We start from the raw sequence: 114,353 nt of genomic DNA, 5'->3' as shown, positions 1-114,353 counted from the left end.
GCCAGCGAAATTGATGGTTTATACATCAATACCCTGTTCCGTGATCTGGACGGTTATTTGTGGATAGGCACAGGTAATGCGCCGCTTCGCAGCAGAGGACAATCCAAAGGTGGCGCTTTACGCTGGCATCCACAGCGCCTGGATAAACAGTTATTTAGTGTGCAAAATTCGGCCTTAACAGCGGCTGCAGTGACAGCCATTAAAACCGACCCAGCCGGTCAGATCTGGCTCAGTAGTTATGGTGGCGGTTTGTATCATTATCAGCCCAGCTCGGCCAAACTTAAGGCTGTGCAGGCACAACCCAAAGACCTTGCTGCAGGTTTAATTACCGATTTTGGTTTTAGCGCCGATGGGGCACTTTGGGTCAGCAGTTATGATCAGGGGCTTTGGTTATTACCGGCAGAAAAACAGCAGTGGCAACAGTTTAAAGCCAACCCTATGGTGCCTTATCAGTTGCAAAGCAACAATCTGACCGGCTTGTTATTGGACGTGCAGGGCTCTTTGTGGTTAAAAAGCCCGGCCGGACTTTTTGCCTTGTCGGCGATGGCGCAAAAAGTCCGTTCTTTACCTTCAGACCCCAGCAATCCAAAACTGCTGGCGCATAATGATGTGTTTGCCATTACCGCCGCGCCCGAAGGTAAATATTGGCTGGCCAACAGAGACGGTGGTGTCGCTGAATTTGACCCGGCAACGGCCAGTGTTCAGCGTTGGCCTATTCTGGTGGCTGCCGATTTAAAACGTAAACCCACTTTGGCGCGGCATGTATTGCAGGATCCGGCCGGTGTTATCTGGATAGGCACTGACGTAGGTTTGTTTCAGCTCGACCGGCAAAGTGGTCAATGGCAGCCTTACCCTTTAACGGCGGAACCTGAGCAGCCAAATATAGGTGTGTTGTATTTAGATGGTTTAAAACAACTTTGGGTCGGTACCCGCGGTGACGGTTTATTTTTGCTTAAACCCGGCGATATCAGGCATTACCGGCAGGATCCGGCGTCAGACACCGGCCTTGGCAGCAACACCATCAGCACTTTGCAGTCGGACAGCTACCACGATTTATGGATAGGTTATGCCGATCAGGGCATTTCCAGATTACAACATAAAACCGGCAAAATTCAGAGCTGGCGTGAGGGTGATGGCAAGGGCGCAGGTTTACGTTTTAACGGCATTCAGCTGATTTATCAGGAAGCAGGTGAACTTTGGGTCCGGGCCGGCAATATTAATCACAGAGTGCTCAGAGACAACAATAATCCTGACATTATCGAAGGTTTTAAATCATATCTGGGTGCGGAAGATGCCGACATCAAACTGCGTCAGGCTTTTCATTTTTTATGGTTATACCGTAACAGCTTGCAGCAGGACCTGGTGCAGTTTGGCGAAGCCCATGGTTTTATGGCAACCACTTGGATTGGTTCCTGGTTGATCAACAAAGAGGGGATGCATCTGCGTGGTGGTAATCAGGGGCTGGATTATTATCAGCCCGCGCTGATGCCGGCGCCTCCCCAACCTTTGGTGGCCAGATTAACGGGTTTTAACCTGTTTAATAAAAAAGTACGGCCGCAAAATAGTGCTGATGCCGTGTTACAACGTGCCATTGGTTACGCTGAGCAAATCCGTCTTGATTATGAACAGGATATGTTCACACTGCAGTTTTCAGCGCTGGATTATGTGCAACCCCAACAAACGCGATACAGATACCGGTTGATTGGTTTTGACCGCGACTGGATAGAAACTGATGCCAACAGCAGGCGCGCCACTTACACCCGGCTGGCGCCCAATGATTATCAGTTTGAAGTGATGGCAAAAAGTCCGGGGCAAGACTGGCAGCAGGCGACTGTCAGTAAAGTACAAATCCGCATTCTGCCACCCTGGTGGTTGACCTGGTACAGCAAGCTGGCGGCGTTGCTGTTGTTATTTGGCAGTATCTGGCTGTTTTTACAATACCGGCTGCGGAATGAACGCAAAACCCGCAACTGGCTCGAGCAGGTCGTCAGCAGCCGCACTCTTGAGCTGCAGACGCAGAACCAGGCACTGGCCGATTCATACCGCGATATGACCTTGTTACAAATGTTGGTCAAACAAATTACTGCGTCTTTGGATTTGCAGGAAATTTTGTTTTTATGTCATCAGAGCCTGAACGAAATTATGGATGTGCATGTGCTGGCTATTGGCATTTACCGGGCGGAACGCCAGTCGCTGGATTTTAGTCATTGGCTGGAAAACGGTCGGCTGATGGCGCCTTTTGAACTGAAATTACAACCTGAACTACATCTGGCGTCGGTTTGTTTTAATCAACAACGGGAAATGAATATCCAAAAGCGGCAGGAGTTTTTAAATTTTCTGGCAGAAATTCCACAACCGCTGATGGGGGAGCCTATGCAGTCGGTGTTGTATTTACCCCTGATAGTCAATGGCGAAAAAATTGGCTGCCTGACGTTACAAAGCCCGGTGATGGAAGCCTTTACCCCACAACAAATTAACCTGGTGCGCACTCTGGCCAGCAATATTGCTATTGCAGTGGCGAATGCCAACATAGTAGCGCGGCTGCAACAAACCCAACAACAACTGGTGATGCAGGAAAAAATGGCATCTTTGGGGGGCTTGGTGGCGGGCGTGGCGCATGAGGTCAATACCCCTTTAGGTATTTGTGTTACAGCCGTCAGTCATCTGCACAGTGAACTGAATGTGGTGAACAAAGCCCATCAGCAACAGCAGTTGGGTATGTTAGCTTTTAGCCGTTTTCTGGAAACAGCCAGCGCTACAGTGGAGATCCTCAGCAACAATATTCAGCGTGCTGCTCAGCTTATCAACAGTTTTAAACAGGTGGCGGTGGATAAATCGGCCAGTAGTGCCAGAGAATTTGATTTAACTGCCTATCTGCAGGATGTCATGGCTTCGTTACAGCCAGAGCTGAACCGGTGCCATTGTCAGTGGCAGATTGAAGCTGAAAAGGGGTTAACTTTGTATGCCGACGCTGGTTCGCTGGCGCAGTTACTGACGCATCTGGTGATGAATTCATTGCAACATGGTTTTACTGAAGCTATGCAGTTGCCACCCAATATTGAACTGAAACTCAGTCGTCAGGGCGGGCAAATTCAGTTTGATTATCGCGACAATGGTGTTGGTATGGACAGCGACACGCTCAAACGTTTATTTGACCCCTTTTTCACCACCAAACGCAGTGCAGGTAACAGTGGTCTGGGAGCCCATATCGTCTACAATCTGGTCACAGCGCAGCTGGGTGGCAGTATTTATGTCAGCAGTGAAACTGGTCAGGGTGTGTACTATCGTATTTTGTTGCCGTTACAGCGGCGACCCGAATAAAAGCAGCTACTTTTCATCTTGCAATTATCTTTCGAATGGATAAAATGACTTTCGAGTTTGTTATTTATCTTTCGAATCGAAACTTAAGCGGAAACTGATGAATAAACGTAATACCCAACAACGCCGCAGAGCCATTCTGGAACTGCTGAACCAACAAGGTGAAGTCAGCGTTGATGAACTGGCGTTACGTTTTGAAACTTCTGAAGTGACCATTCGAAAAGATTTAACAGCGCTGGAAGACAACGGTTTATTGTTGCGTAAATACGGTGGTGCAGTGCCGCTGCCACAAGAGCTGATGGCCGAAACTGCAGGTAAAATTTCTGCGCGTAAACAGGCGCTGGCCAAAGCGGCCGCTGGCCTTATCCGTGACCACTACCGCATTATTATTGACAGTGGTAGCACCACTGCCGCTTTGTTGCCGGAGCTTTCCGCCAAACAGGGTTTAGTAGTGATGACCAACTCGCTGTTTATTGCCAACAGCTTGCGTGAGCTGGAACACGAACCCAAATTATTAATGACAGGTGGCAGCTGGGACGCTCAGTCTGAGTCTTTTCAGGGCCAACTGGCGGAACAAGTGCTGCGCGCTTACGACTTTGATCAGCTGTTTATTGGTGCCGATGGCATTGATTTACAACGTGGTACTACCACTTTTAACGAACTGACCAGCTTAAGCCGGGTGATGGCCGAAGTGGCGCGTGAAGTGGTGGTGATGGTCGAATCCGATAAAATCGGCCGCAAAATTCATAATCTCGAACTGCCGTGGACGGCGATAAAAATCCTGGTAACAGACGACAAGTTACCCGACACGGCAAAAAGGCAAATAGAACAGCAGGGTGTCAAAGTGATTTGTGCCCCTGTGCAACCCAATACGGAATTTTCGGAGTAAATATGTGTGGAATAGTAGGCGCAGTAGCGCAACGTGATGTAGTCGACATTCTGGTGGAAGGTTTACGCCGCTTAGAATACCGTGGTTATGACTCTGCCGGTGTTGCAGTAGTTGGCCCTACCGGCGAGCTGCAGCGTATCCGCCGTTTAGGCAAAGTCAAAGAACTGGCTGACGCGGTAAAGCTGACGCCAACACCAGGCGGCACTGGTATTGCCCACACCCGTTGGGCCACTCACGGTGAGCCTTCAGAGCGTAACGCCCACCCTCATGTTTCCGGCAAAATTTCTGTGGTGCACAACGGTATTATTGAAAACCACGGCCCGCTGCGTGAAATGCTGAAAGCCAAAGGTTATGTGTTTAATTCAGACACCGACACTGAAGTCATTGCGCACTTAGTGGAAGAAGAATTAAAAACGGCTGAATCTTTGTTAGCCGCAGTGCAAAAAGCAGTGAAACAATTTAATGGTGCCTATGGCACTGTATTAATGGACAAAACCGACCCAAGCCGTTTAGTAGTTGCGCGTTCAGGCAGCCCGCTGGTAATTGGTTTAGGTATTGGCGAAAACTTTATTGCGTCCGATCAGCTGGCATTATTGCCGGTGACCCGTCGTTTTATGTTTTTAGAAGAAGGCGATGTGGCGGAAATTACCCGCACCACAGTGCGTATTTTTGATAAAAACGGTGTGGCCGTTGAGCGGACTGTGCATGAGTCGAACGTCAGTTATGATGCCGGCGACAAAGGTCAATACCGCCACTTTATGCTGAAAGAAATCTATGAGCAGCCAAATGCTATTAACAACACGCTGGAAGGCCGTTTAAGCAATGATTCAGTGCTGGACGAAACCTTTGGTAACGGCGCTGCTGAACTGTTTAAAAAAGTAAAACATATTCAAATAGTTGCTTGTGGTACTTCTTACCATTCCGGCATGGTAGCGCGTTATTGGCTGGAATCTTTAGGTGGCATTTCCTGTAACGTTGAAATTGCGTCTGAATTCCGTTACCGCAAATCTTTTGTGCAGCCAAACAGCCTGTTAGTCAGCATTTCCCAATCCGGTGAAACGGCCGACACATTAGCAGCGCTGCGTCTGGCCAAAGAAGCCGGTTATGTGGGTAGTTTGTCTATTTGTAACGTGGCTGGCTCATCCTTGGTGCGTGAATCAGATTTAGCCTTTATGACCCGCGCCGGTGCCGAAATTGGTGTTGCCTCTACCAAAGCTTTTACCACCCAGTTAGTAGGTTTAGCCATGCTGACGCTGGCCATTGGTAAATACAATGGTTTAACCGCAACTCAGCAAAAAGAGATGGTTGAAGCGCTGCGTTCATTACCAGCCAAGTTAGAACAAACACTGGAACTGGCTGGCAGCATTGAAAAGCTGGCGGAAGAATTTGCCGATAAGCACAACTCCTTGTTCCTGGGGCGTGGCGACCAGTACCCCATTGCAATGGAAGGTGCGCTGAAACTCAAAGAAATTTCTTATATTCACGCTGAAGCTTATGCGGCAGGTGAGTTAAAACACGGCCCGCTGGCGCTGATTGACGCCCAGATGCCAATTATTGTGGTGGCACCTAACAACGAACTGCTGGAAAAACTGCAGTCCAACGTGGAAGAAGTGCGCGCCCGTGGTGGTATTTTGTATGTGTTCGCCGACGTGAACGCCCACTTTAAATCAGACGCCACCCAACGTGTTGTCAACGTGCCACACGTACACCCACTGATAGCGCCCATTATCTACACTATTCCGCTGCAGTTACTCAGCTACTACGTTGCCATTATTAAAGGCACAGACGTAGATCAGCCGCGTAACCTGGCAAAATCTGTCACTGTGGAATAATTTAAGTCTTTGTTTTTAATGAAAACCCGGTTGATGCCGGGTTTTTTTATTGTTTAGAGAAGACACGAGCACTGTTATGCAACTGATTAATCTACGCCAAAGGCCGGCCGACATTAAGCTTATCGCACCCTGGCATTTTGCCGAGTGGGGCGCCTTGTTTCCTGAGCGAACCCTGGCGGACTTTGCGGCAGAATTAGCCTTATGCCTGACCGAAGATACAGTGCCGCAAAGCTGGTTGTTGCTGGATGAGGCTGGAGAGGTTGTTGGTACTGGTTCGTTATTAGTGCACGATATGGCCACCAATCATGAACTCAGCCCCTGGCTGGCCAATATTTATCTGCGGCCCGAGGTGCGCGGACAAGGTTTAGGCACATGGCTGGTGCAACAGTTGATGCAGCAGGCCGCATTGCTGCACATCAACACCTTGTATCTGTTTACCGAAGATCAGCAGGCATTTTATCAGCGTTTGGGCTGGCAGCTGCATCATACCGAATGGTATGAAGGCCATTGGGTGACTGTGATGCAGTGTCAGCTTGCTGTCAGGGAGTGAACGACAATCACAACCAGCCATCAGAGCCCAAAGCTTGTATTTGCCGCTGTTGATGCTCTTATTGAGATGGCCTGGTCAGTGTAAAAGCTTCAGGTTTAGCATTTGATCCTTCAATTCAGGCAAGCTGCCGTGCTAAAAAATCTGCTGTAAATCCGCTTCAATCAGTAAAAAATCTTCGCTGGTAAAATATTGCCGGTGCAGTTCAACCACTTGTTGTCTGTAGTGTGGCAACTGCATTTTTGTATCTATCAGCTGAATTAATTGTTTACCTGTTGTACTTTGCGGGCAGACCAGATACCCCATAATCACCGGCTGATGTAACAGTTGGTGCAACACAAAGTTGCTGCTTTGTGGCACTTGTGGCTGGTGGCCACGCACTGTGGCGGCAAATTCTATCAAGGCGTCCAGCCGGTTTTTGGCCAGCATCTGTAATAAAGTTTCGGCGGCATATTCACCACTGCGCTGATAAAAGTGATTCGGGTGTTGGCTGATCAGCGCATCAAGTTTTTCCCCATAACTGCGCCCCTGTACCATGCCAATTTTCAGCCGGGGGTTTTGGCTGAGCAACAACTCTAAGTCAACCGGATCTTCGGCCAGCCGGCGATTGCTGATCAGCTGAATGGGTGGATAGACCGAAGTGGGCCTTTGGGAAAACAACAAAAAAGTTTCGCGCTCAGCGGTGCGGATTTTACTTAAAGCACAATAGTTGCCCTGTTCCCGCAACAACTTCCAGGTGCGCGCGTCGCCAAGCCGCAAAGGTTCAATATTTAATTCAGGTGGCGCCAGTTGCCGCAGCAGCGCCAGGATCTGAATATCGACATCACCACGACTATCTCTGCTGTCGCTGGTGTTATTCAGTAATAACCACATTTGTTCTGCTGCACTGAGCTGAAAAGCGGGCAGCAGCAATAAAAGCACACAGATATAAAGGGCTCGCATAACTTTTCACCCGCTGCACTAACACCAGCAGCCGTGATGCTGCTGGTAAAACTGCAGTTATTGATGCACTGTGGTATTACTTTAGCAAAAGCTGGGCTAAGCAGCCGTTTTGCGATCAGAAAGAATCTGTGGTGTCGACAAGCGGCAGGCTATCAGCGGCTTTTAACCTGCTGTTTGATTGTGTAGGAGGTTTGTTGCTGTTGGCCAACACAAACTAAAACAAGTGAGGCCATGCTCTGAGCTGACAGCAACCTGACCACCATGTAATTCAACTATAGATTTCACCATAGCCAGACCAAGGCCGGCACCTTCACTGTGGCGTTGCCGCGAAGGATCAACCCGGTAAAAACGGTTAAATAACAAAGGTAAATGTTCGGCTGGGATGGTTTTGCCGCGGTTTTGCACATGGATCTGGATAAAATCGGCATCATTTTGCACTTTCACCAGCACTTCACTGTTGCTGTCTGCATGGCGGATGGCATTGGACAACAGATTCGACAAAGCACGTTGTAACATCACTTTGTCGGCAGAAAGCTGCAGCCCCGGCCCCTGATAGGTCAGGCGTACTTGTTTGTCATCAGCAAGAAACTCAAAAAACTCAAAAAGTTGAGTGACAAAAGGCTTTAACGCCACAGCTTCAGGTTTAAGTTTTAACAGGCCGTGGTCGGTTTTAGCCAGCCACAACATATCACTGACCATTTTTGCCAGCCGCTCCTGCTCTTCCAGATTGGAATACAACAGTTCACGGTATTCTTCCAGGCTACGTTCTTTGCTTAAAGTCACCTGAGTTTGGGTAATAAGGTTACTCAGTGGTGTACGCAGTTCGTGGGCTATGTCGGCCGAAAACTCAGATAACCGGGCAAAACCCTGTTGCAGGTTTTCAATCATCTGGTTAAAACTGCCAACCAGTTCCCGCAGTTCTACCGGCACTTCTGCTGCTTCGAGACGCAAATGTAAATGTTCGGCGCTGATATGGCGGATGTCACTGCTGAGTTTGGCCAAAGGTTGCAGCCCCTGTCGGACACCAAACCAGGCGGCCAGTAAAATAACAGCCACAGCAGCCGCTATGGTCAGCCATAAAGTCCAGCGTAATAAATGCAGATAATGCAGGTGAAATTCCATTTCCATGGCCACTGCCACGTCAACGCCGTTTTTGCCTTGCAAAATAGCACCGCGAAAATGCCGGTTGTCCTGCTGCCAGCTGACTAAATCTGCTGGTTGTATTTGCTTGACCGGCTTAGTCAGTTGCAACAAAGGGGTTAAATCGGCGCCGTCAGTGCTGAGTGCGGGCTGGGCTTTATTATCCAGCACCAGATAATAACTCTGGTGATGGCCCGTTAATACCTGATGCAAATGCGCCTGATAGTTTTGTGGCGATAACTGGTCATCTTCCAGCGCGTGCAACACCGAATGTGCCACCGCTTGTAATTCACCGGCGTCCTGTTCAGAAAAATGTTGTTCAATAGAATTTTGTAACATAGAGGCCAGCAACATAGCGCATAACAACACGGCGGCTGCTACAAACAGCATCACCCTGTTGGCTAGCGATAACGGCACTTTGTTAAAATTCATGCTGCTCAGGCGCCTCTATTTTGTAGCCCATGCCACGCACAGTGTGAATCAGTTTTACCGCAAAATCGTCGTCGACTTTGCTGCGCAGTCGCCGTATTGCCACGTCTATCACATTGGTGTCTGAGTCAAAATTCATATCCCATACCTGACTGGCAATTAAAGAGCGGGGCAATACCTCCCCTTCGCGGCGCATCAGAAGCTCCAGCAGTGCAAACTCTTTTTGGGTCAGGTTGAGCTTTTTGCCGTTGCGGCTCGCTTTGTGTTTACTAAATTCCAGAATTAAATCAGCCACCTGTAGCCGGTCGGCCTGCGGCTGCAGCTGACCACGCCTAAGCAAAGTGCGTACCCGCGCCAGCAGCTCGTTAAAGGCAAAAGGTTTTACCAGATAATCGTCAGCACCAAGCTCCAGCCCACGGACGCGGTCGTCGACACTGTCGAGCGCACTGAGTAACAACACAGGGGTATGGCGGCTGGCCTGACGCAGCGCCGTTAAAATGCGCAGCCCATCAACGTCTGGCAACATTAAATCCAGAATAATCAGCTCAAAGTCTTCGGTCATGGCCAGATGATGGCCATCCAGCCCGTTGCGGCATAAAGTCGGGTTAAAACCAGCTTCAGTAAAACCCTGTTTCAGGTAATCACCGGTTTTAATTTCATCTTCAACTATTAATAAACGCATCTGAGTTCCCGTAGCCTGACCAGGGTGATGGCCGCGCTCAGCTTAGCCGAATCTGCGCAGCTGGCATAGCCTGGCGCTGGCGCCGATGGTTAAATGACAATATTGTCATCTTTGTGACAGAGTGTTGCAATGCAACAGCAAGCACACTGCTATTGGCTGCGATTTTTGCAGGTACTTTTTGCCGGCTATGCGCTGCAGCCTTAAACGACAAAACAACACATCAAAAAACAAGGAACAACAATGAACATTTATATGGCTACTTTATTCGCTGTGCTGCTTGGTGGTTGCAGCGCTCAGGCTTGGGCACATGGCAAAAACAATCACACCGCCACGGTGAATACTGAAGTTTACCAAACAGCGGCCGGACAAGTGGTGCAGCAGTTTCATCAGGCTTTGCAACAAGGCAACCGCGACGCTGCGTTGGCACAGCTGGCGCCAGAAGTGCAGATTTTTGAAGGGGGTGGCGTCGAGCGTTCACGGGACGAATACAAAGCCCATCATCTGGACGCCGATATTAACTATTTAAAACAAATCAGTAGCAAGTTGCTGGAGCAACAAATTGAAATTGTTGGCGATATTGCTTACGCCGTCAGCCGCAGCCAACAACAGGGCGAAATCAAAGGCAAAAAAATTGACCGCACCGGTGTGGAGTCGCTGGTACTGCGTAATATCAAAGGTCAGTGGCAAATAGTGTTAGTTCATTGGTCGTAATTTCAGCCAGTCCGCTTTGGCTGTGGTTGTGACCGCAGCCTGTTTTTTCTGCCTTCACACCTCGCCAAACCACAGAAGAAAAAGCCCAGATGACAAATTTGTAATCTGGCTGTCAGGCTGTTGTTGTGTGCTCTCTGACAAACTGCTGTCATCAATATTGTTTTTGTTGGGATCAGCATGAAATTTCTGTGGCTTATTATTTTTTGTCTGCCGTTACAACTTTGGGCGCATGGTGGTGAAGACCATAGCGATGAAGAGAAAAAACCAGCAGCACCAGCCGCTGCCAGTTCAGGCAGCCGGGCTTATGCCAGCTCTGAGTTATTTGAGCTGGTGCTGGTTGCCCCTGCTGCCGGCAGTGCTGAACAACAACTCAGTATTTATCTGGATTATTTTGCCGACAACAGCCCTGTAGCAGACGCCGTGATTGAACTGGATGCCGCAGGTTTTAGTGGCAAAGCCACTATGGTGCAACCGGGTTTTTATCAGCTGAAAACGCCAGCTTTATTACCACAACGTCATGCTGTGACCCTCACCATTGAAGCAGGTGACAACCTTGATTTATTAGCCACTGAACTGGATTTAACGCCAATCAGCACTGAAGTGCCGCATGACCATAGCTGGACCGAATACAGCTCGCAGTTGTGGCTGGTACTGGGGGTGCTGGCGTTGGCTTTGGTGTTCTGGCGTCTGGCGTCACGTCGTTCGCAGGGGGCAAACTAATGAAAAAGGTTCTGCAAAATCTGCTGTTGCTTAGTTTGGTGTCGGTGGTGTTCCCGGCTCAGGTGGCCGCCCATGGTGGTGAAGATCATTCTCACGACGAAGCACCTGTGGTGCAAATCAGTGGTGATAAACCAAGCCGCTTAACAGATGGCAGCCTGTTTATTCCCAAAGCAGCGCAACAACAATGGCAATTACGCACCCGCAAAGTACAACAAGCCAAACATCAGCGCAGTATTGAACTGCAGGCTGAAGTGGTGCTGGATCCGGCTTTTGGTGGCCTGATAGAAGCAGTACAGCTTGGCCAATTGCAGGCCGGGCCTGATGGCTGGCCAACTTTAGGCCAAAAGGTCACTGCAGGGCAGGTGCTGGCCGCTATAGCACCGCTGGATACCAGCCTGGACCGCAGCAATCAGCAGGCGTTATTGGCCGAATTAGACGCCCAGATAGCGCTGAACCGCGACCGCATCCGCCGTTTTGAAAAACTCGGCACGCTGGTGCCCGCCAACGAACTTGACGCGTTAAACATTGATTTAGCCGGCCTGAAAAAACGCCGTGAATTTGCCGCCAAAGGCGCAGGCCAGTTATTGCCGGTTGTAGCGCCGGTGTCCGGTGTGATCAGCAAAGTGTATAAATTGCGTGGTCAGGTGGTGGAAAGCCGTGACGCTTTGTTTCAGATTGTCGACCCTGCCCAACTGCTGATTGAAGCGCGTTTATATGACAACAGCCTGAGCTTGCCGGCACAGCCTGCGGCCAGCGCTTTGCTGCTGGCACAACAAAACCAGCCACAAGCTGTTGGTTTCAAGCTGCAACTCAGTGGTCAGGGTTTGCAGTTACAACAACAGGCCCGGCCTTTGTGGTTTAAGCCAGTGACAGACGACAATAGTGTTTTGCCGCCGCTGAGTGTCGGCCAGCCGCTGACTGTCATGCTGGCAACAGGCGAGCTGCTGACCGGCTGGGCTGTGCCCCGTACCGCTTTACAAAAACTTGATACCGGTGAAACCGCGGTTTGGGTGCATCAGTCGCCGGAACGTTTTATTGCACAAAAAGTCAGCCCGCTGCCGCTGAACGCCAACGAAGTGGTGATTGTCAGTGGTTTACATGACGGCGACAGAGTGGTGGTACAAGCTGCTTCGTTGCTGGCACAGGTGAGGTAAGCATGTTTGATGCACTGATCCGCATTAGTTTAAAACAACGGCTGTTTGTATTGGGTTGTGCTTTGTTGTTGCTGGTGTTTGGCAGCATGAGCCTGCAACAATTACCGGTGGATGTATTTCCTGACTTAAATAAACCTACAGTCACTTTAATGACTGAAGCCGGCGGTATGGCGCCGGAAGAAGTGGAACAACTGGTCAGCTTCCCGCTGGAAACCAGCATGAATGGTATACCTGGTGTTAGCCGGGTGCGTTCGGTGTCCGGTGTTGGTTTGTCGGTGCTTTATATCGAATTTGACTGGGGCTCAGATATTTACCGCAACCGCCAGATGGTGGCCGAACGGCTGAGTCTGGCACAGGAACAGTTGCCGGATGGCGTGATGCCACAGCTGGGGCCGGTGTCGTCCATTATGGGTGAAATTCTGCTGCTGGCCATTCCGGCCGATCCGGCCAAAGTCAGCCCTATGGCAGTGCGGGAATTTGCCGACTGGGTGGTGCGGCCCAGGTTACTCAGTATTCCTGGTGTCGCTCAGGTGATCCCTATTGGCGGTGAAGTGCGCCAATACAGAGTCGAACCTATAGCTTCACAACTGGCGGCGCTGGATGTCAGCCTGAATGAGATTGAACAAGCTTTAACGGATTTTGGCGCAAATTCCAGTGGTGGTTTTCTGGAAGCGCAGGGGCGCGAGTGGTTAATTCGCAACATTGGCCGCACCACAGCGCTGGACGATTTACAGCAGCTGGTGGTGACGGTTAAAAATGGTCAGCCGGTGTTATTACATCAACTGGCCAATGTAAATATTGTGGCCGCCACTAAAAGGGGTGATGCCGGTTATAAAGGCAAAGCAGCGGTGATTTTGTCGGTACAAAAACAACCGGCAGGCGACAGTGTGGTTTTAACCAGGCAGATTGAAGCTGCAGTGACCGAACTTAGCAAAGGTTTGCCTGCCGGGGTGCAGCCACCGCAGTTTTTATTTAAACAGGCTGATTTTATTGAAAATTCCATCAATAACGTCGAAGAAGCTTTGCGTGATGGTGCCATTATGGTCACCCTTATTCTGTTTATGTTTTTACTCAATGTACGCACCACAGCTATTTCTTTGCTGGCGATACCACTGAGTTTATTGGCCGCAGTGCTGGTATTCCGTCATTTTGGTTTGTCGATCAACACTATGACTTTGGGTGGCCTTGCCATTGCCCTGGGTGAGCTGGTGGACGACGCAGTGGTTGATGTTGAAAACGTATTACGCCGCCTGAAAGAAAACCAACAACTGGCCACGCCAAAACCTGTGCTGGAAGTGATAGCTGCCGCTTCAGGTGAAGTGCGAAGTGGGGTGGTGTATGCAACTTTAATAGTGGTGCTGGTGTTTGTGCCGCTCTTTGCTTTGTCAGGTATTGAAGGCCGGTTATTCAGCCCGCTTGGTGTGGCTTATATCACTTCTATTCTGGCCAGTATGCTGGTGGCTATAACTGTGACCCCTGTGCTGTGTTATTACCTGCTGCCGAAACTGGCGCAGCAACAACATGGTGACAGCGCGCTGGTGCGCTTTTTGAAAAAACGCGACGAGCAGCTGCTGCGCTGGTCTTTTGGTCATGCCCGCAGTTTATTGGCGGCTGCGCTTGTGGCGGTCACGCTGGCGGCAGCTGCAGTGCCGTTTTTTGCCAAAAGTTTCCTGCCGCCTTTTAACGAAGGCACTTTAACTATCAACCTGATGTTACAACCTGGCACAGCGCTCAGTGAATCCAATAAAGTAGGGGCTTTGGCCGAGCAGTTGTTATTGCAGGTGCCGGAAGTGACGCAGGTTGGCCGCCGTACCGGTCGGGCTGAACTGGATGAACACGCCGAGGGGGTGCATTACACCGAAATCGACGTTGATTTACAGGTACTGGAAAGGCCAAGAGCTGAAGTACTGGCGGAAATCCGTCGTTCACTGGCTGTGTTGCCGGGCAGTGTCAGTGTGGGGCAACCTATTTCGCACCGCCTCGACCATTTGTTGTCTGGCGTGCGGGCGCAAATTGCCATAAAAGTTTTTGGTGATGATATTGCCACCTTGCGTGCCCTTGGCAATAACCTGCAACAACAGCTTGGCAAAGTAGCAGGGGTGACCGATATCAGCCTGGAAAAACAGGTATTGATCCCGCAGGTAAAAATTCAGGTGGATTACCAAAAAGCCGCTGCTTATGGTGTGGCACCAGGTGCGCTGCTGCATAGTCTGCAACAGCAGATTGATGGGGTAAAACTCAGTCAGCTGGTCAGTAACGAACGGCGTTTTGATTTATTGTTACGTTTACCCGACAGTGCACGCGACCCTGCCGCTTTGGCGCAGCTGCTGATCCAAACACCCAAAGGCGCAGTGCCGCTGAGTATGCTGGCGCAGGTGCTGGAGTCAGACGGCCCTAATCAAATCAGCCGTGAAAATGGCCGTCGCCGTATCGTTTTATCGGCCAATGTCGAGGGCAGGGACTTAAGCCATGCTATTACCGACATCCGTGCTGTGCTGGCACAAACCAAGTTGCCGGAAGGGTATTTCACTGCGCTGGAAGGCCAGTTCCAGGCACAAGAAGAAGCCGCTGATTTAATTACTTTATTGGCGCTGGGTTCTTTATTGGCCATTTTGCTGGTGTTGTACAGCAGGTATCAGTCGCTGCGGTTAACCTTAATTATTATGGCGAATATTCCGCTGGCATTAATTGGCTCTGTGCTGGCACTCTGGTGGGCCGACCAGCCACTTTCAGTGGCAGCGCTGGTTGGTTTTATCACCCTGGCCGGTATTGCCACCCGTAACGGTATTTTGAAAATCAGCCATTACATCAACTTATGCCGTTTTGAAGGTGAAGTGTTTGGCACAAAAATGATTATCCGTGGTTCGCTGGAGCGTTTAACGCCTGTGCTGATGACAGCTTTAGTGGCGGCTTTTGCACTCTTGCCTTTGTTATTTTCGGCCGATGCCCCTGGCAAAGAAATTTTGCACCCTGTTGCAGTGGTGATTTTTGGTGGTTTGGTCAGCTCCACCATTCTGGACACAGTGCTCACACCGCTGATGTTCTGGCTTTGGGGTAAAGCGCCGCTGCAACGTTTGTTACAGGATAAAAATCAGCAACAACTGTATTAATTTTAGTTTTAACAACCTATTGAAATTATTGGAGAATTTTATGTTCAAAACCAGTTTACAACATCTGATGAAAGCAGCAGCGCTGCTGGCTTTCCTGGCAACAACAGCAGTGCAGGCCCATACCGATGAATATCTGGACACTGTGGTTGGCCCTAATGGTGGCCAACTGCGCATGGCTGGTGCTTATCATTTTGAGCTGTTAGTGGTGAAAAACAGCAAAGACACCAAAAACAATGCCATTAAAGTTTTTGTAATGGATCACGCCAACACGCCAGTGGCAACAGCAGGCGCCACTGCCACTTTAGTGCTGGTAGCTGGCAAACAAAAAGCCAAAGTAACACTAAAACCAGAAGGCAATAACGCGCTGGTGGGTGAAGCTATGTACGCTTCAGTACCTGAGATGAAAGTAGTGGCCAATATCACTATGCCGGGCCAGAGTGCACAAACCGCAAAGTTTGAACCCTTAAAACCAACGGCAGCAGCGGCCAAAGAGCATGACCATAATGAGCAGCACGATCATGGCGAAGAACACAAACATGATGGCGAAAAAACTGAAGATCATAGCCATCATCATTAAGTCGGGACTGGGGCCAGTTGTATCTGTGTGATGCTGCGCCTGAAAGATAAGCCAGACTTTAATAATAAAAAAACCACCGTCGCCGGTGGTTTTTTTATTATTCAGAATTAACGTATGTTGTCAGAGCAAAAGCCGTTGCTCTGGTGCTGTCATAGCGGCATTACTCCACTAACAGCAACTGAGTTTAAGCCTGTGTTAACACCGGATAATCGGTATAACCTTCAGCACCCTGGGCGTAAAACAGCTCTTTGCGTGGGGTATTCAGTGCTGCGTCTTGTTGCAAACGTGCCGGTAAATCCGGGTTGGCAATAAAAGGAATACCAAAAGCCACAGCGTCGGCTTTGCCCTCAGCCAGCCAGGCATTGGCCTGGGCTTTATTAAAGCCTTCGTTGGCAATGACTACACCGCCAAACTGCTGTTTGAGCATCGGCGTTAAGCTGTTGTCGGCGGCATGTTCGCGGGTAGAAATAAAGGCAATCTGGCGTTTACCCAGTTCACGTGCCACATAACCAAAAGTATCAGCAGGTTGGCTGTCTTTCATATCATGGGCGTCCATTCTGGGTGCTAAATGCACTGCCACTCTGTCTTTGCCCCAAACCTCAATACAGGCGTCTGTCACTTCCAGCAATAAACGGGCGCGGTTTTGCAAAGAGCCACCGTATGCATCGGTACGCAAATTGGTGCTGTCTTGCAGGAACTGATCCAGCAGATAACCATTGGCACCATGCACATGCACACCATCAAAACCGGCCGCTTTGGCGTTCATAGCGCCCTGACGGTAAGCCGCAATCACCTCTTTAATTTCGTCCAGTGTTAAGGCTCTTGGCGTTTCGAAGTCTTTCATCGGTCTTAATAAACTGACATGACCGGCCGGCTTGACCGCACTTGGCGCTACCGGTAATTCACCATTTAAATAATAAGGGTCGGATACCCGGCCTACGTGCCACAGCTGCAGGAAAATCAGCCCGCCTTGTTGGTGCACTGCATCTGTCACCAGTTTCCAGCCTTGCACCTGTTCGTCCGACCAAATGCCAGGCGTGTCAGGGTAACCCACACCCATAGGCGTGACCGAAGTGGCTTCAGATAAAATCAAACCGGCACTGGCGCGCTGGCGGTAATAATCAGCCATCAGCGCATTAGGTACCCGGCCTTCACTGGCACGGCAGCGGGTTAAAGGCGCCATTACCACACGGTTTTTTAATGTCAGGCTGCCCAATTGCAGCGGGTCAAACAAAGTTATTGTGCTCATTCAAATTCAGCCTTGTTGGTTAAAGCTGCTGTTGCAGACCTTGTAAAAACGCCTGAATAGCAGCTTCATTACGCGAAAAAAAATTCCACTGGCCGACTTTTTTGCTGCTGATAAAACCAGCTCTTTGCAAAATAGCCAGATGGTTTGACACTGTGGACTGTGACAGCCCGGTTTTTTGATCAATTTTTCCGGCACAAACCCCAAAAGACAGCGGGTGTTCCTGGTCGGCAAAATACAGCTCTGGCTGTTTTAGCCAATTTAATATGTCGCGTCTGACCGGGTGTGACAGGGCTTTGATCAGTTCATCAAGTTCAAGGTTGTTCATTTGGGATCCCAATATCCTTATATCGCGATAAATAGAAATATATATCGATAATTAACGATATGCAACAGTTGTTTTTTTAATCGTCATTTTTGCGCCAGGTCTTTTAGCAGACAGACTGATACCAAAATGATGTGTTTACGTAGACAGCTCTATAACTCTGGCAATAATCCGGGAGATAAATATGAAGTTAAAACAACAGTATCTAAAACAACAAATACGCAGGTTCTGGTTAAAGCCGGCTGTCTTGCTTGCTTTTGGCGTTTGCCTGCTGCTGAGTGCCTGCACCGGCGTGCCTGAAAATGTCACAGTGGTCACGCCTTTTGAATTAAACAAATATTTGGGGCAGTGGCATGAAATAGCCCGGCTGGATCACCGTTTTGAACGTGGTTTAACTCAGGTCAGCGCCCATTACAGCCTGAATGCTGATGGCTCGGTCAAAGTACTGAACCGTGGTTTTGACGAAAAATCACAACAATGGCAAGACGCACAAGGGGTGGCCAAATTTGTCGGGCCAACAGATCAAGGCCGGTTAAAGGTGTCGTTTTTTGGTCCTTTTTATGGTGCTTATAATATTGCCAAACTGACACCGGATTACAGCATGGCTTTGGTGGTTGGCCCGGATTTAACTTATGCCTGGCTCTTGGCTCGAAGTGAAATTCCTGAAGAAAAACAATGTGCTGCCTTTTACCAGGCGGCAACTGATCTTGGCATCAAACCACAAGACTGGATCAAAATCCGTAGCTGCCAATAACAGACACTAAAAACAAGTTGTGTTGTGCTGGATCAAGCCACAGTTTTGGCATGCTTCTATAGTCAGAACATGATGACTGAGCTGGATATCTGCGAATGAGCCGCAACTTTGTGTCTGATACCACCCAACCGCGGCTGATGTTCTGGTTAAAACTGATGATGTGGTGCGGTATCACGCTGATTTTGTTTGGCCATTATTTATGGGTGGGTGCCAAATTGCCGGAAACCATGGGCGTACCGGGCATTATCATAGTGGCGCTTTGTTGTGCATTTGGGTTGATTTTGTCGTTGCCGACCAAAATTTATCTGACGATATTGCTGATGCAATATGAAAATGAAGCTACGGCTGCAGAACAACAAGCCAAAACCGCGGCAGCAGACCGAGGCAACAACGAAGCTCGCCGTTAAAAATCAGGCCAGCAGCAGTTGTTGCAGCTGGGGCAAAGAGCTCACTGTATAGTCAGGTTTGATGTCATTCGGCGCCTCTGCTTGTTGATGATTGAGCCAACAAGCCGCAAGACCGGCGTTTTGCGCCCCTTTGACGTCTGCGATTATATTGTCACCCACCATCAGGGTTTTAGCTTTTGCCGGGTGCCCCAGGCTTGCCAGCGCATGATCAAAAATAGCCGGATGGGGTTTAGCCACCCCAACCTGTTCGGAAATTACCAGGGTGTCAAAAAAATGCGCCACACCACAACGTTCCAGCCGCAGTTGCTGCATTTGGGTAAAACCATTGGTGATTATGCCAAGCTGCGCTTTGCCACAAAGCGCTTGCAGCAACTCTTTGGCGCCTGGCAATAAAGTGCAGATGTCGGCCATGGTCAGCAAAAACTCATGGTTAAGTTGGGCTGCTGCTACGCCAAGCTGTTGGGCATAAGGTATAAAACGTTGGTTTTGCAGTTGTTCGGCGTTAATAGTGCCGGCCTGATATTGTTGCCACAAAGGCAAATTTAGTTGTTGGTAACGGCCAAATTCGGTTTGATCAAAAGCCAAATCATAACGGCTGAACAACTGCTGTAAACCGGCAAAAGCATCAAAATGAAACAGAGTGTCGTCGGCGTCGAATAAAATGCAGTGGTATAACATGGCTTTTCCGCGGGCAAATGAACTGAAATAACAGGCGGTGCATTATGCCAGAAAGCTGCGGTGCCAGACATGGTGAGCCGCAAAATTGTGTGCCAAAAAAACCGCTTGTGGCCGCTGTGATTGTTGTTACAATGTGCGCGTTTTTTAACCAAAAAGGGCAAGGCAATGAAAAAAACAGCAAAGGGCAAAGTTGCCCATGGCCGTGGTAACATCCACGACAATGCTTTAGCGGCTTTAGTCACCAGTCCGTTATTCCGCTGCAAAGTGGAAAAACCGAAAAAAGGCAAAGGCGCATACAGCCGTAAACATAATCGTCAGGGGCACTTACAGGGTGCCCCTGATGCATTTTGGGCTTTGAGATTTCTCCATTAAGCTGTTGTTTTTCTGGTGTTCGCCTGCATTTTTTACCACATAACCTCTTTACCCTGATTGCCTAAATTTGTGCCCCTTGTTAGCCTCAGACTTCCTTTTGCCCAAAGTGTTTGATTCAAACAAGGAAAAGCCATGACCCGCCCCGACAAAATTAATTACCTGGAACTGCCAAGCTTAAACCCACAGGCCAGCAAAGCATTTTTCAGTGCTGTGTTTGGCTGGAGCTTTGTCGACTATGGCCCTGATTATCTGGCGTTTTTTGATGCCGGTCTGGAGGGTGGTTTTTATCGTGCCCCTCAGGTTGCCACCACAGCACAAGGTGGGGTTTTAGTGGTGCTGAAAAGCGACAATCTGGAACAAAGCCTGGCCGCTGTCGAGGCCGCCGGGGCTGCTATTACTAAAGCTATTTTTAGTTTCCCGGGTGGCAGACGTTTTCAGTTTCTGGAACCCGGTGGCAACGAACTTGCCGTTTGGGCTGAATAACAATGCCGCAGCTGTTTGCCGTTCAGCTGGTGCACGCTTTTAGCAGTAGAACTTGTGCCGGTAACCCGGCGGCCGTGGTTGTGTTTGATGAGTTTCCACCGACAGAGCTATTACAACAACTGGCAGCTGCCACTTTGCAGCCTGTCACTGTGATGTTATGCCAACAGCAAAGCGGTTATCACATTCGCTGGTTTAGCAGCAGCGCCGAAATCAATTTATGTGGCCACGGCACGCTTGCTGCTGCGGCTGTGCTTTTTAACGAACCGAACAACACCAACCAGAGCAATGAATTAGCCTTCTATAGCCCTTTTGGCAATATCAGAGTGGCAAAACAAGATAACCATTTTTGCCTGACGCTCAGCGCTTTTGCCCTGCAAGCCCAAGCTCTGGACACTTTAACTGCTGCCATCACTCAGGGCGCTATGCGGGCTGCCAGCAGCAGAGATTTGGTTCTGGAGTTTGCCACTTCAGCCGAAGTAGCGGCTTATCAGCCGGATTTTGCTGTTATCTGTTTATTGTCATGGCACGCAGTGATTGTGACGGCAGCTTCGCCACAAGGCGATTATGTGTTCAGGTATTTTGCGCCAAAAATTGGCATCAACGAAGACCCAGCCACAGGCTCGGCCCACTGCTCACTGATGCCTTATTGGGCAAGCAGGCTTGGCCATGGGCCCATAAGAGCCTGCCAACTATCAGCAACAGGCGGCGAATTTGTAGTGCAATTATTACCACAAAGCGCCGGTGATTTGGTGCAGATAGCCGCTATGGCCAGGCTGTCTGGTGTCAGTGAACTGTTATTGCCATTAGCACCAGTCAGATTAGCATCGTTGTTTTGACTCTTACTCCTTAACTCTTTACTGCAAAACACTGCAGGCTTGCCCTTCGCTTGGCTGAGCCTTAAACTTTGCATCATTTTACAGCCACAGGCGTACCCCAGTTGACCACAACTACTGAGCTTTTTCGTTTAAATAAATTTATCAGCGACACCGGCTTTTGCTCCAGACGCGAAGCCGACAAACTGATTGAGTCCGGTCAGGTCAAAGTGAATGGCCAGCTGGCTTTGGTGGGCACCAAAGTGGCAGCAACAGATAACGTTGAAGTTGCAGGCAAACCGCTGAAAAATAAACCAAGACGCGTGTATCTGGCGTATCACAAGCCTGTGGGCATTACCTGCACCACTGAGCTGCATATCAAAGGCAATATTGTGGATGCGGTGAAATATCCGGAGCGGATTTTCCCAATAGGCCGGCTGGATAAAGAATCGGAAGGGCTGATTTTCCTGACCAATGACGGCGATATTGTGAATAAAATTCTGCGTGCCGGTAACGCTCACGACAAAGAATATGTGGTGACTGTCGACAAACCTATTCACGAACATTTTATCCGCAAAATGTCGGCCGGCGTGCCCATTCTGGAGACTGTGACTTTACCTTGTCAGGTGACACAAAAATCGCGGCATACTTTTAATATTGTGTTGCGTCAGGGGTTAAACCGGCAAATTCGCCGTATGACCGAATATCTGGGTTTTAATGTCACCAAATTAAAAAGGGTGCGCATTATGAATGTGCGTTTGGTTGGGCTGGCTGCCGGACAATGGCGCGAGTTAACGGCCGCAGAAATGACCGAATTGGAAACTATGTTATTAAGCTCCAGCAAAACTGAAGAAGCGTCCAGACTCACAGCACAGCAGTTGCCGGATGAAGACTGAGGTTGACCTGCCTGAGCTTGATGGGCCCGAATTAGACTGGCCTGAATTTGATTGGCAAGGAGAGCGGCGACTTTTTATTGGTGTTGCCCCTACTTTGGCACAAAAAGCGTTATTAACCAAGCTGTTGCACCAGCTGCCTGCGCCTTTGCAAGCGGTAAAATGCGACAATCTGCATCTGACCTTATTGTTTTTAGGCCAAAGCAGTGCAGCTCAGGCGCGGTTGCTCTGGCAACCGCTTCAGGCGCAAGCCAGTTTGCCTGCCTTTAAGGTGTTGCTAAATACACTGGAACTCTGGCCTGGGCCTGGTGTTTTTTGTCTGACCGGCGCCATCCAGGACAGCCGTTTGTTTCAGCTGGATAGCCAACTGCAACAAGCGGCGGCTATCGCTGGTTTCCCGCCGCCACAACATCAGTTAAAACCACATATCACTTTGGCGCGTAAAGCAAAAAGCTGGCCCAATCCGGCGCCTGAAGCCATTGAGCTAACGCTCAGCGCTGATGAATTGTTGTTATATCATTCGTTATCAACACCCAACGGTGTTTGTTATCAGCCTATCGCCCGCTTGCCTTTGATTGCAGAGTAAAGCCCGCGCCAGCCCTGTATATAAAAAAAACCGCGTACACCGGGACCTGGCATACGCGGTTTGGCACAACATTTTAAGCACGACAGAGGAGACGGCTTGTTGGCCTTAAAATATCAAAGCTGATAACTAATGTGCTGATGGAAACGCACTATTAAATCGTCTTTGGCTGGGTCTAAATTCAGCTGTTGTGCCAGCATTTTTAACGCCTGCTCCACCTGATTCATAAAACGGCCATAACCAAATTCGCTATTGTCGTCCTGGCCGGCAATCAACAATAAATGGGCGGTTTCAACCCGCTGATCGGCTTGCCAGTGACTGAATACCTGAGGTTTTGGTGAAGTTAAATCAAAACTCAGCATATGCAGTTCCTGGCTGCGTTTTTGTTTATCAATCTGACTGCTGCGCACCAGCGGTGTACTGCCGTCAGCCACCAACGCCAGTCGGGTCAGGTGTTGTGCCGTGGCACAACTAATTAAACGTTGTTCCAGTTGCTGGTAAAGTTCAGTGTAAGGTGCACTTTGGCCGGAGCTTTGCAGTTGTTTGACCAACTGCTGACTCAGCGGCAAAGTGGCTGCCGCATAAGTCATGGCTTGATGTTCAGTAGGGATTTGCAAATCACGGGCCTGATAACGGGCTGAAATAGAACGTAATTTATAACCAAAGCTGCTGTCGCAACCTTTAGCCCGGGCAAATAAATCATAAGATAAATGCTGGTGGTCACGGATTTTCAGTGGCACTGCAACAGGCAGTGCGGCTTTAAAATCCTGCAACACCGCTTTGACCTGACGGTGAAATTCAGCCGCCTGATTACGTATTTCAGTGCCAGTTGCCAGACACAATAAACTGATTTTACGGGCGCGATAATTTGGGTCGAAATAACTGTGCTGGGCTTCGTGATAAGCAGGATTATAAAAAAACAACATCTGATCGGCAGTCTGAAAATGAAAAGCTTCAGTATGAAAACGCACCACCGGCAGTTTATCGTTGGCAATAAAATGCACATTACGTAAACCGGCTTTTTCAGCCAGTTGGAAAAACTGCTGACTCAGTTGTTGATAACAACTCTGGGTATCGGCATAACAAGCAAAAAAGCCTTCGCTTAGTTGCAGTTCGGCCAAAATGTACTGGTTATCTTTAGCTGTGTCCGGAATATAGACTTTATGTTGGGTGCTGATAGCCATCAGAATTTCCTTGTAGATGCTTTATCGACGGCGCCATTCTAGTCGCACTGACTGGCGCAAACTTTGTTCCAGCGCAAGCTTTATCCTGATCCTGATCCTGATCCTGTGCTGTGACGCTGAGCTTAATTTGTGCAGATTGCAGTGGCATGGCAAAATCCGGCAAAGATAAAAAAGCCGGACATGGATCTGTAGTTTTAAGGGCAGTGACAATGAATAAAAGTGTATTTTTATAGCAGGCAAAAGCACAATTTTTAGATATTTTTCAAAAGAAAAAAGCCAAAACCAATGTGACAGTGGAAAAACACCGTGCTGAAGGTTTTTTATATGCCGGCGAATTATTGGAGCTGACCGATAAAACTGAATTACAGCAGTTGATGGCCGACGCTCATCTGGAAGTGTTTGGTTATGCGCTGAGTGAACGGTTGGATTATCAGCAACAACGTAAAGCTGCTTTAGCCGATGAACAATTTCAGTATTTTGCTGAACCTGCGATTTCACGCCGGCGTTAATTTTCGCTGGCAATACTACTGAACAGTAAAAGGCTGGTTTGCAAAACCAGCCTTTCTTATTGGCACTGATCTTTTCCCCAAATGTATAACCACCTCCTATGGAGGTGGTTTTTTACTGGAGCAGTGTGACAGTGCAGTTTTAATGCGTTTAGTGCAGTTTTAACCTTGGCCGGATAATTTTATTAATACGGCCTATCACCGAAATCATGATAGTGCGCAGCCAGCCATGCAAAGCTACCTGATGCATACGGTACAACGAAATATACGCCATCCGGGCAATACGGCCTTCAATCATCATAGCGCCGCCCACCAGATTACCCATCAGGCTGCCAACGGTGCCAAAGCGACTCAGTGATATCAACGAGCCGTGATCCCGATAATGATATTGCTGCTGAGGTTTGCCATTAACAGCGGCAATCAGGTTTTTCGCAACCAGCTCAGCCATCTGATGCGCTGATTGAGCGCGCGGTGGCACCCATTTGTTATCGGGCAAAGGGCAACCGGCACAATCACCAATCACGTAAATTTGCGAGTCACGGGTGGTTTGCAAAGTCGGCAGCACCAACAACTGATTGATGCGGTTATTTTCAAGCCCCGCCAAATCTTTTAAAAAGTCCGGCGCTTTAATACCGGCAGCCCACACCATCAACTCGCTGTCCAGATGTTCATCACCAAGCTGCAAACCTTGTTCGTCGGCTGCGGTGACCTTGGTGGACACCCGCACATCCACCCCCAGCTTTTGCAGCTCTTTATGGGCGGCAGCAGCAATACGCTCTGGTAAAGCCGGCAGAATACGTGGGCCTGCTTCAATGACACTGATTTTCAACCGGTCGCGTTTCATATCGCTAAAACCGTATAAATTCAGCTCAGCGGCGGCGTGGTGCAGCTCTGCCGCCAGTTCAACACCGGTAGCACCAGCACCAACAATGGCAATATTCAGATTGTCTTTCGGGTGGCCAGGTGAATTGAGTTTTAAATAAGCTTCCAGCAAACGGCGGTGAAACCGTTTTGCTTGGGTTGGGCTGTCCAGGAAAATACAGTTTTCTACTACACCAGGGGTGCCAAAATGGTTTGAGACACTGCCAATCGCCAGTACCAGATAGTCGTAACTCAGACGACGCTCAGATAAAATTTCTTCACCATTTTCATCAAACAGCGGCGCCAGAATAATTTGCCGCTGGTCGCGATCCAGCCCTGTCATAGTGCCAAGCTGAAAATCAAATCCATGTGCAGCAGCGTGGGCGCGGTAAGTCACCTGGTCGATATCAACGTCCAAAGTGCCTGTTGCCACTTCATGTAACAAAGGTTTCCAGATATGGGTGGGATTGCGGTCTACCAGCGTGATGTCAGCTTTGCCTTTGCGGCCAAGTTTATTGCCGATGCGGGTGGCCAGTTCTAAACCGCCGGCGCCGCCGCCGATAATGACGATACGTGCAAGTGCCATAGTGTTGTTACCAATTTTAGAAAAGAATTTGGTACAGGCGCAGGAACGGCTTTTTAACTGCGCTAATGCCAGGTAGGCAACAGCGGGTTCCTGAGACCAGCCGCCAGAGCGGCAAGTGAAATTGCGCGGCATTATACGCCTGAAATAACTTTGTCATCAGCCAATTTATAATTTTTATGCCGTATTGTTGCGACCTGATACCGGCAGCAATAACACTGGATTGACGGCATAAAAAAACCGGCGACGAGGCCGGTTTTTTCTGATCAGCTATTTTTTTGCCGTTTCATTGATTCGAAAAATTCGTCGTTGGTTTTAGTCATCGACAATTTATCGATCAGGAATTCCATACAATCGGTTTCATCCATCGGATTGAGGATTTTGCGTAAAATCCACATTTTTTGCAGCTCTTCCGATGAAGCCAGCAATTCTTCGCGACGGGTACCGGAACGGTTAAAGTCAATGGCAGGGAAGACACGGCGTTCAGCAATTTTACGTGACAGGTGTAGTTCCATATTACCTGTACCTTTAAATTCTTCGTAAATCACTTCGTCCATTTTTGAACCAGTGTCAACCAGCGCAGTGGCGATAATGGTTAAGCTACCACCTTCTTCCACATTACGGGCTGCACCAAAAAAGCGTTTTGGTTTGTGTAATGCGTTGGCGTCAACACCACCTGTTAATACCTTGCCTGAACTTGGGATCACAGTGTTGTAAGCACGGGCTAAACGGGTGATAGAGTCGAGCAGAATAATGACGTCTTTTTTGTGTTCAACCAAACGTTTGGCTTTTTCAATCACCATTTCGGCAACCTGGACGTGACGGCTGGCTGGTTCGTCGAAGGTAGAAGCAACCACTTCACCTTTCACCATACGTTGCATCTCGGTCACTTCTTCCGGACGCTCGTCAATCAGCAATACCATCAACACACATTCAGGGTAATTGGCGGCGATAGACTGGGCGATGTTCTGCAACAGAATAGTTTTACCGGCTTTTGGTGGTGCAACAATCAAACCGCGTTGGCCACGACCAATGGGTGAAGCTAAATCCAGTACACGGGCGGTGATGTCTTCTTTACTGCCGTTACCACGTTCCATCCGCAGCCGTGAATTGGCATGCAGCGGAGTTAAGTTTTCAAACAAAATTTTGTTACGGGCTTGTTCAGGGCGGCCAAAGTTTACTTCGTTCACTTTCAGCAGCGCAAAATAACGTTCGCCTTCTTTTGGCGGACGAATAAGGCCAGAGATGCTGTCACCGGTACGCAGGTTAAAGCGTCGGATCTGGCTTGGCGACACATAAATGTCATCCGGGCCTGCTAAATAAGAACTGTCTGAAGAGCGCAGAAAGCCAAATCCGTCGGCCAGAATTTCGACAACACCGTCGCCGTAAATTTCTTCACCGTTTTTCGCGTGTGATTTTAAGATGGCGAAAATAATATCTTGCTTACGCAGACGGGCCATGTTTTCCAGGCCCATGGACTCAGCCAGATCAACCAGCTCGTTAATCGGCTTCAGCTTCAGTTCGGTTAAATGCATATTGATGGGTTCTTGTGTATCAAAACAGAAAGATAGCTTTTCGCTGAGCAATTGGGTTTGGAAATGAATTAGTCAACGAACAAGCGGGTTATTAGAGAAGTTGCTGAGCTACACCATAGCAGGATAAGTTTTGGCCGTCCAGCAGGGCCATAAAAAAAGGCGTACAAAATATACGCCTGATTTTGCCTGTGCTGATTAAGCTCAGATATTGCTGTCCAGAAACTCTTTCAGCTGAGTTTTTGACAAAGCGCCTACTTTAGTGGCTGCAACCTGGCCGTTTTTAAACAGCAGCAGCGTTGGAATACCACGGATACCAAATTTTGGTGGTGTGCCTGGGTTGTGGTCGATATTCACTTTAGCAACAGTGACTTTACCGGCGTATTCTTTGGCCACGTCGTCCAGAATTGGCGCGATCATTTTGCATGGACCACACCATTCAGCCCAGAAATCTACCAACACAGGGCTGGCAGCTTTTAAAACATCAGCTTCAAAGCTGTCATCAGAAACCTGTAAAATATGTTCGCTCATTGTACTCTCCGATAGGGCTGGGCAGGGTTACTGCATTATTCAGCTGTGTGGGTCAGTGTCGGCGATAACGGCTCAGAGAAGCTGCTCTGGCACCGCACCGCTGATGATATGGCCCGTGAAAAAACTGGCATCAATTTTATCCTGACTGTTCCTTATTGCAAGCGTAACGGTTATGCTAGCCCGGTATGAATAAAACACACCTCACTCAGCATAAATTCGCCGATTTTGCATTGGCACCTCAGGTCCTTGCCGCACTTCATGCGCAAGGTTACACTCATTGCACACCTATCCAATCTCAGTGTTTACCACTTGCATTGGCAGGTAAAGACATCGCCGGTCAGGCCCAGACCGGCACAGGGAAAACCCTGGCCTTTCTGACTGCAACCTTCCATTACCTGTTGACGCATGAACCAAAAGGTTCAGGTCAGCCGCGTGCCATTATTATGGCTCCTACGCGGGAACTGGCAGTTCAGATCCATCAGGACGCTGTTGAACTGGCAAAACATGCCGGTTTAAAGCTTGCTCTGATTTATGGGGGCGAAGGTTACGATTCTCAACGTCAGTTATTGGAAAAAGGCGCTGATATTTTAATTGGCACCACAGGCCGCCTGATCGACTACATGAAACAAGGTTTGTACGACCTGTCACAAATTCAGGTTGTAGTGCTGGATGAAGCCGATCGTATGTTCGATTTAGGCTTTATCAAAGACATCCGTTATATGTTTAACCGGATGCCCGCAGCAACAGAGCGTTTAAGTTTATTGTTCTCTGCCACTTTATCTTACAAGGTACAGGAACTGGCGTTTGAACAAATGAATCAGCCGGAACACATTCATATTGCACCAGAGCAAATGACCGGCAGCCGTATCAGTGAAGAGTTATTTTATCCGTCCAACGAACATAAAATGAAGTTGTTGCTGACGTTGATGGAAGAAGAATGGCCGGATAAAGCCATTGTTTTTGCCAACACCAAACACTGGTGTGAAGATATTTTTTCCTGGTTGGAAGCCGACGGTCATCGTGTAGGCATGCTCACCGGCGATGTCATTCAGAAAAAACGTTTAAAAATCCTTGATGATTTCACTACTGGCAAACTGGATATTCTGGTGGCAACAGATGTTGCCGCCCGTGGTTTGCATATTCCGAAGGTCAGTCATGTGTTTAACTTTGACCTGCCGGACGACTGTGAAGACTATGTACACCGGATTGGCCGTACTGGCCGTGCCGGTGAAAGTGGTAAAGCCATCAGTTTTGCCTGTGAACGTTATGCACTGAATCTGACGGCTATTGAAGACTATATCAAACACACTATCCCGGTCAGCCAGTATGACCCTTCCGCTTTATTAACGGATTTAACCCAGCCCAAGGCACGTGTTCGCCGCCGCCCTGGCCAGGCCCGCAGTGCAGGACGACCTCATCCGAATGGACCAAGACCGCAGCGCGCCAGACCACGTTAAGTCAGGCGTCAGCACGCCCGCACAATCACAGCATGAAGATATTTATGCTGTGATTGATCTTGGCTCCAACAGTTTTCACATGTTAATGGTGAAAGTGGTGGGTGGCAGTGTGCAGGTGATAGGCCGGGTGAAACGTAAAGTGCGTTTGGCGGCAGGCTTAAACGACAGTCTGGTGCTGAGCAAAAAAGCCATGACCCGCGGCTGGGAGTGTCTGGCACTTTTTGCCGAACGTTTGCAGGACATCCCATCACAAAATATCCGTATTGTTGGCACCGCCACTTTGCGTCTGGCACGTAATGTCAGAACTTTCCTGAATGAAGCCGAAAAAATTCTTGGCCATCACATCGACATTATCAGTGGGGAAGAAGAAGCCAGGCTGATTTATCTCGGCGTTGCCCATACTTCTAGTTGTGAAGCCAACAGGTTAGTGATTGATATTGGCGGCGCTTCCACTGAAATGGTGGTGGGTAGTGGTTTTTCGCCTTTGCTGCTTGCCAGCCTGAATATGGGTTGTGTCACTTATCTCGACCGTTATTTTGCCGATGGTTTATTAACCGAAGACAATTTTAACGCTGCTATAGCAGCTGCCGAGCAGGAACTGGATAACATAGCCCAGTCATTTCTGGCCGCTGGCTGGCAAATTTCGGTTGGGGCTTCAGGCACAGTGCAGGCGATGCAGGAGATTCTGGTGGCACAAGGCCAGGATGAAGTGATCACCCTTGTCAGACTGGAAAGCATTATGCAGCAGGCGCTGGTCTGTGGTCAGCTGGAGCATTTAAGCCTGGTGGGGCTGGCACAAGAACGTAAACAGGTGTTCCCTTCAGGTCTTGCCATTTTAATAGCGTTATTTCGCAAATTACATATTCCAGGCATGACACTTTCCGGCGGTGCGCTGCGTGAAGGTGTGTTGTACGGCATGTTGCCACAACTGCAACACACAGATGTGCGTAACAGAACCATCGCCAGTTTAATGGTGCGTTATTACATTGATGAACAACACGCCAATCGGGTGGCTGATATGGCTCTGCAACTGGCCTATCAGTTACAGACACAGTGGCAGCTCAGTAAATTTGAAGGCCTGAGTATGCTCAAATCCGGCGCTTTGTTGCATGAGCTCGGCCTGCTGATTGAATACAAAAACCACCATCATCATGGTGCTTATATTATCAGCCACACCGAATTACCTGGTTTTACCCGGGCCCAGCAACAATTGCTGATGGCGTTGGTTTATAACCATAGGGCTGATATCAACCGCGAAATTATTGCCCGCCAGACCATGACCTCAGTGCTGCTGGCAGTGCGCCTGACCCGTTTATTACGTCTTGCCGTAGTCTTGTCGATGCGCCGCCGCCATGAAGTATTGCCTGAAGTGCAGATCAGTGCTCAAGCCGAAAGTCTGACTTTAACTCTGCCCAAAGGCTGGCTGGAACAACATCCTTTGATGCGGGCCGAGCTGGAGCAGGAAGTGGCTTATCAGCAGCAAGCCGGTTGGTTGTTGCAACTGAAGTAATGTTGCAATAAAAAAGCGCCTGATGGCGCTTTTTTATTGATGTTTTTCAACAGTTTTTTTGCATTGGCAAAGACGGCGTCAGCCTTTTAACCAGATGGCTGCTTTTTTGGCAAAATAAGTCAGAATGCCGTCGGCGCCGGCTCTTTTAAAGGCCAATAAAGATTCCATCACTACCGCTTCTTCCGCCAACCAGCCATTTTGAATGGCCGCCATATGCATGGCATATTCACCACTCACCTGATAAGCAAAAGTAGGCACACCAAATTCGTCTTTGACGCGCCGCACTATATCTAAATACGGCATGCCTGGTTTTACCATTACCATGTCGGCACCTTCTTCCAGATCCAAAGCCACTTCGCGCATGGCTTCGTTACTGTTGGCCGGGTCCATTTGGTAAGACTTTTTATTGCCACCTTTTAAATTACCGGCAGAGCCAACGGCGTCGCGGAAGGGGCCGTAATAAGCCGAGGCGTATTTAGCTGAATAAGCCAGAATGCGGGTATTGTGAAAACCTTCAGCTTCTAAAGCTTCACGGATAGCGCCAATACGGCCATCCATCATATCGGAAGGCGCAACAATGTCGGCGCCTGCTTCGGCGTGCGACAACGCCTGTTTCACCAGAATATCGGTGGTGACGTCGTTCAGCACATAACCACTTTCATCAATAATGCCGTCCTGACCATGAGTGGTAAAAGGGTCCAGCGCTACATCGGTGATAATGCCAAGTTCAGGCACATGCTGTTTTAACAAACGCACGGCACGCTGTGCCAAAGCGTCAGGGTTATAAGCTTCTTCCGCCATTAAAGACTTTTTAGCAAGCGGGGTTACCGGAAACAAAGCGATAGCCGGAATACCAAGCGCCACCAGCTCTTTGGCTTCTTCCAGCAATAAATCCAGCGTCAGACGTTCAATGCCTGGCATAGATGCAATTGCTTCGCGGCTGTTGTCGCCTTCAATAATAAACATAGGGTAAATCAGGTCATTGACTGTCAGCTGGTTCTCGGCCATTAAACGGCGGCTGAAGTCATGTTGACGCATGCGGCGCAGGCGACTGGCCGGAAAATAGCTACTGGAGGAGTTCATCGGTGTTTCCTTCTGGTGCAGCAGGCTCTGCTGGATCGGAAGCTACAGCCAGTTTAATCTGGTTGCGGCCGGCCTTTTTGGCCTGATAAAGCGCCTGATCGGCTGCGTGAATAAAATCTGTACTGAGCATGTCTGGTGCTACGAGTGCGGCATAACAACCGGCGCTGATATGCACCTGCAAAGCGCCTATTTCGGTGTCAAAAGGTGCGGCGGCAATGGTTAAACGGATTTGTTCAGCCAGTTCGCAGACACCCTGTGCATCGGTATTGGGCAGAATAAGCGCAAACTCTTCACCACCATAACGGCAGACATAATCGCTGCTGCGTTTTAGCTGACTGGCAATACGTTGTGCCACACCCCGAATCACAGCATCACCGGCCAGATGGCCGTGATTGTCATTAATTTGTTTAAAATGGTCGATGTCCAGCATCACCAAAGCCAAAGGCCTTTGTTCACGGCGGCTGCGTTTAAGTTCGGCCAGAATTTTTTTATCAAAATAAGCCCTGTTGCGCACGCCGGTCAGAGCGTCCTGGGTATTTTGTTCTTCCAGAATACGGTTTTTGTCGGCCAGCTCATTTAACGCCACCTGCAGCTCAAAGGTGCGGGTCTGAATATTTTCTTCCAACTGTTCGGTGCTTTCCTGCTGCCATTTGAGTTGGCGGCGATACACCAACACAGCAAAGAGTGCTGCGCCGAGTACAACGCCAAGCAGGGTCAGCGCCGCAAAATGCCAGGGATACAGCTGCAGAGGTGTCAGCAGGGATGTCAGGTAGGCGAAGTTCATCAGGCCAGCTCCCTGCGAAATAACAGACTGGCATTTTGGCAGCTTTGTCTGGAGATCTCAGCCAGAGACCAGCCGGTCAGAACTGACAACTGCTGGGCTATAGCCGCGATAAAAGCAGGTTCATTACGACGCGATTTGGGTTTATCGGTCAGGTTTCGCGGCAACAAAAAAGGTGCATCGGTTTCCAGGATCAACCGGTCTGGTGGCAGATAACGTATAGCTTGTTGCAATAGTTCACCCCGCCTTTCATCACAAAGCCAGCCGGTAATGCCAATATAAAGGCCTAAATCCAGATAAGCTTTTAGTTGCAAAGTGTTGCCGGTAAAACAATGGGCAATACCCTGTTCGATTTGGTGTTGTTTTAAAAGACTGATTTGAGTATCAAAAGCATCTCTTTCATGCAGGTAAACTGCTTTGTCTGTGGTTTTTGCCAGACTGAGCTGAGCTTCAAATACCAGAATTTGTTGTGCTGCCGGTGAAAACATCCGGTTAAAATCCAGGCCACATTCACCGACAGCCACTACTTTATCCTGCGTCAGCAGCTGTTGCAGTTGTTGTTGCCAGTCAGCGCTGACAGCGGCAGCCTGATGCGGATGCACACCGGCACTGGTCAGGCAGTCGTTTTGTTGCTGACACAAAGCAAGATTTAATGCAGTTTCTGCTAAATCGCTGCTAATGAGCAGTTGACCGGCAACTCCGGCCTGACGGGCATTGCTGAGCACTTGCGCCCTGTCAGTATCAAACTGAGCGCTGAATAAGTTCACGCCGGCGTCAAACCAGCGTAAATCCTTATTTGACACGGCGAACCCTGATGGTTTTGGTTACCTGGTCTGTACCAAGCAAAAAAGTACCGAGAGCGGCCCGACGAACAGTGGCGGTGTCGCCTACTTTGATCCGGATATACTCGGAGCCAATCTGACTCCATTGCTGGCCATTTTCCAGTTCCAGCGTCAGTTTTTTCAGGGCATCTTTTTTAACACCAGTGATTTTGCTACTGATTTCTTCGGTTTGTTCAGGTTCGGCTTTTTTAAGTTTTTCGGCGCCAAAGTCTGCCTCTGTGTCGGCAACAACCGGTGCTGATGTTGGTGCTGTGGTTTGAACTATGGCTGGTCTGTCATTTACCGCTACCGCAGGTACCTGATGTGATGCTGTTGGCGCAGTCAAGGCCGGCGGCGGTAACGACACTGGTGCATTGACGCTTTGCAGTTTTATCTGGTCAAAACAGGCTAAACGTTTGTTGTCGTTTTGCTGTTGCTGGCAAAGCATAACCTGGTTAGCCAGGCTGTCAGTGCTGGCTGCAGTTGACGCCAGGGGTGTCAGACTGAACATCAGCAGCACAATGAGCTTTAACTTCATAAAAATCCTTGTTTTATTGTGGCGGGCGTTCCGCTTCTTCGTCAGCGTCTGCGTCGTCTGCTTTGGGCTGATAAAAACGCCCCATCCAGATCCCCAGTTCATACAAAATGCACATAGGTACGGCCAGCAAGGTTTGTGATAACACGTCAGGTGGTGTCAGAAACATCGCAATGACAAATGCCACGACAATAAAATAAGGACGCTTTTCAATCAAGTCCTGCCTGGTCATAGCGCCTGTCCAAATCAACAACAAAATAGCCACTGGTATTTCAAAGCTCAGGCCAAACGCAAAAAACAGTTTTAACACAAAATCCAGATAACTGCTGATGTCGGTGGCAATAGTGACGCCTTCGGGGGCAACGCTGGTAAAAAAACCAAAAATAATAGGGAAAACAAAGAAGTAAGCAAAGGCAATGCCGGCATAAAACAAGATGGTACTGGAGGCAATCAGTGGCGCTATCAGATGTTTTTCTTTGCTATACAAGGCTGGCGCAATAAAACGCCAGATTTGAAACAGGATATAAGGTACCGCCAGTATACAAGCGACAATAAAAGTCAGCTTAAAAGGCGCAAAAAAGGGCGCCGCCACGTCAGTGGCTATCATACTGGCGCCTTTGGGCAAGACTTTCATCAGTGGCAGACTGAGCAGGTGGTAAATGTCGTTGGCAAAATAAGCCAACGACAGAAAAACCAGCACCACTGCGGCAATGCTTTTCAGCAAACGATTACGCAGTTCGATCAGGTGCCCCATCAGGCTATTGGGGCTGTGTGGGCTTGTCGTTTTTTTGTTCATTCGGTTCAGCTGTGACTGCAGTTAAAGCCGGTGGTGCTTCGGCCTGAGGGGAAGTTGTAACTGGCTGAGTGCCGGCATAAGGGTTATTGACCTCAGCCGCCGCCTGGCGCAGTTCGGCCAGAGCGGTCAGTTCGCTTGGCGTCAGGTTTAATAAGCCTTTTTCTTCGGCATCTTTGAGTTTCTGATGCAATTCATGCACCCGCAGCTCGTCACCCAGCTCAGCTTTCATTTGCTGGCCGAACTGCCGCACGCCATTAATAAATTGACTGACACTGCGGATAGCACCGGGTAACCGTTCAGGTCCCAGCACTATCAGCGCTACTACACCACAAAGAACCAGTTCCCAGAAGCTCATTAGTGTTTATCTGAACCCGTGTTGTTTGTTGCAGTTGGTGCAGAAGGAGCGACAGGTTGGGCAGGAGCAGCCGGTGCTGTTGACGCAGGCGTTGTTGGAGCCGCTGTTACTTCTTTGCGTGCTTCAGGGAAAGTGGCATCTGCATCAACTGGAGTTTCTGCTTCGTTGTCTTTAATGGAGCTGCGAAAACCACGGATAGCAGAACCTAAATCTGTGCCAATGTTACGCAGCCTTTTAGTGCCGAATAACAACACAATAATCACCAGAATAATCAGCAGTTGCCAAATACTAATACCACCAAAACCCATAAGAACGACCCTTTTTTGTTGAGTTACTGAGTATACGCCTGCAGAACGCTGTACTGCTATCTATCAGGCCCTTTGTCTGGTTTATTGTAAGAAATAATTATGACAATACCGCTTTTGTTGCAAAAAACATAGCGACAACCCCTAAAGCGCCAGCCAGCACTGGCCAGCCAATGGCAAGCAATACTGCCGCGCTGACCGCAGCGCCGCTGGCCAGTACCGCCAGTTTTAACGCTTGCCCCTGTTGCAACTGGCGTTGTTGCAGCTGTTGCATTTGTTGCAGCAGTGCCTGTTGTGCTTTGGGTTGTTGCTGTAGATAGCCATGTAACAGGTTGGGCATTTCCGGTAGCTTTTCTGCCCAGAACGGCAAATTTTCTTTAATTTGTCTGAGCATGGCTCTGGGGCCTATTTGTTCTTTCACCCAGTTTTCTAAAAAGGGTTTGGCGGTTTTCCATAAATCCAGTTGCGGATACAACTGCCGGCCTAAACCTTCGATATAAAGCAGGGTTTTTTGCAGCAGCACCAGTTGGGGTTGTACCTGCATATTAAAACGCCGGGCTGTGTTAAACAGGTTCATCAACACCTGTCCAAAGGAAATCTCGGCCAGAGGTTTCTGGAAAATAGGCTCACAGACAGTGCGGATGGCACTTTCAAACTCTTCAATGCTGGTGTCATAAGGCACCCAGCCGGAATCCACATGCAGCTCAGCCACTTTGCGATAATCCCGGTTAAAAAAAGCGACAAAATTTTCCGCCAGATACCTTTTATCTTCGCGGTTTAAGGTGCCGACTATACCGCAGTCAATGCCAATATATTTTGGGTTTTGTGGCGTGTCGCGCGACACAAAAATATTACCTGGATGCATATCGGCGTGGAAAAAACTGTCGCGAAACACCTGGGTAAAAAACACTTCCACACCCCGTTTAGCCAGCAGTTCCATATCTGTGCATTGTGCCTGCAATGCTGCAATATCAGAAACCGGAATGCCATAAATCCGTTCCATCACCATCACATTAGGGCGGCTGTGGTCGCTGTAAACAAAAGGAATATATAAAGAATCTGAGCCGGTAAAATTACGCCGCAGCTGAATGGCGTTGGCGGCTTCACGTTGTAAGTCCAGTTCGTCCAGAATGGTTTTACGGTATTCGGCGACCACTTCACGGGGTCTGAGTCTTTTGCCATCAGGCAAAAACCGCGCTACAGCCCCTGCTATATCGGCCATCAAAGCCAAATCAGCCAGAATTTGTGGCTCTATGCCGGGGCGGATCACTTTCACCACCACATCAGCAACAGAACCATCGGCTTGTGACAAACGGGCAGCATGCACCTGCGCAATAGAAGCGGAAGCCAGTGGTGTCACTGAAAATTCGGTAAACAACTGGTGAATGTCGGTCAAACCCAAAGCCTGTTCAATCAGCTTTTGGGCTTCGAACCCGTCAAAAGGAGCAACTTTGTCCTGCAACTTAGCCAGTTCGTCGGCAAGTTCGGGCGGGAATAAATCGCGTCGGGTGGATAACATCTGGCCAAACTTCACCCACACAGGGCCCAGGCTTTGCAGCGCCAATCTCAGACGCACCCCAACAGTTTTATCCGGATGTTGATTACGCAACCAGAATAACGACAGTCTGGCTGCTCTGGCCCACCAGGGTTGCCACTGCGCCGGGATCAATTCATCCAGGCCATATTGCAACAAGGTTTTTTTGATCTGGTAAAACCGGCTCAGGCTCACTTATTTCCCCTTGATAAGCGCAAGCTGACGTGCCAGTTGTTCAGTGCGCGCTGCCAGTTGATGGACTTGCTGGCTAAAATGTTGCAGTTCAGACGGATGTGGACTTAGCTGCAATTCATCCTGCGCCAGTTCTGTCACGACCAGGTCGGCTTCTGCCAGTTTTGTCCTGAGCAATAGCTGAGCTTGTTGCAACAACAGACTGACTTTGTGCGCCGCTGCGTCGCCAATATAACCGGATAAATGTTCGGCCCATGCCGGGTTTAATCTGGCAAAAAACTGATTAAATTGCTGCAGCAGCTGTAAATCACCTTCGATATCCAGCGCGTTTTCACGGATAAGCCGGGTTAACTGACTGGGATCTGTTAACTGACGCAGGCTTTGCAGATTGGTGATCAGGGCACAATCTACTTTTTCCTGATGTTGATTCAGCCAGATACCATTGGGTTGAACTGTCAGAACCAGCCGTAACTGCAGATCGGTCAGCTCAACCGCCAGTTGCCTGCCTTGTAGTTGCTGCAAGCGTTCTGCTGCATCCGGGTCCAGGCTGACAATCTTGTTCAGCACCGGCTCGGCGATGCTGAGCAGCAGTTGTGGTAACAAAGGCGGCAACCGGAAATTTTGCATCAGGCAAACCAGCTTAAAACTTGTAACCGCGGTGCAACGCCACTATACCGCCGGTTAAGTTGTGATAACTGGTTTGGCTAAAACCGGCATCATCCATCATCTGCTTTAAAGTGTCTTGATCAGGGTGCATGCGAATGGATTCTGCAAGGTATTGATAAGACTCGCGATCATTGGCAACCAGTTGCCCCATGGCAGGTAACAGTTTAAAAGAATACAGGTCGTACACTTTGCTGAGCCAGGCTTCAGTTGGTTTGGAAAACTCCAGTACCAGCAAGCGGCCGCCCGGTTTTAATACCCGGAACATAGAGCGTAAAGCAGCGTCTTTATTGGTGACATTACGCAGACCAAAAGCGATGGTAATAATGTCAAAACTGTTGTCGGCAAAAGGCAAAGCTTCGGCATTCGCCTGCACATAACTGATATTGTTCACCAGGCCTAAATCACGCAGTTTGTCTTTACCGACATTCAACATAGATTCGTTTATATCCGCCAGAATCACCTGGCCGGTCGGACCGACCCTTTTGGAAAATAATGCAGTTAAATCGCCGGTGCCGCCGGCTAAGTCCAGTACTTTTTGGCCTGGTCTTACACCGCTGCAGTCGATGGTAAATCTTTTCCACAAGCGGTGAATACCCAAAGACATCAGGTCGTTCATCACGTCATATTTGGCAGCCACCGAATGAAAGACGTTGGCAACCATGGAAACTTTTTCCTGTGCCGCCACTGTTTTAAAACCAAAATGGGTGGTGTTTTGTTCTGCAGTTGAAGCTGCGTCCTGATGCTGCTCTGTCATGATAAGGCCTTTGTCAGCGTGAAACTGGCGCTAGTGTAAAAGATCCATCCGGCTACGCCAATCAAAAGCCGGTAAATGGTGCAAATTAGCCCGCTTCTGTCGGTTGTAACTCAAAAGGGGCAGAACAATAAATCTGGCCATTGATGATCAGATGCAACTGGTGTTGCCCCGGATAATGTTTACGGGTGGTCATATCGACAAAACGATAACTACGGCTCAGCTGCAATTCTGGTTCTGCGACTGTGCGTTCCAGCAGTTGAAAAACTTTGTGTCTGCTTTTGCCGCTTTTACTTGCAAAATCTATGGCGTATTCCAGTCGTAGCTTGCCAAGTGCTTGCTGGCTTTGCAGTTGCACCTCAAATTGCAACTGCTCACCCATTTGCAGTTGCGTATGACCCAGTTGCAGCGATGCCTGCAGTTGTGGCTTCTGATAGCCAAACAGTGCCAAAGCATCCGGGTGGCGTTTTTTCAGTAAAGTGCGTAAAGCGTGTTTGATGATCCAGTTACTTTCTTCACTTTGCCCCTGCCAGCGGCCGGCCAGTGCTAACACCAGTTCAGGCTGATCTTTACTGATGTCATTGAGATTATTCGCCACGCTGCGACGCACATAATCTGAAGGATCGGCTTTTAGTTTTTCCAGTATCGGCAGAATAGGGCTGGCATCACGCTGAAATTCGGGCAGGGCTCGGCCCCATGGCAATCGTGGCCGGCAGCCTTCACTGGCGAGGCGGCGCAGATGATGGTCTTTATCTTCTGCCCAGACTAACATTTGCACCAGCGTTTGCTGTGGGTGCAGTTGTAAAAAAGGCCGGATGGCAAATTCACTGGTAGAAAAACGGGTAAAATGCCCTAAAGCATCCAGCGCTATGTCGGGCTGTTGCAAACCAAATTGTTCCACCAGCTCCGGGAAAATAAAACCCGGAATACCACCAAAATGGCTGCTGACTGGCTTGAGCACTTCGCAAGCCTGAGCAAAAGGTAAATCCAGTGACTGGTACAAAGTGGCGGCGGTTTGGCGGATACGTTGTTTTAGTTCAAGCTCTGCAAGCGCGGGTTGTAGCTGTTGCAGAAAATCCTCGGCACGAAAGGCCGGGTAATAATGGCTGCAGCTTTGAGCTATGGCACTAAGCAAAGTGCTATTAATTTGATCTTTTAACAGTGCTGCAGCCATTAGCCCAGGTCTTACAACATGGCTTCAGTGGCCACCTGATTGCGGCCGCGTCTTTTCGCCACTGTCAGTACCTGGCTGGTACGGGCCAGGAATTGATGCCAGTTTTCTTCTGACTGATACAGGGTGACACCCAGTGAAATGGTAATTTTGGGTAATGCTTTTTTACTACGTGACGAGACAAAACGCAGTTTTTCCACACCACGGCGTACTTGTTCGGCAATTTCGCTGGCGGTGCGTAAATCAACATCAGGCAGCAAAATTAAAAACTCTTCACCACCAGCCCGCACCGGCAAACCACTTTCTTGCACATAAGCGCTGATTTTTTTCGCCACTTTAGACAAAATCACATCACCAATACTAAAACCATAATCGTGATTAAACTGACGGAAATGGTCCAGATCAACGGCAATGGCTGCAATACGGCGTTGTGGGTCCTGAGTCAGCCAGTCATCCACATGTTCCTGCATGCTGAGCCTGTTATACAGACCTGTCAGGGCATCAACCTGGCGGCTTTTTTTCAGCTGATCAAGTTCAGTACGTAAAATCTGGCTTTGTTCTGCCGAATGTTGCAGCTGATCACGCAGTTTTTCCTGGCTGCTGCGAAGTTCGATGGTTGCATCCATCATCAGGTGCAGTGTTGCTTTTGCATCCACTGTTGGTTCGGCGTTGAGTGCCTGCATGCCCTGGTCTAATATTTCAACATATTCCGCAATAGCTTCACTGGCCAGATCGGCCGTACCACTTAACTTAGTGACTATCTGATTGACTCTGGTGACCAGTTGTTCATTTTCTTTGCTGGTGGTAACAATAAAATTGCTGTAAAGCTCCACCATCACAAAATCGTCAAAGGCGATACGTGCTGTTAATTTTTGTTCGATGGTTTGGCACAGGGCTGCATTGACGCCGCTGATATACTCGTAAGCTACGGTGAAGTTTACCGGGTGGGCAGCCAAACGATGCCGTTGTAAAAAAGCCATTGCAAGAGCAGCTTTTTCACCCGCTTGATCGATTGAATCCTGATACATCATGCCAAGTAAAACTCCAATGGATACTGCATAGACTTAGCGCAAATGAATGCCCTTATGTTACGTAAATGCTGGTTGAACGCAAGGGTTAGCGCGCATCTTGAGCTTCTCGCATCTTTAAAATAACGACAGCGCTGCCATACGCCAAGATTTTTTTGATAAAATGTGGTTTTTTTACAAATTTATCAGCTAATTGCAGCTTTTTGCTCAGAGTTTCTACGTATTGCTGTTATAAAATCGGCTCAAATGGCGGAATTGTCAGGCAGGAGGTTTCGTCGCCGCGTAGACAATTGTATACAATCAGCTGGCAACTTATCTTTGGGATCTTTTTATGAAACATAAAATACTGGTGTTGTTTTGGGCAACAGCGCTGACGGCATGTGCCACCCAGTCACCTCCGGCCAAGACCGACTTTGCAGCTTTGGCTGATAAAATCTGGCAACAGGCACAGGACATCAGTCCACGCAACGAAACCAGTCTTCCCGATATGTCAGCTGAAACTTTGGCAGAGGCAGACAAAAAAAGGCGTCAGTTATTGTCACAGCTCGCTGCAGTGGATGTCAGTACCTTGCCGGAACAACAGCAGATCAATCACGCGATCTTAGTGTACCGGTTACAAAACGAGGTGGATGAATACCGCTACGGCGCTCATTATATGCCACTGACTTCAGAGTCTGGATTTCACAGCGACCTGACTTTTATGTTGTCGGGGTCGGTGCTGAAAAACAAAAAAGATGTGGAAAACTACCTGCTGCGACTGGAGTCAGTGCCTAGTTACATGCAACAGCAGACAGAATGGATGCGACAAGGCCTGGCAAAGGGTTATACCCAGCCCAAAGCTGTGCTCAATGGTTACGCCGAAGGCATTCGTTCTTTTATCAGCAACAACCCTGAACAATCGGTATTTTTCCGGCCCTTGCAAAAACCTGTTGCCGGTTTGAATGATGCTGAGTGGCGGCAGTTTCAGCAGCAAGCGAAAACTGTAATCAACACCCGGATTTTCCCGGCTTACCAGCAATACCATGACTTTTTTGTGAATCAGTATCTGCCAGGCGCGCGTGACAGTATTGCAGCAGTGGCCTTGCCACAAGGTGCTGAGTTTTATCAAAACCGGCTGGAGCATTACACCACGTTAAAAATGACACCGGCACAAGTGCATCAGATTGGTTTAAACGAAGTGGCGCGTATTCGTGCTGAAATGACCAAAGTGATCAGTGACACTGGCTTTAAAGGCAGTTTTGCTGAATTTATTCAGTTTTTACGCACCGACAAACAGTTTTACGTGACAACTCCAGAGCAGTTGCTAAAAGAAGCGGCTTATCTGTCGAAAAAAATTGATGCTCAGTTGCCTAAACTCTTTAAAAAGTTGCCGCGCACCCCTTATGGCGTAGAGCCTGTCCCGGCTGAAATAGCGCCTAAATACACCACAGGCCGTTATGCCGGTGGCCGTGGTGACGGCGAACCTGGTTTTTATTGGGTCAATACCTATGCGCTGGACAGACGGCCGCTTTATGAACTGGAAGCGCTGACCCTGCACGAGGCAGTGCCTGGGCACCACTTACAGGTGGCGCTTGCCAACGAACAAACTGATTTGCCTTCTTATCGCCGCAGTTTTTACACTTCAGCCTTTGGCGAAGGTTGGGGTTTATATTCTGAATATCTGGGTTTAGAAGTAGGTTTTTATCAGGACCCCTACAGTAATTTTGGCCGTTTAACTTATGAAATGTGGCGGGCTGCCAGGTTAGTCGTGGATACAGGCATGCATACCATGGGTTGGAGCCGGCAGCAGGCCATCGATTTTATGGCAAGTAACAGTGCTTTGTCCTTGCATAATGTCACCACAGAAATTGACCGTTATATCAGCTGGCCAGCCCAAGCGCTGTCGTACAAACTTGGCGAAATTACTATTAAAAGGTTACGCAAACAAGCCGAACAGGCTTTGGGCAATGCTTTTGATGTCCGTGAATTTCACGACACGCTGCTGCAAAACGGCAGCCTGCCGCTGCCAATTCTGGAGCAGCAAATTAACAACTATATCCTCCGTAAACAAAAACCTTAATCTGGTGTTCTGATGTGACATCGTTTGAATTTAAAAAAACGGTGTCACATTATTGTTTCTGTGCAGTGATATACTCGCCGCCATTTTGAGAAGCGTTGCTTATGTTCGTTGTTGTGCTGGGTTATCTGCTTAATATTCTGAGTTGTATATGTGGACTTTGTTGATATTTATCGGTTTTTTTGTCGTTATTGTGCTCTTGGTTGTCAAAATTGACAGCCTCAGTAAAGCGCATAAACGAATGGTGATGGAATACAAATTAAGGGATCAGGAGTCGTCGCATCTGCAGCATCTGACCTACGAACTTGCTGAAGAATGTAGTCAGATTTTATTGCAACAACTGCTTACCGACAAAATTAACAGCAGGCTGCCACCCAGTGAAGTGCATTGTATTGAAACCTTGTGTCAGGCTATTCCTGCAATATGCAAAGAATTGGTGCAAAAGCAGTTGTCGATACCGCAAGCCTTGCAAAGGTATTGCAAACGCAATCTGGCGCTGGAATATGCTGAATTAGAGGTTTTTATTAACCGTCATGGCCGTTTGATTCAGGGATGGCAAAAAAACTCGTTTGCCGGCTATTTGCAGTTATGTCAATCGGGAGTGATGCTGGTGCGGGAACAGTCTTATAAAGACTTTGGAAAAACCAACCGTCCGTTGTCGGAACCAGCCTGAACTGTGATTTGCAGTTCGATTAATGCCGGATAATCACTTTGGGTTCAGTATCAATTTGACCATCCTGATCCACAGCGGCAATCCGGTCGCCTGCGCGTAATACTGCCAGACTAAAACTGGGGCTGCGACGCACAAAGGCCAGTTCATAACCAAAACGCTGTAACTCTGCGACCGAAAACTTTTGCGCCATGTTGAGTTCATTCCAAAAATAATTAACATCTTTGGCTATATCGCGACGTTCTTGAGGTAATGCTGCCATCTGTTTAACTCCCTCTCAGGACTGAACCTGCAAGCAGGCTGCATGAATTGTTTATACTCTATGCCTTGGTTAAAAAAAGTACAAGATCCATTTCTTGTTTTGTTAGCGGCATCACCGATAACCTGTTCCCTTTTCGTAGCAACTGCATATCAGCCAAGGCTGTTTGATTTCTTAAATCTGTTAACGTTATAATTTTTTTGAATTTTTCTACAAATTCAACCTTTACTGCATACCAGGGCCAACGTTCTGCGCTGGCTTTGGCATCATAATAAGGGCTTTCGGGTTGAAATTGGCTGGGGTCTGCAATGGCTGTTGCTGTGACTTTTGCCAGGCCTGCCAGGCCAATCTGTTTACAACTTGAATGATGGATTAGTACGAGATCACCGTTTTGTACTTGATCCCGCAGAAAATTACGTGCCTGATAATTCCGCACTCCTTCCCAAATCACGCCAGTTTTAGCTGCTGCTATATCGTCAATGCTGCATTCATTGGGTTCAGTTTTAAACAGCCATGCCATGGACTTTACTCCCGTTAACAAGCTGGCGCGATTATGCCGTGCTTTTGTTACAGCTGCCAGACGATTCCTGCGAATTAATGTTTATTTGCGGCAGAAGCGCTGGCATTCATGTAGTGAATGTCTGTTGTGCCGGCAGCAAGTGACAGAATCTGCGTTGTAACGCCTGCAGATGCAGTGTTTTTGCAGTTTTTCCGGTGCTGCTGCACAATGAAACATTCTGCGAGCACTACAGGAGTAAATGATGAGCCAGGTTTTAGCCGATTTATTGTCATTATTAAAATTAGAAACTATTGAATTGGGGTTGTACCGTGGCCAAAGTCAGGACTTAGGCTTTAAAGCTGTGTTTGGCGGCCAGGTGATGGGGCAGGCGTTATCTGCCGCCAAAGAAACCATACCGGAAGACCGCAAAGTGCATTCTTTTCACTCTTATTTTTTGCGCCCCGGAGACGCATCACGCCCTATCGTTTATGAAGTGGAAAACATCAGGGATGGTAAAAGTTTTAGTACCAGAAGGGTTAGTGCTATTCAGTTCGGCAAACCTATTTTTTATCTGACCGCCTCTTTTCAGGCCGATGAAGTGGGTTTTGAACATCAGGACTTAATGCCGCAAGTACCGCCGCCGGAAGAGCTGATTTCCGATCTGGAGTTTTATCGTGAACACGCCGATCTCATCCCGGAAAGCCTGCGCAGCAAGTTTATCTGTGAAAAACCTATCGAAATGCGTCCTGTAGCTTTTCATAACCCTTTTAAACCGCAGATAAGCAGCGCCAAACGTTATGTCTGGTTTAAAGCCAATGGCGCTATGCCGGATGATTTAAGGGTACATAAGTACCTGCTGGCATATGCGTCAGATTTTAACTTCCTGCCAACAGCCCTGCAGCCACACGGTAAATCTTTTATGGCGCCCAATATGCAGGTGGCCACTATTGACCATGCCATGTGGTTTCATCAGGATTTCAGGTTTGATGACTGGTTGTTGTATGCCGTTGACAGCCCAAGCGCGTCCGGCGCCCGCGGTTTAGTGCGCGGCCAGTTTTTTAACCGCGCCGGAGTGCTGGTGGCTTCTACTATGCAGGAAGGGGTTATCCGCAGTTACGACAAAGCCAGAAACGAATAAAAACCGAGGCTCCAGCTTAGCTGGAGCCTTTATCTGCGGTAATTTGCTGAATGCTTTGCAAAACGTCCGGTTGTAACAAAGCGTTGACCGTTTGCAGCAATGGCTGGAAAGTCTGGCCTCTGCTGAGCTGATATTGTTCATTCAGCTGAATATAGTGGGCGTCTTTCAGCGCATTGACTAAAGTGGCAAACAGCTGTTTGTCGTGATATTCAGGCGATTCAATACCATGCAGCTTTAACAACCTTTGTGCCAGCTGATGGCTGTGTTGTTCAAGATCGGTGCGTACTATAGGCGCTTCCAGCTCAATTAAATTCAGCACCATGGCATAACGTTGCAAAATGCCATCACTGTTATGCGCCAGCAGTTGCAACTGACGATAACCTGCATTTTGACTGCCGGTGCATTGATACTGGTTATCCTTCAACTCAATCAGCGACTGTTGTTGTAAAAATGCCAGCACCTGCTCAACATAAGGCTGTAAATCGTCAGCAAACAAAAACAACTCTTGTTGTAATAACGGCTGCAACTGCTGACAAATATTCAGTAGCTGCATTTTGCTAAGCTGCCGGTGCTGCAACAAGGCCGTTGCCAGCAGCGCAGGGATCACAAACAAGTGGCTGATATTATTACGGTAATAACTCATCACCACAGCTTCGTCTGCGCTGAGCTGAATTAAATCGCCAAATTCGTCCTGTTGCAGCTGAATTTTGTGTAAATCCAGTGCATGTTGCACCAGACTGCTGCCGTTGCCTTCAGGCAAAGTGACTGCGCTGTGATAAGGCGCTTGTTGTTGCAACGCCAGATATAAATCCAGCTGCGCCACAAGGGCTTTGCGGGTCAGTGCATGCTGCTCTGTTGCCAGCAAAGTGGTGGCTATCAGATTAATCGCATTGAGCGCCGCACTCTGATTCACTTTGGTCATGACTTCGTGCGCCAGTTTGGCTACCACAGGGTTTAGCCACTGCGGTTTTTGGGGTTCAACAGGGTTAATGCTCTGACGCCAGTCGGGTGCATGTTGTTGCAAATAGCTATTGAGTGAAATGGGTTCACCAAAATTCACGTAACCATAACCGTAGTCACGTAATTGCCGTACCGCCTGCAAAATACCCAGTGCCGACTCTTTGGTTTTGGCAGAGCCTTTGAGTTCACGCAGATAAGTGCTGACTTCCATCACGTGCTCATAACCCAGGTAAACCGGTACCAGGGTGACAGGGCGGTCTATGCCGCGTAACAGCGCCTGCACAGTCATGGCCAGCATGCCGGTTTTCGGCTGCAATAAACGTCCGGTGCGGCTGCGGCCGCCTTCACTGTAATATTTTACGCTGTAACCTTTGCGGAATAACTGCGACAGATATTCGCGAAATACCGCCGAATACAGTTTATTGCCACTAAAACTGCGGCGGATAAAAAAGGCTCCACCGCGGCGGAAAAACTTACCTACAGGCCAAAAGTTCAGGTTAATACCAGCGGCAATATGTGGCGCTGCCAGGCCTTGTTGGTAAATCACATAACTCAGTAGCAGGTAATCCATATGACTGCGATGACAAGGTAAATACACCACTTCATGGCCACGTTGCGCTAAATCCCGGATCACTTCAGCATTGTGAATTTTGATACCGGTAAATAACTTACGCCATAACCAGCTTAATAGTCTGTCGCCCACCCTTAAGGTGGATTCGCGATAATCTGCTGCTATTTCTTCCAGCAAATTGCGCGCTTCCGTCCTGGCTTGTTCCGGACTGATGTTTTTGCTTTTGGCTTCATCGGCTATGGCTTTTTTTAATGCCTCTGAGCCTAACAACGCATTAAAAAGTGCAGCGCGGTTGGGCTGACGTGGCCCTGTTGCCGCCAGTTGCTGGCGGTAAAAGTGAAAACGAGCCACCCGCAATAGTTTATGGGCGCTTTCTTCGCTGGCGCCGTGTTCTGCTGCCATGTCTTTTAACGAAACGGCGCGGGAAAACTGCACTAAGGTATGACGGCCGGAAATCAGCACCACAAAAAGTTTACGCAGCCAGCCAGGTGCTGCTGCTTCGCCTATCACAGATTTAACGCTGGCTTCTTTACCTGGCGCACGGCCCCAGCTGATAGCCACAGGCACCAGTTGTGCGTCCTGCTCTGGTTGATTTAAATGGGCCTGTAATAACTTCTGACCTTGTTGCAAAGCCAGCGACTCTTTGGCATTGCCCCACAAAGGTGTTGGTTGTTGCAAAAATAAGGTGCGGGGCAAAGTGACATTGCCAATACTGACGTGTTCTGTTGGATCAGGTAAATCCAGTTGCTGGCAGGCGCGTTTGAGTGTGGCCAGATCGCTGGCGGACGCCACTCTGCTGATATAAAACAGCGGCTTATCAAGGCTTAAATCGAGGCTACTGACCGGTTGTGCCGGAATGATTTTATATTGAACCAGCGGCCTTAATGGCCATTGCAGTAGGCTGGCGAACCACTTTAATCGCGAAAACATAGGTTACCTGCAGTCAAAAACAGCCGGATAAGATAGCATGGATTGAATTTCCCGCCAATTTCGCACAAATTTGCTGATTTTCTGTGGTTGCCCGCTTGGCAGCCTGAAACTCACTGTATATACTCCCAGTATTCACTGTATAGGCATTCAGCACCATGCGACCACTAACTCCAAGACAAGCCGAAATATTACAATTACTTAAGGATTATCAGGCGCACTCTGGCATGCCGCCTACCCGGGCAGAAATTGCCACTCAGCTTGGTTTTAAATCCGCCAATGCAGCTGAAGAACATTTAAAAGCGCTGGCAAAAAAAGGTTTTATTGAGATGATGCCGGGCACTTCCCGTGGCATCCGCTTGCTGGAAGATGATGTAGTTGCCAATGAACCTGAGTTTAGTGGTTTGCCACTGATTGGTCGTGTCGCAGCTGGCCAGCCTATTTTGGCCACTGAACATATAGACCAGTATTATCAGCTGGATGCCAATTTGTTTCATCCGGCCGCTGATTTCCTGTTAAAAGTCTCTGGCATGAGCATGAAAGACATCGGCATTATGGACGGCGACTTGCTGGCAGTGCACAAAACAACAGAAGCCAGGCAAGGTGAAGTGATAGTTGCCAGAGTGGAAGATGAAGTGACAGTAAAACGTTTCAGGCGTGATGGGCAATTTGTGTACTTACACCCCGAAAACAGCGACTTTAATGTGATAAAAGTGGATTTAACGCAGCAGTTTTTTGCAATTGAAGGTTTGGCCGTTGGTGTTATCCGTAACCAAACCTGGTAATAAAAACGGATAAAAGTTAAATAAACTCAATATGTTTCTGTTTAAAGCACTGGTATGACCTGATTGGTTTGCCGGTGCTTTTTGCATTCTGGGGTTTACAGATCAGGCTTTGTGGTCAATTCTTAGCCTGTGCCCGATAAAAACATAGTTCCGCAGAATTGGTTAAATTGGGTACTTTTGGGAATAAATAATAAAAAACAATAAATTGCAGAACAAGATACGGTGAGTGGGTAGTAGTGTCTGGTTCTGGCAATTTGCTAATTATGCAAAATGACAGAGGAGACGTTACGTGGCGAAAACGAGTCGTTATCGCTGCTCGCTGCTATCCTTGCTGTTTGTCGAAATGGCTTCTGCCGCAGAAATGCCCCTGAATATGACTCAGGGTGTGACAGATATCAGTCACCAGGTTTATGACCTGCATATGACGATATTTTACATCTGCTGTGCAATTGGCCTGGTGGTATTTGGTGCTATGTTCTGGGCCATTTTCCATCATCGCAAGGCAAAAGGAGTACAGCCAGCACAGTTCCATGAAAGCACCAGAGTTGAAATTCTCTGGACTGCTATTCCCGTGTTCATCTTAATCATTATGGCTATTCCAGCCACTAAAACCCTGATTGCGATGGAAGATACCACAGACGCCGAAGTGACTGTGCTGGTCACAGGTTCGCAGTGGAAATGGCATTACAAATATCTCGATTACCCGGTGGAATATTATTCACTGCTGGCGACACCACAAAAACAAATCAACAACAAAATAGCCAAAGGCGAAAACTACCTGTTGGAAGTTGATCGTCCGCTGGTGATTCCTACCGGCAAAAAAGTGCGTTTCCTGACCACTTCTGATGACGTGATCCACTCCTGGTGGGTACCGGCTTTTGCTGTGAAAAAAGACGCCAACCCTGGTTTTATCAATGAGTCCTGGGCCAAAGTAAACGAACCTGGCATTTATCGCGGCCAGTGTGCTGAGCTTTGTGGCAAAGACCATGGTTTTATGCCAGTTGTGGTGGTTGCTAAAGAGCCAGCGGAATTTGACGCATGGATCAAAGAGCAAGCCGACATTCAGGCCAAAGCCAAAGCTGCTGAACAAGAGTTGCTGGCGATGAATATGAGCATGGCTGAAGCCATGGCACTGGGTGAAAAAACCTACCTTGGTTATTGCGCCGCTTGTCATCAGGCTGGTGGCGGCGGTTTACCCGGCGCTTTCCCTGCGCTTAAAGGCAGCAAAATGGCAACTACTGCCGAAGGTAAAGCCGCGCATATCGACATCGTACTGAATGGCAAAGCTGGCACTGCCATGCAGGCTTTTGGTAAACAACTGACGATGCAGGAAATTGCGGCAGTCATCACCTACGAGCGTAACGCATGGGATAACAATACCGGCGATCTGATTCAGGCCGCTGATATCCACGCAGCCAAAACCGGTAAAAAGGAGTAGCAGATGAGCACAGTGACTCATGATCACGACACTGCGCATCATGGTGAACACCATCATCATGCGCCTTCAGGTTTAAAACGCTGGTTATATACCACTAACCACAAAGATATAGGTACCTTGTATTTGCTGTTTGCGCTGACGATGTTTTTTATCGGCGGCGCTATGGCAATGGTGATCCGTGCTGAGTTATTTCAGCCGGGTTTGCAGCTGGTGCAGGCTGATTTTTTTAACCAGATGACCACAGTACATGGCCTGATTATGGTGTTTGGCGCTGTGATGCCAGCTTTTACTGGTTTGGCTAACTGGTTGATTCCGATGATGATTGGTGCGCCTGATATGGCGTTGCCACGGATGAACAACTGGAGCTTCTGGATTTTGCCATTTGCTTTTGCCATTTTGCTGGCATCTTTGTTTATGGAAGGCGGCGGGCCTGGTTTTGGCTGGACTTTTTACGCACCTTTATCAACAAAATACAGTGGTGATAGCACGGCTTTGTTTGTGTTTTCAGTGCATATCATGGGTATTTCGTCGATTATGGGCGCAATTAACGTCATTGTGACCATTTTTAACCTGCGTGCTCCAGGCATGACCTGGATGAAAATGCCGTTGTTTGTCTGGACCTGGTTAATTACCGCTTATTTGCTGATAGCAGTGATGCCGGTGCTGGCTGGCACTGTCACTATGGTGCTGACCGACAAATATTTTGGCACCAGCTTTTTTGATGCCGCCGGTGGCGGTGACCCTGTGTTATTCCAGCATATTTTCTGGTTTTTTGGTCATCCCGAAGTGTACATCATGATTCTGCCTGCCTTTGGTATTGTCTCCAGCATAGTGCCTACTTTTGCCCGTAAGCCGCTGTTTGGTTACGCCTCTATGGTGTATGCCACTTCAAGTATTGCTTTGTTGTCGTTTTTAGTCTGGGCGCACCATATGTTCACCACCGGCATGCCGGTATTCGCTGAACTGTTTTTTATGTATTGCACCATGCTGATTGCAGTGCCAACAGGGGTCAAAGTGTTTAACTGGGTGGCCACTATGTGGAAAGGCGCCATGACCTTTGAAACACCGATGATGTTTGCGCTGGCCTTTATTGTGCTGTTTACCATAGGTGGTTTTTCCGGTTTGATGCTGGCTATTACTCCGGCGGACTTCCAGTACCACGACACTTATTTTGTGGTGGCGCATTTCCATTATGTGCTGGTAACAGGTGCCATCTTTTCCATTCTGGCTGCTGCTTATTATTGGTTGCCAAAATGGACAGGCCATATGTACGACGAAACCCTGGGGCAATGGCATTTCTGGTGTTCGCTGATTTCCGTCAATATGTTGTTTTTCCCGATGCATTTTGTCGGTTTGGCAGGTATGCCAAGACGGATCCCTGACTACGCACTGCAATTTGCTGATTTTAATGCTTTTATCAGCATTGGTGGTTTTGCCTTTGGCCTGTCCCAGCTGTTGTTTGTCTGGGTATTAGTGAAATGTATTAAAGGTGGCGAAAAAGCCACAAATCAGGTGTGGGAAGGCGCTGAAGGTTTGGAGTGGACTTTATCGTCACCACCGCCTTATCACAGTTTTACCACACCACCGGAAGTGAAATAGGAGCAGTCTGATGCAGCGGCAACCTGATCATCAACCTTTGATTAAACGTCTGTTGTTGGCAACTGCGCTGATGTTTGGTTTTGGTTTTGCGCTGGTGCCGCTGTATGACGTGTTTTGTGATTTAACCGGCATCAACGGCAAAACCAGCACTATGGCGGCCACTGCTGACAATGCAGTGGTAGACGGCAAAAGGACTGTCACTATTGAATTTCTGGCCAGGCCCAATGCCGATATGCCGTGGCTTTTTGCGCCACAAACGCAAAAAATCGTGGTACATCCCGGCGAAATCAAACTGGTGTATTACGAAGCGCAAAACCCAACAGCAAACACTATGACAGGGCAGGCGGTGCCTTCGGTGTCACCTGGTCAGGCCGCTTTGTACTTTAATAAGATGGAATGTTTTTGCTTTAACCAACAGGTTCTGACTGCAGGTCAGAAACTACTGATGCCATTACAATTTTATGTGGATCCCGCTCTGCCGGAGCAATTCAGCACCATTACTTTGTCTTACACGCTGTATGACATGACAAAACATGCACCTGCTGAAACAGTGGCAGCTCTGATCCCTACAGGGGGCAATGATGAGTAACGCTTACGAAAAATATTATGTACCTGAACAAAGCCCATGGCCCATAGTCGGCGCAGTGGCGCTTTTTATGATTGCTTTTGGTGCCGGCAACTTTGTGAATGAAGTAACCAAAAACAAAGAAGGTTATGGTGGTTATCTGCTGCTGGCCGGTGTGGTCGTGTTGTTGTTTATGCTGGTTGGCTGGTTTCGCAATGTCATTGATGAATCCATGCATGGTTTGTACAGCAAACAAATGGACAGGTCGTTCCGGCAGGGTATGAGCTGGTTCATTTTTTCTGAAGTGATGTTTTTTGGCGCTTTTTTTGGCGCTTTGTTTTACGCCCGGATGATAGCCATGCCATGGCTGGATGGTGCCAGTAATAATGCGATGACAGCACAGTTGTTGTGGCCGGATTTCAGCGCGCACTGGCCTATGACCAAAACACCGGGTGGCACTGAAACCACTGCTATGCCATGGCAAGGTTTGCCGTTATATAACACCCTGATCCTGCTGACCTCTTCGGTAACTTTGCACTTTGCCCATGTTGGGCTTGAGCAAGGCAAGCGGGTGCAGCTGAAGTTAATGCTGACACTAACTGTATTGCTTGGCGCGGCATTTCTTGCTTGTCAGGCTTATGAATATATCCACGCTTACCGTGACCTGGGTTTAAAACTCGATTCAGGCATTTATGGTAATACCTTTTTCCTGCTGACCGGTTTTCACGGCTTGCATGTGACCTTAGGTGCTATTTTCCTTTCAGTCATTTTGCTGCGTATTTTGCTGAAAAATCATTTCACCGCCCATAACCATTTTGCCTTTCAGGCGGCTGCCTGGTACTGGCATTTTGTCGATGTGGTCTGGTTATGTTTATTTGTGTTTGTATACGTTTTATAAGCAAAAAAGCTGGCCGCGTTATGTGGCCAGCTCTCTCGTTTGAGGAAGTTTGGGAACCCCAGGAAAGATAGGAAAGTTAATAAGGGCGTTGATGTGGGCTTATCCAGCCCATCGCCAGCGCCAGAATAAGCAGCGCCATCACAATGGCGGAAAATAACACGCGCCGGCCAAGATATTTTGACATGCTGACTTTATCCGGATCATTTTTCAGCATCAGCCATAAAGCGCGGAACAGGTTAAAAACGATAAAGAGCAGTAAAGCTATGAGTATCAGTTTGACCAGCATACAACCTCAGTTTGACGGAGATGCAGATGCAGATCCGCTTGTTTAATCAGATCTTTATACTGCGTTGGTGGTTAGTGCTGATTACTCTGGCCGCTTTTCTGCTGTTAATCAAGCTGGCCTGGTGGCAATGGCAAAGATCAGCCGAAAAAGAATTACAACTGCAGCAAATTTCCAGCTGGCAACAACAAGGGCCTTTATCCTGGTCTGATGCTTATCAAAAATCTTCCACTGAAATCGACGGTGCACCGCTGCAAGGTGTTGCACACTGGTTAGCGCCTTTTGTCTGGCTGATAGATAACCAAATCTGGCAAGGCAAGGCCGGTTACGACGTGTTAGTACCGGTACAGCTCAGTCACAACACGCCGGTGTTGCTGGTAAACCTCGGCTGGGTTGCCGCTCCGGCAGAGCGCAGCCAGCTGCCACAAATTAGCGTGCCCTCTGAATTTGTGCTGGATGGTGTGCTACGCACCAAAGTGGCCAGCTTGCGGCTTGGACAAAATCTGGAAGATAACGGCCACTGGCCTATGCGTTTGCAAACGATTGAGCCACAGACACTGGAAGCTCAGCTTGGTCATCCGCTGTTCAGTGGTGTGTTTTATCAACAACAAACCCCTTTTATTCATCATTACAAAGCCGTGGTACTGCCACCGGAAAAACACCGGGCTTATGCAGTGCAGTGGTTGTTATTGGCTATTGCTGTTGTCATTGTGGCAATGGCCGCCAGTTATCAGAAGGATGCCTGAATGCCAAAAAAGAAGTTTATCTGGTTGTTTGCGCTTTGTTGTCTGCTGCCTGTTGCGCTGGCACAACTGTTGTTAACTCAAGGTTGGTTTTCGGCGGGTGTTAACAGTAAAGGGCAGTGGCTCGCGGAAGAAGTGCAATTATTGCCGGCGGTACCGGCATCTGAGCCGCACTGGCGTTTGGTCTATCTGGCGCCAACGCCTTGTTTAAACGACTGTCAGCAGGCGCTCAGACTGATGACACAAATTCATACTGCGCTTGGCCGTAAACAACAACAGTTGACCTTGTGGGTGATTGGCTCAGAAGCGCCAGCTGATCTGCCGTCGCCATTGCAGTTTCAGCAAAGTGACAACAAAACTTTAGCTGCCGGTCAGCTGGTGTTGGTGGAACATCAGGGGTTGGCCTTGTTGCAATATGCCTTGCCACAGGATTTACAACAGCTGCCGTTAACAGGCAAAGCTGTGATGGCGGATTTGCAAAAGTTGATGAAATTTGACCGGGGGCCGGTATGAAAATATTAAGAATGCTGGTGAGTGCCGCCATAGTTCTGGCCATGCTGGTGATTATTCTTGGTGCTTATACCCGTTTAACCGATGCTGGCTTGGGTTGCCCCGACTGGCCAGGTTGTTATGGTTTTCTGAAAGTGCCGCAACACGAAACCCATGTGGCCTTGGCCGAAGCCAGATTTCCGGAGCGGCCGGTGGAAGCGCATAAAGCCTGGAATGAAATGGTGCATCGTTATTTTGCCGGCACCCTGGGTTTGTTCATTGCCACCATTTTTTTCCTGAGCTGGCGCTTGCAACAAAAAATTACGCTATTACCCACAGCCTTACTGGCCTTGGTGGTGTTTCAGGCCGCCCTTGGCATGTGGACAGTGACGCTGAATTTATTCCCGCTGGTGGTGATGGGGCATTTACTGGGCGGTTTTAGTTTGTTGGCGCTGTTGATGTTGTATCGCTGGCAGCTGTCAAAACAGTTAAGGCCAGTGCTGGCGGAATATCAGGCGCCTGCAACACTGGTGCGTGCTGGATGGTTGGTATTGCTGATTTTAGTGGGGCAAATTGCGCTGGGCGGCTGGACTTCAGCCAATTATGCCGCCATGGCTTGTGTGGAATTGCCTGTCTGCCACGCAGGCTGGCAACAACAACTGAATTTCTCTGAAGCTTTTGATTTACATCTGGGGCATGACAACTACGAGTTTGGTGTGATGAGTGCAGAAGCGCGGCAAACCATTCATATCAGCCACCGTATTGGCGCTGTGCTGACGCTGCTGGCTGTTGGCTGGTTTGCGCTGCGGTTATGGCAACAACGCCAGCACATTGGCATGGCCAGAATGCCGTTGCTGCTTGGCGCTTTATTGCTGCTGCAATTTAGTTTAGGGCTGGCCAATATCTGGTGGTTGTTGCCACTTGGCAATGCGGTGGCGCATAACTTTGTGGCCGCCAATCTGCTGATGGTGCTGACGCTGATTTGTGTGCGGTTACAACAACAAAGGAGGTCATGATGACCCAGATAAAAACGATGCAAAGAGTGGGTGGCTGGCAGTTGGTGTGGCGTGATTATTATCAGCTGACCAAACCCAAAGTAGTGGCGCTGCTGCTGTTAACGGCCTGGGTGGGCATGTTGCTGGCGCAACCGGGTTTGCCATCAGTTGATTTGTTGTTGTGTGGCACTTTGGGTATAGGTTTATTGTCGTCGGCAGCAGCGGCGCTGAACCATGTGCTGGATCAGCGTATTGACGCCCAAATGGCACGCACTCACCACAGGCCAGTGGCGCGTGGCCGTATCAGCGCTGAAAAAGCGGTGATTTTTTCCGGAGTGTTGGCGTTTAGTGGTTTTGTGTTGTTGTACAGTATGGTGAACCCGCTGACGGCATGGCTGACGCTGGCCAGCCTATTTGGTTATGCCGTGGTGTACACCCTGTATTTAAAAAGGGCAACACCACAGAATATTGTGATTGGCGGGCTGGCGGGTGCTATGCCACCGCTGCTTGGCTGGACCAGCATGACAGGTGAAATAGCAGCAGAACCTTTATTATTGGTGATGATTATTTTTGCCTGGACGCCGCCACATTTTTGGGCGCTGGCTATTCACAGACGCGACGATTATGCCAAAGTAAATATGCCGATGTTGCCTGTGACCCATGGCATTGAATTTACCAAAACCGCTATTTTCCTTTATACGCTGATTTTATTCCTGGTGTGTTTATTGCCTTATCTGATGGGCATGACAGGGGTGATTTATCTCGCCGGCACTGTGGTATTAAACCTATGGTTTATGGCTTGGGCCTGGCAGCTGAAATTTCATGCCAAAGCAGATACTGCCATCAAAACATTCAGGTTTTCCATTGTGCACCTGATGTTGTTATTCTTGCTGCTGATGGTTGACCATTATTTAAAATGGACAGCTTTTTAACCGTTTTTCATCGGTAGTGCAGAGACAGGGAAATTGTGGTGAAGATGCAAAAAATTGTTGTGGCTTTATTGTTGTTGCTGGTGATGTTGGCCGGTGTGTTCAGTTACCGGCATTTGCAACTAAGCGCAGAGCCGGCTTCGGCTTTGGTGTATCCAAAAGCCCGGGATTTACAAGAGTTTAAGTTAAGCAGCCATTCGGGAAAAACGTTGGGTCGCCAGGATTTACGCGGTCAGTGGACTCTGGCTTTTGTCGGTTACACTTATTGCCCTGATATTTGCCCGATGACCATGGCCACTTTGTCCGGCGCTTATGCCCAGTTACAGCAGATGTTACCGGCGCAACACAAACTGGCAATCTGGTTTATTTCCGCCGATCCACAACGCGACACAATCAGTCAGCTGAATAGTTATGTCGGCTATTTCCAGCAACCTGCTATTACAGGGGTCACTGCAGGCCATGATCAGCTGTTTCCTTTTGTACGGGATTTAAGCCTGATGTACGCCATCAGCAGCACCACTGAGCCGGATTATCTGGTGGATCACAGCGCTTCTATAGTGCTGATTAACCCCGATGCACAGTTGGTGGCTGTGTTTAAACCTGAATTAGCAGCAGGTAAGGTGCCGCTGGTCAGCAAGGCCATGTTATTGGCTGACTTCCCGCTGGTGCTGGCAAAACTGAAATAATGCAGAGCATTATTTAGTAAAAACAAAGTTTTACTGAATAAAGACCCAGGGCTGGGAGAACCAGTAAAAATAACCTTTTTTAGTTAAACTCGGTGCAGTGCAGTTGTATCTGTTGTGGTTGAGTTTCAGTGGCGAGTTGGCTTTGGCCACAAAAGTGCTGTCGTTCAGCCACTTCAGCGGTATCGCTTCACCATTAAAAAAACAGCTCAGCTGCGCCGTTTTAAAGTCTTTGGCATCCACTGATAACTTCAGGCTTGGTGGGTTGGTTTTGCTGACCGGATCGGCGCCGCTGTAATCTGTCACCGGCAAAGCCAGTGTTTTTAACTTAGGCCCGAAGTGTTTAAGCGCAGCAAACTGACTGGATGAGGGGTAACGTGGAATACGGGTCAGAGAAACACCAGGGCCCACAGCGCCAGACTGCTGGCCAATACCAATAAAACCCAGCTCCGTCACTAAAGCTTCCAGCTCGGCGCTAAAATCGCCATAAGGGTAAGCCAGCCATTGGCGGCGTACGCCAAGTTTTTCTTCAAGTTGTTGTTCTGCAAGAAGAATGTCGGTTTTTACCCTTTGGCGCCATTGGGTTTTGCTTTCGCCTTTATTGGGCACTGCCAGTCTGTGGTGATAAGAGCTGTGGTTGGCAATAATTACCCCTTCGTGATGCATGGTCTGGATTTGCTGCCAGCTCAGCACCGGACCTTCTTTGCGGTCTATTAAAGCCGGGCCTAAAAACATGGTATAGGGGTAACCAAACTCCCGCAAAATAGGGCGGGCGTTGCTGAAGACATTTTCAAAACCATCGTCAAAGGTAATGGCCACTTCATTGTCGGCCAAAGGTTCACCGGCTTTAAGCTGGTTGATAAAGCGCTCCAGGCTCACCACTTTCATTTTTTGCTCTTTCAGCAGCTGCATCTGCTGGCGGAATTCAGCGGGTGTCACGCTGGTGGTTTTTGGTGTGTTGCTGGCCACATGATGGTATTGCAGAATAATAGCGGCCTGCGCTGTTGTGCTGGTAAGTGCTGTGATGGTGAGCACTGTGGTGAGTATAAAACTCAAGGCAGACAAAAAACGCATCAACAGATCCTTAAAACTATTAGTCCGCGGGCAAAATGCCCATACGACGCAGCATCAGCAGTAAATAACACACAAAAGTAATGATAAAACTGCATAACCACAACAGAATCACAGTTTGCAATAACCAGAGTGGTTCAGCCGGTAACAGCAGAAATATCAGGAAAAGCAGCCAAAAACTGGCCATTCCCCAGATAAAACAACGGCCGCACTGGGCAGCCGTTGGTAGTTTTAACCGCACGCTCATGGGCGGCGCTTAATAATAAGAATGTTCGCCACGCTGGTGGTCTGTGACATCCCTAACGCCTGCCAGCTCACCGCTAAAACGGTTCAGCAGCTCTTTTTCGATACCTTCTTTTAAGGTTAAATCCACCTGAGAACAACCGTTACAGCCACCGCCAAATTGCAGCACTGCCACACCTTCTTCGGTCAATTCAACAACAGATACCCTGCCGCCATGGTTGGCCAACTGCGGGTTAATCTCAGCGTCGATGACGTATTGCACTCTTTCTTTGAGCGGCGCGTTGTCATTGACCTTGCGTACTTTGGCGTTCGGCGCTTTTAACGTCAGCTGTGAACCCATCTGATCGGTGACAAAATCAATTTCAGCGTCCACTAAAAAAGGTTTGCTGTCAGCATCAATCACCGCAGAAAAACCGCTAAAAGCGACTTTTAAATCGGATTCTTCCACTGCATCAACAGGGCAATAAGACACACCACATTCCGCCTGCGCCGTGCCAGGATTGACAACAAACACCCGGATATTGGTGCCGGCTGCCTGCTTTTCCAACAACTTAACAAAGTGCGCTTGCGCAGCTTCTGAAATATGAATCATTGCTTAGTACCTGACTAAATTACTAGGTTAATGGCTATGATACTCCTTGGCCGCAGCCCTGCCAACCCCGCTTGAGCAATCCCAATCTTTATTGTTAAGGTGGAGCTTAAGTAACAGGAGTTGTGATGAATAAATTCACCTTATTGGCTGCAGCCTTAACTTTAACCGGTGGTAGCGTAGCAACCGGCTTTGCTGCAAATAACCCGTCTCATGCAGACAACATGGTGCCGGCACCGGCACCGGCGCAGGTTTTGGGTTTTGCGCCCGGTCAGTGGCATGCCCGCCATGACCAAATTGAACGTTATTTCCGTGAACTGGCGGCAAGCCAGCCACAACGGGCGCAGTTGCAGGAAATTGGCCGCACCCATGAACAAAGGCCGTTGTTACAGCTGGTGGTGAGCTCTGAAGCCAATATGGCAAAGCTGGAAGACATCAGACGTCAACATCTGGCCGTGGCCAAAGGTGAACAGAAAGCAGATCCAAAGCTACCCCTGGTGATCTGGCTTGGTTACAGCATTCACGGTAATGAGCCAAGTGGCGCCAATGCCGCTATGCAGCTGGCGCATTACCTGCTGAGCAGTGACAGCGCCGAAGTAAAACAATGGCTGGCGCAGGCTGTTATTTTGATCCAGCCCAGTTTAAATCCGGACGGTCATGACCGTTTTGCCAACTGGGCTAATATGCATCAGGGTTTAAATGCGGTGGCCGATCCACAACACCGTGAGCATGTCGAACCCTGGCCCAACGGCAGGCCCAATCATTATTGGTTTGACTTAAACCGTGACTGGCTGCCGCTGCAGCACCCGGAAAGCCGGGCCCGAATTGCCCAGTTCCACCATTGGTTGCCACAGGTGCTGGGAGATTTCCATGAAATGGGTACCAACAGCAGTTATTTTTTCCAGCCTGGTATTCCAAGCCGCAACAACCCGGCAACTCCGGATGAAAACTATAAACTGACAGCTTTGCTGGCGCAGTACCACGCCAAAGCCTTTGATGATAAAGGCAAGTTGTATTACACCGAAGAGAGTTTTGACGACTTTTATATCGGTAAAGGTTCTACTTACCCGGATGTACATGGTTCAGTCGGCATTTTGTTTGAACAAGCCAGTAGCCGCGGCCATTTACAGGACAGCATTAACGGTCCTTTAAGTTTTGCCACGACCATTGAAAATCAATTTTTGACGTCTTTATCAACGTTAAGAGGTGCTGTTGCCCACAAAGCAGAGTTACAACAATGGCAGCAGCAGTTTTTCCGTGATAGCCAAGCTTTGGCGGCGGACGACGCCGTGCAGGGGTATTTGCTGACTGAAAGCGCCGACCAGAGCAGGTTGCAGGATTTATTGGCGCTGTTGGCGCAACACCAAATTAAAGCTTATGCCTTAACCGAAGATGTCAGTCAGGGCGAACAACAATTTCCGGCAGGCCAGAGTTATTTTGTGCCATTAAAACAAAGCCAATACAGGTTGTTAAAAGCGGCATTCAGTACCGAAACTAATTTCCGGGACAATACCTTTTATGATGTGTCGGCCTGGACTTTGCCTTATGCCTATAACATCAGCTTTGCCAGCAGTCGTAAAGTGCCTTCAGCATTAAGCAAAACAGCTTGGCAGCGCACAGAAGCTGCCGCTGCACCTGTCACGGCCGGAGCTTACGCTTATGCAATCCGCTGGCAGGATCAACGTGCTCCTGTACTGGTACAGCAGTTATTGGCAAAAGGTTTACAGCTCAGAGCTGCCACCAAAGCCTTCAGCGCGCAAACCGCAACTGGTGTTCAGCAGTTTGCGGCAGGAACAGTGCTGGTACCGGCCGGTTTGCAACAAGGTGACTGGTTCAGCCTGTTGCAACAGGCACAGCAACAGCAGGGCTTGCAGTTGGAGACTATTGGATCAGGCCTGACGCCTATGGGGCAGGATTTGGGCAGTAATCAGATGGTGCCACTGCAGTTACCTAAAGTGTTAGTGATGGCAGGGCCTGGCATTAACTCCAGTGAAGCAGGGGAGCTGTGGTTTAATCTGGAGCGGCTGGCAGGGGTATCGCCAAGTCTGGTGGAACCAACAAGGCTTGGCCAGATAGATTTAAGCCGCTATAGCCATATTTTATTGCCTGATGGCAAATATCAAAGCTGGAAAGAAACCGACATTGCCAAACTGGAAAGTTGGATCAAAGCCGGTGGGGTGTTATGGGCGCAAAAATCGGCTTTGGAGTTTGTTGCCAAACAGGGTTGGCTTGCCACTACAGTTGCCAATAAAGATGAACTGAAACAACTGGTGAAACTTGATGAGCTTCGTTACAACGACAAAGAAAAACTGGCCGGGCAACAACGGATTGCCGGAGCCATTTTTCAGCTGGAACTCGATTTAAGCCATCCGCTGAGTTTTGGTTTACCCAGAGCTGAATTGCCGGTGTTTAAAAATGATTTGATGTTGTTAAAAGCGGCCGGCAAAGAATTTGTCACTGTAGGCACTTACCGCAGTGGCAAACAGCTGGCGGGTTTTGTTGCGCCGGAACTTGCGGGGCAAATCAGTGAAAGTCCGGCCTTGCTGGCTCAGACTCTGGGTAAAGGCCGGGTGATCTCTATGGTGGATAATCCGGTGTTCCGTGGTTATTTTACCGGCTCCAGCCGTATTCTGGTTAATGCGCTTTATTTTGCTAAAGCTTTTGATTCGGCATCCGGCGACGATGACGGCGCAGCTGAATAACGACGTTGTCTTTTGGCGGAAGTCACAGCCAGAGTCCAGACATCCACGGTCTGGACTCCCTGTTTTTTTAACAACAAAGTCAGCTGATTGACAGTGGCGCCAGTGGTGATCACATCATCCACCAGTAGCAGATGTTGTGGTAGCCTGTTGTTTGGCAGCAAACTAAACTGGCGGCGCAGATTGGCATTACGCTGCGCGCGGCTTAAACCCACCTGATGTTTAATGCCTTTTTTGCTGGCAAAAAGCGCTAATAACGGCAGTTGTAATGCAGCAGCCAAAGCGTGTGCCAGTTGTTCAGCCTGATTAAATCCACGCTCTTTTAACCTTGTTTTGCTGATGGGCACATAACAAACAGCGGCATCGGGCGGCGGCAGATAACCTGCAGCCGCTGCCGCCAGTTGCTGGCAGAGCAAAGCGCCACAAGCCAGATCCTGGTTAAACTTCCAGGCAACAATCCAGTGTGACCAGGGGTTCTGATACCAGCTCAGGCTGTATAAAGCATCAAAATAGCGTGGTTTGAGGCCGCGGGACACTTGCGGTAACAACAAAGCGTTGTCCAAAGGCACTGCAGGCGACAAGCGAGGCAACGCCGGGTTACAATACTGGCAGATCTGTGCCTGCGCTTGTTGTACCGGCAGCTGACACCAAAGGCAGCTGTTGGGCAGCAGAAAATGCAGACACTGATGCAATAAAGGCACAAAATTCGGCATAAATTCACAAAAAATAAACATTTGGTATCACTATGGCAGTTCAGCCACAAAGAGGCAAACCCACCCTGGTGCTGCTGCACGGCTGGGGTTTAAATCATGCCGTCTGGCAGCAGATCATTCCTTTTTTCCAGCAGAATTATCAGGTGCTGACGCCTGATCTGCCGGGTTTTGGTCTGAATCAACAGTGCCCCAGCCCTTATACCCTGAGTGCTGTAGCAGCTCAGTTGGCACCACAAATTCCGTCGCAAAGCCTGGTGCTTGGCTGGTCTTTGGGCGGGCTTATTGCTACCCGGCTGGCGCTTGATTTCCCTGACAAAGTAAAAGCCCTGGCACTGGTGGCCAGCTCCCCATGCTTTTTGGCCAAGGCTGGCTGGCCAGGCATGGAAGAGCGGGTATTAAGTCAATTTGCCACATCCTTGTCCAAAGATCTGGCGCTGACAGTCGAGCGTTTTTTGGCGATCCAGGCGCTTGGCAGCGAAACAGCACGACAGGATATCAAAACATTAAAACAGGCCGTATTAAGCCTGCCATTACCACAGGCTGAAGCGTTGGCCGGTGGTCTGCAGTTGCTGGCTCATCATGATTTAAGAGCTGAGCTGGCAGAACTGCGTATGCCGCTGGCTGGTTGTTTTGGGCGGCTTGATTCGCTGGTGCCTGTATCTATGCTGGAGTTATTCCGGCAGTTGTGCCCGGCAGCAGACATAACGGTATTGCCAAAAGCGTCGCATGCACCTTTTATTTCGCATCAAACCGAGTTTGTGCAATGGTTGCAACACTGGGCCGAAAAAGCAGCATAAAACAAAGTTTCAACAGCAGTTGTCAGCATTGAGCAACACAGGCATCCGCGCTGGCGGCAAATATTTGCCGCTTTTTCCGGCTTAAGCTTGAGTATCAAGCTTAACTTGATTAGAATTTAATCAAATTCGCTAAATGCCGGAGATCTACCATGGACATACAATCTGCTTTTGCTTCAGGCACACAAGGTCTGCAGAGTGCGTCTTATGGCATAACCGAAGCCACAGTGAATATCAACCGTGAAACCACCAACCAACAACGGCTGTTAAATGCCCGTGAAGATGTTGCTGTGCAACAGGCCAGTGCAGACCGTGTCACTTTAAGTTCTGAATCGCAAGTGCCAAGCCTGACCCAAAGTCTGGTGCAACTGAATACAGAACAAATTAATGCAGAAGCCAATGTACGTTCTATTCAGACGGCTGATGAAGTGCTTGGTTCTGTTATCGACATCCGGGTCTGAGTAATACAAGATGATTATCACCCCTCCGGCTTTTACCAACATTAATCCTTATCCCGGCAATCCTGCCGTAGATTTGGCGCGCCGGGAGAACTTAAAACGCGACATCATCGAGCCTGTGACTCAGGCCGAACGTGGTGCCGCCGAAAAAGGTGTTATTTCTGAAGATAAAAGCCGTAATCACAACACAACAAATGGTCACACCTACAGCGATGAAATTAAAAACCGTGGCACTGAGCTCAAACAAGCTATTGAAGGCCGGGGTGAAGAAAGTTCAGGTCGTGAACAAAATGGTGAAGGCGGTGGTAATAACCAAAACAATAGCCAGGGTAATTCACAAGACGGCTCAGCTGAGGAAAAACGTCAACAAGCCGCCGAACAACGTGAAATTGCCGAACTGAAAAAGCGTGACGCTGAAGTTAAAGCACACGAACAAGCCCATGCTTCTGTCGGCGGTCAATTGGCCGGCAGCCCAAGTTACAGTTATCAGACAGGCCCCGATGGTCAAAAATATGCTGTAGGCGGCGAAGTTAATATCGATTTAGCCGAAGTGCCTGGCGACCCACAAGCGACCATTATTAAAATGCAGCAAGTGAAAGCTGCGGCTCTGGCGCCAGCTGACCCTTCAGGTGCCGATCAGCAAATTGCCGCTGAAGCCAGCAGGCGGATTGTTGAAGCCCAGATTGAACTTGCCCAGGAGCTGTTGCCGCTAAACGACCCGCCGGCTTCTGACGGTGATTATGATGCTACAGCGGCTTTTGCCGAAATGACTGGCCGGGTAGATTTCAAAGACGAAGAGGCAACTGCTGGTTTAGTGTCTGACGATAACTTCAATACAACCAGCAAGCAGCAACAAGGCGACGCAGCAGCAGAACAAGACAAAGAGGAAAAATTCAGCCGCTACACAGCACCGGAAACCCGCTCTTTTACCAGAGACCCTGTGATGCAGTTGCGTAGTGATGTGATTGCCGGTTTTTATGCCCGCGCCACTATGCCTGCCGAAAGACCTTTGTTACAAAGCATCTGATAATCACCTTTGACTGTTCAGCCGCCAAAGGACAATTCCAAAAATAAAAACGCCGTCAGCAAGACGGCGTTTTTATTGTCGGTTTAAAACCTCTGCCAGAGCAGGTAGTTTTTTTACCTGATGTAGACGCTGGTTAGTCTAAAAATGTGAAATTTAATCACAGTCTTAGCAGCATCTGAATCAACCCAAAACCATTATTATTTTTTCAGCTTGGCAAGGGCAGCGGCAAAAGCGTTGCCCATAGCGGCATTGCCGTTATCCACAGTTTTGGCAGCTTTTGGTGCTGCTTTGTGAGAACCGCCAGAGCCATTAGCTTTGCTGTTGTCTTTGGCCATACCACGGGCTTGTGGTTGTTCATCCATCCGCATAGTCAAAGCAATACGTTTACGGTCAGCTTCTACTTCCAGCACTTTTACCTTCACAATGTCACCGGCTTTAACCACCTGATGTGGGTCGCTGACAAATTTGTCGGTTAAAGAGGAAATATGCACCAAACCGTCCTGATGTACACCGATATCCACAAAAGCACCAAAGTTAGTGACGTTGGTAATCACACCTTCCAGTAACATGCCCGGTGTTAAATCTGACAGTTTTTCCACCCCATCTTTAAAGTTGGCGGTTTTAAACTCAGGGCGCGGGTCGCGGCCAGGTTTATCCAGTTCTTTTAAAATATCGCTGATGGTTGGAATACCAAAATGTTCATCGGCAAATTCGGCTGGGTTAATGCTTTTTAAGAAACTGCTGTTGCCAATAATTTCAGGCACTGATTTTTGGTGTTTGCTGACAATTTTTTCCACCAGAGGATAAGCTTCCGGATGCACAGAGGAAGCATCCAGCGGGTTCACACCATTGCTGATGCGTAAAAAACCAGCGGCCTGTTCATAGGCTTTAGGACCAAGACGCGGCACTTTTAATAAATCTTTACGCTGCATAAAACGGCCATTGCTGTCGCGGTACAACACAATATTTTGTGCCAGTGTTTTATTGAGCCCTGCAACCCTTGCCAGCAGCGGCACCGAGGCGGTATTTAAATCTACCCCAACGGCGTTTACACAGTCTTCCACCACAGCATCCAGTGATTTAGTCAGCAGGCTCTGGTTCACATCGTGCTGATATTGGCCAACACCAATAGCTTTAGGTTCAATTTTTACCAGCTCAGCCAATGGGTCCTGTAAACGGCGGCCAATTGAAACGGCGCCACGTAACGACACGTCTAAATCAGGGAATTCCAGCGCAGCCAGCTCAGAAGCGGAATACACAGAAGCACCGGCTTCCGACACCATCACTTTAGTCAGGCGCATTTCCGGCAGCATTTTTATCACGTCGCCGGCCAGCTTGTCGGTTTCGCGTGAAGCTGTGCCGTTGCCAATGGCAATCAGTTCAACTTTAAATTGTTTGCAATAAGCGGCCAGGGTTTTCACCGACTTGTCCCACAAGTTTTGTGGTGCATGCGGGAATACAGTGCTGTTGGCCACCAGCTTGCCGGTTTCATCCACTACTATCACTTTTACGCCGGTACGAAGACCAGGGTCCAGGCCCAGAGTTGCACGCATACCAGCAGGGGCTGCCATTAATAGGTCTTTCATATTACGGGCAAAAACGGCGATAGCTTCAACTTCGGCTTTTTCGCGTAATTCACCCAGCAAGTCATTTTCCAGTTGCAGATGTAACTTCACCTTCCAGGTCCACTGCACCACGGTACGCATAAAAGCGTCACCGGCCCGGTTTTGCTGGCGCAGGTTAAAATGGCTGGCAATCATTTGTTCGCAATTAGCGTGCGCGTTTTCTTCATCAGCGTCGGGTTGCAATTGCAGGTTCAGCACACCTTCGTTGCGGCCGCGGAACATCGCCAGAGCGCGGTGGGAAGGTACGTTTTTCCAGGCTTCATTGTGAGAAAAATAATCGCGGAATTTTGCGCCTTCAGTTTCTTTACCAGGCACCATGCTGCTTTTCAGCACTGCATGTTGTGCTAAATGACGGCGTAATTTGGCAAGCAAATCAGCATCTTCAGCAAAACGTTCCATCAGAATATATTTAGCGCCATCCAGCACAGCTTTAATGTCGGCAAAACCGGCTTCGCTGTTGATATAAGCTTGCGCTGCAGATTCAGGTGCCAGATTTGGGTCGGCTAACAAGGCATCAGCCAGAGGCAACAAACCTGCTTCAATCGCAATTTGCCCTTTGGTGCGGCGTTTGGCTTTATAAGGCAGGTACAAATCTTCTAAACGGGTTTTGTTGTCGGCGGCCAGAATGTCTTTTTCCAGCTCTGGTGTTAGTTTGCCTTGTTCCTGAATGGTTTTTAAAATCACCAGACGACGCTCTTCCAGCTCACGCAAATAAGTTAACCGCTGATCCAGCAAACGTAATTGGGTATCATCCAGCCCGCCTGTCACTTCTTTACGGTAACGGGCAATAAAAGGCACAGTTGCGCCTTCATCTAACAAGGCAATAGCAGCGGCAACCTGTTCAGCACGTGCGGAAATTTCCAGAGCGATTTGTTTGACAATCAATGACATATTCTTATATTCCTCAAAGCCTGCAGCGGCAATTAATGCCAGTCGGCTGGATAACAACGCAGATGGCGGGTATTGTCTATCTTCAGCGACAAAAAATCCAATGTTGTTGCCTGCACTGAGGCAGAGCTGACAATTTTTCCGGTTAACAACAGATAAGAGCAGCAAGTGGCAAGAGCACAAGTGATTCATCAGGTAAAAACCAAGCTGGTCACCCGCGAGGGTTACAACGCATTAAAAGCGGAGCATGATCATCTTTGGTTAAAAAAACGGCCTGAAGTGACCCGTATTGTCAGCTGGGCAGCCAGTTTGGGCGACCGCTCAGAGAACGCAGATTATACCTTTAACAAAAGGCTGCTTCGGCAAATAGATAGTCGAATCAGGTATTTACGTAAGCGTCTGGATGATTTAAAAATAGTCGATTTTGCGCCTGAACAAGAAGGCAAAGTGTTTTTTGGCGCCTGGGTTGAAATTGAAGATGACACAGGTGCCAGCCTGAAATTTCGGATTGTCGGGCCTGATGAAATTTATGGCCGCAAAGATTACATCTCGATTGACGCGCCAATGGCCCGTGCTTTGTTAAAAAAACAGGTGGATGATGCTTTTGTGGTGCAAACACCGGCTGGTGCCAAAGAGTGGACTGTAAGCCATATTTTTTACCCCAAAGCGGGTAGTGAAGTGTTACCGGATTGGGCCGGTCGTTCGCTGGACGAACTGGAAGCATCAGAGCTTGATGATGAAGAAGAGGCAGCGCCCGAATAGTGTTTTGTGAACACCAGACATACATCAGACAAACAGCAGCCCAGGCCTATCAGCTGAGCTGCTGTTGTTTGCCAGACAGATTACAAAAAGCAAATGCAGCTTAATTTAGCCGCTCCAGCAACAAGGCAATGCCCTGACCACCGCCAATACACATAGTTACCAGCGCAAACTGGCCGTTGATACGCTCCAGTTCATGTAATGCCTTGATAATTAAAATAGAACCTGTGGCACCCACCGGATGCCCCAATGCAATAGCACCGCCATTGGGGTTCACTTTGCTGTTATCAAAACCCAAAGTACGACTGACCGCTATCGCCTGGGCGGCAAAAGCTTCGTTCGATTCAATGACGTCTAAATCTGCCACCGACAAACCGGTTTTTTGCAGCAGTTGTTGTACTGCTGGTATAGGGCCAAGCCCCATCAGCTCCGGTGCTACACCGGCAAATTTATAACCTCTGAGCCTGGCTCTGGCTTTCAGGCCATGACTGTCGGCAAACTGACGGGTACTGAGTACCAAAGCGGCAGCTCCATCGTTCAGACCAGAGCTGTTGCCTGCTGTCACCACACCTTCTTTAGCAAAAGCCGGTTTGAGCGCCGCCAGACTCAAAAGGCAGGTATCAGAGCGCGGATGTTCGTCCTGATCAAATACAAAACTGGATTTACCGCTTGTGACAGTCACAGGTTCGATTTGACTGGCAAAATAACCGGCATTAATTGCCGCAGTGGCACGCTGTTGGCTTTGCAGCGCAAATTCATCCAGTTCTTGCCGGCTGATTTGATACTGAGCTGCAATATGTTCTGCCGTTAAACCCATATGACCACTGCCAAAAGGGTCAGTCAGAATGCCTAAAGTTAAATCGGTCAGGGGCGCAGCGCCCATGCGTAAACCAGTACGAATGCCAGGCAGCAGATAAGCACCACGGCTCATCGACTCGGCGCCACCGGCCAGTGCCAGCTGACTGTCGCCCAGCATTAACATCTGAGCTGCTGAAATCACCGACTGCACGGCCGAGCCACAAAGCCGGTTCACGTTCATCGCGGCTGAACTTTGGGCTAAACCGGCATTTAACGCTATATGGCGTGCCAGATAAGCATCCTGTGGTGCAGTGGTAATAATATGGCCAAACACAGCGTGGTCGATAGCGGTAGCGTCCACTCCTGCTTTATCGATAGCGGCTTTGGCAGCAAAAGTGCCAAGTTCGGCCGGGCTCAAACCGGACAGGCTGCCGCCAAAACTGCCAATGGCGGTGCGGGCGCAACCAAGGATCAGAATATCTTTTATGGCCGTCATTTTAAGACTCCGGCTGCTGTGGTGCTGATGGAGTGACGGGCAGCGGCCAGCCGGTTTTCAGATGTAAATCCCGTTGTGGATAAGGGAAGCTGATGCCATGTTTTTTAAATTGATGCCAGATGGCTCTGTTAATATCGGATTTGACGGCGCCGCGGCCATTTTCTAAATCGGCTATCCAGACTCTGAGCTGCAAATGAATACCGTTGTCAGCAAAGTTCAGCAGGCGGATGGTGGGTTCAGGATCTTTCAGTACACGGGGCGAAGCAAAAGCACATTCCAGCATGAACGCCATGGCTTGTTCCGGATCGTCGTTGTAACTCACTTGTACGTCGATATCCAGCCGCACATTGGGGTCGGCGTAACTCCAGTTAGTCACTTCGTTAATAATCAAATGTTCATTTGGAATAAGCGAATCCACACCCTGACGGTTCCTGAGTACCACATAACGGGCATTCAGTTGTTCCACCCGGCCAAAATTTTCCCCCACTGTAATAAGATCTCCCGGCTTTACGCTGCGGTCCAGTACCAGAATAAAACCACTGATAAAATTCGACGCTATACGCTGTAAACCCAACCCCAGACCAACACCCAAAGCACCACCAAACACGGCCAGCGAACTCATACTGATGCCGGCGGCGTTTAGCGCCACTAAAAAGGCCACTGTCACCAGAAAAAACTTACTGAATTTGACTAAACCCACCTGCATGCTGGGGCTGATGTTGCGCGACTTTTTTACCCTCTGATTAATAATTTCCGCCAACCACAACGAAATGGTAAAGGCGGCTGTAACCAACATGATCAGTTCCAGCACCATCAATAAAGAAATGCGGGTAGAACCTATGGTCAGGGCTATCTGATCGATTAAAGCGCGGGTGGCGGGCAACCAGCCGACTAAATGCAACACCAGCACCAGCCAGATCAGAGTGGAAATAAGAGGTTCCAGCGTTTTTAGCAAAGGGCTCGACAAAAAAGCTTTACGCAGCATATACACCAGTAGCCTGATAGCACCAAGTGCCAACGCAAAAGGTTGCAGCAACTGTAAAACTGCGGCCTTAAAGTCAAAATTCAGCATCACTTCAGCGGCCAGCCACAAAAAAAACGCCATAAAAAACGGGAAAAAAATCCGTTGTGAACTGCGGATGGCGACATGGCGCAAATGACTGCGGCCATCGTCAATCAGCCGTTGTTGTAGCAAATGATTCAGCCACCAGCCGCAGGCGGTCAGCACTGCGATAATGCCAAGTTGCAGCAGAAAATTAGGTTGGGACAAAAAGCCCTGAGTGTTTTGCCAAAGTTTGTCGAAGAAGTTCATTATCAGGTGTCATTCAAAAAGCAGAAAACTGTCGTTACCTTAGCAAAAATACCAGCTTAAATCTGCTGTTAAAATACCGCTGTGGGCAGCTTGTTCAGCCGATTTTCAGCAATAACAGCTAGATTCAACACACAAACTCAAATGGAGCCTGTGATGAAAAAACTGCTGTTTATGATGTTATTGCTGCCGATAGCGGCCAAGGCAGCAGACCGGGAAGAGGTATATCAACAATGTCTGTTACAACATGCAGCTAAAGCCCAGCTGCCCGAAGTGTGGCACTGGGTAAAAAAATCCTGTCATCAGCTGCACCGTGAATTGGTGGTGATGCCCGACAAAAAAGCCTTTCATCAATGTGTGTTGCAGCATTTACCCGCGGTGGAGCTGGCAGAAGTGGTGCCGGATGTAGTGCATGCCTGTGCCAATCAACATAATTTCAGAAAATAAAATTTATTTTAAATCATGTGCTTAATAAAATTTTGTCAGATTTTATTTGTTGTCATCTACGTGTAACAAAAATCTGCTAGCTGATTTGCCGGGCAGTTGGCTATAGTCAGAACACAGACCAAGCCAGAGGGTAGCAAGATGAAGAAAAATACACTGTTAGTTGGCGTGGCGACTTTGGCACTTTTGCTTACCGGTTGCAGCACGCTTGATCAAAATTATGCTTATGTCGTTGACCAGGAACAGGTAAACAAAGCGGAAAATTCACAACGTCAGCATCGCCAGGTAGCGCATGTGGTGTGGGTGAATCCACCGCTGAAAAAAGTCAGCAGTGCCGATCTGCCAAAACCCTGACGGCTCCGGCCTTATCAGAAACGATTTGTAACACCAAAACCCGCAATGTGTTTTCGACCTTGCGGGTTTTTCGTTTATAGTGAGAAAAAACCGCATCCAAGGTAACTCACTATGCAGACTCAGGAAACGACCAAAATTCTGGTGGTTGATGATGACATGAGATTACGTTCTTTATTGGAACGTTATCTGGTGGAACAAGGTTATATCGTCCGCACTTCAGCCAATTTTGAACAAATGACCCGGTTGATGGAAAGGGAAAATTTCCATTTATTGGTGCTGGATTTAATGTTGCCTGGCGAAGACGGTTTGTCGATTTGCCGTAAATTGCGCCAACAGGAAAACGAAATTCCTATCATTATGCTGACCGCCAAAGGCGACGAAGTGGATCGCATTATTGGCCTTGAAATGGGCGCTGATGATTATCTGCCCAAACCTTTTAACCCACGTGAATTGCTGGCACGTATCCGCGCTGTGCTGCGCCGTAAATCAAAAGAACTGCCTGGCGCACCCACTCAGGAAGAAACCATGGTCAAGTTCGGACCTTTTAGCTTTAACCTGGCGACTCGTGAAATGCGCCGTGGTGACGAGCTGATGCCGCTGACCAGCGGTGAATTTGCGGTGCTTAAAGTGCTGGTCAGTCATGCCCGCGAACCTTTGTCGCGCGACAAGCTGATGAATATGGCGCGTGGTCGTGATTATTCGGCGATGGAGCGGAGTATTGATGTGCAGGTGTCCAGACTGCGTCGTATGATTGAAGACGATCCGACCAATCCACGTTATATCCAGACGGTCTGGGGTTTGGGTTATGTGTTTGTGCCAGATGGTGTTGCCAGCTAAATGAGACTGTTGCCGCGCAGTGCCTTTGGTAAAACGGTATTTTTGATTGGTTTTTTATTGTTGATCAATCAGCTGGTGTCGTATTTTCTGGTGGCTGTTTATGTAATTCAACCCAGCCTGCAACAAACTAACCATTTAATTGCCAAGCAAATTAAAGTGGTTTTTATCGATGTGGGTCACACTAATCCAACCTTGTCGGCTGAAATTACCGAACGTTTCCAGCAAGCCACCGGCATTGAGGTTTATCGGCAGCATGAGGCCATGTTGCATGGCCTTGCCGACGCCACTTATTACCAGTACATCTCGGATCAAATGTCACGTGAACTGGGTGGCCCGGCCGAAGTACGCATTGAACAAAGTTTAAGTTTTGCTTTTTGGGTGCGTCCGCCTCAGGCACCGGACTATTGGGTACGCATTCCGCTGAGTGGCCTCAATGAAACCGACTTTAAACCGCTGCAGATTTATATTCTGTTGATTGGCTTTTTAAGTGTGGCCGGCGGCTGGTGGTTTGCGCGGCAGCTGAACAGGCCTTTGCAGGGTTTACAACAAGCGGCGCTCAGAGTGGGTCGTGGTGATATTCCAGAGCCTTTGCCTGAAGTGGGTTCCAGCGAAATTATTGCGGTAACCCGCGCTTTTAATCACATGGCCAAAGGCATTAAACAGCTGGAAAAAGACCGGGCTTTATTAATGGCCGGGGTTTCCCACGATTTACGCACACCGCTGACCCGCATCCGGCTTGCCAGTGAAATGATGAGTGAACCGGACAGTTGGATTAGGGATGGCATCGCCAATGACATCGACGATATGAACGCCATTATCGACCAGTTTATTGATTACATCCGCCACCACAAAGAAGAGTCGCTCACTGAAGAAGATTTAAATCTGCTGGTCAGTGAACAAATCAGTGCCGAACGTTTGCAGCAACGGGATATTCAAACCGAACTGGCGGTGAATTTACCGCTGGTACCGCTTAGGCGTATTGCCATTAAAAGGGTGCTGACCAACCTGATTGAAAACGCTTTTAAATATTCCGACGGCGCCATTGAAGTTCGTACCGGTTTTGAAAAAGGGAGCCAGCGGGTTTATGTGCAGGTGCGCGACCACGGCCCAGGCATTCCGGAAGCACAAATGGCGCAGATGTTTGAGCCTTTTACTCAGGGCGACAGCGCCCGGGGCAGCGCAGGGTCTGGTTTGGGTTTGGCTATTATCAAAAAAATTGTGGATATGCACAGAGGTGAAATCACCTTACATAACCATGCTTTTGGTGGTTTAGTGGCGACTGTGTATTTGCCGCTGAAAAACAAAGCCGGCAGCACTAAAAACTGATATTGCTGAATTACAGACATAAAAAAATCCGCCAATTGGCGGATTTTTTTATTAAAGCCGGTTACCCGGCTTTACAAGCTTATTAAGCTTTTGGACCTGCATTGCGAATGGCTTCAGAAACGTCGTATTTCTTGAAGTTATTGGCAAATTCAGCGGCCAGTTTGGCAGCGAATTGGTCGTATTGTGTTTTGTCAGCCCAGGTATCACGTGGATTTAACAGCTTGCTGTCAACACCAGGAATAGCAACAGGTACGTTCAGGTTCAGCTGTGGCAGGTGGATAGTTTCCACTGTCGCCAGCTCGCCCGATACGATAGCGTCAATAATGGCGCGGGTGGTCGGGATGTCAAAACGTTTACCTACACCGTGTGGACCGCCGGTCCAGCCAGTGTTTACCAGGTACACTTTACTGCCAAATTCACGGACACGTTTGATTAAAAGCTCAGCGTAAACGCCGGCCGGACGTGGGAAGAATGGGGCACCAAAACAAGTAGAGAAGGTGGATTCAATGGCAGCAGTAGAACCAATTTCAGTTGAACCTACTTTGGCAGTGTAACCACTTAAGAAGTGATAAGCTGCTGCTTCTTCTGACAACACAGAAACCGGTGGTAATACACCAGAAACGTCACAAGTCAGGAACACCACAGCACGGGGTTCACCGGCGCGGTTAGCCAGCACACGTTTTTCCACATGGGCTAACGGGTAAGCGGCGCGGCTGTTTTGTGTCAGGCTGGCGTCTTTGTAGTCTGGCGTGCGGTTAGCGTCCAGTACCACGTTTTCCAGAATGGTGCCAAAACGGATGGCATCCCAAATTACAGGTTCGTTTTTCTTCGACAGGTCGATACATTTAGCGTAACAACCACCTTCGATATTAAATACGCTGCCTGGTGCCCAACCATGTTCGTCGTCGCCAATCAGGTTGCGTTTTGGATCTGCAGATAAAGTTGTTTTACCAGTGCCTGACAAACCAAAGAATAAAGTGGTATCGCCATCGTCACCGACGTTGGCTGAACAGTGCATTGGTAATACACCTTTGGCCGGTAACAGGAAGTTCTGCACAGAGAACATGGCTTTTTTCATTTCACCGGCATAACGCATGCCTGCTAACAGCACTTTGCGGTCAGCAAAGTTGATCATCACAGTACCGTCTGAGTTGGTACCGTCACGGGCCGGATCACAAACAAAACCTGGTACGTTCAGAATTTGCCATTGGGCTTTGTTGGCGGCATTCCAGTGGGCTGGCGTAATAAACAGGTTTTTGGCAAACACGTGTTGCCATGCAGTTTCAGTGGTTACTACTACTGGCAGGTAATGTTCCGGATCTGCACCAACTTCCAGGTGAGACACAAAGTGTTCACGGTCGGAAATATAATGTGCTGCTTTGTCCCACAAAGCGTTAAATACTTCAGCTGCAACTGGCTGATTCACGTTACCCCACTGAATATCTTGTTCAGTGGTCGCTTCCTTCACGATATAACGATCTTTTGGTGAACGACCGGTGCGAACACCTGTTTTCACGACTAAAGCGCCGTTATCGGCCAAAATTCCTTCCTGACGGCGAATGGCGTGTTCGACCAGATCGGCCACAGTTAAATCGACGTGACGAACAGTTTGAGCGGTCATTATCAGCTGACTCCTTGGGGGTACAGAGTTTGTGTTGTAGGCGGTAAATGATTTCAGCGCATTCTACTGCAAAAGCAGAAAAACGGCGACAGGATATTGTAGAAAAAGCCTAAAAAAAGCGCGGTATGCAAAATCTCAGGCGATAAATTGCATGAATATGCAATTTAGCTGTCTGGATATCTGTTGCTCTGCATTGAGGGTTACGAAGTTGCTTTCAGGTCGGAGCAGTTAAAATGAAATTTGAGATCAAAAGCCGGTCTGGCCACCGGCTTTGATGACTGACGGTGCAGGAAACACCGTCAGCCGCATTTATTAAAAATTACGTGCCAGCTGCACCAGCGCATTGGCATCAAAATGATAAGTGGTGTTGCAATATTCGCAGCTGATATCCAGTTTACCTTCGGCAATATGTTCTTCAATGGCGGCCTGGCCCAGGCTGATAATGGCTGCTTCACATTTGTCGCGTGAACAACCACAGACAAATTCCACTTTTTGTGCCGGGAACAATTCCACCACTTCCTGATGGAACAACCGGTACAACATATCTTCCGGTGCCAGTTCCAGCAGTTCTGTTGCTGTGATGGTGTCGGTCAGTTGCTCCAGCTCCGCAAAATCCAGCTTGGCTTTGTCCTGATCCACCGGCAACACCTGTAACAATAAACCGGCCGCTTTATTGTGGGCTTCAGTGATGTCGGTGTGCAGATAAATGCGGGTTGGCAGTTGTTCCGACTGGTTAAAATAAGCTTCCAGAGTTTCAGAAAGGCTGGTGCCGGTAATAGGAATCACACCCTGATAACGTTCACCCTGCTCCGGAGTGACAGTGACCAATAAAAAGCCCTGGCCTATCAGTTCATGGAAACTGTCGCCTGTAACTTCACTTTGCATCCGCACCACACCGCGGAATTGCTGTTTGTTATTGCCATTCACCGCAGCAAATTTCACCGGACCATCACCCTGAATCTGTACCGCAATCTGGCCTTCAAATTTTAAGGTGGCGGTTAATAAACTGGTGGCCGCGACCAGTTCGGCCAGCAGTTGTTTCACCGGATGGGCATATTGGTGATTTTGCAGCATCAGATCCAGGCTGGCAGCCACCTGCACAATTTCTCCACGCACATCTTTTTCGCGGAATAAAAAACGGACCAGTTGATCAGATTGACTCATAACACCCTCATTGTTGCGATTTGAGCAGCAATAATTGCCGCCGCATTTTTTTGTCTGGTTTGCTGTCCGGATGGGGCGCAAACAACAAATTCAGTTTGCGAAGTTCGGCACGCTCTGCTCTGAGTTGTACACTTTCAGCGGTTTCTTCATAGAGCTGCTGTGCCAGCGGCGCGGCCAGACGTTGTTCAGATAAAGCCCGCACTATCACGGTTTTTTCATCTGTACCCTGTGCCAGTTTAATAGTGGCGCCAAGTTCCACAGCTTTGCTGGCCTTACAACGTTGGCCATTATACTGAACTTTACCACCATCAATCATGTCTTTTGCCAGACTGCGGGTTTTATAAAAACGACAGGCCCACAACCATTTATCTAAACGTAATACGGCTGTGGTATTGTGCGGATTTGCGGTAGAGTGTGACATCAGAGTCTCCCGAAAAAACTGGCGCGACCTTAGCATAAAGCTTAGCTTGCCTCCAGTTGTGACTTGTTATCATTTGGTAAATTTTCAGGCTGCTCTTGTTGATACCTGAGCAACTGAGTAAGATGAATTTTGGTTAAAAAAAAGAATTAGAAAACGATGAATTGGCCCTCTATCTCCCGACATGAACTTCCTGCCGAGCTGATGCGTCTTTACCAGCGGGTGCCGGTGAAACAGCTGAATATGCTGTTTTCTGTCGGTCTGGTGTTGTTGCTGGCCTGGCTGGCAGCCCGACTCAGCTGGATGTTGTGGCCTGCGCCTGTGGTTACGGCAGTGCAGCCACTCAGTAGTCACACCGCAGCTTCGCAGCAGTCGCCAGCCATTGATGCTTTGTTGGCAGCTCACCTTTTTGGTGAATATCAGGCCAAAGCTGAAGCCGCCCCCACGCCGGCGCCTAACCCTACCGATGCACCCAAAACCAGCCTGAACTTAAAACTGACAGGTGTAGTTGCCACTAAAAAGAAACCGGAACAAGGCACTGCCATTATTGAAAGTAATGGAGTAGAGCAAGTGTATGGGGTGGATGAACAGATTGAAGGTACCAGCGCCAGTTTAAAACAAGTGCTGGAAGATCGGGTGTTGTTAAACGTGTCGGGCCGATTTGAAACCCTGATGCTGGACGGTCTTGAATATCAGCAGCTGAGTGCGGAAAACAGCGCTTATAACGAAGGTGAACTACAAGAAGTGCAGGCCGTGCCTGAACCTATGGAATACAGCCCGGCGCAGCAGGACATTGCCGCTATGCGCCGTGAAATGCTGGCAGAACCCGCCAAACTCTTTGATTACATTCGTATTACGCCGCGTCATCGCAACGGCCAGATGTATGGTTATGCGCTGACACCAGGCAAAGATCCGGAATTATTTGCCCGCATGGGGCTGATGCCAAATGACGTTGCTATTGAGATTAACGGTGTGCGGCTGAACGACATGCAACAGGCTTATGGCCTGATCAATGAATTACGTGAGGCCAAAGAAGCCTCGATTAAAGTGGAACGTGACGGTGAGATTAAAGATGTTTTGTTTAGTCTGTCACAATAACAATCAGCTAATAATGGTTCACTCCTAATGAATTTAAAGTCTATCCGTCGTCCGGCGTTGTTGTCGTGGCTGGGCGCAGGTGCTCTGGCCCTGCTTAGTTTTTTCAGTGCTGCTGTTGAATATCAACCAAATTTTAAAGGCACTGAAATTAATGAATTTATTAACATCGTTGGCAAAAACCTGAATAAAACCATTATTGTCGACCCGCAAGTGCGTGGCCGTATTAATGTGCGTTCTTATGAAATGCTGAACGAAGCGCAGTATTACCAGTTTTTCCTGAACGTATTGGAAGTGTACGACTTCTCAGTGGTTGAGATGAAAAGTGGTGTGCTCAAAGTAGTGCGGCAAAAAGACGCCAAAATGTCGAATATCCCGGTAGTGGGTGACGGCAATGGTGGCATCGGTGACGAAATGGTCACCCGGGTGGTGCAGGTAAAAAACGTTTCAGTGCGTGAACTGGCACCTTTATTACGTCAGTTTACCGATCAGGCCGGTGGTGGCCATGTGGTGAACTACGACCCGTCCAACGTTATTATGATGACGGGCCAGGCCGAAGTGGTAAACCGGCTGGTCGACATTATCCAGCGGGTGGATAAAGCCGGTAACCAGGATATTGAAATTATTAAGCTTAGTTTTGCCTCCGCCGGCGAAGTGGTGCGCATACTGGACAATATCTATAAAAAACAAGGGCAAGGCGACCAGCCGGAATTTTTAATTCCCAAAATTGTGGCCGATGAGCGCACCAACAGCGTGATAGTGTCCGGTGAGTTACAGGCGCGCCAGCGGGTGGCTGAAATTGTTAAACGACTGGACGCTGAGCAGGAAAATCAGGGCAACACCAGAGTGTATTACCTGAAATACGCCAAAGCAGAAGACTTAGTCAAAGTGTTACAGGGTGTCAGTAATTCTATGGTGGCGGCAGCTGCAGGTCAAAGTGCAGGTCAGGCGGCCGGTCAGACTGCTTCACGCAGCAACAGCCGTGGTGATGTCAGTATTGAAAGCCATGCCGAAAGTAACTCTGTGGTCGTCACAGCCCAGCCCGATATGCTTCGAAGTCTGGAAGATGTGATTCGCCAGATTGACGTACGCCGTGCTCAGGTGCTGGTTGAAGCCATTATTGTGGAAATTGGTGAAACTTCAGGTATTAACCTGGGGGTGCAATGGATTAGCGAAACCGGTGGTATGCAGCAGTTTACCAATGCCGGTATGCCAATTTCGACAGTGGCTGCCGGCGCAGCAGCTGTTGGCCGTACGCAAAAAGGTACTGAAACAACAGTAGTGGCGCCTGACGGCACCAAAACCACCACTAAAACACCAGATCAAGAACCTGATTACACCACTATTGGCCAGGCGCTTTCCGGTGTAAACGGCGCTTTGCTTGGTATTGTTAAAAACGACTGGGGCGCTATTTTACAAGCCGTTACCAGCGACAGTAATTCCAATATTCTGGCCACACCACACCTCACTACGCTGGATAACCAGGAATCGTATTTTATTGTGGGTGAAGAAATTCCAATTAAAACCACCACCAGCCCGGGTCAAGGCGGCACCAACCCCTTTACCACCCTGGACCGGCTGGAAATTGGTATCAAGCTTAAAGTCACCCCACAAATTAACGAAGGCAACGCCGTTAAGCTGACGATAGAGCAGGAAGTGTCGGGCCGTGCCGGTGAAATTGAAGGCAACCCTATTGTCAGTAAAAGAGAAATTAAAACCACAGTGATGGCCGAAGATGGCGCTACTGTGGTGCTGGGTGGTTTAATTGACGAAGACGTGCAGGAAAGTGAATCCAAGGTGCCGCTGCTGGGTGATATTCCGCTGATAGGCCAGTTATTCCGCTCTACTAAATCGGAAAAGAAAAAACGTAACCTGATGGTATTTATCCGCCCAACCATTATGCGTGAAGGTGGTGTGATGAACGAAGTCAGCCAGCGTAAATACAACTATATGAGAGCACAGCAACTCAGCGCACAGGATGATGGCATTAAGTTAATGCCAAATACCGACAAACCTGAAATGCCGGTATGGGGCCAGGACCGTACCCTGCCACCGGAAATTCAGCAAAAACTCGATGCTATAGATCCGCTGAAGCAGGATGAAAAACCGCAGGAGCAAAACTAAATGGCTGATGTTGAACTGGAAGCAGTCAGCACAGGCCGGATCAGGCTGCCTTTTGGTTTTGCCAAACGTCATGGTGTGTTGTTACAGCCGCAGGGCGACAATTGGCTGTTGTTGATTAACCCCAACACCAATGCCGCCGCCATGCTGGAAGTACGGCGGGTGTTGTCGTTGCCTTTTGTGGTGCAAAAACTCAGCGCGGTAGAATTTGAAGCCATGCTGGAAGCGGCTTATCAGCGCGATTCCAGCGAAGCGCAACAAATCATGCAGGACATTGGCAACGAAGTGAATCTGGCTTCTTTGGCCGATGAAATTCCGGAAACCGAAGATTTATTAGAAAACGAAGACGACGCGCCCATTATTAAACTGATCAATGCCATGTTGGGTGAAGCGATAAAACTGGGTGCTTCCGATATTCACGTCGAAACTTTTGAAAAAGCGCTGGTGGTGCGGTTTCGCATCGACGGCATTTTGCGTGAAATGCTCAGGCCAAACCGCAAGTTATCCAGTTTGCTGGTGTCGCGTATTAAGGTGATGGCCAAACTCGACATCGCCGAAAAACGGGTGCCGCAGGATGGCCGTATTAGTCTGCGCATTGCCGGTCGTGCTGTGGACGTGCGGGTTTCTACCATGCCGTCAAGCCACGGCGAGCGGGTGGTATTACGTTTACTCGATAAAAACAATTCACACCTGAACCTGGCTGATTTAGGCATGACGCCATCAGTGCAGGACAGTTTTGCCAAACTGATTTTAAAACCACACGGCATTATTCTGGTCACTGGCCCAACAGGCTCGGGTAAATCCACCACTTTGTATGCCGGTTTAACCGACATTAATACCAAAGATCGGAATATTCTGACCGTCGAAGACCCTATTGAATATGAGCTCGAAGGTATAGGTCAGACCCAGGTCAATACCAAGGTGAATATGACCTTCGCCCGTGGTTTGCGGGCAATTTTGCGCCAGGACCCTGACGTGGTGATGGTCGGTGAAATCCGCGATTTAGAAACCGCGCAAATTGCAGTGCAGGCAAGTCTCACCGGTCACTTAGTACTCAGCACTTTACACACCAACACAGCTTCAGGCGCTATTACAAGGCTTGAAGATATGGGTGTTGAACCCTTTTTATTATCTTCCAGTTTGCTGGGAGTATTAGCGCAGCGACTGGTGCGTACCTTGTGTGTGCATTGTAAAGAAGCACACGAACCGGACAAAGAAGAACGGGCTTTGCTGGGCATCACCAAAAAAGACGGTCAGCAGATTTTCCGTGCTGTTGGTTGTGAACAATGTAACCAGACCGGCTACCGTGGCCGGACCGGTATTCATGAACTGATAGTGGTGGATGAACATTGCCGTGAGCTGATTCACAACGGCAAAGGTGAACAGTCCATTGAAAAATATGTCAGAAGCCAAAGCCCCAGTATCCGTCAGGACGGTTTTTCCAAAGTGTTGTTAGGTTTTACCACGCTGGAAGAAGTGCTGCGGGTAACCCGTGAGGATGCATAGTGGCGGCATTTGAATATCAGGCACTTGATGCAAAAGGCCGCAAAAGCAAGGGGGTGATGGAGGCCGATAACGCCCGTCACGCCAGGCAGTTATTGCGCGAGCAAAAGTTAACTCCGCTCAGTCTGGAGCTGGCGTCACAGCAGGAAAAAATGCTGGCCAGCGGCAAAAAGTGGTTTCAAAGTGGCATCAGCGCCAGTGATTTAGCGCTTATTACCCGTCAAATCGCCACTTTAGTGGAAGCTGCTTTACCTATTGAAAATGCCTTGCAGGCGGTAGCGGAACAATGTGAAAAACCGCGTTTGCAAAGCATGATGATGATGGTGCGTTCCAAAGTGGTGGAAGGTTACAGTCTGGCTGAAGGCCTGGCAGAATTTCCGCATGTATTTGACCATCTGTACCGCTCTATGGTGGCGGCCGGTGAAAAATCCGGTCATCTGGATGCTGTACTCAACCGCTTAGCCGATTACACCGAACAACGTCAGCATATGCGTAGCCAGATTATGCAGGCGCTGCTGTACCCGGCCATTCTGACCTTTTTTGCCGTGGCAGTGATCAGCATTTTGCTGGCGGCCGTGGTGCCCAAAATTGTCGAGCAGTTTGAACATATGGGCCAGAGTTTGCCTGGCGCCACTTTGTTTTTAATAGCGGCCAGTGACTTTATCCGCTCTTATGGCATTTTTGTGTTGCTGGCCTTGATGCTGGCGGTGATGGCGCTGAAAAAGGCGTTAAAAAAACCAGCGCTGCGGCTGAAATACGACAGATTGTTACTCAAAGCCGGCATGCTGGGTAAAGTCAGCAGAGGCCTGAATACCGCCCGTTTTGCCCGCACTTTAAGTATCTTAAACGCCAGTGCCGTGCCTTTATTGGAGGCTATGCGTATCAGCGCTGACGTGCTTGATAATACCTTTATGAAACAAGCCATTGGCGAAGCCACTTTGCGGGTGCGTGAAGGTACTTCTTTACGTGGTGCTTTGGATCAAACCAAACTTTTTCCACCCATGATGTTGCATATGATTGCCAGTGGTGAAAAAAGTGGTCAGCTCGACGGTATGCTGGAGCGGGCGGCCAATACCCAGGATCGTGAATTTGAAACTTTGGTGACAGTGTCGCTGAAGATATTTGAACCTGTGCTGGTGTCGGTGATGGCCGGCATGGTGCTTTTTATTGTGTTGGCGATTTTACAGCCAATTTTAGCCTTGAATAATTTAGTCGGAGGAGGTTAGCAAGATGCAACAGCAACGTGGTTTTACCCTGTTAGAAGTAATGGTGGTGATTGTTATTCTGGGCATTATTGCCAGTATGGTAGTGCCTAACCTGATGGGCAATAAAGAAAAAGCCGACCAGCAAAAAGTGGTGGTGGATATTCAGCAGCTGGAAAACGCGCTGGATTTATACAAACTCAACAACGGTTTTTACCCAACCACTGAACAAGGTTTGCAGGCGTTAGTGACCCAAGTTACCACTGAACCAGTGCCACGTTCTTTTCCTGAAGGTGGTTTTGTCAAACGTCTGCCAAAAGATCCGTGGGACGGTGAATACCAGCTGGCAAGCCCGGGTGAAATGGGCAAAATTGACGTCTATTCAATGGGCCCGGATCGTACAGCCGGTACCGAAGATGATATCGGCAACTGGAATCTGGACGGCGACAACGCCGATCAGCAAAACTAATGAAATTACGGCCGCCGGCGCAGGGTTTCACTCTGGTGGAAATTCTGCTGGTTATTTTGTTAATTGGACTGCTGGCGGCTTCAGTAGTCATTAGTTTTACCGGTGAAAGCCGCGATAAAAAGCTGGCAAAACAAACAGAACAACTACAGCTGCTGATTCAGCTGGCTTCTGAAACAGCCATGCTAAAACAGCAGGAACTGGGTTTGTATCTGGATGACGAAGGCTACAGGTTTATGCTGTTTAAAGACGAAAAGTGGCACAGCATCCGTGAACCTAAAGCATTACGCAGTTACAAATTTGCTGAGGGTATTGAGTTTGAGCTGGAGCTCGAAGGCCTGGAGTGGAGTGAAGGCAATTTGCTCAGTCAGGTTGAATGGCAGGAAGAAGACAAACTGTTTGAAGAAAACAGTTTTGATGAAATTGACGCTGCCAAAGCACGTGAAAAACAACTGGAAGACAGCAAAGACCCAAACAAAAAAGCCACTGCACCGCTAAAAACCGGTTTTGTTACCGAACCGCGCAAAAAAGGTGACCCGGCACAACCGCAGATTTTTATTTTATCTTCAGGTGAAATTACCCCCTTTTTATTAACTTTAAAAGAAAGTAGCGAAAATCCGGCATGGAAACAGCAGCTGAAGGCTGTATTTAGTATTCCGCTGGAGCGGGGCGAGGTGGAACTTGACCGCTAAATCACCACAAAAATTAGCCGCTAAGTCTGGCCAAAGTGGTTTTACCCTGATTGAACTCCTGGTGGCCATGGCTATTTTTGCCATCGCCGGCGTGGCAGTAATGCGCGCTACTACTGAACATATTCGGGCTGTCACTCAGCTGGAAGAAATGACTTTTGCCAGTTTTATTGCCGAAAATCAGTTGCAGCTGAACCGGTTGGAGCAAAAATGGCCGCCTGAAGCAAAAAAGCAGGGTGAAGTAAAAATGGCTAACCGCATGTGGTTATGGCAACAAAGCAGTCTGGAAACCGCAGATCCGAATTTTCGTCAGATCAAAGTAACGGTCAGTCCGCTGGAAGAGCCGGCAAGGGTGATTTATAGCCTGCAGACTTTTGTTGGCAAACCTGAGCGCGACAAAGAATGAGCCAACTGCAAATGGCAGCGCCAGGCCAAAGAGGTTTTACTTTTATTGAAATGTTGCTGGCAACCGCCATTTTTGCTTTGGTTGGGCTGGCATCTGTGGCTGTGCTGGATAGTGTGACCCGCAGTGACACAGCTTCACAGGCGGCGCTGGCACGGTTACAAAAGTTGCAGCAAGTGATGATGTTGCTGGAGCGGGACCTGTGGCAAATAGCGCCAAGGCAAATCCGGGTGAGTGGTGAAGCACCCAATAAAGTGATGTTGGCCGGTGTGCCAAATTGGCTGGAAAGTGACGATGATGGTGTGTCATTTAGTCATGCCGGCTGGACCAATCCCGGCATGATATTGCCACGCAGTGAAGTGCAGCTGGTTGGTTATCGTTTAAAAGAAAATAAACTGGAGCGGCTGTTTTATTTATTTCCTGATGCCGTGACCGGCACTGAACCACAAATCCAGCTGCTGCTTGAAGATATCGACAGTTTTAAAATCACCTATCTGGATCAGGAAGGCGCCTGGCAAGACAGCTGGGTACAGGAGAAGATGCCAAAGGCTTTAAAAATGGTGATTACCCAACAAAACACCGGTGAGTTTGAGCGTATTTTTACTTTACCTGCCGGGCTAACCCAATGAAAACCAGATTACTGCCGATGATTATGCCACGGCCACAGCTGATCACAGCCAAACGGCAACAGCGCGGAGTAGCGCTGATTGCAGTGATGATGGTGGTGGCGCTGGTGGTAGTGATTGCGGTCAGCATGAGCGGTCGCCTGCAGCTGCAGTTGCAGCGCCAATTGAACCTGATGGAAAGGCAACAGGCGTTATGGCTGGCGCTTGGTGCTGAAGAATTTAGCCGGCAGTTGATCAGAAGTTCAGCTGCGGGCAAAGACAGCGTTAATCTGAGTCAGCCATGGGCGGCCGAAGGCGCCACTTTCCCGGTGGAGCAAGGCAGTATCAGCGGAAAAATTACTGATTTACAAGGTTGTTTTAACTTAAATTCCTTGCAGCTGCCGCCGAAAACAGCTGGCGCACCTAACAGTGATGCTGAGCAAAATCGCAGCCCGGAGGGAGAGGTCGCTGGCGCGGATAAAACCGACGAACAGAATAAACCACAACAGCCAAGGCCGAATAACAACAGAACAGGCTTGGTGCAAACACCGGCGCAGCAAGCCATGCAAAGATTGCTGGAACAATCAGCCGCCGATTTATCGATGCCAGCTGAATATCTGGTGGCGCGTCTGACCGACTGGCTGGATGCAGACAATCAGCTGCAAAGTGCCGGTGGTGCGGAAGAAAACGACTATGCGGCACTTGAGTTTCCTTATTACAGTGCGAACAGTCTGATGGTCAGTAAGTCGGAGCTGCGGCAAATTCTGGATGTCACACCAGCTGATTATGCGCTGGTGGCGCCTTTGGTCTGTGTGATACCTCAGCAGTCGTTGTTGCAGCTGAATGTAAATACAGTGACTGAAGCCCAGGCTGCAGTGTTGGCTGGCATGATACCAGGCCTGGCTATTGATGACGCCCAGTCGTTAATTAATGGCCGGCCGGAAAAAGGTTTTGATAGTCTGGAGCAGTTCTGGGCCAGCAGCCAGTTGAGTGGTCTGGCGATACCAGAAGAAGTTAAAACCATGTTTAGTGTAAAGTCGCGTTATTTCCAGGCTGAGCTGACGGTACAGTTAGCAGACAGCAGTTTTAAATTGACCTCGGTATTTAAAGTTGATGACAATCAAGCAGTACAAGTGGTCGCTCGGCGCTTTGGAGGCCCAGGGTGAATGAACAACTGATAATCCGGCTTGGCAGTGTGGCCAATGCGCCGGTCGACTGGCTGGTCTGGTCGGCACTGAATGAAGAAATAATTGCCAGTGGCCGTTTAGCCGGCGCCGATGATTTGCCTGCGTTGGCGCAGCGTCTTGGCCAACGCCCTGTGGTGGCCTTAGTGCCGGCCTGTGATGTGGTGCTGAAAACTGTGCCTTTGCCAGGCAAACCTAATCGTCAGCTGCTGCAGGCGCTGCCTTTTATGCTGGAAGAAGATCAGGCCGAAGATATTGAGCAGCTGTTGTTGTTACAAGGCCAGACCTTGCAGCAGGACGGTCAATACAGTCAGCAAGTGGCCGTAGTGCGCCGTGCCATGATGGAGCAGTGGCTGGCCTGGTTACAACAAGCAGGTTTTAGCGTGCAGCGGATGGTGCCCGACGCTTTATTGTTGCCCGATGCTGAACTACCGCTGGTGATTGAATTGTCGGGTCAGTGGTTGTTAAAACAAGGGCCATGGCAAGTCAGTTGTATAGACGAGAGCTGGTGGCCGGATTATCTGGCGCTGCTGGCGTTACCGCTGGTATTAAGTTACAGCCCCTGGCCAGAAGCGGTATTACAACAACATCAGCTGGCGCCGGCCGAGTTGCCGCTGGCTTTGTTGGCAAGGCAGTTAAACAAAACTTCGTTTAGCTTGTTGCAGGGCGACTACGCACCGAAAAAACCACAAAACAAACATTGGCAACAGTGGCGGCTGAGTATTTCATTGGCAGCTGCTGTGCTGCTGTTGTATTTAAGCAGTGTTGGCCTTGAAAGCTGGTTATATCAGCGCCAGGCCACACAGGCCAGAAGTGCGGCAACCGAACTTTATAAAAGCAAATACCCCAATGAGCGTATTGTGAACCTGAAACGGCAGGTGGAACGTAAACTTGCGGCCAATGGCGGTGTCGACCCTAACCAGAGTCTGGTGGGTTTGTTGTCACAGCTGCAACCGCTGTTAGCACAACAACAAGGCTTAAATCTGGACAATCTGCGTTATGACAGCAAAAAAGCTGAACTGAGGTTTCAGGCCACTGCCGATGGTTTTCAGAGTTTTGAGCAGTTAAAAACCCAGTTACAACAACAGGGTTTTACTGTGGAGCAAGGCGCTTTAAGTAATATTGCCGGCAAAGTGCAAGGCACCATCACGATGCGGAGTAAAACATGAAACAATTTCAACTCTGGTGGGCGTCTTTGCAACAACGCGAGCAGCAGCTGCTGACAGGTGCTGCAGTTGTGCTTGGTATTGCCATCTTTTATGCGCTGATTTGGCAACCTTTGCATCAGGCCAGAATTGACCAGCAACTGGCGGCCAAAGGTGCGGCCGAACAGCTGCAATGGTTACAAAGCCAGTTACCAAAATTGTCGGTGGCAACCACAAGCAGCAAACCTCAGGGCAGTCTGACCGATGTGGTGTCACAAACCGCCAATACATACCAGGTGCAGGTCAGCCGGATGCAGCCGCAAAATGAGCAGTTGCAATTGTCGCTGGAGGATTTGCCTTTTGATCAGTTGTTACGTTGGCTGCATGACTTGCAATATCAGCAGGGTGTGACGCTGGTGCAGCTGGATATAGCGCAAAGCGAAGTGCCGGGGCAGGTGCGGGTGCGTCGTATGGTGCTGGAATAATGACCTTTGTGTGTGCTTTGTTGCATTCAGGCGCAATAGCCAACAGCCGCTTCACGACGTCTGCTCACAACATACAAACACAGATAACAACAGCTGGGAAAAGTTAGTACAGATGAAAAAATCGATGTTATGGGCTTTGGGTATTACCGCCTATCTGCTATTTGCGCTGGTGCTGACACCGGCCAATGTCTGGCTAAAACTAGTGACTTTACCTGCAGATGTGCAGCTTGGCCCTGTGACAGGCACCTTGTGGAGCGGGCAGATTGCCGGCGTACAAAAAGCGCCGTTTTATCTGCCACAACTCAGCTGGCAGTTACAGCCGTCGTTATTATGGCGCGGTAAATTAGGCCTGAAGATGCAAGGTGGTAACCTGCGTGACAGCAATTTGCCTTATCTGGCGGTGCAGGCAGAGTTGGGTGTTGGTCAGCTGTTGTTAAACAACTCAACCATCAGGTTGCCGGTTGCCCCAATAATACCGCAATTACAGTTGCCAATGCCGGTGGATGCCAGCGGCGCTATAGTGCTGAACTTAAAAGATTTTGTGTTAGGCCAACCTTATTGTGCCGCGCTGGATGGCAAGGCCAGCTGGCAACAGGCTAAATTTAAAACACCAACCGGCTGGATTGATTTGCAGGCAATAGACGCGGTGCTTAACTGTGACAACGGCAATATCAGTTTGCAAACCACAGCAGATAACCCGCTGGGTTTATTGGTAAAAGCCGATATTTTACAAGGCAGTTACCAGATTGCCGGCACGCTGAAACCAGCGGCCTCCATGCCAAAAGAAGTGCACCAGGCCATGCAGTTTGTCGGCCAAGCCGACGCCGAAGGCCGTTTCCCGTTAAAGCTGCAAGGCCGGATAGGGCAGTAGGTTTTGCAGCAGGCGCTGCCGGATAAGGGCAGCGCTTTGGTGTTGTTGCTTTTGGTTGGTGTGGCGCTGGTAGGCGTTAGTGGCTGCGATAAAGCGGGTATTGCACGCATCACTTTCGGCAGTAACTAAAATTCTCTCGTTCTGCAGTTCTGCCTGCTGAAGTTGGCAGTTGAAGTTTACTGGCACAGCTAAGGTTAAACCGGCAGGGCGCGAACCACCACCGGCAACTACTACGTTCGCCCGTTCGCGCCTCCCGCGCTCACTCTTGAATGCTCACTCCGCAGCTCCCGGTGTTGGTTTGGGGGTTAGTTGGGAATGTTTGTTTTGAAGCATTACCGCTTGAACCGTGTGTTATGTGCTTGGCCCCTAAATGTCCCTAATAAAGAAGCTAAACAATGCGACAAACCCTAATACATAGGGAAACAGAATGTCCAAAGACTCTCTGTACTTTAAAATGGCTTCTAATTGGTAGCGCGCTTCAAATTTTAATAAAATAAGAAAGTCTTTACGTTGCCATGTTTCACTGTACTTATTAAGTTCGATGTTAGAATCATAATAATAATCACCATGAATTTCATCATGCCCAGAGCATTGATAAACCAGATTCCTTTTAAAGATTCTTGCCACCTCATATTTAAGATCTTGTATGCCAGGTTCATCACCAGGCCAAACATCAATACGCTTGCTAAGTAGTCCTGAAATAGCTTCTTCTTTAGGTGTATATTGAAATATTTTGTAGTCACTAATCATTCTTTTTGACCAAAATGAAAATAGCAAATCGTGATAGGATTTCGCGTAGGCATAATATCTAAGAAGCATGAAAGATATTGATATAAAAAATAGATAAATAAGGTTCTTGTGCCGTGTAAATTTTATTTTAAATATTAATGTATTAGCTTCTTGCAACGATGCTCCTGAGATGTTTAAAGCGATAAATATCACAGACAGACTAACTAGTATTCTAGGTTTAGAAATAAGCCCTTCATCAGCATCTAATTTCTCTCTAAAATCATTAATATCCATTCTTTATAATTATCTCCAAATTGCGCTCATAAATTGGGTAGCACATAACGCTCCTGTATAACGGCAAGCGTAGCGAGTCTCGCGGCGAAAGGTGCGAACTGCTACGGCTTGTTGGCTCTACTCACAATGACCTCAACAAGTCAGACACAGATGCATCTAGCACTTGCCATGATGTGCGGCAAGTTGCTCCATCAAAGTCTGCGCGAATCGACACTGCTTGCCATGGATGGACGATGTTTCGGGACTCTCGCAGCGCATGACCAAACTTGCCCCTATCCGTTTTGATCCAACCCGCGTCAGTCGCAACATCAATAAGCGAGTTGAGCGTCCAATCCGGGATTGCAACGGCTTTACCATTCTTGTCTTTTGGAGCGCGGCGAGATTGGTAAGCAACAGAAGCAGAGAGCTGAGCTCGAGCGAGCAATAAGCCTTCAAGTATACTGCCCATCAAAATTACAGCAGACGTAAACGCCTCAACGTGAACGCACTTCTGAGCTTCGCGCCAGCGTCGATTTATTTCTTCAGTGAGCCCAGGCATTGACGAAGTCAGTGCTGAGAAATCAGGGGGTGAATGGATAACCTTTTTAGGTTTTTCGAAAGCACCCGTGTCAGTGAATTTTATGGCGCTTTTGATATAGCCAGCCAACGCTTCTAGCCGGACACGTCGACTGTTTGCTTGGAAGTTTAGGTCGTTAGACATCGACTCGAGCAACGACTCAGGCAATCCGTCGATACCTTCCAGAACCATGCGTGCCTCTCGAACCTTTGCATCCACCTCGCGAAGTCCAGAGAAGTCGTTAGTTCTAGCGAAACCTCGACTATCCGATATCTCGGCTAGAGCCCCTCTTAGTAGATGAAGTGCTTGCCCTCTCTCCATGGTATAAGTCATATCCCCTTATTTAGCTGACAACTTAATAGAAGGAAAAACACCCGCAAGTGGGAAATTTTTATGCCTTCTATCCTGATTTTTATTTATCCCACCGTAAGACTCAAATACCTATTTTGCAAACGTTTTTTCCGATTGGTTAAAAAAATTCCTGACAAAATTTGGGTTTCGTGTGTGCTATTTGTCCGAAATTTAACGCATGATTGCTTACTGGAAGTTTCATCTGTTGTTTTTGAAGCCTTATGCAGGAGATTTAAAGCACAACCGTTCGGCATTAGCCGGCTTTTGGCACAAACCAAAAAAAACAACTCACCAAGCCAGCGCTTTTCTCCCCCGTTTAGTGAGCCGTTGTTTTGGCCGGTTTTGAGGTTTTAAGCCGCCAACTGTCTGAGCGGGGTGACGTTAGCACTCCGCGAGTTTTGGCGGTGCCTCAAAAGCGAGTCAAAACAGCGGGCTTTCGAACGATCTCGGGGTGATTTCTTTGCGTCCCTTTCTTTGTCAGCAAAGAAAGGGACTCGCCTGCCGGGGCGAAACCCGGCATAACACCCTCAGCTGCAAGCTGAAAACCAAAGCGCGCCAAGCCGCAGGCATCAACCAAAAAAACCAAGCCAAACAGAACACAAACCAAAAAAACTGTTACCTATGTGATTGCACAAAAGTGTCACCCATAAGCGTGAACCGCCCCCGGTACAGCCCCATCAGCTGCAAGCTGAAATTCAAAGCCCCAAAAAGCACCATTGCTTAAAAAATAAACTTGATCTTTCAACCCCCCATCACTATGCTCAACACTATACCTTGTAATGCAAGGTATAGTTCAATACATAGCAAGACCAGCCTCCTGGCCAAACAAGGTGACAGATGAACCCGAACGAAGCTCTGATGGAAAAATGGGAAGTACAGCTGCGTAAAGGCACGCTGGAACTGGCCATTCTGGCGGCTTTGCAGCAGCGCACTTTATATGGGCTGGAACTGCTGAAGTTATTACAAAGCCTGCCGTCGACCACCATTACCGAAGGTACGCTGTATCCGCTGATGGACCGGCTCAAACGTGACGAACTGGTGGACGCACAATGGTTGCAGCAAGGTGACAGCCGGCCGCGTAAGTATTACCGGCTTACGGCGCTTGGTGCGCAAAAACTGACAGATTTAACCCGGCTCTGGCGCCAGTCTGTTGCCGACATTGAATTTTTGCTGGCCAACCCAGGCCCACAACCGCTGCAAATAACAGGAGTCTGATATGCAACAGGCAGAATTAACTAACAACGACTTTATCCATCGTTATCTCAATGATTTACGCCGTTATCTGGCACGTCTCGCCCCCCATGAAAGCCAGGAAGTGATCCGCGAAATTGAAAGCCATTTGTTTGATGTGATAGAGCAGCAGGAAGCCGCCGGCAACAGCGTTGATGTTGCGGTTATTCTGCGTGGTTTTGGTGAACCCCGGCAGCTGGCTGCGCAATATATTGCCCATATTGAAGAAGGCGCGCCGCCGCCACGCGGTTTTAAAGCTATTCAAAACATGAAAAAAAGCGTTACTGCAACGATGTATTTTGCCATGGCGGTGTTTGGTTTTAGCACTGCCTTGTGTTTGTTGTTTGTCGCTGGTGCCAAGTTCCTGCTGCCAGAATCTGTGGGGGTCTGGTCGACGGCGCACGGCAACAGCATAGTGGTGGGGTTTGTGTCGGTGCCGCCCATGGCTACGCCCGAGGTGATGGGGTGGTGGATAGTGCCCGCAGCAGCCATGTTGGCTATGGCAGTGGCGCTACTTACCCGCAAAGTGCTGGGCGTTTTAAAACAGCATATGTAAGTGGGCATAAAAAAGCCTGCAACATAAAAGGTGCAGGCTTTTGTTGGGCTGTCGTGAAAACAAACCCGATAAGCGCTGGTTATTTGCCTGTCACGGCTTACTTAGGCCAGACGGGTAGATAACAAAATCTCATCCAGCAATACGGTGTAGTCGGTAATAGCCGCAAATTCAGTAATTTGACGCACCGGCAGTTGGCTGTCGGGGTTGGCTACTGCCAGCAAGTGGCCAATACCAAACTCTTTGGCGGCATGCAAAATTGGCAGGCTGTCATCGACAAACAAAGTGCGTTTGGGGTCAAAACCTAAGCGGGCTTGCAGTTTATGCCACAGCGCCTGACTTTCTTTAGTCACGCCAAATTCATGGGTAGAAATCAGCTCGTTAATGTAATTACTAAGTTCAGTGCGCTCAATTTTTAATGACAAACTACCCGGGTGGGCGTTGGTCACCAACACAATGTTGCGGCCGCTTTTTTTCAGCGCATTTAAGAAGTCGGGCACGTCAGCGCGCATGGCAATTTTGTGCATTACTTCGCGTTTTAATTCGGTAATAGGCAGTTGCAGCCTTTTGCCCCAGTAGTCCAGGCAATACCATTCCAGTTTGCCTTGCAGCACGTCATATTCGGCTTTCAGTTGTGCTTTGGCGTCACTCACACTAATACCGCTGATTTCACTCCAGCGTTTCGGTAAATGTTCCAGCCAGAAATAGTTGTCAAAGTGTAAGTCCAGCAGGGTGCCGTCCATATCCAGTAAAACAGTGTCGATATTCGCCCAGTCCAGCATAGGTTTTTCCATCTGTTCGATTTATAGTAGAGCGCAGAAAAATGCATTGTAGCAGAGGCAGTGGTATGGCTGAACGTCAGGAAGACAAACAAAAACCGCAAATTCTCAGTCAGGAAATAGTGGCGCAAAGCCGCTTGTTTAAAATTGAACAAATCCAGCTGCAATTTAGTAATGGTGAACAACGTTTATTTGAACGCATGCGTGGTTCTGGCCGGGGTGCTGTGATGGTGGTGGCTTGCCCTGATGCCGAACATTTTTACCTGATTCGTGAATACAGCGCCGGTACCCACGATTACCAGCTGGGTTTCCCCAAAGGCCTGATAGACCCTGGTGAAGAAGTGCTGGTGGCCGCCAATCGTGAATTAAAAGAAGAAGTTGGTTTTGGTGCTAATACTTTAGTGCCGCTGAAAAGTGTCACGCTGGCTCCGGGATATTTTAATGCTACAATGCAGATAGTTCTTGCTACGGGACTTTACCCTGAGCAGTTGCCCGGCGACGAGCCGGAACCGCTGGAACTGGTAAAGTGGCGCTGGCAAGATTTCGACGAATTGTTACAACAAGCCGATTTTACCGAAGCGCGCAGTATTGCCGCTTTATTTCTGGCGCGAAAGTATCTGGATACCCATCAGGATGTTTTTAAGTAGACTGTTAGAACCGGTAAAAGCTGCAGCTGTTGAAGCCGGCGCAGTGCTCTGGCAGATGTATCAAAGTGGCGACTACGAACACACCGCCAAAGACGACAACAGCCCTGTCACCAGCGCAGATTATGCCGCCAACCAACTTATTATCGACCGGCTCAGCAGCCTGACGCCGGATATTCCTATTATTTCTGAAGAAAGTAATTTAGTACCTTTAGCGCAGCGTCAGCATTGGCCACGTTATTGGCTGATTGACCCTATGGACGGCACTCAGGAATTTGTCGCCCGTAGTGGTGATTTTGCCGTCAGCATAGCGCTGGTGGAGCATGGCTGGCCGGCGCTTGGGGTGATTTATTGGCCAAAAGAACAAATTTGTTATTACGCTACCCGCGGTCATGGTGCTTTTAAACAACAACGTAATTTAATTAACCATATTAAGGTGCGCCAGCATCACGCCGGTTTGCCGCTGCGTATTGCGGTCAGCCGTCGCCAGCCGCTGGAACGTATTCACGCGTTGCTGGCAACAGGGCAGGATGTGGAATTTGTGCCACTTGGCAGCTGCAGTTTAAAAAGCTGTTTAGTGGCCGAAGGTGGCGCCGACTGTTATTTACGCCTTGGCCCTACCGGCGAGTGGGACACCGGCGCTGTGCATATTATTGTTGAAGAAGCCGGTGGTAAAATACTCGACAGCCAGTTTTTTCCGCTCAGTTACAATCAGCGTGAAACTCTGGCCAACCCCGACTTTATGGTGATTGGGCAGTCCAGTGTCGGCTGGCCACAGCTGATTCAGGCGCATCATTCAGGTCGTGTGCTGCCTGGGTTATAACAACGCTTATTGCTGCTCGTCTGCTGCCAGCAATTGGCGGTAATCCTGCACTGTCATTAAGTCTACCGACTCTTCCAGCTCTGAATACACTATCACCACTTTGCCTTGTTGCAGTTGTTGCAGCACCATCTGCACTTTGTTTTGCAGGCTGACATCAAAATCGCCGTAGTCTGTGCCTTCGCGCAATACAAAAGCTTCAATCAGCGCAGTTAAGGTATCGGGGTTGAGTTGTTGAAATGGGATAAGCATACAAAGTCCTTAAAGTAGATGTTGTTGTAGAAAAGCCGGCACCACCTGATCCAGCCAATACACAGGTTTCCAGGGTAAACCTCCACAAACAAAACCAACATGGCCACCATATTCACTGACCAGCAATCGGCTGTGTGGGCTCAGCTCAGCAGCTGTGGGTATCACATCTGCTGCTAAAAATGGGTCGTCTTTGGCGTGGATCAGCAAAGTCGGGCGCTTGATATGGCGCAAATAAGGTTTGGCACTGGCCTTTTGGTAATAATCTTCAGCATCGAGAAAACCGTGTAACGGGGCGGTGAGCTGCTGATCAAAGTCGCGGATAGTGCCAAGCCGCTGAATATCCGTATAAGTGACAGGCAACGGGAAATTGTGGTGGCGTTTTAGTTTACGCTGCATTGTGCCTTTCAGGCGTTTAAGCAAATACCGCTGATAAAATTTGCTAAAACCCTGATTTATCCGATCCGCACTGGCCGACAATTGCAAAGGTGCTGAAACAGCCGCTGCTGCCTTTAACGGGCAATGTTCAGCGGTTTCACCCAGGTATTTCATCAGTACATTACCACCCAGCGAAAAACCAACGCCAGCCAGTGGCAGGCCGGGGTAACGCTCGCCAAGTTGTTGCAATACAAAAGCAAAATCTGCGGTATCACCGGAATGATAAGCCCGTGGCAATTTATTCGCCTCACCATGGCAACCACGAAAATGCATCAGCACCACGGCAAAACCCTGTTGTTGCAAGCTGGCGAGCATACCGCGCACATAATGGCTGTGAATATTGCCTTCCAGGCCATGCAAAATCACCACCAGCGCTTTGCTGTTTTGTGGGCTTTTTTCGCCCCAGCTCAACATCAGCTCGTCGCCATCAGGTAAATTGAATAATTCAGGCCGGTAAAACAGTGGTTGGCGTGGTGCCAGGTATTTGGCCAGAATGGTCTGCAAATGGCAGTTTTTCAGCCACCAGGCTGGTTTAAATTCCGATAAATCAGCAATTTGCTCTGATTTTTGCCATGCTTGCAATTTAGAGATTCCTCATGAACAATGATTTTTTAACACTGGTCTAATCACAGACTGTTGCGCTCAGTAAAAAATAACAACAACAGATAAGGCGGGGCCTTTTGAAGATGCAACGACGACAGTTTATCATGCTTGGTCTGGCTGCTGGCGCTACTTTAGCCACTGGTGTCACTTTGTATCCGCTGTTTGATCGGCAAGAAGAACAAAAGCAGCAAGACGCCATTTTGGTATTAGATGCTTTGTTACCGGCCATTCTGCTGGGCGCATTACCTGGCGATCCAGCTGCACAACAGCAAGCCTTATTTAATACCCGCAAGGCGGTGCTGGACTTTTTACCTTTTTTGCCCAAACGCCAACAAGCTGAATTACATCAGTTATTTTTTTTGTTATCACAACAGCTCACCCGGCTGGCGTTAACAGGACACAGTATGGCGCTGGCGGAGTTATCGCTTGAGCTGCGTTTGCAGCTACTAACCAGCTGGCGCGATAGTTACCTGACCTTGTTGCAACAGGCTTATAGCGGCCTGCGTGAGCTGCTGTTGGCGGCTTATTATGGTCAGCCACAACACTGGCAGGCACTGGCGTATCAGGCACCGGAGTTTCGTGCTTATGAATGATCCAATTAAACAAGGCCTTGCCAACGGCTGGCGGCATATTGATGCTGCGACTTTAACTGAAGATCAGCAATTTGAAGCGGACGTGGTGATTATCGGCACCGGCGCCGGTGGCGGTATGGCGGCGGAAATTCTGACCCAGGCCGGTTTGTCGGTAATTATGTTAGAACATGGTGCGCTGTGGAGCAGCAGCGATTTTCGCCAGCAGGAACGTTGGGCTTATCCACATTTGTATCAGGATGGTGCTGGCCGTAAAACCAAAGATCAGGCCATTGCCATTTTGCAGGGCCGCACTGTGGGCGGCTCTACAACTGTCAACTGGACCACTTCTATCCGCACGCCACAGCCAACGCTGGATTATTGGCGCAGTGAATTTGGCCTGGATTTTAGTGGTGAGCAAAGTCTTGAGCCTTATTTTGCCAAGGCTGCCGGGCGTTTGGATATTTCGAAGTGGCAGGTGCCGCCCAACCCGAATAATGCGGCGTTACAACGTGGTTGTGAAAACCTCGGCTGGCAATACACAGTGATTGAACGCAATGTGCATGGTTGTGCCAATTTAGGTTATTGCGGTATGGGTTGTCCGCTTAATGCCAAACAATCGATGCTGGTGACCACTATTCCAGCGGCTCTTGCTGGCGGCGCTTTATTAATCAGCAAAGTGTCAGCACGGCAGTTTCAGTTTAAAGGCGATAAAATTCAGCAGCTTGATGCTGTAGCCGTTGACCAGCATTATCAGCCAACAGCCAGAGTGAAACTGAAGTTTAAAGCCAGGCATTATGTGCTGGCAGGTGGTGCTATTAATTCACCTGCTTTGTTATTGCGCTCCGGTATTGCCGACCCTTCCGGTCGTTTAGGCAAACATACTTATTTGCACCCCAGTGTAATTTCCGGCGCTTTGTTTCATGACGCTATTTCCGGTCATGCCGGTGCGCCACAATCTATTTATTCCGATCAGTTTGTCTGGCCAGCGGGCAACGAAGCTGGTTTTAAACTGGAAGTGCCGCCGGTTCATCCGGTACTGATGGCGTCCAAACTGACCGGTATGGCCGAGCTGCATGCCGGCATGATGCAAAAATTTAATCATTTGCAGGTGATGATTGCTTTGTTGCGTGACGGTTTTCACCCACAGGCACAAGGGGGGCAGGTACAACTCGATGCTGACGGCGAGCCGGTGCTGGATTATCAGGTCACAGATTATTTATGGCGTGGGGTACAACAAGCTTATTTAGCTATGGCTGAGTTGCAGTTTGCCGCTGGCGCCGAAGCGGTAATGCCGGTGCATCAGGATGCCATGCTTTACAGTAGCTGGCAGCAAGCCAAAACCGCTATTGCCGATTTACCACTAAAAACCTATAGAGCAGCGCTGGCTTCAGCCCATGTGATGGGTGGTTGTAATATGAGTGTGGATGCCGCCAAAGGCGTGGTCGATGCTTTTGGCAATCATCATCAACTCAATAACTTATCTGTGATTGATGGGTCAGTATTACCCAGTAGCCTGGGTGCCAATCCACAACTGACCATTTATGCGCTGGCATGGCGCAATACTGAACAACTGGTGCAGCGGCTCAGGGGTTAATCTGCAGGTCGGTGAAGGGCTGAGCGACAAAGGTGTCAGCTCCCAGAACATTACCGGCTTTTTGCTCCGCAGCGCCGGTATACCGTTCGTCGTGAACATTACCGGCTTTTTGCTCCTGCAACGCCGGTATACCGTTCGTCGTGAACATAAAAAACGCCGGTCGCAGAGGCTTCCGGCGTGGTATACCAAAACGGTATCAGCAGGCACTTTTACAGCAAAATCGTTACTGCCACAACGCGGTTTACCCTGCAGCTGCAACGAGGACAGGGATCCTTTAGTTTTTTACGTCGTCGTGACCAATTTTGTAAAAAAAGTACACAGCGTAAAACAGGCACAAGCCAATAACGATGGCGAGGCCAGTAAAAGAAATAAAAATCACCGGGTCGTTTAAGAATTCTTGCCACAGGTTCATGGTGTTACCTCCATCAGATTGATAAAGGCAGTGTAGGTGCGCCAATGGACGCAGATCCTGACTTAGATCAAGCTTTTTGGCGTCTGAAAATCCAGCTGTATGGCATGTTGATCCAGATCAAAAATTTGCTGTTGCAGGATGGGGCTTATTGCAGCGCCCAGCCATTGCAGATACAGCTCAGTCAGACTCACCACTGTTGTTGCCGCCGGCGCAGAAGCAGTCGCAGGATCAGCGGGAGCGGCATGATCAAGAGTACAAAGGGCTAAAGTGGCCAGCAGCTGTTGTTGCTCCAGCTGCTCTGAACATAACTCTGCCTGCAACAAAGCTTGTTTCATTTGTTGTGCCGCCTGGTCATTCAGATCTGCAGGCAAACTTCTTCTTAATTGACGCAGTGGTAAGGTAAATTGTTGTTGTGCCGTTAAACTTTGATGCAGCAATTTTATGTTTTCGCTACTGCATAACAGCTGCTGCCGCTGCAAATACAACAGCAACAACAACAGGTTCACGTTAAGGCCATATTGGTCCTGCCATACAAGGCAGGTATTTTTGACTTCCGGGTAGAACAACAAACTCCAGCGCCAGAGTTCAGCTTTATCCGGCAAAGTTGTGTTTGCCGGTTGCTGCGGTAGCGCTGAGCCAGAACTTGAGCCTGAGTTATACTCAGCCACCATTTTTCTGCCAAAAATCGTTGGTTTGTTGTTCCAGCTGTTCCTGTGCTTCAAACCAATGCTCTTCCACTGTCGAGAGTTCGGCTTTTAATTTAGTTTGTTCTGTCAGCACCTGCGTCAGTTCGGCTTTGCGGTTTTGCTCATATAAACCGGTATCAGTCAGCTTTTCTTCCAACAGTGCCAGTTTGGCTTCCAGCTGATGTTGTTGTTGTTCCAGCTTTTCGATGTTTTGTTTTAACTTGCGGGTTAAATTACGTAAATCCGCTTCCAAGCGTTTTTGGTCTTTGCGTTGTACTGCGCCGTTGCTGGCGGGTTCAGCCACGACCTGTTGTGCTTTAGTGTCGTTTTGCAGCCACTGATAATAATCGTTCAGGTCACCGGCAAAAGGCGCCACTTTGCCATGGGCTACCAGATAAAATTCATCTGTGGTGCTGGCCAATAAATGCCTGTCGTGCGACACCACCACAATAGCGCCTTCAAAACCTTGCAGCGCCATCACTATGGCTTCGCGCATATCTAAATCCAGGTGGTTAGTGGGTTCATCCAGCAGCAGCAGGTTAGGACGTTGATACACCAACAAGGCCAATACCAGCCGGGCTTTTTCACCACCGGAAAAAGGCGCACAGGCAGCTAAAGCTTTGTCACCATGAAAACCAAAACCACCTAAAAAGTCGCGCAGGCTTTGTTCAGTCGCTTGTGGTGCCAGCCGCACCATATGTTGCAGCGGTGAATCTTCCGGCCTTAAAGTTTCCAGCTGATGCTGGGCAAAATAACCAATGCTGACCCCATTGGCATACCAGACAGTGCCACTTTGTGGCTGCATGCTACCAGACAACATTTTAATCAGCGTGGATTTACCTGCACCATTACGGCCTAATAAACCAATGCGGCTGCCAGGCAACAGCTGAAAATTAATTTGTTGCAGAATACTGTGATCGCCATAACCTGCACGCACGTTTTCCATCTTCAGTAATGGGTTTGGTAACGAACGTGGGTCAAGAAACTCAAACTGAAAAGGCGAGTCAACGTGTGCCGGCGCTAACAACGTCATACGTTCCAGCGCTTTAATGCGGCTTTGTGCTTGTTTGGCCTTGGTGGCCTGAGCGCGGAACCTGTCGATAAATTTTTGCAGGTGGGCAACCTGACGTTGTTGTTTTTCAAAAGTAGATTGTTGTTGCGCCATTTGTTCAGCACGCTGGCGTTCAAACTGGCTGTAGTTGCCGCGGTATAACGTCAGTTGCTGATTGTCGATATGGGCTATGTTGTCGACCACGGCATCGAGAAAATCGCGGTCGTGGCTAATCAGCAACATAGTGCCTTCGAAGTTGGCGAGGTATTTTTCCAGCCACAATACAGCGTCTAAATCTAAGTGGTTGGTGGGTTCATCGAGTAGCAGCAATTCAGCGCGTTGCATTAAAGCGCGGGCCAGATTCAGCCGCATGCGCCAACCACCGGAAAATGATTTGACCTGTTGCTGCTGCATAGCGCCGGTAAAACCCAGGCCATCGAGCAAAGTGCCGGCTTTGGCTTCAGCGCGGTAACCGTCCAGGGTTTCTATCTGGTGATGTACGGCAATCAGGTCGGTGTCTTCATGGGCCTGACGCACCTGCATTAATAACGGGTATAAAGCTTCGTCGCCTTGTAACACGTAATCCATGGCGCTGCATTCAACGGCAGGGGTTTCCTGGGCAACAGTGGCTATAGTCCAGCTATTGGGAATACTGACAGTACCGGCGTCGGCCTGCAGTTTGCCTTGTAACAACGCAAATAAAGTCGATTTGCCACAACCGTTGGCGCCGATAATTCCGACCTTTTGGCCGGGGAATACGGTAAGATCGGCCTGTTGCAGCAAACATAAAATGCCGCGGCGTAATTCGACTTGTTGCAGTTGGATCATTTGTAGCAATACCTGTAGCAGTGTGGCCCGGACATCAGGCCATACGATTTGGGTTGCTAATGTAATAGGATCGGCCTCACAAACCAAGAGTTTCGCTGATTTTTGCCTGTTTCGAGGATATTTAAAGCATGAGCACCCGGAAGAAAAAACGTTTTATTGCAGGGGCAACTTGCCCAAAATGTAAGGCTGTTGACACTATGTCGCTGTTTCTTGAGCACAATGTGGAAAAAGTCGAATGTGTCAGCTGTGGTTATCAGATGGCGCAGCCAGAGTCGCAGGTTGAGCGGCTGGCGCGGGAAAATGAAACTGTGATTGGCGTGTTTAAACCGGAGTAAGCTGTTACTCCGGTGTATTTTGGGCTGCCGCCTCAGGGCTGCGATCCTGCTGGTATCGTTGAATTTCCAACTTATCAGCATTCAGCAATGTTAAAAACATCAATTAATAATGGGGTGGTGGCGGCTCTTCGTGGCTGCGTAAAATACCACTGTCACCACCGCCTTGTAGTTTTTCCGCCAACATCAGCACCTGACGTTGCAGCTTTTCGATGCGTTTTTGGTGTTCTATCAATTCGCTGTGTAATTGCAGCAAAGCATCGTCCTGAAAAGCCAGTTTGCTTTCTAAATCAAAAATTTGTGTTTGCAGTTGTTGTTCTGCAGGTGTCAGTGCACTCATGGCTTAAACTCCCATATTTCTGCCAGACCACTGGAGCTTTCGGTCAGGATCCGGTCTGGTGCTATAAAAGCGGCATCATACACCACGGCGCTGGGTGGTTTGCTATCAGGAAAAGGTTTTACCTGCCAATCTTTCACCACCTTACCTGTGGCAACTGAAAAAACAGTGACACGGCGTGATGCAGAGCCTGTGATCAGATATTGTCCATCCTCACTAAAACGTGCAGTGGTAAAGACCCTGCCGCGGCCAAGTTCGAGTTTTTGTTTGAGTTTTCCGGTGGTTAAATCCCAGATACTGGCTTGTTGCTGGCTATCAGCGGTAAAAGCCAGTTTACCTTGTGCGTCCAGCGCCACTTTGGTCACGCGGGTTGGATGCACAAAAGTCTGCAAAATTTGCGCTGTTTGGGTATCCCACAAATAAGCTTTTAAATCATTACCACCGGTCAGGGCATAACGGCCGTTTGGCGACAAAGCCACAGTATTTACTTTTTCGCTATGGCCTAAAAACTCCAGCCTGCGGCCGGTTTTTAAAGTGATGTGCTGCACTTTGCTGTCGCTTTGTGCTATCAGCAGCTGAGTGCCGCCCTGGGAAACGGCAATATCACGCACTATGGATGTGGGCAAAGACCAGAAGCCGATGTTTTTGCCATCTGTCATTTGCCATAACGACAAACTTTTGTCGTCGGCCGTGAGCAGATGTTGGCCATCGGGGCTAAAAGCCAGATAACTGATAAAGTTTTCGGTTGGATTTTGCTGGCTTAAGCGGTATTTGGCAGTTTGGGTTTTTAAGTCCCACACCACAACACCGGACGTCAGGCTGGAAACTGCGGCCAGTTCAGCTGAGGTTGAGATAGCGGCAGCTACAGTGCCATGAGATGCATGTTCTAAGCTTGAAATGGCTTTGTTTTGAACTTCTGAGCAGGCTACCAGCCAAAGGCTGAGAAAAATGCCTAGATATTTCATTCTATGTGTTAACGTCATCAGCACAAATCTGTAGTATAGGCATGGTTAAAGGTTAGTCCTTTATTACTATAACAACACACTTTTGCAGCGAAGTCTGCAGTTTATTGGAGAAACAAATGCGCTTATTGACCAAGGTGTCGCTGATTGCCGCCGCCGTGATTTCATTGTCTGCCTGTCAGAAAGAAGCTGCTGCGCCAGCTGCACCAGTACTGGATACAGACGCTGCAAAACAATCTTATGCTATGGGTGTTTCTGTAGGTAAATACCTGAACAGCGCCGTAGAAGAACACAAAAAATTAGGCCTGCCATTAGCTTCTGAAACCATGGTTCGTGGTGTGCAGGATTCTCTGGCTGGTAAAGCTGCACTGACTGAAGAAGAAGTGCAGAAAATCATGACAGCTTTAGACGAACAGTTCCGTGCTAAACAAGCTGAAGCTGCTAAAGCAAAAGCTGCTGAAACTATCGCTAAAGGCGAAGCTTTCCTGACTGAAAACGCCAAAAAAGAAGGCGTAAAAGTGACTGAATCTGGTCTGCAGTATGAAGTAATCACTGCAGCTGACGGTCCAAAACCAAAAGCTGAAGAAAAAGTACGTGTGAAATACAAAGGTACTTTTATTGATGGCGCTGAATTTGACAGCACTGACAAATCAAACGGCGGCGAGCCGGTTGAGTTCCAGTTAAACCAGGTCATTCCGGGCTGGACTGAAGGCGTACAGTTAATGGGCGTTGGTTCTAAGTTCAAATTCACTATCCCATCAGCTTTAGGTTACGGTGACCGTGATGTTGGCCCTATCCCGGCAAACAGCGTGCTGCAATTTGAAGTTGAGCTGTTAGGTATTGTGGCTGAAGAAGCTGCTCCTGCTGGCGAAGCTGCAAAAAAGTAATAATTGCCACACCCTATAAAACGGATTAGTGGACAATAAAAAAACCGCCTTGATTGGCGGTTTTTTTATTTAGTCTTGAGTGGTTTCATTCTTGTCTGTTGTTAAAAGCTTCAGGCAGAAACAGAACCTTTCACGTGTTTGTTGTGCAAGGTTTGAATTAATTCATCTTCCAGACCAAAACGTTCTTCCAGTGCCTGCCCTAAAGTTGACAGATCAGCGTCAAAACCACCGAAGTTGCTGCCCGATTCAGCATCGGCATATTTATCGTTAAATTCCAAAGCCAAGTCTGTGGACGCTGAGATTTTAGGATACAAAGCTTCCGCCAGAGATTTGCTGTCGCTGCCGTTGACCTGACATTGCGAAACTATCTGGTCATACACTTCAAAATGGCCCGCTGACAGGTAATCCATCAGCAACTGACAAAAACTGAGAATAGCGTCCTGTGAAGGCAGTTGATTGTCCTGCTGTTTATCAAAAGGGGGTAATGCAGCCAGTTTGCAATAAGATACGATCAGTTGTTGCCGCTCTTCCAGCCAGTTATCAATAGCGGTCGAAGTGCCGCCCCATTGTTGTCGTGCTGTTTGCAGACGGGTGTACATAACCATATCCTTGCTTGATTAAATTCGGCTTATACCGCTAATTAAAAGAATTCTGCACTAAAGATCAACTACTTTTTGATTGGTCGGCTCAGTATTTGCCTTTATGATGCTTGTCTGCATCCAGAAGTTGTATCGGTAAAAGTACCATGAAGAGTCATAGTCTGCAGTTAAATCATCAAGATCAGGGTTATTGGTTTGTGGTGAACAGAGGCAAACTTAAATTAACGGCCGAATCACTGAGTATTCCTTTTGGTGCCTGGCAACAACAACAGATCAACGACCCTGAGATGATTTGCCATATTGGTGAATGGCAGCAACAGCCCTGTTATCTTGTGGTAAGTAATGATCAACAACAAGCTGATGAATGGTACAGCGCCCGGACTTTGCTCGAAAAAACGGAACCTGTCTGGTTTGAGCTGGCGGCCCGTGCCTGTCAGCTGGCGCTGTTTTTACAGTCGCACAGGTATTGTGGCCAGTGTGGCAACAAAATGCAGCTGGTGAGCTGGGAGCTCGCTATGTTATGCCATAAATGTGGACATCGTTGTTACCCGCGGATTTCACCTTGTGTTTTGGTCGCCATCAAAAAGGATCAACAAATTCTGCTGGCACGTTCCAAACGTCATAAACCGGGTTTCTTCTCTATTCTGGCCGGTTTTGTGGAATCGGGCGAAACGCTGGAGCAGGCTGCTGCCAGAGAAGTGTATGAAGAGGTTGGGGTGCGTATTCAGAATCTGCGTTATGTTGGCAGTCAGCCCTGGCCTTTCCCACATTCGCTGATGGCCGGTTTTCTGGCAGATTATCAAAGTGGGGATATTGTTTGTCAGGAAGATGAAATAGAAGAAGCGGGGTGGTTTCATTTTGACGATTTGCCGGAGATCCCGCCAATACAAACTTTGTCTGGCCGAATGATTCGCCAGCTGCAGCACGAGACTTCAACAGCTGCATAAGCATGCGTGCCGTTGCTCATGCCGGATTTGACATCCGCTGCGACTTGACCGCAATTCAGCTCAGAAAAACAGCAAATAAAAAAGCCACAAAAGTGGCTTAAGTATTTATTTATGGGCCCGTAGGTGCGAGCTCTTATTTTTAGATTTCTTCACTAGCGCGGAGATTTTATAACAGAAGCTTTTTCGCGCCGCAAGAGTCAATTTGCAGATAAATGCAGAAAAATTCATTAAACAGCAAACATAGTGTCATAACCACTATGCTGTTAAAATAACTCAACACAGCTTAATGGTAGAGCCAAGATGGAATTAAAAAACGATCGTTACCTGCGCGCCCTGTTAAAACAACCTGTTGATCGCACACCTATATGGATGATGCGTCAGGCTGGTCGTTATTTGCCTGAATACCGGGAGATCAGAGCCAAGGCTGGCGATTTTATGTCTTTGTGTAAAAATCCGGAGCTGGCTTGTGAAGTCACCTTGCAACCATTGCGTCGTTATCCTTTGGACGCTGCCATTTTGTTCAGTGACATTCTGACCATTCCGGATGCTATGGGCATGGGCCTGTATTTTGGTGAAGGCGAAGGTCCTAAATTCCAGAAACAACTCAATGACTTTATGGACGTGGTACAGTTGCCGGTGCCTGATCCGGAAGTTGAATTAAAGTATGTGATGGACGCTGTGCGCACCATTCGCCGTGAATTAAAAGGTGAAGTGCCGCTGATTGGTTTTTCCGGCAGTCCATGGACTTTAGCCACTTACATGATTGAAGGTGGCAGCAGCAAAACCTTCTCGAAAATCAAAAAAATGATGTATAGCGAGCCTGAAGTTATTCATATTTTGCTGGATAAACTGGCGCAGAGTGTGGTGCTTTATCTGAACGCTCAAATTGCCGCCGGTGCTCAGTCGGTGATGATTTTTGATACCTGGGGTGGCGTGTTAACACCCAATGCCTATCGTGAATATTCATTAAGTTATATGCAGCAAATTGTGGAAGGTTTAACCCGCCACGCCGATGGCCGGCCTGTGCCTGTGACTTTGTTCACCAAAAATGGTGGTTTGTGGCTGGAAGAAATTGCTGCAACGGGTTGTGATGCGGTAGGTCTGGACTGGACTATTGACATCCGCCATGCCCGAGCCCGTATCGGCGATAAGGTTGCCCTACAGGGCAATATGGATCCGGCTGTCCTGCTAGGTTCACCTGAACGCATTCGTCTGGAAGTTCAGGCTATTCTGGATGGTTATGGTCAGGGTTCAGGTCATGTCTTTAACCTGGGTCATGGTATTACCCCTGACGTTGATCCGGAAAAAGCCGGTATTTTTATTGATGCGGTACAGTCATTTAGCCGCACTTATCATATGAATACCGACATTTTATAAAAGCTGACTGGTTCTGAAACAAGTGTCAACGTTGTTCAGGATGGGTCAGACAAAAACAACAAAGGCGCCATAGGCGCCTTTGTTGTTTGATGGCAGGTTGTTTTATTCGGTTTCAGCCTGCACTTGTCCACGGTAGTCGTTTAATAAATCGCGGTAGTTTTCAGTTGCCCAATTGCGGTCTGCAGCAGCAGCAACAGCTTGCTCCAGCATTTCTTCACCACGCTCCTGCTTCCCTTGTTCAATCAATGCAATACCTATGGTTGACAATAACTTAGGATTGTTTTCGTCTTGTTCCAGCCCTTGTTCTGCAAGTGCGATGGCCCGGTCGGCGTTCCGCAATTTTGGATTATCCGACATGGCCAGCAATGAAGCATATTCCACTATGGCCGGCACATAATTTTTGGCAGCGGCTCGTTCCAGATATTGAGCAGCACGCTCAGGATCAAACTGAATATTGTCACTGTCGAGTAATTGATGTGACAACAGATAGCTGGCTTGTGGGTCTCCGTCTGCAGCAGCATAAGTTAACCAGTTAATAGCTTTGTTACTGTCTTTATCACAAAGGCTGCCGGTCAGCAGGCATTGTGCCACGGTAAACTGCGCTGGCGCATAACCGTTAATGGCAGCTTTTAAGTACCAGGGTAGTGCCTTCTGGCCTTTGACCAATCCAGCTTGCGCTATCAGACCAAACTTATATTGGTTCGCTGCCGAGTTAGCTTCTGCAGCTGCACGGATAGCGTCAATGTACTCGCTGTTTTCCCTTTCGAATTTACGTGATGCTGTGACCACTTTATCCAGGTTAAACACATGAATTTGATGGTCAAGCCTGATAGCATCGCCGTATGAATTACGTGGTGGTGTAAAGGTCCAGTTTTCCATTGCCTCCAGCACAAACTTATTAAGAGCACCTGCCGGGAAAGACAGCGCCACTTTGGCGTTTTCAACCCGGCCATTTTCATTGATGTCATAGGTCACTACTGACCAGGCAGCAACACCACTGCGTGGGAAGTGGCTGGGGTAATCTGGTTTATCCTGTTTAAGCGGTTTAACCATAGACGGCTGGTTATATACCTGATGAATGGTTGGATAAAGGTTACTTTTTAATGCCAGGGCGCCATACTGGCCGTTGATTTCGGTAAACGCCTGTTTACCTGCCCGACGAGATTCCAGCTTGGCGCGCAGCTCCACATACTTTTCCGCGGCACCAGGCTGCGACAAACCTTTTGCCGTCAGCGCCCAGGCATACGCTTTATTTAAATCTGCTGCAGTGCCTAAACCTTCTTCATAACATTGTGACAGCATCAGTTGTGCTTGTGGATGGCCAAGCTGAGCTAAAATCTGCAGCTGTGGCATTGCCTGTTCGTAGTTTTTATCCTGGAACAGTTTGTACGCGCTGCCAAAATCGGCAAGGGCTGAACTACTGAACCCGACTGCAAGCAGATAACAGCATAAACGCATCAGAAACATGCCCGAACTCCCTGGAATTTTTTATGGTGTTTTTTTCGAGTGTACAACGGTTTATTCGACAAAACAAAACAAAACAAAAACGGCGCAAAATTGCGCCATTTTCAGCATTGTGTTAATGAAAACTGATGATTTTAAAACAAACGGTTTAAACCGTTCATGGCTGCAACCCGATAAGCCTCTGCCATGGTCGGGTAGTTAAAGGTGGTGTGAACAAAATACTCCACATTATTTCCACCATTACTTTGCATCATAATGGCCTGGCCGATGTGGACAATTTCTGCTGCCCTTTCGCCAAAACAGTGAATACCCAGAATTTCTTTGGTATCGCGGTGAAACAACAATTTAAGACTGCCCACATTGGTATTGGCAATTTGTGCCCGTGCCAGATGTTTAAATTGTGCCCGGCCGACTTCATATGGAATTCTGGCCGCTGTCAGTTGTTGTTCGGTTTTTCCGACTGAACTCATTTCAGGTATGGTGTAAATGCCCACCGGAATGTCTTCTATCAGCTGCATTGGGCAGTGGCCATGAATAATAGCGTTACCTGCAATACGGCCCTGATCATAAGCAGCGCTGGCCAAACTTGGATAACCAATCACATCACCTACTGCATAGATGTTCGGCACTTCAGTCTGGTAATTGTGATTTACCTTGAGTTGACCACGGCTGTCTGCCTTTAAACCAACAGCTGCCAGGTTCAGAGTGTCGGTATTACCGGTGCGGCCATTAGCAAACAGAATACAGTCGGCTTTCATCTTTTTGCCCGATTGCAGATGCAAAATCACACCGTCTTCTAAACCTTCAATAGCTTCAAACTCTTCACCATGACGGATGGTCACACCCGAGTTCCAGAAGTGGTAACTCAGCGCATCTGAAATTTCGGCATCCATAAAAGACAACAAACGGTCACGGGTATTCACTAAATCAACCCTAACCCCTAAACCACGGAAAATAGAAGCGTATTCACAACCAATAACACCAGCACCAAAAATAATAATGTGACGTGGGTCGTCTTTCAGCGACAAAATGGTATCACTGTCAAAAATATGTGGATGGTTAAAATCGACATTAGCTGGGCGATAGGGTCTGGAGCCGGTGGCCAGTATGATGGTTTCAGCGGTGATTTGCCGATCAGGGCCATTGGCCGGTTTTACGTTAATAGTGTGAGTATCGATAAATGAAGCTTCACCGGCAAAAATTTCGACTCTGTTGCGATCATAAAAACTGCTGCGAAGTCGCACCTGTTTACGAATAACACCAGCTGCATGTTTTAAAATTTGTGGGAAAGTGAGATTGGCAGACTGATTTTCCATCTGAAACAATGGGTTTTCATTGTATTCAATAAAACGGCTGACCGAATGGCGTAGTGCTTTGGAAGGGATAGTCCCCCAATGGGTACAGCCGCCGCCGACCTGTTCATGGCGCTCAACAACGGCCACTCTTTTACCGCTTTTAGCAAGGTTCATGGCTGCGCCTTCACCACCAGGGCCAGTGCCGATAATGATGGCGTCATACTGATAATGTGCTTGTGGTGTGGCAGAACTTGATTTGGCAGGCACAGCAGATCCCTATTCTGGTCTAATTATCTGAACTTTGATGATAGCAGTATCATTTGAATATGTTGAAGCAGAAAAGACAACTTGCGTTGCCTTTTCATCAGGAAAATCAGCACAATGGCCGACTTATGCATATTGCTGAATAAAACTCTGCCATTGGCGTTGTTGGTGGTGCCAATTTTGCTTCATTTCGTTGTATTGCAAACGTATATCAAAATCATTGTATTGTTGCATCAGCTGCGCTTTTTTCAGTTGTAACTGGTCTTTTTTCTGCTGTAACAGTTGCTTTTGTACAGCGTAATAAGCCTGCATCCGTTCCAGTAACAAGGCGTATTCTTGTTCCATCCGCGCCAGCAATAACTCCGCGTCTGGTAACATTTTTGCTTTGGCCTGAGCTCTTTTAAGTTGCATCAGCGCTTTAGCTTTCATAATGCGGTCTTCAGGGCACACTTTCAGATTGCGGGTTAAACCCAGCCAGGAGCAGGTTTTGATCAGCCACTTGGTTGGGTCAAATTGCCACCAGCGAATGCCGTTGCGATAGTCATATTCAAAAATATGATGAAAGTTATGGTAACCCTCGCCATAAGTTAAAAATGCCAAAACACCATTGTCACGGGCACTGTTTTCATCTGTATAAGGCTGGTTGCCCCAGATATGGGCTAAAGAGTTGATAAAAAACGTGAAGTGATGACTCAGTACCAGACGCAGTACACCTACACTGAGCAACATGCCGAGGTAGCTGCCGGTTAAAAAACCTAAAAACAACGGAATACCAAAGTTGGTGGCAACAGTCAGTAATAAATAATGTTTGTGTTGAAACATCACAATGGCGTTGTTTTGTAAATCACGCACGTTGCTGTAGTCGCTGTAACGCTGGCTTTGGTATTCACGCAGCATCCAGCCAATATGACTAAACCAGAAACCACGTTGTGCTGAATAGGGGTCTTTATCGTTTTGATCAACAAACTTGTGATGCACCCTGTGATCAGATGACCAATGTAAGGCACTGTTTTGCAATGCAAAAGCTCCACCAATGGCAAAAAACCACTGCAACAGCGGATGGGCTTCGTAAGTTTTATGCGCCCATAATCTGTGATAACCAGCGGTAATAGACATACCGCAATAACCCAGGCACAAAATAGTGGCGATAATTTCAACTGCGGTAAAACCAACCGTCAGGGCATAATAAGGCACAGCAATAGCTGCAATCAGAAAAGTGATACTAAACAGCAGGACGTTGGTCCAGATAATAGGTGGTTTTTGCATTTTTAGGTACATATAGCTTACATCTGTAAGCTAATTTTACTGTGCAATTGCGGCGGGTCAAGGTATAAAATGCCAGAGATTAAAGACAGGGAGGCATTGTGACCAGAGCCCAACAAAAAGAACGTACCCGCCGCGCTATTATTGATGCTGCTTTTGCGCAGTTAAGTCCGGATAAAGGTTTTTCCAGTCTGAGTTTACGTGAAGTGGCGCGTGAAGCTGGTATAGCACCAACCTCCTTTTACCGGCATTTTGCCGATATGGACGAGCTGGGTTTAACCCTGGTGGATGAAGCAGGTTTAATGTTAAGGCAGTTATTACGTCAGGCCAGACACCGTATTGAAAAAAACGGCAGTGTTATTCGCACTTCCATCGAAACTTTTATGGAGTTTGTGGTGGGAAACAGTAACGTATTCAGGTTGTTATTAAGGGAGCGTTCCGGTACTTCAGCGCCATTTCGCCGTGCAGTAGCCCGCGAAATTCAACATTTTTGTGCTGAACTTGCCGATTACCTGCGAAAAGAAACGGCTTGTCCGGATGAGTTTGCTCAGGTGCAGGCGGAAGCCATGGTCACTTTGGTATTTCATGCCGGGGCCGACGCTTTAGACGCCAGCCCGGACTTACGTTTGCAAATTACGCACAAGACCATCACACAATTACGCTGGCTGGCGCATGGTGCTGCCGGTTATGGTCGCAGACCTAAAGAATAATTTTCTTCAGCCAGACGCCACATTCAATGTGGTGGGTGTAAGGGAACTGGTCAAAAAGCGCAAATGTCTGCACCTGATGGGTTTTACACAAGGTTTGCAGATTATGCGCCAGCGTCTCCGGGTTGCAGGAGATATACAGAATATCGTCAAAGCGGCTGACCAGCTGTTCGGTGGCCGGATCCAAACCTGCTCTTGGCGGGTCAACCAAAATGGTATTCAGCTGCAAACCTGCTAAATCTATTGTTTTTAACTGTTGACCTTGCAAAAGCGCCGCACTGACATCTTCAGCTGACATCTGCAGAACCCGCACATTATTGATTTGATTCAACGCAATATTGTATTCGGCACAACGAATGGACGAGCGGGCAATTTCAGTTGCCACCACCTGGTTAAAATAAGGGGCCAGCGCCAGCGAAAAGTTGCCATTGCCACAATACAGCTCGAGTAAATCGCCGCTTAAGTTTTTGGCGATGTCGCAGGCCCAGCCCAGCATTTTTTGATTCACTTCACCGTTTGGTTGGGTAAAGCTGTTTTCAATTTGCTGGTACTTTAACTGCTGCTGTTGCACCTGCAGTTGTTCAACCACAAAATCGCGTTCAACCAGTATTTTTTGTTTACGGGCGCGGCCAATAAAATCCACCTTATATAAAGCAGCAAATTCTGCCCTGAGTGCAGCAGCTTCGGCAGCCCATTCCGCTGGTATTGGTTTTTTATAAATCAGCGATACCACCAGCTCACCACTTAAAGTGGCAAGATAGTCAATCTGGTATAAACGATTGCGTAATAAAGGCCGTTGTTTTAGCGCCTGAATAAGCACCGGCATAAAGTCAGCAATGGTTTTACAAGCTACAGGGAAATAATCAATACGCTGTTTGGTTTTGGTCTCTGGGTCAAACATAATGTGGAACATGTCATCCCCTTCATGCCAAATCCGAAACTCAGCTCTTAACCGGTAATGTGCCGGGGCTGAAGGATAAACCTCAGCCTTCTCCACGCCAAAAGGGGCAAACAGCTTTTGCATGGCGTCGACTTTTTCTGTTAGTAAAGTCTGATATTGTTCCGGAAAAACCTGTCCTAATTGCATCTTGAATGCCCCCTTGCTTAAAAAGGCGGCCATTCTAAGAGGTTTTGCTGCAAGATCCAATGAAGCGCCACTATATATATGTAGTTGTGGCTTGTGCCGCAGGTATTTAATTTGCTGCCGGGCGCTGCTGCTTCTGGCAGAATAATGGCCTGTTGCCGGGGAGAAGCAAATGCGGATAGGATTTATTGACAGTGGTGTAGGTGGGTTAAGTGTGTACCAGCAAGTGCAGCAGCAGGTTGCTGCCGACTATATCTACCTGATGGATAATAAATATCTGCCTTATGGTGAAAAAAGCGAAAGTTTTATTCAACAACGACTCTATCAGCTGTCTGAACATCTGCTAGATCTTGGCGCTGATTTGATAGTGATTGCCTGCAATACGGCCACTACTCAGGCTGTTGAATACCTGCGACAACACTTTGCTATTCCTTTTGTTGGGGTGGTTCCGGCAATTAAACCAGCGGCGGCTTTAAGCTTGGGTCATGGTTTTGCCGTACTGGCGACACCTGCAACGGCAAACGGTGATTATATTGCCGGTCTTATCCGTCAGTTTGCACCTAATGACCAGGTGATTAAGTTTGGCAGCAGCGAGCTGGTGCGTTTAGCTGAAGATAAGGTTTGGTATCAGCAAGACGTGCAGCAACAAGTCAGCGACATTCTTTCTGTCAGCCCGCTAGCAGAACATCATTCACATATCGTTGTATTGGGGTGCACTCATTTCCCCTTTCTGGCTGAGGAAATAAAGTGCGCTTTACCAGCGGCAACAGTATTGCTGGAAACGGGGGACGCTATAGCGCGCAGGGTGAGACAACTGGTGGGTGAGAAGCTTATATATAAAAAGCAGTACCAGCATTGTTTTATCAGTACCAGAGAGCTGAATGAAGTGCAGACGAACAGATTAATACAACTCGGCTTTGACCAGCATCAATGCTGGCCAATGCCGATTGCTTCATAACTTATTCTTCGCCGTCTTCGTTATCCTGACGTTCTTTGGCTTCACGCACTTTCAGCGTGCGGCCTTCAAACTCAAAATCATTCAGTTTCTGAATCATCTTGTTGGCGTCTTTTGACGCCACTTCGACAAAACCAAAACCACGGCGGCGACCAGTTTGTCTGTCTTTCATCAGCCGCACATTTACCACATTGCCTGATTGCTGAAACAATTCACGAACAGCGTCCTCATTGGCGCGGTAAGGTAAGTTACCCACATATAAAGTGGCGGTGTCGCCAGAGGAAGCAACAACAGCTGATGATTTTGTTGCCTTGCCTTCGGTTGCAGAAGGTAAAGCTTTGGTTTCAACCAGAATGGGAACCAGAATACCGGCAACAATTACACCGATAGTCATAGCAATGCCGGCTGACGGCAATAAGTCGGCAGGAAGGAAATAAGTGATCAGATAAACCAGAATGGCCAGAGCCAGAGTAAAGGGTAAAGAACTACGTAAACTTGATGACATAAGCTATTCCTAGATACATGAGAGTAAAAGACACTGAGAAAAACAAACTACTTATAGTAGTCAAAAGCTATATTAACCAGTCACTACCGCTTCGCCAACAGATAAAACAGAGAAAAACCAAAGACTTTTGCATCAAAAATGCACAGATCGGAGCTTTAATGAGCGGTTGAGCTGGAAACTGCAAAAAACTATAAATTCCCGCTTGCGCCATTTCAAAAACGCCCTATAATGCGCGCCATGCCGACGGGGTGGTGCGAAAGCAGCAAGCCGGGTGAGTTTGAAATAAGTTGAAAATGTCGATAAAAAGACGC

116 protein-coding genes and 1 pseudogene (1 of these 117 running past the window's edge) are annotated in these 114,353 nt (G+C 48.5%); 65 read left to right on the top strand and 52 right to left on the bottom strand.

The genetic code is table 11. The features are described from left to right. From RCH83_RS04405 to RCH83_RS04390, 4 genes are all read left to right on the top strand, one after another. Positions 1-3,321 carry the 3' portion of a two-component regulator propeller domain-containing protein gene (locus RCH83_RS04405; protein ID WP_306519422.1) on the top strand. The gene continues 558 nt to the left of window position 1, outside the view, so 3,321 of the gene's 3,879 nt are visible here — the last part of the coding sequence; the start codon falls outside the window, past its left edge; it ends in the stop codon at positions 3,319-3,321. A gap of 97 nt (positions 3,322-3,418) precedes the next feature. Further along, positions 3,419-4,207 carry a DeoR/GlpR family DNA-binding transcription regulator gene (locus RCH83_RS04400; RefSeq protein ID WP_306519420.1) on the top strand — a complete coding sequence of 263 codons (789 nt, stop codon included), beginning with the start codon at positions 3,419-3,421 and terminating at the stop codon, positions 4,205-4,207. Between the two features lie 2 nt (positions 4,208-4,209). Further along, on the top strand, positions 4,210-6,039 hold the full coding sequence (gene glmS / locus RCH83_RS04395; protein WP_306519418.1) for a glutamine--fructose-6-phosphate transaminase (isomerizing): 1,830 nt from the start codon (positions 4,210-4,212) through the stop codon (positions 6,037-6,039). A gap of 76 nt (positions 6,040-6,115) precedes the next feature. Then, positions 6,116-6,589, top strand: coding sequence for a GNAT family N-acetyltransferase (locus tag RCH83_RS04390; RefSeq protein ID WP_306519416.1), 474 nt, complete (start codon positions 6,116-6,118; stop codon positions 6,587-6,589). Positions 6,590-6,721: 132 nt separating this feature from the next. On the opposite strand, the gene RCH83_RS04385 is transcribed toward RCH83_RS04390, so the two are convergent. The 3 genes from RCH83_RS04385 to RCH83_RS04375 form a co-directional block, all read right to left on the bottom strand. Then, positions 6,722-7,528, bottom strand: coding sequence for a hypothetical protein (locus tag RCH83_RS04385; RefSeq protein WP_306519414.1), 807 nt, complete (start codon positions 7,526-7,528; stop codon positions 6,722-6,724). Positions 7,529-7,690: 162 nt separating this feature from the next. Next, positions 7,691-9,100 (bottom strand): heavy metal sensor histidine kinase, encoded by a 1,410-nt coding sequence (locus RCH83_RS04380; protein WP_306519412.1) that lies wholly within the window; start codon positions 9,098-9,100, stop codon positions 7,691-7,693. Further along, on the bottom strand, positions 9,090-9,779 hold the full coding sequence (locus tag RCH83_RS04375; RefSeq protein WP_306519410.1) for a heavy metal response regulator transcription factor: 690 nt from the start codon (positions 9,777-9,779) through the stop codon (positions 9,090-9,092). The genes RCH83_RS04380 and RCH83_RS04375 overlap by 11 nt, the downstream gene beginning before the upstream one ends. 240 nt (positions 9,780-10,019) lie before the next feature. Between RCH83_RS04375 and RCH83_RS04370 the strand changes: the two genes are divergently transcribed. The 5 genes from RCH83_RS04370 (at position 10,020) to RCH83_RS04350 (ending at position 16,051) form a co-directional block, all read left to right on the top strand. Further along, complete coding sequence (locus RCH83_RS04370; protein ID WP_306519408.1) at positions 10,020-10,490, top strand: nuclear transport factor 2 family protein; 471 nt, start codon at positions 10,020-10,022, stop codon at positions 10,488-10,490. A gap of 177 nt (positions 10,491-10,667) precedes the next feature. Next, a complete protein-coding gene (locus RCH83_RS04365) occupies positions 10,668-11,210 on the top strand; it encodes a hypothetical protein (RefSeq protein ID WP_306519406.1) in 543 nt (180 codons plus the stop codon). Then, a complete protein-coding gene (locus RCH83_RS04360; RefSeq protein WP_306519404.1) occupies positions 11,210-12,364 on the top strand; it encodes an efflux RND transporter periplasmic adaptor subunit in 1,155 nt (384 codons plus the stop codon). Before RCH83_RS04365 ends, RCH83_RS04360 begins: the two co-directional genes overlap by 1 nt. A gap of 2 nt (positions 12,365-12,366) precedes the next feature. Next, complete coding sequence (locus tag RCH83_RS04355) at positions 12,367-15,474, top strand: efflux RND transporter permease subunit (RefSeq protein ID WP_306519402.1); 3,108 nt, start codon at positions 12,367-12,369, stop codon at positions 15,472-15,474. Positions 15,475-15,514: 40 nt separating this feature from the next. After that, on the top strand, positions 15,515-16,051 hold the full coding sequence (locus tag RCH83_RS04350; protein WP_306519400.1) for a hypothetical protein: 537 nt from the start codon (positions 15,515-15,517) through the stop codon (positions 16,049-16,051). 184 nt (positions 16,052-16,235) lie between these two features. On the opposite strand, the gene RCH83_RS04345 is transcribed toward RCH83_RS04350, so the two are convergent. Both RCH83_RS04345 and RCH83_RS04340 read right to left on the bottom strand, forming a co-directional pair. Further along, positions 16,236-17,300 carry an alkene reductase gene (locus RCH83_RS04345; protein WP_306519398.1) on the bottom strand — a complete coding sequence of 355 codons (1,065 nt, stop codon included), beginning with the start codon at positions 17,298-17,300 and terminating at the stop codon, positions 16,236-16,238. A gap of 19 nt (positions 17,301-17,319) precedes the next feature. Beyond that, complete coding sequence (locus RCH83_RS04340; RefSeq protein WP_306519396.1) at positions 17,320-17,625, bottom strand: helix-turn-helix transcriptional regulator; 306 nt, start codon at positions 17,623-17,625, stop codon at positions 17,320-17,322. Positions 17,626-17,806: 181 nt separating this feature from the next. Here RCH83_RS04340 and RCH83_RS04335 point away from each other — a divergent pair, with 181 nt between their 5' ends. Together RCH83_RS04335 and RCH83_RS04330 are read left to right on the top strand one after the other, a co-directional pair. Then, a complete protein-coding gene (locus RCH83_RS04335; protein WP_306519394.1) occupies positions 17,807-18,376 on the top strand; it encodes a lipocalin family protein in 570 nt (189 codons plus the stop codon). Positions 18,377-18,471: 95 nt separating this feature from the next. Further along, positions 18,472-18,783 carry a hypothetical protein gene (locus RCH83_RS04330; RefSeq protein ID WP_306519392.1) on the top strand — a complete coding sequence of 104 codons (312 nt, stop codon included), beginning with the start codon at positions 18,472-18,474 and terminating at the stop codon, positions 18,781-18,783. Between the two features lie 3 nt (positions 18,784-18,786). On the opposite strand, the gene yjjG is transcribed toward RCH83_RS04330, so the two are convergent. After that, a complete protein-coding gene (yjjG, locus tag RCH83_RS04325; protein WP_306519390.1) occupies positions 18,787-19,461 on the bottom strand; it encodes a pyrimidine 5'-nucleotidase in 675 nt (224 codons plus the stop codon). Between the two features lie 165 nt (positions 19,462-19,626). Here yjjG and arfA point away from each other — a divergent pair, with 165 nt between their 5' ends. From arfA to thpR, 5 genes are all read left to right on the top strand, one after another. Continuing rightward, positions 19,627-19,833: a ribosome alternative rescue factor ArfA gene (gene arfA / locus RCH83_RS04320; RefSeq protein WP_306519388.1), complete on the top strand. Its 207-nt coding sequence runs from the start codon at positions 19,627-19,629 to the stop codon at positions 19,831-19,833. A gap of 132 nt (positions 19,834-19,965) precedes the next feature. Then, positions 19,966-20,316, top strand: a complete 351-nt coding sequence (locus tag RCH83_RS04315; protein ID WP_306519386.1) for a VOC family protein — start codon at positions 19,966-19,968, stop codon at positions 20,314-20,316. A gap of 2 nt (positions 20,317-20,318) precedes the next feature. Further along, the gene (locus RCH83_RS04310) at positions 20,319-21,152 is read left to right on the top strand and encodes a PhzF family phenazine biosynthesis protein (RefSeq protein ID WP_306519384.1); all 834 of its coding nucleotides are present in this window, start codon (positions 20,319-20,321) and stop codon (positions 21,150-21,152) included. Between the two features lie 101 nt (positions 21,153-21,253). Beyond that, positions 21,254-22,024, top strand: coding sequence for a 23S rRNA pseudouridine(2604) synthase RluF (gene rluF, locus RCH83_RS04305; protein ID WP_306519382.1), 771 nt, complete (start codon positions 21,254-21,256; stop codon positions 22,022-22,024). After that, positions 22,014-22,607 (top strand): RNA 2',3'-cyclic phosphodiesterase, encoded by a 594-nt coding sequence (gene thpR / locus RCH83_RS04300; RefSeq protein ID WP_306519380.1) that lies wholly within the window; start codon positions 22,014-22,016, stop codon positions 22,605-22,607. Before rluF ends, thpR begins: the two co-directional genes overlap by 11 nt. A 113-nt stretch (positions 22,608-22,720) precedes the next feature. Here the strand turns inward: thpR and RCH83_RS04295 are convergent, their stop codons facing one another. Then, the gene (locus tag RCH83_RS04295) at positions 22,721-23,788 is read right to left on the bottom strand and encodes a DUF3083 family protein (protein WP_306519378.1); all 1,068 of its coding nucleotides are present in this window, start codon (positions 23,786-23,788) and stop codon (positions 22,721-22,723) included. A 287-nt stretch (positions 23,789-24,075) separates the two neighbouring features. Here RCH83_RS04295 and RCH83_RS04290 point away from each other — a divergent pair, with 287 nt between their 5' ends. Then, entirely contained in the window at positions 24,076-24,297 is a 222-nt protein-coding gene (locus RCH83_RS04290; protein ID WP_306519376.1) for a hypothetical protein, read from the top strand. A gap of 148 nt (positions 24,298-24,445) precedes the next feature. Here RCH83_RS04290 and RCH83_RS04285 read toward each other — a convergent pair whose 3' ends face one another. From RCH83_RS04285 to trxA, 3 genes are all read right to left on the bottom strand, one after another. Then, the gene (locus RCH83_RS04285) at positions 24,446-25,873 is read right to left on the bottom strand and encodes an NAD(P)/FAD-dependent oxidoreductase (protein WP_306519373.1); all 1,428 of its coding nucleotides are present in this window, start codon (positions 25,871-25,873) and stop codon (positions 24,446-24,448) included. A gap of 131 nt (positions 25,874-26,004) precedes the next feature. After that, a complete protein-coding gene (gene rho / locus RCH83_RS04280; RefSeq protein ID WP_306519371.1) occupies positions 26,005-27,273 on the bottom strand; it encodes a transcription termination factor Rho in 1,269 nt (422 codons plus the stop codon). 201 nt (positions 27,274-27,474) lie between these two features. Beyond that, complete coding sequence (gene trxA / locus RCH83_RS04275) at positions 27,475-27,801, bottom strand: thioredoxin TrxA (protein WP_296298106.1); 327 nt, start codon at positions 27,799-27,801, stop codon at positions 27,475-27,477. Between the two features lie 185 nt (positions 27,802-27,986). Here trxA and rhlB point away from each other — a divergent pair, with 185 nt between their 5' ends. Together rhlB and gppA are read left to right on the top strand one after the other, a co-directional pair. Then, on the top strand, positions 27,987-29,258 hold the full coding sequence (rhlB, locus tag RCH83_RS04270; RefSeq protein ID WP_306519368.1) for an ATP-dependent RNA helicase RhlB: 1,272 nt from the start codon (positions 27,987-27,989) through the stop codon (positions 29,256-29,258). Next, positions 29,224-30,768 (top strand): guanosine-5'-triphosphate,3'-diphosphate diphosphatase, encoded by a 1,545-nt coding sequence (gene gppA, locus RCH83_RS04265; RefSeq protein ID WP_306519366.1) that lies wholly within the window; start codon positions 29,224-29,226, stop codon positions 30,766-30,768. The genes rhlB and gppA overlap by 35 nt, the downstream gene beginning before the upstream one ends. Before the next feature lie 78 nt (positions 30,769-30,846). On the opposite strand, the gene hemB is transcribed toward gppA, so the two are convergent. The 12 genes and pseudogenes from hemB to RCH83_RS04205 form a co-directional block, all read right to left on the bottom strand. Continuing rightward, complete coding sequence (hemB, locus tag RCH83_RS04260; RefSeq protein ID WP_306519364.1) at positions 30,847-31,851, bottom strand: porphobilinogen synthase; 1,005 nt, start codon at positions 31,849-31,851, stop codon at positions 30,847-30,849. Continuing rightward, positions 31,835-32,635 carry a GGDEF domain-containing protein gene (locus RCH83_RS04255; protein ID WP_306519362.1) on the bottom strand — a complete coding sequence of 267 codons (801 nt, stop codon included), beginning with the start codon at positions 32,633-32,635 and terminating at the stop codon, positions 31,835-31,837. Before RCH83_RS04255 ends, hemB begins: the two co-directional genes overlap by 17 nt. Further along, positions 32,635-33,435, bottom strand: coding sequence for a TatD family hydrolase (locus RCH83_RS04250; RefSeq protein ID WP_306519360.1), 801 nt, complete (start codon positions 33,433-33,435; stop codon positions 32,635-32,637). The genes RCH83_RS04255 and RCH83_RS04250 overlap by 1 nt, the downstream gene beginning before the upstream one ends. Next, positions 33,425-33,991, bottom strand: a complete 567-nt coding sequence (locus RCH83_RS04245; protein WP_306519358.1) for a hypothetical protein — start codon at positions 33,989-33,991, stop codon at positions 33,425-33,427. Before RCH83_RS04245 ends, RCH83_RS04250 begins: the two co-directional genes overlap by 11 nt. Before the next feature lie 13 nt (positions 33,992-34,004). Further along, the gene (gene tatC / locus RCH83_RS04240) at positions 34,005-34,784 is read right to left on the bottom strand and encodes a twin-arginine translocase subunit TatC (protein ID WP_306519356.1); all 780 of its coding nucleotides are present in this window, start codon (positions 34,782-34,784) and stop codon (positions 34,005-34,007) included. After that, on the bottom strand, positions 34,747-35,139 hold the full coding sequence (gene tatB, locus RCH83_RS04235; protein WP_306519354.1) for a Sec-independent protein translocase protein TatB: 393 nt from the start codon (positions 35,137-35,139) through the stop codon (positions 34,747-34,749). The genes tatC and tatB overlap by 38 nt, the downstream gene beginning before the upstream one ends. A gap of 140 nt (positions 35,140-35,279) precedes the next feature. After that, positions 35,280-35,447, bottom strand: a pseudogene (tatA, locus tag RCH83_RS04230) (twin-arginine translocase TatA/TatE family subunit); the annotation flags it as partial. A gap of 97 nt (positions 35,448-35,544) precedes the next feature. Then, on the bottom strand, positions 35,545-37,173 hold the full coding sequence (gene ubiB / locus RCH83_RS04225; protein ID WP_306519352.1) for a ubiquinone biosynthesis regulatory protein kinase UbiB: 1,629 nt from the start codon (positions 37,171-37,173) through the stop codon (positions 35,545-35,547). Then, positions 37,174-37,797 carry an SCP2 domain-containing protein gene (locus tag RCH83_RS04220; RefSeq protein ID WP_306519350.1) on the bottom strand — a complete coding sequence of 208 codons (624 nt, stop codon included), beginning with the start codon at positions 37,795-37,797 and terminating at the stop codon, positions 37,174-37,176. It abuts the gene before it with no gap. A gap of 13 nt (positions 37,798-37,810) precedes the next feature. Further along, positions 37,811-38,590, bottom strand: coding sequence for a bifunctional demethylmenaquinone methyltransferase/2-methoxy-6-polyprenyl-1,4-benzoquinol methylase UbiE (ubiE, locus tag RCH83_RS04215; protein ID WP_306519348.1), 780 nt, complete (start codon positions 38,588-38,590; stop codon positions 37,811-37,813). 85 nt (positions 38,591-38,675) lie between these two features. Next, complete coding sequence (locus tag RCH83_RS04210) at positions 38,676-39,761, bottom strand: DNA alkylation repair protein (RefSeq protein WP_306519346.1); 1,086 nt, start codon at positions 39,759-39,761, stop codon at positions 38,676-38,678. 11 nt (positions 39,762-39,772) lie between these two features. After that, entirely contained in the window at positions 39,773-40,789 is a 1,017-nt protein-coding gene (locus tag RCH83_RS04205; RefSeq protein WP_306519344.1) for a diguanylate cyclase, read from the bottom strand. 328 nt (positions 40,790-41,117) lie between these two features. Between RCH83_RS04205 and RCH83_RS04200 the strand changes: the two genes are divergently transcribed. Both RCH83_RS04200 and RCH83_RS04195 read left to right on the top strand, forming a co-directional pair. Continuing rightward, positions 41,118-42,845: a DUF885 family protein gene (locus tag RCH83_RS04200; protein WP_306519342.1), complete on the top strand. Its 1,728-nt coding sequence runs from the start codon at positions 41,118-41,120 to the stop codon at positions 42,843-42,845. A 244-nt stretch (positions 42,846-43,089) separates the two neighbouring features. Then, positions 43,090-43,515 (top strand): hypothetical protein, encoded by a 426-nt coding sequence (locus RCH83_RS04195; RefSeq protein ID WP_306519340.1) that lies wholly within the window; start codon positions 43,090-43,092, stop codon positions 43,513-43,515. 19 nt (positions 43,516-43,534) lie between these two features. Here RCH83_RS04195 and RCH83_RS04190 read toward each other — a convergent pair whose 3' ends face one another. Both RCH83_RS04190 and RCH83_RS04185 read right to left on the bottom strand, forming a co-directional pair. Continuing rightward, positions 43,535-43,774, bottom strand: a complete 240-nt coding sequence (locus RCH83_RS04190) for a hypothetical protein (protein WP_306519338.1) — start codon at positions 43,772-43,774, stop codon at positions 43,535-43,537. A 58-nt stretch (positions 43,775-43,832) separates the two neighbouring features. Beyond that, the gene (locus tag RCH83_RS04185; RefSeq protein ID WP_306519336.1) at positions 43,833-44,291 is read right to left on the bottom strand and encodes an EVE domain-containing protein; all 459 of its coding nucleotides are present in this window, start codon (positions 44,289-44,291) and stop codon (positions 43,833-43,835) included. A 241-nt stretch (positions 44,292-44,532) separates the two neighbouring features. On the opposite strand from RCH83_RS04185, the gene tesB reads away from it, so the two are divergent. Continuing rightward, positions 44,533-45,408: an acyl-CoA thioesterase II gene (gene tesB / locus RCH83_RS04180; RefSeq protein WP_306519334.1), complete on the top strand. Its 876-nt coding sequence runs from the start codon at positions 44,533-44,535 to the stop codon at positions 45,406-45,408. Positions 45,409-45,424: 16 nt separating this feature from the next. On the opposite strand, the gene plsB is transcribed toward tesB, so the two are convergent. Continuing rightward, positions 45,425-47,869 carry a glycerol-3-phosphate 1-O-acyltransferase PlsB gene (gene plsB / locus RCH83_RS04175; protein ID WP_306519332.1) on the bottom strand — a complete coding sequence of 815 codons (2,445 nt, stop codon included), beginning with the start codon at positions 47,867-47,869 and terminating at the stop codon, positions 45,425-45,427. Positions 47,870-48,024: 155 nt separating this feature from the next. Between plsB and lexA the strand changes: the two genes are divergently transcribed. From lexA to RCH83_RS04150, 5 genes are all read left to right on the top strand, one after another. Next, positions 48,025-48,651 carry a transcriptional repressor LexA gene (gene lexA, locus RCH83_RS04170; RefSeq protein ID WP_306519330.1) on the top strand — a complete coding sequence of 209 codons (627 nt, stop codon included), beginning with the start codon at positions 48,025-48,027 and terminating at the stop codon, positions 48,649-48,651. Between the two features lie 289 nt (positions 48,652-48,940). Then, positions 48,941-50,089: a cytochrome c oxidase subunit II gene (coxB, locus tag RCH83_RS04165; protein WP_306519328.1), complete on the top strand. Its 1,149-nt coding sequence runs from the start codon at positions 48,941-48,943 to the stop codon at positions 50,087-50,089. A gap of 3 nt (positions 50,090-50,092) precedes the next feature. After that, positions 50,093-51,688 carry a cytochrome c oxidase subunit I gene (ctaD, locus tag RCH83_RS04160; protein ID WP_306519326.1) on the top strand — a complete coding sequence of 532 codons (1,596 nt, stop codon included), beginning with the start codon at positions 50,093-50,095 and terminating at the stop codon, positions 51,686-51,688. A gap of 10 nt (positions 51,689-51,698) precedes the next feature. Continuing rightward, on the top strand, positions 51,699-52,277 hold the full coding sequence (locus tag RCH83_RS04155) for a cytochrome c oxidase assembly protein (RefSeq protein WP_306519324.1): 579 nt from the start codon (positions 51,699-51,701) through the stop codon (positions 52,275-52,277). Next, positions 52,270-53,151, top strand: coding sequence for a cytochrome c oxidase subunit 3 (locus RCH83_RS04150; protein ID WP_306519322.1), 882 nt, complete (start codon positions 52,270-52,272; stop codon positions 53,149-53,151). Before RCH83_RS04155 ends, RCH83_RS04150 begins: the two co-directional genes overlap by 8 nt. A 76-nt stretch (positions 53,152-53,227) precedes the next feature. On the opposite strand, the gene RCH83_RS04145 is transcribed toward RCH83_RS04150, so the two are convergent. Next, positions 53,228-53,437: a DUF2909 domain-containing protein gene (locus RCH83_RS04145; protein WP_306519320.1), complete on the bottom strand. Its 210-nt coding sequence runs from the start codon at positions 53,435-53,437 to the stop codon at positions 53,228-53,230. 26 nt (positions 53,438-53,463) lie between these two features. Here RCH83_RS04145 and RCH83_RS04140 point away from each other — a divergent pair, with 26 nt between their 5' ends. Genes RCH83_RS04140 through RCH83_RS04120 form a run of 5 tightly spaced genes read left to right on the top strand, consistent with a single transcriptional unit; the run spans position 53,464 to position 57,276 of the window. Next, positions 53,464-54,180, top strand: coding sequence for an SURF1 family protein (locus RCH83_RS04140; protein ID WP_306519318.1), 717 nt, complete (start codon positions 53,464-53,466; stop codon positions 54,178-54,180). Next, positions 54,181-54,690 carry a hypothetical protein gene (locus RCH83_RS04135; RefSeq protein WP_306519316.1) on the top strand — a complete coding sequence of 170 codons (510 nt, stop codon included), beginning with the start codon at positions 54,181-54,183 and terminating at the stop codon, positions 54,688-54,690. After that, on the top strand, positions 54,687-55,682 hold the full coding sequence (locus RCH83_RS04130) for a heme A synthase (RefSeq protein ID WP_306519314.1): 996 nt from the start codon (positions 54,687-54,689) through the stop codon (positions 55,680-55,682). Before RCH83_RS04135 ends, RCH83_RS04130 begins: the two co-directional genes overlap by 4 nt. An 8-nt stretch (positions 55,683-55,690) precedes the next feature. After that, positions 55,691-56,593: a heme o synthase gene (cyoE, locus tag RCH83_RS04125; RefSeq protein WP_373689741.1), complete on the top strand. Its 903-nt coding sequence runs from the start codon at positions 55,691-55,693 to the stop codon at positions 56,591-56,593. A 44-nt stretch (positions 56,594-56,637) separates the two neighbouring features. Next, the gene (locus tag RCH83_RS04120; protein WP_306519312.1) at positions 56,638-57,276 is read left to right on the top strand and encodes an SCO family protein; all 639 of its coding nucleotides are present in this window, start codon (positions 56,638-56,640) and stop codon (positions 57,274-57,276) included. Positions 57,277-57,306: 30 nt separating this feature from the next. Here RCH83_RS04120 and RCH83_RS04115 read toward each other — a convergent pair whose 3' ends face one another. Continuing rightward, positions 57,307-58,347: a polysaccharide deacetylase family protein gene (locus tag RCH83_RS04115; protein WP_306519310.1), complete on the bottom strand. Its 1,041-nt coding sequence runs from the start codon at positions 58,345-58,347 to the stop codon at positions 57,307-57,309. Positions 58,348-58,600: 253 nt separating this feature from the next. Continuing rightward, positions 58,601-59,179, bottom strand: a complete 579-nt coding sequence (gene nfuA, locus RCH83_RS04110; RefSeq protein WP_306519308.1) for a Fe-S biogenesis protein NfuA — start codon at positions 59,177-59,179, stop codon at positions 58,601-58,603. A gap of 125 nt (positions 59,180-59,304) precedes the next feature. Here nfuA and RCH83_RS04105 point away from each other — a divergent pair, with 125 nt between their 5' ends. Further along, positions 59,305-61,878: a M14 metallopeptidase family protein gene (locus RCH83_RS04105; protein ID WP_306519306.1), complete on the top strand. Its 2,574-nt coding sequence runs from the start codon at positions 59,305-59,307 to the stop codon at positions 61,876-61,878. Here RCH83_RS04105 and RCH83_RS04100 read toward each other — a convergent pair. Next, the gene (locus RCH83_RS04100) at positions 61,821-62,609 is read right to left on the bottom strand and encodes a ComF family protein (protein ID WP_306519304.1); all 789 of its coding nucleotides are present in this window, start codon (positions 62,607-62,609) and stop codon (positions 61,821-61,823) included. The two genes, RCH83_RS04105 and RCH83_RS04100, sit on opposite strands and share 58 nt — an antisense overlap. 11 nt (positions 62,610-62,620) lie before the next feature. On the opposite strand from RCH83_RS04100, the gene bioH reads away from it, so the two are divergent. The 3 genes from bioH to RCH83_RS04085 all read left to right on the top strand — a co-directional run bounded on the left by bioH (position 62,621) and on the right by RCH83_RS04085 (position 64,867). Then, positions 62,621-63,385, top strand: coding sequence for a pimeloyl-ACP methyl ester esterase BioH (bioH, locus tag RCH83_RS04095; RefSeq protein ID WP_306519302.1), 765 nt, complete (start codon positions 62,621-62,623; stop codon positions 63,383-63,385). Positions 63,386-63,534: 149 nt separating this feature from the next. Next, on the top strand, positions 63,535-63,843 hold the full coding sequence (locus RCH83_RS04090; RefSeq protein ID WP_306519300.1) for an excinuclease ATPase subunit: 309 nt from the start codon (positions 63,535-63,537) through the stop codon (positions 63,841-63,843). Positions 63,844-63,853: 10 nt separating this feature from the next. Further along, positions 63,854-64,867, top strand: coding sequence for a putative metalloprotease CJM1_0395 family protein (locus tag RCH83_RS04085; RefSeq protein ID WP_306519298.1), 1,014 nt, complete (start codon positions 63,854-63,856; stop codon positions 64,865-64,867). Positions 64,868-65,064: 197 nt separating this feature from the next. Here RCH83_RS04085 and RCH83_RS04080 read toward each other — a convergent pair whose 3' ends face one another. Next, positions 65,065-67,383, bottom strand: coding sequence for a Tex family protein (locus tag RCH83_RS04080; RefSeq protein ID WP_306519296.1), 2,319 nt, complete (start codon positions 67,381-67,383; stop codon positions 65,065-65,067). A 165-nt stretch (positions 67,384-67,548) separates the two neighbouring features. Here RCH83_RS04080 and greB point away from each other — a divergent pair, with 165 nt between their 5' ends. Next, entirely contained in the window at positions 67,549-68,142 is a 594-nt protein-coding gene (gene greB, locus RCH83_RS04075; protein WP_373689738.1) for a transcription elongation factor GreB, read from the top strand. 100 nt (positions 68,143-68,242) lie between these two features. Here the strand turns inward: greB and bktB are convergent, their stop codons facing one another. After that, a complete protein-coding gene (gene bktB, locus RCH83_RS04070; protein ID WP_306519294.1) occupies positions 68,243-69,433 on the bottom strand; it encodes a beta-ketothiolase BktB in 1,191 nt (396 codons plus the stop codon). Position 69,434: 1 nt separating this feature from the next. Next, positions 69,435-70,745 (bottom strand): mechanosensitive ion channel family protein, encoded by a 1,311-nt coding sequence (locus tag RCH83_RS04065; RefSeq protein WP_306519292.1) that lies wholly within the window; start codon positions 70,743-70,745, stop codon positions 69,435-69,437. 153 nt (positions 70,746-70,898) lie between these two features. Between RCH83_RS04065 and RCH83_RS04060 the strand changes: the two genes are divergently transcribed. The 4 genes from RCH83_RS04060 (at position 70,899) to envZ (ending at position 73,703) form a co-directional block, all read left to right on the top strand. Then, positions 70,899-71,189, top strand: a complete 291-nt coding sequence (locus tag RCH83_RS04060) for a VF_A0006 family four-cysteine protein (protein WP_306519290.1) — start codon at positions 70,899-70,901, stop codon at positions 71,187-71,189. 138 nt (positions 71,190-71,327) lie between these two features. After that, on the top strand, positions 71,328-71,540 hold the full coding sequence (locus RCH83_RS04055; protein WP_306519288.1) for a hypothetical protein: 213 nt from the start codon (positions 71,328-71,330) through the stop codon (positions 71,538-71,540). A gap of 111 nt (positions 71,541-71,651) precedes the next feature. Then, a complete protein-coding gene (gene ompR, locus RCH83_RS04050) occupies positions 71,652-72,377 on the top strand; it encodes a two-component system response regulator OmpR (protein WP_306519286.1) in 726 nt (241 codons plus the stop codon). Next, the gene (gene envZ, locus RCH83_RS04045) at positions 72,378-73,703 is read left to right on the top strand and encodes a two-component system sensor histidine kinase EnvZ (protein WP_306519284.1); all 1,326 of its coding nucleotides are present in this window, start codon (positions 72,378-72,380) and stop codon (positions 73,701-73,703) included. Between the two features lie 82 nt (positions 73,704-73,785). Here the strand turns inward: envZ and RCH83_RS04040 are convergent, their stop codons facing one another. The 3 genes from RCH83_RS04040 to hslR form a co-directional block, all read right to left on the bottom strand. Further along, positions 73,786-75,324 (bottom strand): phosphoenolpyruvate carboxykinase, encoded by a 1,539-nt coding sequence (locus RCH83_RS04040; protein WP_306519282.1) that lies wholly within the window; start codon positions 75,322-75,324, stop codon positions 73,786-73,788. A 312-nt stretch (positions 75,325-75,636) separates the two neighbouring features. After that, positions 75,637-76,488: an Hsp33 family molecular chaperone HslO gene (gene hslO, locus RCH83_RS04035; RefSeq protein WP_306519280.1), complete on the bottom strand. Its 852-nt coding sequence runs from the start codon at positions 76,486-76,488 to the stop codon at positions 75,637-75,639. 7 nt (positions 76,489-76,495) lie between these two features. Beyond that, the gene (gene hslR / locus RCH83_RS04030; protein WP_306519278.1) at positions 76,496-76,909 is read right to left on the bottom strand and encodes a ribosome-associated heat shock protein Hsp15; all 414 of its coding nucleotides are present in this window, start codon (positions 76,907-76,909) and stop codon (positions 76,496-76,498) included. 156 nt (positions 76,910-77,065) lie between these two features. On the opposite strand from hslR, the gene gspC reads away from it, so the two are divergent. From gspC to RCH83_RS03970, 12 genes are all read left to right on the top strand, one after another. Next, complete coding sequence (gspC, locus tag RCH83_RS04025) at positions 77,066-78,004, top strand: type II secretion system protein GspC (RefSeq protein WP_306519276.1); 939 nt, start codon at positions 77,066-77,068, stop codon at positions 78,002-78,004. Positions 78,005-78,031: 27 nt separating this feature from the next. Further along, positions 78,032-80,125, top strand: coding sequence for a type II secretion system secretin GspD (gene gspD / locus RCH83_RS04020; protein ID WP_306519274.1), 2,094 nt, complete (start codon positions 78,032-78,034; stop codon positions 80,123-80,125). Next, a complete protein-coding gene (gspE, locus tag RCH83_RS04015; protein WP_306519272.1) occupies positions 80,126-81,628 on the top strand; it encodes a type II secretion system ATPase GspE in 1,503 nt (500 codons plus the stop codon). Then, positions 81,628-82,851 carry a type II secretion system inner membrane protein GspF gene (gspF, locus tag RCH83_RS04010; RefSeq protein WP_306519270.1) on the top strand — a complete coding sequence of 408 codons (1,224 nt, stop codon included), beginning with the start codon at positions 81,628-81,630 and terminating at the stop codon, positions 82,849-82,851. The genes gspE and gspF overlap by 1 nt, the downstream gene beginning before the upstream one ends. A 4-nt stretch (positions 82,852-82,855) precedes the next feature. Beyond that, positions 82,856-83,296: a type II secretion system major pseudopilin GspG gene (gspG, locus tag RCH83_RS04005; RefSeq protein ID WP_306519268.1), complete on the top strand. Its 441-nt coding sequence runs from the start codon at positions 82,856-82,858 to the stop codon at positions 83,294-83,296. Beyond that, positions 83,296-83,985: a prepilin-type N-terminal cleavage/methylation domain-containing protein gene (locus RCH83_RS04000; protein WP_306519267.1), complete on the top strand. Its 690-nt coding sequence runs from the start codon at positions 83,296-83,298 to the stop codon at positions 83,983-83,985. Before gspG ends, RCH83_RS04000 begins: the two co-directional genes overlap by 1 nt. After that, a complete protein-coding gene (gene gspI / locus RCH83_RS03995; protein ID WP_306519265.1) occupies positions 83,975-84,388 on the top strand; it encodes a type II secretion system minor pseudopilin GspI in 414 nt (137 codons plus the stop codon). Before RCH83_RS04000 ends, gspI begins: the two co-directional genes overlap by 11 nt. Next, the gene (gene gspJ / locus RCH83_RS03990; RefSeq protein ID WP_306519263.1) at positions 84,385-85,014 is read left to right on the top strand and encodes a type II secretion system minor pseudopilin GspJ; all 630 of its coding nucleotides are present in this window, start codon (positions 84,385-84,387) and stop codon (positions 85,012-85,014) included. The genes gspI and gspJ overlap by 4 nt, the downstream gene beginning before the upstream one ends. Continuing rightward, complete coding sequence (gene gspK, locus RCH83_RS03985; protein ID WP_306519261.1) at positions 85,011-86,156, top strand: type II secretion system minor pseudopilin GspK; 1,146 nt, start codon at positions 85,011-85,013, stop codon at positions 86,154-86,156. The genes gspJ and gspK overlap by 4 nt, the downstream gene beginning before the upstream one ends. After that, entirely contained in the window at positions 86,153-87,343 is a 1,191-nt protein-coding gene (gene gspL / locus RCH83_RS03980; RefSeq protein WP_306519259.1) for a type II secretion system protein GspL, read from the top strand. The genes gspK and gspL overlap by 4 nt, the downstream gene beginning before the upstream one ends. Then, positions 87,340-87,804, top strand: a complete 465-nt coding sequence (locus RCH83_RS03975; RefSeq protein WP_306519257.1) for a type II secretion system protein M — start codon at positions 87,340-87,342, stop codon at positions 87,802-87,804. The genes gspL and RCH83_RS03975 overlap by 4 nt, the downstream gene beginning before the upstream one ends. 112 nt (positions 87,805-87,916) lie before the next feature. Continuing rightward, on the top strand, positions 87,917-88,675 hold the full coding sequence (locus tag RCH83_RS03970; protein ID WP_306519255.1) for a type II secretion system protein N: 759 nt from the start codon (positions 87,917-87,919) through the stop codon (positions 88,673-88,675). 366 nt (positions 88,676-89,041) lie between these two features. On the opposite strand, the gene RCH83_RS03965 is transcribed toward RCH83_RS03970, so the two are convergent. Together RCH83_RS03965 and RCH83_RS03960 are read right to left on the bottom strand one after the other, a co-directional pair. Beyond that, entirely contained in the window at positions 89,042-89,698 is a 657-nt protein-coding gene (locus RCH83_RS03965; protein WP_306519253.1) for a hypothetical protein, read from the bottom strand. Positions 89,699-89,819: 121 nt separating this feature from the next. Beyond that, entirely contained in the window at positions 89,820-90,473 is a 654-nt protein-coding gene (locus RCH83_RS03960; RefSeq protein ID WP_306519251.1) for a hypothetical protein, read from the bottom strand. Between the two features lie 969 nt (positions 90,474-91,442). On the opposite strand from RCH83_RS03960, the gene RCH83_RS03955 reads away from it, so the two are divergent. Both RCH83_RS03955 and RCH83_RS03950 read left to right on the top strand, forming a co-directional pair. Further along, the gene (locus tag RCH83_RS03955) at positions 91,443-91,820 is read left to right on the top strand and encodes a PadR family transcriptional regulator (protein ID WP_306519249.1); all 378 of its coding nucleotides are present in this window, start codon (positions 91,443-91,445) and stop codon (positions 91,818-91,820) included. 1 nt (position 91,821) lies between these two features. Then, positions 91,822-92,391 carry a hypothetical protein gene (locus tag RCH83_RS03950; RefSeq protein WP_306519247.1) on the top strand — a complete coding sequence of 190 codons (570 nt, stop codon included), beginning with the start codon at positions 91,822-91,824 and terminating at the stop codon, positions 92,389-92,391. Between the two features lie 101 nt (positions 92,392-92,492). Here the strand turns inward: RCH83_RS03950 and yrfG are convergent, their stop codons facing one another. Next, positions 92,493-93,170 (bottom strand): GMP/IMP nucleotidase, encoded by a 678-nt coding sequence (gene yrfG / locus RCH83_RS03945; protein ID WP_306519245.1) that lies wholly within the window; start codon positions 93,168-93,170, stop codon positions 92,493-92,495. Positions 93,171-93,235: 65 nt separating this feature from the next. Between yrfG and nudE the strand changes: the two genes are divergently transcribed. Continuing rightward, positions 93,236-93,814, top strand: coding sequence for an ADP compounds hydrolase NudE (nudE, locus tag RCH83_RS03940; protein WP_306519243.1), 579 nt, complete (start codon positions 93,236-93,238; stop codon positions 93,812-93,814). Further along, on the top strand, positions 93,801-94,634 hold the full coding sequence (gene cysQ, locus RCH83_RS03935; RefSeq protein ID WP_306519241.1) for a 3'(2'),5'-bisphosphate nucleotidase CysQ: 834 nt from the start codon (positions 93,801-93,803) through the stop codon (positions 94,632-94,634). Before nudE ends, cysQ begins: the two co-directional genes overlap by 14 nt. Before the next feature lie 6 nt (positions 94,635-94,640). Here the strand turns inward: cysQ and RCH83_RS03930 are convergent, their stop codons facing one another. Together RCH83_RS03930 and RCH83_RS03925 are read right to left on the bottom strand one after the other, a co-directional pair. Further along, a complete protein-coding gene (locus RCH83_RS03930; RefSeq protein WP_306519239.1) occupies positions 94,641-94,883 on the bottom strand; it encodes a YheU family protein in 243 nt (80 codons plus the stop codon). Between the two features lie 9 nt (positions 94,884-94,892). Beyond that, entirely contained in the window at positions 94,893-95,900 is a 1,008-nt protein-coding gene (locus RCH83_RS03925; RefSeq protein ID WP_306519237.1) for a hydrolase, read from the bottom strand. 104 nt (positions 95,901-96,004) lie between these two features. Between RCH83_RS03925 and RCH83_RS03920 the strand changes: the two genes are divergently transcribed. Both RCH83_RS03920 and RCH83_RS03915 read left to right on the top strand, forming a co-directional pair. Beyond that, positions 96,005-96,514, top strand: a complete 510-nt coding sequence (locus tag RCH83_RS03920; RefSeq protein WP_306519235.1) for a hypothetical protein — start codon at positions 96,005-96,007, stop codon at positions 96,512-96,514. Next, positions 96,507-98,087: a GMC family oxidoreductase gene (locus RCH83_RS03915; RefSeq protein WP_306519233.1), complete on the top strand. Its 1,581-nt coding sequence runs from the start codon at positions 96,507-96,509 to the stop codon at positions 98,085-98,087. The genes RCH83_RS03920 and RCH83_RS03915 overlap by 8 nt, the downstream gene beginning before the upstream one ends. Here RCH83_RS03915 and RCH83_RS03910 read toward each other — a convergent pair. The 4 genes from RCH83_RS03910 to RCH83_RS03895 all read right to left on the bottom strand — a co-directional run bounded on the left by RCH83_RS03910 (position 98,077) and on the right by RCH83_RS03895 (position 101,064). Beyond that, entirely contained in the window at positions 98,077-98,235 is a 159-nt protein-coding gene (locus RCH83_RS03910) for a hypothetical protein (RefSeq protein WP_306519230.1), read from the bottom strand. The genes RCH83_RS03915 and RCH83_RS03910 overlap by 11 nt on opposite strands. Positions 98,236-98,361: 126 nt before the next feature. Then, positions 98,362-98,499 (bottom strand): DUF3149 domain-containing protein, encoded by a 138-nt coding sequence (locus RCH83_RS03905; RefSeq protein WP_260658379.1) that lies wholly within the window; start codon positions 98,497-98,499, stop codon positions 98,362-98,364. Between the two features lie 62 nt (positions 98,500-98,561). Next, positions 98,562-99,167 (bottom strand): TIGR02444 family protein, encoded by a 606-nt coding sequence (locus tag RCH83_RS03900; RefSeq protein WP_306519227.1) that lies wholly within the window; start codon positions 99,165-99,167, stop codon positions 98,562-98,564. Next, entirely contained in the window at positions 99,160-101,064 is a 1,905-nt protein-coding gene (locus tag RCH83_RS03895; protein WP_306519225.1) for an ATP-binding cassette domain-containing protein, read from the bottom strand. The genes RCH83_RS03900 and RCH83_RS03895 overlap by 8 nt, the downstream gene beginning before the upstream one ends. Before the next feature lie 128 nt (positions 101,065-101,192). Here RCH83_RS03895 and RCH83_RS03890 point away from each other — a divergent pair, with 128 nt between their 5' ends. Continuing rightward, positions 101,193-101,399, top strand: a complete 207-nt coding sequence (locus RCH83_RS03890) for a YheV family putative zinc ribbon protein (protein ID WP_306519223.1) — start codon at positions 101,193-101,195, stop codon at positions 101,397-101,399. Between the two features lie 103 nt (positions 101,400-101,502). Here RCH83_RS03890 and RCH83_RS03885 read toward each other — a convergent pair whose 3' ends face one another. Together RCH83_RS03885 and RCH83_RS03880 are read right to left on the bottom strand one after the other, a co-directional pair. Continuing rightward, on the bottom strand, positions 101,503-101,736 hold the full coding sequence (locus tag RCH83_RS03885; RefSeq protein ID WP_306519221.1) for a SlyX family protein: 234 nt from the start codon (positions 101,734-101,736) through the stop codon (positions 101,503-101,505). Then, positions 101,733-102,716 carry a WD40 repeat domain-containing protein gene (locus RCH83_RS03880; protein WP_306519219.1) on the bottom strand — a complete coding sequence of 328 codons (984 nt, stop codon included), beginning with the start codon at positions 102,714-102,716 and terminating at the stop codon, positions 101,733-101,735. Before RCH83_RS03880 ends, RCH83_RS03885 begins: the two co-directional genes overlap by 4 nt. 98 nt (positions 102,717-102,814) lie before the next feature. Between RCH83_RS03880 and RCH83_RS03875 the strand changes: the two genes are divergently transcribed. After that, complete coding sequence (locus RCH83_RS03875) at positions 102,815-103,582, top strand: FKBP-type peptidyl-prolyl cis-trans isomerase (RefSeq protein ID WP_306519217.1); 768 nt, start codon at positions 102,815-102,817, stop codon at positions 103,580-103,582. 110 nt (positions 103,583-103,692) lie between these two features. Here RCH83_RS03875 and rsd read toward each other — a convergent pair whose 3' ends face one another. Beyond that, on the bottom strand, positions 103,693-104,181 hold the full coding sequence (gene rsd / locus RCH83_RS03870; protein WP_306519215.1) for a sigma D regulator: 489 nt from the start codon (positions 104,179-104,181) through the stop codon (positions 103,693-103,695). Between the two features lie 146 nt (positions 104,182-104,327). On the opposite strand from rsd, the gene nudC reads away from it, so the two are divergent. Together nudC and hemE are read left to right on the top strand one after the other, a co-directional pair. Further along, entirely contained in the window at positions 104,328-105,128 is an 801-nt protein-coding gene (gene nudC / locus RCH83_RS03865; RefSeq protein WP_306519213.1) for an NAD(+) diphosphatase, read from the top strand. Between the two features lie 300 nt (positions 105,129-105,428). Further along, positions 105,429-106,505, top strand: a complete 1,077-nt coding sequence (hemE, locus tag RCH83_RS03860; protein ID WP_306519211.1) for a uroporphyrinogen decarboxylase — start codon at positions 105,429-105,431, stop codon at positions 106,503-106,505. A gap of 102 nt (positions 106,506-106,607) precedes the next feature. On the opposite strand, the gene RCH83_RS03855 is transcribed toward hemE, so the two are convergent. From RCH83_RS03855 to RCH83_RS03845, 3 genes are all read right to left on the bottom strand, one after another. After that, positions 106,608-107,972 carry a TonB family protein gene (locus tag RCH83_RS03855; protein WP_306519209.1) on the bottom strand — a complete coding sequence of 455 codons (1,365 nt, stop codon included), beginning with the start codon at positions 107,970-107,972 and terminating at the stop codon, positions 106,608-106,610. Positions 107,973-108,103: 131 nt separating this feature from the next. Continuing rightward, positions 108,104-109,531 carry a Si-specific NAD(P)(+) transhydrogenase gene (gene sthA, locus RCH83_RS03850; RefSeq protein ID WP_306519207.1) on the bottom strand — a complete coding sequence of 476 codons (1,428 nt, stop codon included), beginning with the start codon at positions 109,529-109,531 and terminating at the stop codon, positions 108,104-108,106. A 123-nt stretch (positions 109,532-109,654) separates the two neighbouring features. Further along, positions 109,655-110,806: a fatty acid desaturase gene (locus tag RCH83_RS03845; RefSeq protein ID WP_306519205.1), complete on the bottom strand. Its 1,152-nt coding sequence runs from the start codon at positions 110,804-110,806 to the stop codon at positions 109,655-109,657. 86 nt (positions 110,807-110,892) lie between these two features. Here RCH83_RS03845 and fabR point away from each other — a divergent pair, with 86 nt between their 5' ends. After that, positions 110,893-111,501 carry an HTH-type transcriptional repressor FabR gene (gene fabR / locus RCH83_RS03840; protein ID WP_296297948.1) on the top strand — a complete coding sequence of 203 codons (609 nt, stop codon included), beginning with the start codon at positions 110,893-110,895 and terminating at the stop codon, positions 111,499-111,501. Here fabR and trmA read toward each other — a convergent pair. Then, on the bottom strand, positions 111,491-112,585 hold the full coding sequence (gene trmA / locus RCH83_RS03835) for a tRNA (uridine(54)-C5)-methyltransferase TrmA (protein ID WP_306519203.1): 1,095 nt from the start codon (positions 112,583-112,585) through the stop codon (positions 111,491-111,493). The genes fabR and trmA overlap by 11 nt on opposite strands. Positions 112,586-112,754: 169 nt before the next feature. On the opposite strand from trmA, the gene murI reads away from it, so the two are divergent. Further along, positions 112,755-113,540: a glutamate racemase gene (murI, locus tag RCH83_RS03830; protein WP_306519201.1), complete on the top strand. Its 786-nt coding sequence runs from the start codon at positions 112,755-112,757 to the stop codon at positions 113,538-113,540. A gap of 1 nt (position 113,541) precedes the next feature. On the opposite strand, the gene RCH83_RS03825 is transcribed toward murI, so the two are convergent. Beyond that, positions 113,542-114,042 carry an RNA-binding protein gene (locus RCH83_RS03825; protein ID WP_306519199.1) on the bottom strand — a complete coding sequence of 167 codons (501 nt, stop codon included), beginning with the start codon at positions 114,040-114,042 and terminating at the stop codon, positions 113,542-113,544. Positions 114,043-114,353 lie beyond the last annotated feature (311 nt).

This window comes from Rheinheimera sp., assembly GCF_030824435.1.
Classification (GTDB): domain Bacteria; phylum Pseudomonadota; class Gammaproteobacteria; order Enterobacterales; family Alteromonadaceae; genus Pararheinheimera.
This window is presented reverse-complemented; position numbering and strand designations above follow the sequence as displayed.

Coding starts and splice junctions, on each gene's coding strand:
- RCH83_RS04400 (WP_306519420.1), top strand. CDS start 3,419: ATGAATAAACGTAATACCCAACAACGCCGCAGAGCCATTCTGGAACTG.
- glmS (WP_306519418.1), top strand. CDS start 4,210: ATGTGTGGAATAGTAGGCGCAGTAGCGCAACGTGATGTAGTCGACATT.
- RCH83_RS04390 (WP_306519416.1), top strand. CDS start 6,116: ATGCAACTGATTAATCTACGCCAAAGGCCGGCCGACATTAAGCTTATC.
- RCH83_RS04385 (WP_306519414.1), bottom strand. CDS start 7,528: ATGCGAGCCCTTTATATCTGTGTGCTTTTATTGCTGCTGCCCGCTTTT.
- RCH83_RS04380 (WP_306519412.1), bottom strand. CDS start 9,100: ATGAATTTTAACAAAGTGCCGTTATCGCTAGCCAACAGGGTGATGCTG.
- RCH83_RS04375 (WP_306519410.1), bottom strand. CDS start 9,779: ATGCGTTTATTAATAGTTGAAGATGAAATTAAAACCGGTGATTACCTG.
- RCH83_RS04370 (WP_306519408.1), top strand. CDS start 10,020: ATGAACATTTATATGGCTACTTTATTCGCTGTGCTGCTTGGTGGTTGC.
- RCH83_RS04365 (WP_306519406.1), top strand. CDS start 10,668: ATGAAATTTCTGTGGCTTATTATTTTTTGTCTGCCGTTACAACTTTGG.
- RCH83_RS04360 (WP_306519404.1), top strand. CDS start 11,210: ATGAAAAAGGTTCTGCAAAATCTGCTGTTGCTTAGTTTGGTGTCGGTG.
- RCH83_RS04355 (WP_306519402.1), top strand. CDS start 12,367: ATGTTTGATGCACTGATCCGCATTAGTTTAAAACAACGGCTGTTTGTA.
- RCH83_RS04350 (WP_306519400.1), top strand. CDS start 15,515: ATGTTCAAAACCAGTTTACAACATCTGATGAAAGCAGCAGCGCTGCTG.
- RCH83_RS04345 (WP_306519398.1), bottom strand. CDS start 17,300: ATGAGCACAATAACTTTGTTTGACCCGCTGCAATTGGGCAGCCTGACA.
- RCH83_RS04340 (WP_306519396.1), bottom strand. CDS start 17,625: ATGAACAACCTTGAACTTGATGAACTGATCAAAGCCCTGTCACACCCG.
- RCH83_RS04335 (WP_306519394.1), top strand. CDS start 17,807: ATGAAGTTAAAACAACAGTATCTAAAACAACAAATACGCAGGTTCTGG.
- RCH83_RS04330 (WP_306519392.1), top strand. CDS start 18,472: ATGAGCCGCAACTTTGTGTCTGATACCACCCAACCGCGGCTGATGTTC.
- yjjG (WP_306519390.1), bottom strand. CDS start 19,461: ATGTTATACCACTGCATTTTATTCGACGCCGACGACACTCTGTTTCAT.
- arfA (WP_306519388.1), top strand. CDS start 19,627: ATGAAAAAAACAGCAAAGGGCAAAGTTGCCCATGGCCGTGGTAACATC.
- RCH83_RS04315 (WP_306519386.1), top strand. CDS start 19,966: ATGACCCGCCCCGACAAAATTAATTACCTGGAACTGCCAAGCTTAAAC.
- RCH83_RS04310 (WP_306519384.1), top strand. CDS start 20,319: ATGCCGCAGCTGTTTGCCGTTCAGCTGGTGCACGCTTTTAGCAGTAGA.
- thpR (WP_306519380.1), top strand. CDS start 22,014: ATGAAGACTGAGGTTGACCTGCCTGAGCTTGATGGGCCCGAATTAGAC.
- RCH83_RS04295 (WP_306519378.1), bottom strand. CDS start 23,788: ATGGCTATCAGCACCCAACATAAAGTCTATATTCCGGACACAGCTAAA.
- RCH83_RS04285 (WP_306519373.1), bottom strand. CDS start 25,873: ATGCCGCGCAATTTCACTTGCCGCTCTGGCGGCTGGTCTCAGGAACCC.
- rho (WP_306519371.1), bottom strand. CDS start 27,273: ATGCATTTAACCGAACTGAAGCTGAAGCCGATTAACGAGCTGGTTGAT.
- trxA (WP_296298106.1), bottom strand. CDS start 27,801: ATGAGCGAACATATTTTACAGGTTTCTGATGACAGCTTTGAAGCTGAT.
- rhlB (WP_306519368.1), top strand. CDS start 27,987: ATGAATAAAACACACCTCACTCAGCATAAATTCGCCGATTTTGCATTG.
- gppA (WP_306519366.1), top strand. CDS start 29,224: ATGGACCAAGACCGCAGCGCGCCAGACCACGTTAAGTCAGGCGTCAGC.
- hemB (WP_306519364.1), bottom strand. CDS start 31,851: ATGAACTCCTCCAGTAGCTATTTTCCGGCCAGTCGCCTGCGCCGCATG.
- RCH83_RS04255 (WP_306519362.1), bottom strand. CDS start 32,635: ATGAACTTCGCCTACCTGACATCCCTGCTGACACCTCTGCAGCTGTAT.
- RCH83_RS04245 (WP_306519358.1), bottom strand. CDS start 33,991: ATGAAGTTAAAGCTCATTGTGCTGCTGATGTTCAGTCTGACACCCCTG.
- tatC (WP_306519356.1), bottom strand. CDS start 34,784: ATGAACAAAAAAACGACAAGCCCACACAGCCCCAATAGCCTGATGGGG.
- tatB (WP_306519354.1), bottom strand. CDS start 35,139: ATGAGCTTCTGGGAACTGGTTCTTTGTGGTGTAGTAGCGCTGATAGTG.
- RCH83_RS04220 (WP_306519350.1), bottom strand. CDS start 37,797: ATGCAAAATTTCCGGTTGCCGCCTTTGTTACCACAACTGCTGCTCAGC.
- ubiE (WP_306519348.1), bottom strand. CDS start 38,590: ATGACAGAGCAGCATCAGGACGCAGCTTCAACTGCAGAACAAAACACC.
- RCH83_RS04210 (WP_306519346.1), bottom strand. CDS start 39,761: ATGGCTGCAGCACTGTTAAAAGATCAAATTAATAGCACTTTGCTTAGT.
- RCH83_RS04205 (WP_306519344.1), bottom strand. CDS start 40,789: ATGATGTATCAGGATTCAATCGATCAAGCGGGTGAAAAAGCTGCTCTT.
- RCH83_RS04200 (WP_306519342.1), top strand. CDS start 41,118: ATGAAACATAAAATACTGGTGTTGTTTTGGGCAACAGCGCTGACGGCA.
- RCH83_RS04195 (WP_306519340.1), top strand. CDS start 43,090: ATGGAATACAAATTAAGGGATCAGGAGTCGTCGCATCTGCAGCATCTG.
- RCH83_RS04190 (WP_306519338.1), bottom strand. CDS start 43,774: ATGGCAGCATTACCTCAAGAACGTCGCGATATAGCCAAAGATGTTAAT.
- RCH83_RS04185 (WP_306519336.1), bottom strand. CDS start 44,291: ATGGCATGGCTGTTTAAAACTGAACCCAATGAATGCAGCATTGACGAT.
- tesB (WP_306519334.1), top strand. CDS start 44,533: ATGAGCCAGGTTTTAGCCGATTTATTGTCATTATTAAAATTAGAAACT.
- plsB (WP_306519332.1), bottom strand. CDS start 47,869: ATGTTTTCGCGATTAAAGTGGTTCGCCAGCCTACTGCAATGGCCATTA.
- lexA (WP_306519330.1), top strand. CDS start 48,025: ATGCGACCACTAACTCCAAGACAAGCCGAAATATTACAATTACTTAAG.
- ctaD (WP_306519326.1), top strand. CDS start 50,093: ATGAGCACAGTGACTCATGATCACGACACTGCGCATCATGGTGAACAC.
- RCH83_RS04155 (WP_306519324.1), top strand. CDS start 51,699: ATGCAGCGGCAACCTGATCATCAACCTTTGATTAAACGTCTGTTGTTG.
- RCH83_RS04150 (WP_306519322.1), top strand. CDS start 52,270: ATGAGTAACGCTTACGAAAAATATTATGTACCTGAACAAAGCCCATGG.
- RCH83_RS04145 (WP_306519320.1), bottom strand. CDS start 53,437: ATGCTGGTCAAACTGATACTCATAGCTTTACTGCTCTTTATCGTTTTT.
- RCH83_RS04140 (WP_306519318.1), top strand. CDS start 53,464: ATGCAGATCCGCTTGTTTAATCAGATCTTTATACTGCGTTGGTGGTTA.
- RCH83_RS04135 (WP_306519316.1), top strand. CDS start 54,181: ATGCCAAAAAAGAAGTTTATCTGGTTGTTTGCGCTTTGTTGTCTGCTG.
- RCH83_RS04130 (WP_306519314.1), top strand. CDS start 54,687: ATGAAAATATTAAGAATGCTGGTGAGTGCCGCCATAGTTCTGGCCATG.
- RCH83_RS04120 (WP_306519312.1), top strand. CDS start 56,638: ATGCAAAAAATTGTTGTGGCTTTATTGTTGTTGCTGGTGATGTTGGCC.
- RCH83_RS04115 (WP_306519310.1), bottom strand. CDS start 58,347: ATGCGTTTTTTGTCTGCCTTGAGTTTTATACTCACCACAGTGCTCACC.
- nfuA (WP_306519308.1), bottom strand. CDS start 59,179: ATGATTCATATTTCAGAAGCTGCGCAAGCGCACTTTGTTAAGTTGTTG.
- RCH83_RS04105 (WP_306519306.1), top strand. CDS start 59,305: ATGAATAAATTCACCTTATTGGCTGCAGCCTTAACTTTAACCGGTGGT.
- RCH83_RS04100 (WP_306519304.1), bottom strand. CDS start 62,609: ATGTTTATTTTTTGTGAATTTATGCCGAATTTTGTGCCTTTATTGCAT.
- bioH (WP_306519302.1), top strand. CDS start 62,621: ATGGCAGTTCAGCCACAAAGAGGCAAACCCACCCTGGTGCTGCTGCAC.
- RCH83_RS04090 (WP_306519300.1), top strand. CDS start 63,535: ATGGACATACAATCTGCTTTTGCTTCAGGCACACAAGGTCTGCAGAGT.
- RCH83_RS04085 (WP_306519298.1), top strand. CDS start 63,854: ATGATTATCACCCCTCCGGCTTTTACCAACATTAATCCTTATCCCGGC.
- RCH83_RS04080 (WP_306519296.1), bottom strand. CDS start 67,383: ATGTCATTGATTGTCAAACAAATCGCTCTGGAAATTTCCGCACGTGCT.
- bktB (WP_306519294.1), bottom strand. CDS start 69,433: ATGACGGCCATAAAAGATATTCTGATCCTTGGTTGCGCCCGCACCGCC.
- RCH83_RS04065 (WP_306519292.1), bottom strand. CDS start 70,745: ATGAACTTCTTCGACAAACTTTGGCAAAACACTCAGGGCTTTTTGTCC.
- RCH83_RS04060 (WP_306519290.1), top strand. CDS start 70,899: ATGAAAAAACTGCTGTTTATGATGTTATTGCTGCCGATAGCGGCCAAG.
- RCH83_RS04055 (WP_306519288.1), top strand. CDS start 71,328: ATGAAGAAAAATACACTGTTAGTTGGCGTGGCGACTTTGGCACTTTTG.
- ompR (WP_306519286.1), top strand. CDS start 71,652: ATGCAGACTCAGGAAACGACCAAAATTCTGGTGGTTGATGATGACATG.
- envZ (WP_306519284.1), top strand. CDS start 72,378: ATGAGACTGTTGCCGCGCAGTGCCTTTGGTAAAACGGTATTTTTGATT.
- RCH83_RS04040 (WP_306519282.1), bottom strand. CDS start 75,324: ATGACCGCTCAAACTGTTCGTCACGTCGATTTAACTGTGGCCGATCTG.
- hslO (WP_306519280.1), bottom strand. CDS start 76,488: ATGAGTCAATCTGATCAACTGGTCCGTTTTTTATTCCGCGAAAAAGAT.
- hslR (WP_306519278.1), bottom strand. CDS start 76,909: ATGTCACACTCTACCGCAAATCCGCACAATACCACAGCCGTATTACGT.
- gspC (WP_306519276.1), top strand. CDS start 77,066: ATGAATTGGCCCTCTATCTCCCGACATGAACTTCCTGCCGAGCTGATG.
- gspD (WP_306519274.1), top strand. CDS start 78,032: ATGAATTTAAAGTCTATCCGTCGTCCGGCGTTGTTGTCGTGGCTGGGC.
- gspE (WP_306519272.1), top strand. CDS start 80,126: ATGGCTGATGTTGAACTGGAAGCAGTCAGCACAGGCCGGATCAGGCTG.
- gspG (WP_306519268.1), top strand. CDS start 82,856: ATGCAACAGCAACGTGGTTTTACCCTGTTAGAAGTAATGGTGGTGATT.
- RCH83_RS04000 (WP_306519267.1), top strand. CDS start 83,296: ATGAAATTACGGCCGCCGGCGCAGGGTTTCACTCTGGTGGAAATTCTG.
- gspJ (WP_306519263.1), top strand. CDS start 84,385: ATGAGCCAACTGCAAATGGCAGCGCCAGGCCAAAGAGGTTTTACTTTT.
- gspK (WP_306519261.1), top strand. CDS start 85,011: ATGAAAACCAGATTACTGCCGATGATTATGCCACGGCCACAGCTGATC.
- RCH83_RS03975 (WP_306519257.1), top strand. CDS start 87,340: ATGAAACAATTTCAACTCTGGTGGGCGTCTTTGCAACAACGCGAGCAG.
- RCH83_RS03970 (WP_306519255.1), top strand. CDS start 87,917: ATGAAAAAATCGATGTTATGGGCTTTGGGTATTACCGCCTATCTGCTA.
- RCH83_RS03965 (WP_306519253.1), bottom strand. CDS start 89,698: ATGGATATTAATGATTTTAGAGAGAAATTAGATGCTGATGAAGGGCTT.
- RCH83_RS03955 (WP_306519249.1), top strand. CDS start 91,443: ATGAACCCGAACGAAGCTCTGATGGAAAAATGGGAAGTACAGCTGCGT.
- RCH83_RS03950 (WP_306519247.1), top strand. CDS start 91,822: ATGCAACAGGCAGAATTAACTAACAACGACTTTATCCATCGTTATCTC.
- yrfG (WP_306519245.1), bottom strand. CDS start 93,170: ATGCTGGACTGGGCGAATATCGACACTGTTTTACTGGATATGGACGGC.
- nudE (WP_306519243.1), top strand. CDS start 93,236: ATGGCTGAACGTCAGGAAGACAAACAAAAACCGCAAATTCTCAGTCAG.
- cysQ (WP_306519241.1), top strand. CDS start 93,801: ATGTTTTTAAGTAGACTGTTAGAACCGGTAAAAGCTGCAGCTGTTGAA.
- RCH83_RS03930 (WP_306519239.1), bottom strand. CDS start 94,883: ATGCTTATCCCATTTCAACAACTCAACCCCGATACCTTAACTGCGCTG.
- RCH83_RS03920 (WP_306519235.1), top strand. CDS start 96,005: ATGCAACGACGACAGTTTATCATGCTTGGTCTGGCTGCTGGCGCTACT.
- RCH83_RS03915 (WP_306519233.1), top strand. CDS start 96,507: ATGAATGATCCAATTAAACAAGGCCTTGCCAACGGCTGGCGGCATATT.
- RCH83_RS03910 (WP_306519230.1), bottom strand. CDS start 98,235: ATGTTCACGACGAACGGTATACCGGCGTTGCAGGAGCAAAAAGCCGGT.
- RCH83_RS03905 (WP_260658379.1), bottom strand. CDS start 98,499: ATGAACCTGTGGCAAGAATTCTTAAACGACCCGGTGATTTTTATTTCT.
- RCH83_RS03895 (WP_306519225.1), bottom strand. CDS start 101,064: ATGATCCAACTGCAACAAGTCGAATTACGCCGCGGCATTTTATGTTTG.
- RCH83_RS03890 (WP_306519223.1), top strand. CDS start 101,193: ATGAGCACCCGGAAGAAAAAACGTTTTATTGCAGGGGCAACTTGCCCA.
- RCH83_RS03885 (WP_306519221.1), bottom strand. CDS start 101,736: ATGAGTGCACTGACACCTGCAGAACAACAACTGCAAACACAAATTTTT.
- RCH83_RS03880 (WP_306519219.1), bottom strand. CDS start 102,716: ATGACGTTAACACATAGAATGAAATATCTAGGCATTTTTCTCAGCCTT.
- RCH83_RS03875 (WP_306519217.1), top strand. CDS start 102,815: ATGCGCTTATTGACCAAGGTGTCGCTGATTGCCGCCGCCGTGATTTCA.
- rsd (WP_306519215.1), bottom strand. CDS start 104,181: ATGTACACCCGTCTGCAAACAGCACGACAACAATGGGGCGGCACTTCG.
- nudC (WP_306519213.1), top strand. CDS start 104,328: ATGAAGAGTCATAGTCTGCAGTTAAATCATCAAGATCAGGGTTATTGG.
- hemE (WP_306519211.1), top strand. CDS start 105,429: ATGGAATTAAAAAACGATCGTTACCTGCGCGCCCTGTTAAAACAACCT.
- RCH83_RS03855 (WP_306519209.1), bottom strand. CDS start 107,972: ATGTTTCTGATGCGTTTATGCTGTTATCTGCTTGCAGTCGGGTTCAGT.
- RCH83_RS03845 (WP_306519205.1), bottom strand. CDS start 110,806: ATGTACCTAAAAATGCAAAAACCACCTATTATCTGGACCAACGTCCTG.
- trmA (WP_306519203.1), bottom strand. CDS start 112,585: ATGCAATTAGGACAGGTTTTTCCGGAACAATATCAGACTTTACTAACA.
- murI (WP_306519201.1), top strand. CDS start 112,755: ATGCGGATAGGATTTATTGACAGTGGTGTAGGTGGGTTAAGTGTGTAC.
- RCH83_RS03825 (WP_306519199.1), bottom strand. CDS start 114,042: ATGTCATCAAGTTTACGTAGTTCTTTACCCTTTACTCTGGCTCTGGCC.